Source organism: Streptomyces sp. NBC_00704 (assembly GCF_036226605.1).
Taxonomy (GTDB): domain Bacteria; phylum Actinomycetota; class Actinomycetes; order Streptomycetales; family Streptomycetaceae; genus Streptomyces.
Genome location: NZ_CP109000.1, coordinates 4,949,421 through 5,063,245, shown reverse-complemented (window position 1 = coordinate 5,063,245; position 113,825 = coordinate 4,949,421). Strand labels below are relative to the sequence as shown.

Here is a 113,825-nt window from a genome sequence, read left to right as displayed (position 1 = left end):
CGCCGGGCAGCACGCGGTCGCGGGACGAGACGAGGGTGACCTTGGAGCCGAGGGCCTGGTAGGCGCCGGCGAACTCGGCGCCGGTGACGCCTGAGCCGACCACGATGAGCTCCTCCGGCAGCTCGGCGAGGTCGTAGACCTGGGTCCAGTTCAGGATGCGCTCGCCGTCGGGCTGCGCGTCCGGCAGCTCGCGCGGGTGGGCGCCGGTGGCGAGCAGCACGGCGTCGGCGGTGAGGGTCTCCTCGGTTCCGTCGGCGGCCGAGACGACGACCTTCCGGGAGCCGTCGAGGGCCTGCATGCCCTCCAGCCGGCCGCGGCCGCGCAGCACGCGGGCGCCGGCCCGGGTGACGGCGGCGGTGATGTCGTGCGACTGGGCGAGCGCGAGCCGCTTCACCCGCCGGTTGACCTTGCCGAGATCCACGCCGACGACCCGGGCGGCCTGCTCCAGCGGCGGGGTGTCGTCGGCCACGATGATGCCCAGCTCCTCGTACGAGGAGTCGAAGGTCGTCATCACCTCGGCCGTGGCGATCAGGGTCTTCGACGGCACGCAGTCGGTCAGCACCGACGCTCCGCCCAGACCGTCGCAGTCGACGACGGTCACCTCCGCGCCGAGCTGCGCGGCCACCAGGGCCGCCTCATAGCCGCCGGGTCCGCCACCGATGATCACGATCCGAGTCACGTGTCCCATTCTCCCGTACCTGCCGCCGTGCTACCGCCCCGGGGGCCGCGGAGGCCGGGACTGTGACCAGAGTGACGCCCGCGCCCACTGCCGTACTCTCCTTGCATGTCGCTCTACGCCGCGTACGCCGGCAACCTCGACGCGCGGCTGATGACCCGCCGCGCTCCTCACTCGCCGCTGCGCGCCACCGGCTGGCTGAACGGCTGGCGGCTGACGTTCGGCGGCGAGCAGCTGGGGTGGGAGGGGGCGCTGGCCACCGTCGTGGAGGACCCCCTCGCGCAGGTATTCGTCGCGCTGTACGACGTCGCCCCCATGGACGAGGAGTCCCTGGACCGCTGGGAGGGCGTGGGCCTCGGCATCTACCGGCGGGCCCGGGTCCGGGTGCACACGCTGGAGGGCGAGGAGTCCGCCTGGATGTACGTCCTGAACGGCTACGAGGGCGGACTGCCGTCGGCCCGGTACCTGGGCGAGGTCGCCGACGCGGCGGAATCGGCGGGGGCGCCACACGATTACGTGATGGAGCTGCGGAAGAGGCCCTGCTGAGAGGCCCGGCTCCTGCACTCCAGGAATCGGCGCGGCAACGGGAGACGGCATGACCCCCACAACGTACGACGTCTCCTACACGGTGCAGGCCGCCGAGGCCCGCGACCGGCTCGACGACCGGCAGCGCATGGCGTTCGACAAGGGCATCGCTCTGCTGGCCCGGGACCCGTTCCTGTCCGCGTCCCGGCCCATAGGCTCCACCGGTGACGACCGGACGATCCGCCTCACGCAGAACGTCCTCGTGGAGTACACGATCAGTCGCGGACGCCTGTTGATCTTCATCGTCGAAGTCTTCAACGTCGAGGACGTGCTGATCACGGACGACTGATCGCCGCCCGGCGGTCCGCCCTCGTCGGAAACAACAAGGCAACGATCGCCGTCCCGTCGGGTTCGGCATCTACGCGCGTAGGCCGGAAGCGGCTACCCTCAGTCGCGTGAACGCATCTCTTCTCCCGGACGACATCCAGGGCGACCCGCACGCCGCCGCCGACGCCGCCGCCGTTCGCCTGCGCGAACTGACCGGCGCCGAGACCCACGACGTCGCCCTCGTGATGGGCTCCGGCTGGGCTCCGGCCGTCGACGCCCTGGGCGCCCCCGACGCAGAGTTCCTGGTCACCGAGCTGCCCGGCTTCCCGCCGCCCGCGGTCGAGGGCCACGGCGGCAAGGTCCGCTCGTACCGGATCGGCGAGAAGCGGGCGCTGGTGTTCCTCGGCCGCACCCACTACTACGAGGGCCGCGGCGTCGCCGCCGTCGCCCACGGAGTGCGCACCGCGGTGGCGGCCGGCTGCAAGACGATCGTGCTGACCAACGGCTGTGGCGGCCTGCGCGAGGGCATGCGCCCCGGTCAGCCCGTGCTGATCAGCGACCACCTCAACCTGACGGCGACCTCGCCGATCGTCGGCGCGAACTTCGTCGACCTGACGGACCTGTACTCGCCGCGGCTGCGCGCCCTGTGCAAGGAGATCGACGCCACGCTGGAGGAGGGCGTCTACGCCCAGTTCCCCGGCCCGCACTACGAGACGCCTGCCGAGATCCGCATGGCCCGCACCATCGGCGCGGACCTGGTCGGCATGTCGACGGTGCTGGAGGCCATCGCCGCGCGCGAGGCGGGCGCCGAGGTGCTCGGCATCTCCCTCGTCACCAACCTCGCCGCCGGCATGACGGGCGAGCCGCTGAACCACGAAGAGGTCCTTCAGGCGGGTCGCGACAGCGCGACGCGCATGGGATCGCTGCTGGCGCGGGTGCTCGGCCGCATCTGAGCGCCGCCGCCGCCCGGAGCCCGGACCTCGCCCGGCGCTCCGCTCCGGATCCGCGCGGCGGCCGGTGCGGCGCGTCGCGCGACGGGGCTCTCCCGCGTGCCGCCGGACAGGGCGTCGCGCGGGCCCGGCGGCGTCCGCCCCCACGCGGCGTCGCGCCCGACGGGCGACACCGCCCGGCCCCTCGACCCCTCGGTCCCCCTGGCCCCTGGGGCGCCCGCACCACGGCCGGCCCTGATCCGGTCCGGCCCCGTCCTCACACTCCCTCAGAGGGGGCACCCTCCAGAAGGGCCGGCCGACCCCGGCCCGAGCTGGAAGACAACCGGCGTCCCCCACGCAACCGGAGGCTGACTCCCGTGCACGACGATCTCCTCTCCCGCGCCCGGTCCTGGCTCGCCGAGGACCCGGACCCGCAGACCCGCGCCGAACTGGCCCGGCTCATCGAGGCCGGCGACGTCGCCGAGCTCACCGACCGCTTCAGCGGCACCCTCCAGTTCGGCACCGCCGGCCTGCGCGGCGAGCTGGGGGCCGGCCCCATGCGGATGAACCGCTCGGTCGTCATCCGCGCCGCCGCCGGACTCGCCGCGTACCTCAAGGGCAAGGGTCGGCAGGGCGGCCTGGTCGTCATCGGCTACGACGCCCGCCACAAGTCCGCCGACTTCGCCCGCGACACCGCCGCGGTCATGACGGGCGCCGGACTGCGCGCCGCGGTCCTGCCCCGCCCGCTGCCCACCCCCGTCCTCGCGTACGCCATAAGGCACCTGGGCGCGGTCGCCGGGGTGGAGGTCACGGCCAGCCACAACCCGCCCCGCGACAACGGCTACAAGGTGTACCTGGGCGACGGTTCGCAGATCGTGCCGCCCGCGGACGCCGAGATCGCCGCGGAGATCGACGCCGTCCGCGGCCTGGACGAGGTCCCCCGCCCGGACGAGGGCTGGCAGATCCTCGACGACGCCGTCCTCGACGCCTACCTGGCCCGCACCGACGCCGTCCTGGCCCCGGACTCCCCCCGCACGGCCCGCACGGTCTACACCGCGATGCACGGCGTGGGCAAGGACGTCCTGGTCGCCGCGTTCGCCCGCGCGGGCTTCCCCGCGCCGGTTCTCGTCGCCGAGCAGGCCGAGCCCGACCCGGAGTTCCCGACCGTGGCCTTCCCCAACCCGGAGGAGCCGGGCGCGATGGACCTCGCCTTCGCCGCGGCCCGCGCCCACTCCCCCGACCTGGTCGTCGCCAACGACCCGGACGCCGACCGCTGCGCCGTGGCCGTCCCGTACGCGGGCGACTGGCGCATGCTGCGGGGCGACGAGGTCGGCGCCCTGCTCGCCGCCCACCTCGTGCGCCGCGGCGCGCGGGGCACGTTCGCCGAGTCGATCGTCTCCTCGTCCCTGCTCGGCCGCATCGCCGAGAAGGCGGGTCTGCCCTACGAGGAGACCCTCACCGGCTTCAAGTGGATCGCCCGCGTCGACGGCCTGCGCTACGGCTACGAGGAGGCCCTCGGCTACTGCGTGGACCCCGAGGGCGTGCGCGACAAGGACGGCATCACCGCCGCCCTGCTGATCACGGAACTCGCCTCCGAACTCAAGGAACAGGGCCGCACCCTCCTGGACCTCCTCGACGACCTCGCCGTGGAGCACGGCCTGCACGCCACCGACCAGCTGTCGGTGCGGGTGGAGGACCTCACGGTCATCGCCCGCGCGATGGAGCGGCTGCGCGCGCAGCCTCCGGCCTCACTGGCGGGCCTGGCCGTCACCCGGGCCGAGGACCTCACCCGGGGCACGGACACGCTGCCGCCCACCGACGGCCTGCGCTACACGCTCGACGGCGCCCGCGTCATCGTCCGGCCCAGCGGCACCGAGCCGAAACTGAAGTGCTACCTGGAGGTCGTCGTCCCGGTCGCCGGTCACGACGAACTCCCCGCCGCGCGCACCCGGGCCGACGCCGTCCTCGCCACGATCAAGCGGGACCTGTCGGCGGCGGCCGGCATCTGACACCGGCGCCCCACGACACCGGAGCACCGGAGCAGGTTGGGGCGGGTCCGGCCGACGTGCGGGTTCGCCCCCGGGGTGTGCGGGGGGGGCGCCCCCAGGGTGCGGGCCCACCGCCGTGCGCAGCCACAGCCGGCAAGGGTCCGCCCCCGCACGGGTTCGCCGCGCACGCCGGTACTGCGGGCATGCTCACTGCCGGCGCGATGAGTTCCGGCCGCTTCTCCGGTCTGTTCCGGTGACCGTCGCGGGACGTCAGTCCGGCGTTCCCCGACGGCGCCCACCACCAGACGCACGGAGGACGCCATGACGACCACCCCGGACCACTCGGCCACCGCCCCGGGCCACTCGCCCACCGTCCCGGACCGTTCCGCCGCCGCGCCCGGTCTCCCGCCCGTCGTCGACGCGGCCGCGTGGCAGGCGGCCCGTGACGAGCTGCTGGTGCGCGAGAAGGCGCACACCCGGGAGGGCGACGCCATCGCCGCGGCCCGCCGCCGGCTGCCGATGCTGGAGGTCGACGGGACGGCCGAGGTCGTCGGCCCCGACGGCCCGGTGCCCTTCCTGGACCTGTTCCAGGGCCGCGACGAGCTCGTCGTCTACAAGCACATGTGGTACGACGGCGCGCCGCACCAGGGGCAGTGCGAGGGCTGCACGATGGTGGCCTGGCACCTGAGGGACGCCGTCTACCTCAACGCCCGCGGAGTGTCGTTCGCCTTCCTGACCACCGGTCCGTGGGAGGAGGTGGCCCCGTTCGTCGCGTTCATGGGCTACACCCAGCCCTGGTACTCCGTGCGCGACGTGGCCGGGCCGATCGGCGGCGCCATGGGAGAGCTGGCCTGCTTCCTGCGCGACGGCGACCGCGTCTTCCTCACCTACTCCACGACCGGCCGGGGGATCGAGGCGTTCAGCGGGTCGTTCGCCGTGCTCGACCGGACGCCCTTCGGCCGCCGTGAGGCCTGGGAGGACAACCCCGAGGGCCGCCCGGCCGGGGACCACCCATGCTGGTACTGGCGCTCGGACGCGGACGGCGACGCCACCTGGGGTCCGACCAGCCGCCCGGTCCCGCAGTGGACCCGACCCGGCGCGACCCCCGCGGACACCCTCGGCCGGCGAAGCCCCTGCCACTGACCCGGACCGCCACCCCCGGCACTCCGGTTGTCACCGCAGGGCCAGCGACCCGCCCGCCACCAGCGCCCCGACCACGATCGCCAGCGGCCACAGCGCCCGCCCGCGCAGCCGCTCGTCGGCCTGCGAGGTCGGCCGGGTCGCCGGATCCCGCCACAGCACGGTGATCTCGGCGGCCGCCCGCTCGTACGGGTGCACCACGCCGAGCCTGCGCTCCAGCCACGGCCAGTGGAGGGAGTGAGCCCGCCACTCGTCGAACGAGGCCCGCGTGGCGCGTATCCGCAGCCGGCCGCCCTCGCCCTCGACGGCCCGGACGTGTTCCCAGGCCAGGCGGCGGGCGCCCAGCAAGCCGTTGAACCACAGGCCGTCGCGGTCGGCCGTGATCCGCCACGCGAGCCGGCGGGGCAGCACGAGGGCGGCGATCAGGGTCGCCGCGATGCCGGACAGGACGCCCCGCCACACGGAGTCGTCCGCGAGGAGCGCGAGGACCAGCGCCGCCGGCACGACGAGGAGCCGGTCGGCCCATCCGGCACGCCATCGGCGCACCCGCCCGAGCGCCTCCGGGCCGGCCTGCTCGACGGCGGCGGCCGCGAGGGCGACGGCGGCCTCCCGACGTTCCTCCCGGCGGCCCTCCCGGACGGCCCGGACCCGCTCGTTCCTCTCCCGCCGCCGCAGAGCGGCCTCCGTCACCGGCCGCACGGGTCCCAGGGACGTCTCCACCACGGGCGGGGCGCCGGCCTTCGCCGCGGCGGCCAGCAGCACGACCTCGGCGCCGTCGAAGGGCGCCCCGTACAGCACGGCCTCCCGCAGCGGACCGACACGCCCGCCCCCGACCAGCTCACGCAGCTCGCGCAGCTCGGCGGACTCGGCGGACTCGGCGGACTCGGCGGGCTCATCGCCGCCGGTCCGGTCCGCGCCCCTCGCCTCGTCCCCCTCGTTCCCCTCGTCCGTCTCGTCCGCCCGCGCCTCGACGCGGTGGTCCGGCGCGCCGCGGCCGTCGGCGGTGGAGACGGTGAACAGGGGCCGCCGGGCGGCGAGATCGTCGGCGGCGAAGACCTCCGTCTCCAGGTCGCCGTTCACCCGCGCCAGCACCCGCAGCACCGGAACGGGCCCCCGGCGCGGCCCGACGGCACGGTGGCGGGCCAGGGCCGCGGAGACCAGCACGGTGAGCCCGAGACCGGCGAGGCACCAGCCCGCGGCCGCAACTGCCTGACGCCCGCCGGGTCCGTCCCAGGCGCCCGTCACGGCCCGCAGCGCGCCACCGGCGGCGGCCAGGCCGAGCCCCGCCCACAGCAGGAACGTCCCGCGCGGCGAACGTCCGCCCATGCCGTCCGGAGCCACGGCCGCCGCGCCCCCGGCAGCGGTGAGAGCCGCCGCCCTCTGCCGCCGGCGCGCCGCCAGCCGCAGGCAGACGGCCGCCCAGACGCCCGTCTGCCAGGCCGCGAGGCCGAGCCGCGCGGGCAGCGGCAGTCCGTCCCCGGCCGTCAGGACGAGGGCGACGCCGACGGGGGCCGTGAAGGCCGCCATCTCGGGCCGCAGCACCGGCCACACCAGGTGCAGGGCGATCAGGGCGGCGCCCCACGCGGGCAGCCCGCCGTGTCCGCCCAGCAGCCCCGCGCCCGCCACCGCCGTCAGCGGCAGCACCGCGAAGGCCCAGTCGGGCGTCCGCACGGGCACCCAGCGCGGGGGCAGCGCCCGTGCCCACCGCAGCGCCGGCCCACCGTCCCAGGCGGCCGCACCCCCGCCGGACCCCACCGCACCCTCGGGCAGCCGTGACACATCACCAGCACGCGAACTCATCGCCGTCTCCCCACCGAACCGAACTCGTCCCCCGCAGACCCGCACGCCTGCCCACCCCCCCCCAGCCGCACGACCGCACGACCGCACAACCCCACAACCCCACAGCCGGACAGCCGACAGCCGCACGCCCGCACAACCACACAGCCAGAAGCACATCCTGGCCCTCGAACCCACCGGCCCCCGAGACTCACGGGCTCTCACCGCCGAAGCTCACAGAGTGACGGGGCGAGAAGGCCCAGGAGCCCGCCCATCAGGGGCGTATGTCTGCCCCCCGAGCGGAAACCGGACCCCGAGAAGGCCCAACCCCGAAGCCACCGTCGCCTCACCCACCGGCCCCGCCCGACAGCCCGGCCCCGGCAACCACCCCACAGTCAGGAGTCAGTCACGCGGGCCCGCGCCTCCGCCACACCGCCACCGCAGCCCCAGCCCAGCCCCGCCGAACGCCGCCCCCACCGGACACCGCCCACCGCCGCCCCTACCGCAGGCCGCCCGGCCACTTCGCCCCCCACCGCCCGCCACCCTCGCGGCTCAGCCCGTGGCGACCAGGATCGCCAGGACGACGGCTCCCGCGGCGGCCGGGCCGAGGATCTCCCAGGCCCAGCGGACGCTCACCTCGCCCTGCGCACTCTCGTCCTTCTCACGCGCCTCCCACAGCTCGCGCAGGTCCTCCATGGCCCGGTCGCCGCCGGCGCGCGCGGCGGCGTCCGCCGCCGACGCGCCACCGCCACCGCGCCCGAGCGCGCCGCCGAGCCCGCCCGGTCCGGCGGGGCGGCCGTCCTGCGCGGCCGCCGCACGCGACTGCCGCCGGGTGGCCCGCTTGCGGGCCCGCAGCGAGACGGGGATGGACCACAGCTGGAACTTCGCCCCGGCCACGGTGAGGACCTCGTTGGAGTAGCCGGACCGCAGCGTGGCGATCTGGCCCCAGGGCAGCACGATCACCCGGAACGGGTTGCGCACCCGCAGCCTGTCCTGACCCGCGAACACGGCGGGCCGCACGGTCAGGGAGACGATCAGCGGGACGAGGAGGATCATCGCGGCGAGCGCCAGCCAGGGGGTGCGTCCCTCACCCGCGACGATCGCGTCGATGCCGAGCCAGCCGACGAGGGCGAGCATCACCACGCCGCCCGCGATGCCCGCGGAGGACCGGTACACGCGGTCCCTGATCTCGGGATCCGTGGGCTGCGGGGGCCCTGGGGGCCGCGACGCTGGTGACTGGTCTTCCGGGCTCGTCATGGGCCCGATTCTGCCCGACGTGCGCCGCCCGCCCGTACGCGGAGCCCCGGCACGCCCCGGGCACCCGAAAGACTTCCGGGGGTGTACACCCGCTACGCGCGTAGATATGCTCGTCTGGTGACCATGCCCACCAATGCACCCAGCGCGGCCCGCGCCCTCTCGGACGTCACCTCGTCCGACAGCACGCTGCGCCGCTTCCTCCACGGGCTGCCCGGCGTCGACGCGGTCGGCCTGGAGGCGCGCGCCGCCGCGCTCGGCACCCGTTCCATCAAGACGACCGCGAAGGCGTACGCCATCGACCTCGCCATCTCGATGGTCGACCTGACGACGCTGGAAGGCGCGGACACCCCGGGCAAGGTCCGGGCGCTCGGCGCGAAGGCGGTCCGTCCCGACCCGACCGACCGCTCGGCGCCGAGCACGGCCGCGGTCTGCGTCTATCCCGACATGGTGGCCGCCGCCAAGGAGGCCGTCGCCGGTTCCGGCGTGAAGGTCGCCTCGGTCGCCACCGCGTTCCCGGCCGGCCGCGCCGCCCTCGACGTGAAGCTGGCCGACGTGCGGGACGCGGTCGCCGCGGGCGCCGACGAGATCGACATGGTCATCGACCGCGGGGCGTTCCTCGCCGGCCGGTACATGAAGGTGTACGACGAGATCGTCGCCGTGCGGGAGGCTTCGGGCGCGGCCCGCCTGAAGGTCATCTTCGAGACGGGCGAGCTGTCGACGTACGACAACATCCGGCGGGCGAGCTGGCTCGGCATGCTGGCCGGGGCGGACTTCATCAAGACGTCCACCGGCAAGGTCGCCGTCAACGCCACCCCCGCCAACACCCTGCTCATGCTGGAGGCCGTGCGCGACTTCCGGGCGCAGACCGGCGTGCAGGTCGGCGTGAAGCCCGCCGGCGGCATCCGCACCAGCAAGGACGCGATCAAGTTCCTCGTCCTGGTCAACGAGACCGCGGGCGGGGACTGGCTCGACAACCACTGGTTCCGCTTCGGCGCCTCCTCGCTCCTGAACGATCTGCTGATGCAGCGTCAGAAGCTCGCCACCGGCCGTTACTCCGGCCCTGACTACGTGACGGTGGACTGAGACCCCATGAACATGGACACCACGCCTTCCGCAATCACCTCCGCCTTCGAGTACGCCCCGGCGCCCGAGTCCCGCTCGGTCGTCGACATCGCCCCCTCGTACGGCCTGTTCATCGACGGCGAGTTCACCGAGGCGGCCGGCGGCCAGGTCTTCAAGACCGTCTCGCCGTCCACCGAGGAGGTCCTCTCCGAGATCGCCCGGGCGGGCGAGGCGGACGTCGACCGCGCCGTGCTGGCCGCCCGCAGGGCCTTCGAGAAGTGGTCCGCGCTGCCGGGCGCGGAGCGCGCGAAGTACCTCTTCCGCATCGCCCGCATCATCCAGGAGCGCTCCCGCGAGCTGGCCGTCCTGGAGACGCTGGACAACGGCAAGCCGATCAGGGAGACGCGCGACGCCGACCTGCCCCTGGTCGCCGCGCACTTCTTCTACTACGCGGGCTGGGCCGACAAGCTCGGCCACGCGGGCTTCGGCGCGGACCCGCGGCCGCTGGGCGTCGCGGGCCAGGTCATCCCGTGGAACTTCCCGCTGCTGATGCTGGCGTGGAAGATCGCCCCGGCGCTCGCCACCGGCAACACGGTGGTCCTGAAGCCCGCCGAGACGACCCCGCTGTCCGCCCTGTTCTTCGCGGACGTCTGCCGCCAGGCGGGCCTGCCGAAGGGCGTCGTCAACATCCTTCCCGGCTACGGCGACGCGGGCGCGGCGCTCGTGGCGCACCCCGACGTGAACAAGGTGGCCTTCACCGGCTCCACGGCCGTCGGCAAGGAGATCGCGCGCACGGTCGCGGGCAGCCGCAAGAAGCTCACCCTCGAACTGGGCGGCAAGGGCGCGAACATCGTCTTCGACGACGCCCCGATCGACCAGGCCGTCGAGGGCATCGTCAGCGGCATCTTCTTCAACCAGGGCCAGGTGTGCTGCGCGGGCAGCCGCCTCCTCGTCCAGGAGTCGATCCAGGAGGAGCTGCTGGACTCGCTCAAGCGCCGCCTGTCGACGCTGCGCCTCGGCGACCCGCTCGACAAGAACACCGACATCGGCGCGATCAACTCCGCCGAGCAGCTCTCGCGCATCACCACCCTCGTCGAGCAGGGCGAGGCGGAGGGCGCCGAACGCTGGTCGCCGGCCTGCGAACTGCCCACCTCGGGCTACTGGTTCGCGCCGACGCTGTTCACGAACGTCACCCAGGCGCACACCGTCGCCCGGGACGAGATCTTCGGCCCGGTGCTGTCGGTCCTGACCTTCCGCACCCCGGACGAGGCGGTCGCCAAGGCCAACAACACGCCGTACGGGCTGTCGGCGGGCATCTGGACGGAGAAGGGCTCCCGGATCCTCGCCGTCGCGAACAGGCTCCGGGCCGGCGTCGTCTGGTCCAACACGTTCAACAAGTTCGACCCCACCTCGCCGTTCGGCGGCTACAAGGAGTCGGGATTCGGCCGCGAGGGCGGCCGCCACGGCCTGGAGGCGTACCTCGATGTCTGACCGACTGTCCGTGCTGAAGACCTACAAGCTGTACGTCGGCGGGAAGTTCCCGCGTTCCGAGAGCGGCCGGGTGTACGAGGTGACGGACTCCAAGGGCAAGTGGCTGGCCAACGCGCCGCAGTCCTCCCGCAAGGACGCCCGTGACGCGGTCGTCGCCGCGCGCAAGGCGTTCGGCGGCTGGGCCGGGGCGACGGCGTACAACCGGGGCCAGGTCCTCTACCGCGTCGCCGAGATGCTGGAGGGCCGCCGGGGCCAGTTCGTCCACGAGGTGGCCGACGCCGAGGGCCTGTCGAAGTCGAAGGCCGCCGAGCAGGTGGCGGCGACGATCGACCGCTGGGTCTGGTACGCGGGCTGGACCGACAAGATCGCCCAGGTGGTGGGCGGCGGGAACCCGGTCGCGGGCCCGTACTTCAACCTCTCCTCGCCCGAGCCGACGGGCGTCGTCGCCGTCCTCGCCCCGCAGGAGTCGTCGTTCCTGGGGCTGGTGTCGGTGCTGGCCCCGGTGATCGCCACGGGCAACACGGCGGTCGTGATCGCGAGCGAGCGCGCCCCGCTCCCGGCGCTCTCCCTCGGCGAGGTCCTGGCCACCTCGGACGTCCCCGGCGGCGTCGTCAACGTCCTGTCGGGCCGGACGGCGGAGATCGCCGCACCGCTGGCCTCGCACCAGGACGTCAACGCGATCGATCTCGCGGGCGCCGACGAGGCGCTGGCGAAGGAGCTGGAGATCGCGGCCGCCGACAACCTCAAGCGAGTCCTGCGTCCACAGCCTGTGGACGACTGGTCGGCGACGCCGGGCACCGACCGCCTGACGTCCTTCCTGGAGACGAAGACGGTCTGGCACCCGACGGGCTCCCTGGGCGCGTCCGGCTCGTCCTACTAGTCCGGGCGCTCCCCGGCGCTCCCCGGCATTGCTCCGGGCGCCCCGTGAACGCGGAAGCCGCGCCGCCCCTCCGTCCGGGGGCGGCGCGGCTTCCGTCCGTGCGCCGTGGACCGTGCCGTACGGCGCGGTCAGCCGCCGAGCACCTTCGTGACGTCCCCGACGACCGGGATCGAGCCGATCGACCGGGCCTGCGCCACCGGAGCGGTCAGCATCTGGGACGTCAGCGGCCGGAAGTCGGCGAGCTGGGTGCCGACGCCGTTGTCGAGGGGGTCGACGCCGGTGCCCGCGAGCGGGTTGGGCTTGAGGCCGGCGACCGTGCCGGTGACGTACGACAGGGAGCCCAGCGCGCCCTGGAGTCCGGCCTGCGGGTCGATCCGGCCGATCGAGGTGGGGCTCGTGCGCACCACGTCGACGACGGGCTCGCCGGCCGCCGCGGCGGCGGTGCCGGCGCCCGCGCCCAGCGCCACTCCGGCGGTCGCGAGGGCGGCGAGGGCGCGCCGGCCGGTGGGGGTCTGGGGGGAGTCGTGTCGGGCCATCGTGATGCCGCCTTCTGCTGCGCAAGGTGATCCGGTCGACACGAAGGGTAGTTGAGGTGTGACGCGCGCATCAAAGCCGACCCGCGGGGTCGTTGACGGGCCGGGGGATGCCCCACACTGGTGTCCCGTGACCTCCCCTCCGCCCATACCCACGCGAGTCGTGCTGCTCTGCGGCCCTTCCGGCTCCGGCAAGTCCCTGCTCGCCGCCCGCTGCGGCCTCCCTGTGCTGCGGCTCGACGACTTCTACAAGGAGGGGGACGACCCGACGCTGCCGCTCGTCGCGGGGAGTTCCGACATCGACTGGGACCACCCGCGGTCGTGGGACGCGGACGCGGCCGTCGCCGCGATCGTGGAACTGTGCGGCACGGGCCGCACGAACGTTCCCGTCTACGACATCTCGCTCAGCGCCCGCACGGGCGAGGAGGAGATCGGGATCGGGCGGCCGCCGGCGTTCATCGCGGAGGGCATCTTCGCCGCCGAGATCGTCAACCGCTGCCGGGAGCTGGGCGTCCTGGCCGACGCGCTGTGCCTGAGCCGCGGCCCGGTGAAGACGTTCCGGCGCCGCTTCCTGCGGGATCTGAAGGAGGGCCGCAAGTCGGTGCCCTTCCTGCTGCGCCGCGGCTGGCGCCTGATGCGCGCCGAACGCTCCATCGTGGCCCGCCAGACCGCGCTGGGCGCGTACGCCTGCGACCGCGACGAGGCGCTGGCCCGGCTGGCCGCCGCGGCGTCGGACGGCCGCGCCCCGACGGCGCGCACGGCTGTCTGAAGCGCACACGAAGAAGCGGGACCGGACGGACCCCCCGGCCCTCCGGTCCCGCTCCCTCTCGTTCCCCCGTGCTTCCCCTTGCTCCCCCGTGTCCCCCCGGGTGGTGCTTCCCCCGTGCTTGCGCGGTACCGCTCCCCTCGACGTCCCCCGTCGGGTCCCCCCGGTACCGCTCCCCCGTGCTTCCCCCGTTCACCGGCCCCGTCGGGCGGAGCCGGCCCTTCCCCGTTCACCCTCAGGCGACAAGCTCCCCGAAGGCGTCCTCCTCGTCACGGCCGAAGCTGAGGACCTCGTCCTCGCGCAGCCGGCGCAGCGAGCGCCAGATGCTGGACTTCACCGTGCCGACACTGATGCCGAGGATCTGTGCGATCTCCGGGTCGGTGCGGCCCTCGTAGTAGCGCAGGACCAGCATCGTCCGCTGGAGTTCGGGCAGCCGCGCCAGCGCCTGCCACAGGACCGCGCGCAGCTCGGTGCCGCGCATCGCGTCCGTGTCGCCCGCCGTCTCCGGCAGCTCCTCGGTCGGGTACTCGTTCAGCTTGCGGCGGCGCCACGCGCTGATGTGCAGGTTGGTCATGGTCCGGCGGAGGTAGCCGCCGACCGCGGCCTTGTCGCTGATCCGCTCCCATGCCCGGTACGTCGAGAACAGGGCGCTCTGGAGCAGGTCCTCGGCCTCGAAGCGGTCGCCGGTGAGGTGGTAGGCGGTGGCGTACAGGGAGGCGCGGCGCTCCTGGACGTAGGCGGTGAACTCCGCCTCGGTCAGCGAGGGACGCTCCCCCGTGTCCTCCCCGTACGCGGCTCCCCCGTGAGCCGCCTGCTCCCCCGCGTCGACCACCGTCATGAAGGCGGTGTGCTGACGTCCGGCGCCACGACCGCACCCCCGAGCGGTCACCGCGCCGGACTTCTCGGAACCCCGGTTCACGTCGTGCAGACGCGTGACGACCGCGACTGCGTTGGTGCTCATACCGTGCAGCGTGTTCATCTCGCGCCCCCCGTCGTGGACTTACGGTGTTCGGTCTCTCGCGCGGCCCGGCTCCGCTGTGCTGTTCGGCGTCGCCCGGCCTCGTGACGAAAAGACTGCACGGGCCACTTCATCGCCGTGTCCGCCGACTGTCACAGACCTGTCACAGGGGTCCGTCACGCCGCGGGCACAGGTCGTCCACAGCCGTGCGCGGTACGACGGCCGGGGGTGTTCGACGCCGGCGGCGGCCTCGTCCTCATGTTCCCGGCCGGTCCGGGCGGGGTGCGCGCCGGGCGGCCGGAGGGCCCGTTCCGTGCGGTCCGGCCGGGCACGCGGGGCGCCGCACGCCCCCCGGAAACGGTCCGGGCGGCACGTAACCGCAGGTCCGGGGGGTGCGGGCCGGGTGGACGGGCCGGCCGGGCGAGGGCGGTCGCGGGGCGCCGTCGGCCCGCCGCACGCCGCGCGCGCCGCCACGACCACCCCGCTCTGGCGCCCGCGCCCGGACGTGCCCTGACCCACAGGTCGAACGACAGCCCCCTCATGGGCCAGAATGAGCCCGTGCCTTCCCTGTTGCTGATCGAGGACGACGACGCCATCCGTACGGCCCTGGAGCTCTCACTGACGCGCCAGGGACACCGGGTGGCGACCGCTGCGAGCGGTGAGGACGGTCTGAAGCTCCTGCGCGAGCAACGGCCTGATCTGATCGTGCTGGACGTGATGCTGCCCGGCATCGACGGTTTCGAGGTGTGCCGTCGCATCCGGCGCACCGACCAGTTGCCGATCATTCTGCTCACCGCGCGCAGCGACGACATCGACGTGGTCGTCGGGCTGGAGTCCGGCGCCGACGACTACGTCGTCAAGCCCATCCAGGGCCGGGTGCTGGATGCCCGGATCCGGGCCGTGCTGCGCCGCGGCGAGCGCGAGTCGAGCGACGCGGCGACCTTCGGCAGCCTCGTCATCGACCGTGCGGCGATGACGGTGACGAAGAACGGCGAGGACCTCCAGCTCACCCCGACCGAGCTGCGGCTGCTGCTGGAGCTGAGCCGGCGGCCCGGACAGGCGCTGTCCCGGCAGCAGTTGCTGCGGCTGGTGTGGGAGCACGACTACCTGGGCGACTCGCGGCTGGTGGACGCCTGTGTCCAGCGGCTGCGGGCCAAGGTGGAGGACGTCCCGTCGTCCCCCGTCCTGATCCGTACCGTGCGCGGCGTCGGCTACCGCCTGGACGCCCCTCAGTGACCCGGGCGCAAGGGGGGCTGCGCGGCTGGTCGGCGGCGCGCAGGGGAAAGGTGTCACGGCTGCGTCTGACGAGCCTGCGGCTGCGGCTCGTCGTGGTGTTCGGCGCGGTGGCGCTGACCGCCGCCGTGTCCGCGTCCGGCATCGCCTACTGGCTCAACCGCGAGGCCGTGCTCACCCGCACCCAGGGCGCGGTGCTGCGGGACTTCGAGCAGGAGATGCAGAACCGGGCCGGTTCGCTGCCGGAGCATCCCTCGCAGGACGAACTGCAGCACACCGCCGGCCAGATGGCCACCAGCAGTCAGCGGTTCAGCGTGCTGCTGGTGGCGGCGGACAGCGCAGGCCAGACCGTCTACGGCAACTCGGGCGGCCTGAACGGCTTCTCGCTGGAGGACGTGCCCGGCTCGCTGCGCACGGCGGTCAACCGGCAGCAGGACGCCGGTGGCGGCGACAAGTCCCCGTACCACCTGTACTGGCAGCGGGTCGTGGTCCACGGGACGCCGTACCTGGTGGCCGGGACGAAGGTCATCGGCGGCGGGCCGACCGGGTACATGCGCAAGTCGCTGGAGCCGGAGGCCAAGGACCTCAACTCGCTGGCGTGGTCGCTGGGGATCGCCACCGCCCTGGCGCTGGTGGGGGCCGCGCTGCTCGCGCAGGCCGCCGCCACGACCGTCCTGAAGCCGGTGCACCGGCTGGGCGTCGCGGCGCGCCGGCTCGGGGAGGGCCGGCTGGACACCCGGCTGCGGGTCTCCGGGACGGACGAACTGGCCGATCTGTCGCGGACGTTCAACCGCACCGCCGAGGCGCTGGAGAAGCGGGTCGACGACATGGCCGCCCGTGACGAGGCCTCGCGCCGGTTCGTCGCCGACATGTCGCACGAGCTGCGCACGCCGCTCACCGCCATCACCACCGTCGCGGAGGTGCTGGAGGAGGAGCTGGACGCGGAGTCGGGCAGCATCGACCCGATGATCGAGCCGGCGGTGCGGCTGGTGGTCAGCGAGACGCGGCGGCTGAACAACCTCGTCGAGAACCTGATGGAGGTCACCCGCTTCGACGCGGGGACGGCCCGGCTGGTCCTGGACGACGTCGACGTCGCCGACCAGATCACCGCATGCATCGACGCGCGGGCCTGGCTGGACGCCGTCGACCTGGACGCGGAGCGGGGCATCCACGCCCAGCTCGACCCGCGCCGTCTGGACGTCATCCTGGCCAACCTCATCGGCAACGCGCTCAAGCACGGCGGTTCGCCGGTGCGGGTGTCGGTGTCGGCGGCGGACGACTCGGTCGTGATCTCGGTGCGCGACCACGGGCCGGGCATCCCCGAGGACGTGCTGCCGCACGTCTTCGACCGGTTCTACAAGGCGAGCGCCTCCCGGCCGCGCTCCGAGGGCAGCGGGCTCGGCCTGTCCATCGCGCTGGAGAACGCGCACATCCACGGCGGCGAGATCACGGCCGCCAACTCCCCGGAGGGCGGCGCGGTGTTCACGCTGCGGCTGCCCCGGGGCGTCTCCGGGAGCGCGGAACACGAGGTCGAGGACGGCGGCGAGCGGGACGTGCGGACCGTGCCGGACAAGGGGGACGTGACGTGACCACGAGCCGTGCGGCCGTACGACGGCGGTTCGCCGCGCCCGCGCTGGCCGGCCTGGCGGCCGCCGTGCTCGCCGGCTGCGGCATCCGCGCCACCGAGGTGCCGACGGACTTCGGGCCCGCGCCCTCCCGGGTGCGCTGTTCGCTCGCCGAGCCGGACGTCACGACGCAGTCCGCGCGTGCGGGCGTGCCGGTGCGGGCGTTCCTGCTGTGCGGTTCGTCGCTGGTGGCCGTGGACCGGTCCCTGCGGGTGCCGGACGGCGCGGCGGACTCCGCGCGGCGGGCGCTGGTCGCGCAGGGCCTGCTGGACGAGCTGGCCGAGTCGCCGTCGGCGGCCGAGAAGGAGGCCGGGTACACGACGGACGTGCGCGGCGGGATGACGGTGCGCGGACCGGGCCCCCGCGACCCGGACGACACGCTGCGGCTGAGCACCCCGCCCGGGAACCTCACGTCGTACGCGCTCGCCCAGCTGGTGTGCACGTTCTCCGACTCGGCGGCCGCCGAGGGGGACGGCTCGGTGGTCCTGGGCGGCCCCGGCTCGGCCCCGGTGCGCCGCTATGCCTGCACCGACGAGGTCCGCTCCCGCCCCGGACACGCCGAGCCCCCGTCGACGCCGGTAACCAACGAGGGCTGAACCGCCCGGCCGCCCAGCTGTCCGGTCGCCCCGCTGCCCGCCCGTCCGCCCGTCCGCCCGGAGCGGCGGGCTGGGGACGGTGGGTGTGGCGGACGCCTCATGCGGGGGTCCGGGGCCGTCGTCGTCGCAGGTCACCGTCCGCCCGTGCGCGGCGGGGCCGGGGGTGCGGGCGGACGGTGCGGGGCGGGCCGGAACCGATCGTGCCGGGGGGCGCGTCTTGGGGGGCGTGCAGCGTCAAGGCTCCATCGGCGGCAGCGCCGCCATCCGCATCCGCGCGACCGGGATCGTCCTCCTGGCCGCCCACCTCGTGTACGTCGCCTGGGTGACGCTGCGCCCGCTGGACGTCCCCTGGGTGCTCCCGGCCAATCTGCATCCCTTCGACGGGATCCGCGCCGATCTGCGGCTGGGCTGGCCCGAGGCGGCGCGGCGGATCGGCGCGGGGCTGGGGCTGCTGGCCCCGCTGGGCGTCCTGCTGCCGCTGGCGGGCGGCAGGGTCCGGGTCTCGCCGTTCGCCTCCCTGGTCCGCACGGTCACGGCGGGCGCGCTGCTGTCGCTGGGCATCGAGCTGCTGCAGACCGGGGTGCCCGGCCAGGTCGTGGACGTGGACTCGATGCTGCTGAACACCGTGGGCGTGGCGCTGGCGCATGTCGCGGTGGTGCCCGCGGTGCGCGCGCGGCTGCGCCGCAGTGCCGGGCACCGGCCGTCCGTGCCGGTCCGCCAGGAGGACGCGGCTCAGGGTCTGACCCCGAGGATTCCCAGGGTCGGCATCGCACCGTAGAGCGACGCTTCGTCCCCTTCGTCACCGTAACGTCGATGTCAGACGGGGCAGCCGCAGGGGCCGCCTCGGACGGACGCTCACGAAGGAGCCGCGATGTCCAGCCTCGCCCGCCCCACCAACGGCCGCATGATCGGCGGAGTGTGCGCCGCGCTGGCCCGGCGCTTCGGCACCTCCGCGACCACGATGCGCGTGATCTTCGTGCTCTCCTGCCTGCTGCCGGGCCCGCAGTTCCTGCTCTACATAGCTCTGTGGGTGCTGCTTCCCTCGGAGGACAAGGCGGCCCGCACCGCCTGGTGACGGCCGTGGGCCGAGACGCCGTCGGGGCGCACCCGGGACGACCGGGTGCGCCCCGACGGCGCTCGCGTGCGTGCGGGGCGGAGCCGCTCAGCCCAGCGGGATGCCGTTGACCGGCAGGCCGTGCGTGGGCAGGCCCTGCAACGGCAGTCCGCCGAGCAGGCCGGCGACGGGCGCGGTGGGGCCCTGGGAGAGCACCTTCTCGGCGACCGGCTGGGCGGCGGTCAGGCCCGCGGCCAGCGCCGGCTGGGCCTGCGTCAGCGCCTGCCCGGCGCCGGGCAGCGCCTGGGCCACGTTCTCCGCCGGCAGCGTCCTGGTGACGCCGTCCAGGGCCTGGGTGGCGTCCGGGACCGCGGGGGCGGCGTTCGCGGCGCCCGCACCGACGGCGGCGAAGGCGGCGCCGAGAGCGGCGACGCCGAGGGTCTTGGCAGCAGACTGCTTCATGATGAATGCGTCCTCGAATGGGATACGGGGAACTGAGCGGTTCTCGACCGTAAACACGCGGAGGGGTCCGCGGCAAACATCGAAATGCGGACGGATGGTGAACACCCGCCCGCATTCCGTACCGGGTAAAACCCGGGAATCAGCCGTCCGCTTTCAGGGAACCGCTGGTGGAGGCGGTCTGCTGGAACAGCCATTCGGACTTCAGCTCGGCATATCCGGGCTTGATCACGTCATTGATCATGGCCAGGCGTTCATCGAAAGGAATGAATGCTGACTTCATAGCATTGACGGAGAACCACTGCAGATCGTCGAGCGTGTAGCCGAACGCGTCGACCAGGTGCTCGAATTCCCGGCTCATGCTGGTGCCGGACATCAGGCGGTTGTCGGTGTTCACCGTGGCCCGGAAGTGCAGGCGGCGCAGCAGACCGATGGGGTGCTCGCCGTAGGAGGCGGCGGCCCCGGTCTGGAGGTTGGAACTGGGGCACAGCTCCAGCGGGATGCGCTTGTCGCGGACGTAGGAGGCGAGCCGGCCGAGCTTCACCGCGCCGTCGGCGGCGACCTCGATGTCGTCGATGATGCGCACCCCGTGTCCGAGCCGGTCGGCGCCGCACCACTGCAGGGCCTGCCAGATGGACGGCAGCCCGAACGCCTCGCCGGCGTGGATGGTGAAGTGGTTGTTCTCGCGCTTGAGGTACTCGAAGGCGTCGAGGTGCCGGGTGGGCGGGAAGCCGGCCTCGGCGCCGGCGATGTCGAAGCCGACGACGCCCTGGTCCCGGTAGCGGTTGGCGAGTTCGGCGATCTCCAGGGAGCGGGCCGCGTGCCGCATGGCGGTGAGCAGCGCGCCGACCCGGATGCGGTGGCCGTTGTCACGGGCGGTCCGCTCGCCTTCGCGGAAGCCCTCGTTGACGGCCTCGACGACCTCCTCGAGGCTCAGCCCGCCGTCGAGGTGCTGCTCGGGCGCGTAGCGCACCTCGGCGTAGACGACGCCGTCCTCGGCGAGGTCCTCGGCGCACTCGCGGGCGACCCGCACGAGAGCCGCGCGGGTCTGCATGACGCCGACGGTGTGCGAGAACGTCTCCAGGTACCGTTCCAGGGAGCCCGAGTCGGCGGCCTCCCGGAACCAGACGCCGAGCTTGTCCGCGTCGGTCTCGGGGAGCTGGGAGTACCCGCCGTCCCGGGCGAGGTCGACGACCGTGCCGGGGCGCAGCCCGCCGTCGAGGTGGTCGTGCAGCAGAACCTTGGGTGCCCGCCGGATCTGGTCCGGGCCGGGGGCGGTGCCCGACTGGATGCTCTGGCTCGTCATTGGCGCACTCTAACTCCTACGCGCGTAGACGGCGCGTTGTACAACTGCGCCGATATGTAACGGTGACCGCACGGACGGGTGGAGTACACCGGCCTTTCTGACACTGTTCTGTCATGGGACAGGAAGTGGCGCCGGTTCGGACGGTCCGGCTGGGGCGGGCGCTCGGCCCGGAGCCGACGGCGGTGAGCGCGGCGGTGCTGCTGCTCCCGGACGGCGAGGAGGCCTCCCACCGCAGACCGTCCCCCCTGTGGGCCGCGGCCTCCGTCCGCGGACTCGGGCGCCGGCTGGCGCGGGCCGGGCGCGAGGAGGGCCTGGCCGTCCACGCCGTGCACTACCGCCACCGCGGCTGGAACGGCGCCGAGGCGCACCCGGCGGCCGACGCCGTCCGGGCCGCCGACGAGGTGGTCCGGCGCTACGGGGACGTCCCGGTGTGCCTGGCCGGCGTCGGCATGGGCGGGCGGGCGGCGTTGCGCGCGGGCGGCCACGAGGCCGTCGGCTCCGTGCTGGCGATCGCGCCGTGGCTGCCGGCGGAGGACTCGGACGCGCCCGCCGAGCCGGTGAAGCAGCTGGCGGAACGCCGGGTGCTGATCGTGCACGGCACGAACGACGGGCGCCGCGACCCGGAGCTGTCGTTCCGGCTCGCGGCGCGGGCGAAGAAGGCCAACCGGGACGTGTGCCGGTTCGAAGTCCACGCCGACGGCCACCGGTTGCACCAGTACCGCAGCGAAGTCCACGCCCTGGCCCAGGACTTCGTCATGGGCACCCTGTTCGGGCGGCCGCTGTCCCGGCCGGTGGTGGACGCGCTGGCGGCTCCGCCGCCGCTGGGCCTGCGGATGCCGCTGGCGGCCGGGTTCGGCAGGTCGCTGCGCCGGTGACCGGCGCGCCGCGCACCGCGTTCAGTCCGGCAGCAGGTTGCCCCTCCTCGACAGCAGGAACCTCTTGAACGCCGCGACCGGCGGTGTGTCCGGATGCCCGTCCAGCCAGGCGACGCCGATCTCGCGGGCGGCGCGCGGCGCGGTCACCGTCAGTTCCACGACCCCCGGGCGGGCCACCGCGGGCGGCGGCAGCAGCGCCACCCCCAGGCCGGCGGCCACCAGCCCCCGCAACGTCTCGGCCTCCTCTCCCTCGAAGGCGATCCGGGGACGGAACCCGGCCTCCTTGCACAGGTCGTCGGTGATGCGGCGCAGGCCGTAGCCGGGCTCCAGGGTCACGAAGGTCTCCTCGGCGGCCTCGGCGAGGCGGACCCTGCGGCGGGCGGCGAGACGGTGGTCGGCCGGCACGACCAGGCGCAGCTTCTGCTCGTCGAGGCGGCGGGCGACCAGGTCGGGGGCGTCCGGGACCGGGGAGGTCAGGCAGAGGTCCAGCTCGCCCGCCCGCAGCCGCTCCAGCATCGCCTCGCCGTAGTTCTGGACGAGGCTGAAGCGCACCCGCGGATGGTCCGCGCGGAAGGCGTGGATCAGGCCGGGGACGGTTTCCGCGCCCATCGTGTGCAGGAAGCCGAACGCGACCTTGCCGGTGGCCGGGTCGGCGTCCGCCCGCACCTCCTCGGCGGCCCGCTCGACCTCGGCGAGGGCCCGCTCCACGGAGGCGAGGAAGGTGCGTCCCGCCGGGGTGAGGGAGACCGTGCGGCCCCGGCGGGCGAACAGGTCGACCCCCAGGTCCTGTTCGAGGCGGACCATGGCCCGCGAGAGCGTCGACTGGGGGACGTTCATCTCCAGGGCGGCCCGGGTGACGTGCTCGGTGCGGGCGACCCCGGCGAAGTACGCGAGCCGCGGGGCCAGCAGCCTGGACATGTCCGTCGTGTCTTCTGTGTCACCGGACGGTGACAGCCGAGCCCCTGACCTCTGCTGATGCGCCATGGGAACGATTATGACGATTCCGTGCATTGGACGGATGAGCGGGGGCGTACGTAGCTTCGAGGCATGTCTCCCGCCAGTACCGGGGCGTCCACGATCGTGGGCGCCGCCCCGCCCGTTCCCGCCGCCTCGCGCGTCGTCGCCTCGTCCGCCGACGACTGCCGTCCCGCCCCCGCCGACTCCCGCATGACGCCCGGCGGCCCCGGCTACCGGCGGATGAGCTTCGCCCTCTTCCTCGCCGGTGTCGCGACGTTCGCCCTGCTGTACTCCACGCAGGCGCTGCTGCCGCTGATCTCCGACGACTTCGGGGTGCCGGCGGGCCGGGCGAGCTGGACCGTGGCGGCGGCGACCGGCGGACTGGCCCTGTTCGTGCTGCCGATGAGCGCCCTGTCGGAGCGCTACGGCCGCCGCACGGTGATGACGGCCTCGCTGGCGGTCGCGGTCGCGGTCGGCGTGCTGGTCCCCTTCGCCCCCACCCTGGGCTCGCTGGTCGTGCTGCGGGCGGTCCAGGGCGCCGCGCTGGCCGGGCTCCCGGCCTCGGCGACCGCCTATCTCGCCGAGGAGGTCCGGCCCAAGTCGCTGGTCACCGCCATCGGCCTGTTCGTGGCGGGCAACAGCGTCGGCGGGATGAGCGGCCGGGTCGTCACCGGCTGGGTCGCGCAGGAGTGGGGCTGGCGGATCGCGGTCGGCGTGATCGGCGTGCTGGCGGTGGTCTGCGCGATCGCCTTCCGGCTGCTGCTGCCCGAGCCGCGGCACTTCAGGGCGGGCTCCCTGGCCCCCCGCGTGCTGGCCCGTACCGTCCGGGGCCACCTGGCCGACCCGCTGCTGCGCCGGCTGTACGCGATCGGCGCGCTGTTCATGACGGTCTTCGGCGGCGTGTACACCGTCATCGGCTACCGGCTGACGGAGGCGCCGTTCTCCCTGCCGCAGGGCATCGTCGGCTCCATCTTCCTGGTGTACCTGGTGGGCACCGTGTCGGCGTCGACCGCGGGCCGCCTGGTCGGCCGGCTCGGCCGCCGGGGCGCGCTGTACCTGGCGGGCGGCACCACGGCCGCGGGGCTGCTGCTGTCGCTGGCCGACTCGCTCGCGCCGGTCCTGCTGGGCCTGGTCCTGATCACGGCGGGCTTCTTCGCGGGGCACGCGGTGGCGTCCTCGGCGGTCGGCCGGACGGCGACCACCGGCCGGGCGCAGGCCTCCGCCCTCTACCAGTCCTCCTACTACGTCGGCTCCAGCGTCGGCTCCACGGCGGGCGCGACGGCCTTCCACGCGGGCGGCTGGTCCGGCACGGTCGGCGTGGGCGTCGTGGCGGTGCTCGGCGTCGTGGCGATCACCGCCCTCGGGACCCGCGCGGCGCGGGTCGCCGCCCGGCGGGGCGTGCCCGCCCTCGCTCGCTGACGTCCCGCGCAGCCCCGCCGGAGCACGGCTCACAGCCCCCTTCCCACCTGCGCTTTCATCAACTCGGCAGGCCATTGTCAGTGGGCTGCGGTAGCTTCCGGAGTGCTGGGCGCGCAGACGCGTGACGGGACGGCCACCGGGGTGGCGGCCGAGCGGCAGGGGTGGACGATGGGCAACGGCACGGCGACGACGACAGAACTCGACGTCGCACTGGAGAAGCACCGGACCGAGCTGACCGGGTACTGCTACCGCATGCTCGGCTCGTCCTTCGAGGCGGAGGACGCGGTGCAGGACACCCTGGTGCGCGCCTGGCGCAGCTACGACAAGTTCGAGGGCCGCTCCAGTCTGCGCTCGTGGCTGTACCGGATCGCCACCAACGTCTGCCTGGACATGCTGACGGCCGGCAACAAGCGGGCCCGCCCGATGGACCTCACCGACTCCACCCCGCTCGCCCGGGCCGCGCTCTCCCCGCGCCCCGACAACACCTGGCTGGAACCCATGCCCGACGCGCGCGTGCTGCCCACGGTGGAGGACCCGGCCGAGGCGGCGATCGCCAAGGAGTCGGTGCGGCTGGCGTTCATGGCCGCGTTGCAGCAGCTCCCGCCCAAGCAGCGGGTCGTGCTGATCCTGCGGGAGGTGCTGGCGTGGCGGGCGAGCGAGGTCGCCGAACTGCTCGACACCTCGGTCGCCTCGGTCAACAGCGCGTTGCAGCGGGCGCGGGCGACGCTCGCCGAGCAGAAGGCCTCCGGCGCGGACGCGGCGGTGTCGGACCCGCTGGACGAGGAGCAGCAGAAGCTCCTCGAACGCTATGTGGCGGCCTTCGAGGGCTACGACATGACGGCGCTGACGGCCCTGCTGCACGAGGACGCGGTCATGACGATGCCGCCGTTCGACCTGTGGCTGACCGGCCATGACGACATCGCGGGCTTCATGACCACGTTCGGCTCCGCCTGCGAGGGCTCGCGGCTGCTGCCGGTCCAGGTCAACGGCCTGCCCGGCTTCGCCCAGTACAAGCCCGACCCGGAGAAGGGCGGCCACACCCCCTGGGCGATCCAGGTCCTGGAGATCTCAGAGGGCCGGCTCACCGGGTTCCACTTCTACCTCGACACCCAGCGCTGGTTCCCCCTCTTCGGCCTCCCCCTCCACCTCGACGGGGAGTCCGACGAGGTCGAGCAGGGCGCGTAGCGCGGGGTCCGGGCCGCGCAGCCGTATCCGTCCGCCGGCCCGCCGGGCGGCCAGCTGGAGCCGCGCCAGCAGGTCGACGGCGGCCAGCCCGGGCGGTCCGATGCCGACGACGTCGCAGACGACGACCCCGGTCTCCTCTCCGGCGAGCAGCGCGAACACGGCGTCGCCCAGCCCGGTCGCCTGTTCTCGGGCGACCGGTCCGGTCAGGGTGAGCACGGGGGGTGTCGTCGCTTCCACGATCGGTAGACCGTGCGCGACGCCTCAACTCATCGGCGGGGCCCGAAGACCGGCCTACTCGGCGGGGAACTCGCCGGTGTCCAGCTTCACCCCGAACGGCTCGGGCAGCTCTACGGTGTTACCGAACTTGCCTGCCCACAGGACGCGGTAGACGTCCCCGTGAGGCTCCCCGTACAGGGTGACGGTCGGTCCGCCCGGTGCCCAACCGTCGATGAGGAGGTACAGCGGGACACCGGCTTGGGCATAGCCGGCAGCCTTCTTGATGCGGTCGTTGCTCGCGTTGGTCTTGGATGTGATCTCGACGACCAGCTCGGCCGCGGACGCGGGAATGCAGTTGCCGTCCTCCGCTCGCAGGACCTCCTTGGGCGCCACCGCGATGTCCGGGATGTAGAGCCCCTCACGTGACGGCACTGCCGTGCCCAACGTCTGGTAGATGCCCCACTCCCGCGGGATGACCTGGTACAGCTCTCGCTGCACTTGGTCCGCGATGTCGTTGTGGGCGTTGGACGGTGGTGGTGCCACGGTGACGATCCCCTCGATGATCTCCACCTTGCAGCCCTCGGGCGCGTCCGTCTCCTGCCAGATCCGGACGAGGCCGTCCCACTCGTGGCTTTCGGCCGTGGAGTGGTCGACCGTGAGTGCGCTCATGGCGGTCTCCTTGTCGGTGCGTCACCGAGTCCAGCATGCCGAACGGGACCGGCGGCGGTCCACCGATCCCGTTCACCCGAAAGAGGGCCGTGACCCGGCGGCCGGTGCCGCGGGCCAGGTCAGGCCAGGTCAGGCGATGCGCTCCAGCACGACCGGGGACGCGGTGAAGGCCGTCCCGGGGGCCTCGACGTCGTACGCGCCCTCGACGGCCTGGAGGGCGTAGTCGAAGCGCTCCGGGGTGTCGGTGTGCAGGGTGAGCAGCGGCTGGCCGGCCGTGACCGTGTCGCCGGGCCTGGCGTGCAGCTCGACGCCGGCGCCCGCCTGCACCGGGTCCTCCTTGCGGGCGCGGCCCGCGCCGAGACGCCAGGCGGCGACGCCGATGTCGTAGGCGTCGAGGCGGGTCAGGACGCCCGTGGCCGGGGCCTTGATCACGTGCTGTTCCCTCGAGGTGGGCAGCGGCGCGTCCGGGTCGCCGCCCTGGGCCGCGATCATGCGGCGCCACACGTCCATGGCCGAGCCGTCGGCCAGCGCCTTCGCCGGGTCGGCGTCCTTGACGCCGGCCGCGTCGAGCATCTCGCGGGCCAGCGCGACCGTCAGCTCCACGACGTCCGCGGGGCCGCCGCCGGCCAGGACCTCGACCGACTCGCGGACCTCCAGGGCGTTGCCCGCGGTCAGTCCGAGGGGGGTGGACATGTCGGTCAGCAGCGCGACGGTCTTCACGCCGTGGTCGGTGCCGAGGCCGACCATCGTGGAGGCCAGCTCACGGGCGTCCTCGATGGTCTTCATGAAGGCGCCGGTGCCGACCTTCACGTCCAGGACCAGCGAGCCCGTGCCCTCGGCGATCTTCTTCGACATGATCGACGAGGCGATCAGCGGGATCGCCTCCACGGTGCCGGTGACGTCGCGCAGGGCGTACAGCTTCTTGTCGGCCGGGGCCAGGCCGTCGCCCGCCGCGCAGATCACCGCGCCGGTGCCGTCCAGCACCGACAGCATCTCCTCGTTGGAGAGCAGCGCGCGCCAGCCGGGGATCGACTCCAGCTTGTCCAGCGTGCCGCCGGTGTGGCCGAGGCCGCGGCCGGAGAGCTGCGGGACGGCCGCGCCGCAGGCCGCCACCAGGGGGGCCAGCGGGAGGGTGATCTTGTCGCCGACGCCGCCGGTGGAGTGCTTGTCGGCCGTGGGGCGGGACAGGGAGGAGAACTCCATGCGCTCGCCGGAGGCGATCATCGCGGCGGTCCAGCGGGCGATCTCACGGCGGTTCATGCCGTTGAGGAGGATGGCCATCGCGAGCGCGGACATCTGCTCGTCGGCGACCTCCCCGCGGGTGTACGCGTCGATGACCCAGTCGATCTGTGCGTCGCTGAGCTCGCCGCGGTCCCGCTTGGTGCGGATGACGGAGATGGCGTCCATGGCCATGGCTTGGCTTCCTTCCGAGGGTTCCAGAAGCCGTACGGCCCCTCGCGGCGAGCCGCCGGGGCGACTCGGAGGGGCCGTACGGGAATCACTTGGTGAGATGGTCCGGGCCGAAGGCCTGGGGCAGCATCTCGGACAGGGGCAGGATGCCCGCCGGGGTCTCCAGGAGCAGGCCGGGGCCGCCGAACTCGTGCAGCAGCTGCCGGCAGCGGCCGCACGGGACGAGGATCTCGCCCCGGCCGTCGACGCAGGTGAAGTGCGTCAGCCGTCCGCCGCCGGTCCGCTGCAACTCCGAGACGAGCCCGCACTCGGCGCACAGGCCGATGCCGTAGGAGGCGTTCTCGACGTTGCAGCCGGAGACCGTGCGGCCGTCGTCGACCAGGGCGGCGACGCCGACCGGGTAGCCCGAGTAGGGGGCGTACGCGTGGGTCATGGCCTCGCGGGCCAGCTCGCGCAGCGCCGCCCAGTCGACGTCGGGGCGCGGGGTCACTTGCCCTGGCCCTTCCGGTACGGCATGCCGTCCGCCTTGGGCATCCGCAGGGACTGCGCGGACAGCGAGAGCACCAGCAGGGTGACGACGTACGGCGCGGCCGTGACGACCTGGCGCGGGACCTCGTCGGTGCCGACGTACCAGACGAACATCAGCGCCGAGACGAGCGCGGTGACGACGGCGGGGACGTACTTCTTCTTCCACGCCAGGTAGGCCGCGCCGAACACCAGCAGGATCGCGAGCAGCAGGATCAGCGCGTGCACGTTGGTCGTGCCGCCGCGCAGGTTGAGGCTGTCGGTGTAGCCGAACAGGCCCGCGCCGAGGGCCAGGCCGCCCGGCATCCAGTTGCCGAAGATCATCGCGGCGAGACCGATGTAACCGCGGCCGGCCGTCTGGCCGTCCAGGTACACGTTGGACGCCACGATCGACAGGAACGCGCCGCCGAGGCCGGCGAAGCCGCCCGAGATGATCACGGCGATGTACTTGTACTTGTACACGTTGACGCCGAGGGACTCGGCGGCCACCGGGTTCTCGCCGCAGGACCGCAGGCGCAGGCCGAACGCGGTGCGCCACAGCACCCACCAGGTGGCGGGGACGAGGGCGACGGCGACGACCGTCAGCGGCGACAGGTTGGTGATCAGACCGCCGACCAGGCCGGCGACGTCCGAGATCAGGAACCAGTGCTTCTCGTTGAGCGTGTTCAGCCAGCCCGACAGGCCGGGGATGTCGAAGGTGCCCAGCGAGTCGATCGGCGGGGACTGCTTGGAGGAGCCCTGCGGGACGCCTTCGAAGGTGAACTTCGACAGGTAGCGGGTGGTGCCCAGGGCCAGGATGTTGATGGCCACACCGGAGACGATGTGGTTCACGTTGAACGTGACGGTCGCGATGGCGTGCAGGACGGCGCCGAGCGCGCCGCCGATGATGCCGAAGGCGACGCCCGTCCACGGGCCCCACTGGTAGCCCGCCCAGGCGCCGAACCAGGTGCCGAGGATCATCATGCCTTCGAGGCCGATGTTGACGACGCCCGCGCGCTCGGCCCACAGGCCGCCGAGGCCGGCGAGGCCGATCGGGACGGCGAGGCGCAGCGCCGTGGACATCTGGCCGGTGGAGGTGATGCCGTCCGCGCCCGTGATGAGGCGGACGACGGAGGTCAGCACCAGGACGCCCGCGATGACCAGCAGGAGGACCGGGAGCGACATGCGGCGGCCCTTGGCGGGCTTCTTCGCCTGCTGCTTGGCGACGGTGGTCGTGGACATCAGGCCGCCACCTCCTTCTTGGTGTTCTGGGCGGCGGCCGCGGCCAGCTCGGCGCCGACGCGCTTCTGCTGGCGGCGCAGGCCCCACTGGCGTACGGCCTCGTACGAGATGACGACCGCGAAGACGATGAGGCCCTGCATGATCGTGGCGATCTCCTTCTCGTACGCGACCGGGGTCGCGTAGTCGAGGGCGGGAGAGGCCTTGTCGAGGAAGGCGATGAGCAGCGCGGCGAAGGCGATGCCGACCGGGTTGTTGCGGCCGAGCAGCGCGATGGTGATGCCGGTGAAGCCGAGGCCCGTGGGGAAGCTCAGGCTGTAGGTGTGGGCGTCGCCGAGCAGCAGGGGCAGGCCGGACAGGCCCGCGATGCCGCCGGAGATCAGCATGGCGGTGAGGACCATCCTCTTGGCGTCGACGCCGGAGGCCGCGGCGGCCGTCTCGGACTCGCCGGTGGCGCGCAGGTCGAAGCCGAAGCGGGTGCGGTTGAGGACGACCCAGTAGACGATGCCGAGGGCGATGGCGAGGAAGACCAGGCCGTAGATCTCGCCGACGTCCGCGCCCAGGTTGATGCCGGGCACCCAGCCGGAGTCCTTCATGACGCCGGTGGTGTTGTTGTTGCCGACCTGCACGCCCCAGATGTCGTCGAGGGTGAGGTAGCCGATGACGCTGGTGGCGATCGCGTTCAGCATGATCGTCGCGACGACCTCGCTGACGCCGCGGGTGACCTTCAGGACGCCCGCGATGCCGGCCCAGAACGCGCCGGTGAGCACGCCGACCAGGAGCAGCAGCGGGATCTGGAGGGCGGACGGCAGGGCGATGTTCGCGCCGACCACGGCGGTCATCATGGCGGCGAGGCGGTACTGGCCGTCGACGCCGATGTTGAACAGGTTCATCCGGAAGCCGATGGCGACCGACAGGGCGGCGATGTAGTACATCGAGGCCTGGTTGACGATCAGGACCTGGACGTCGGAGTAGCCGGCCTGCTCCAGCATGAGCGTGTAGGGCTCGATCGGGCTCTTGCCCGAGGCGATCAGCACGACCGAGGTCAGCAGGATCGCCGCGACGATCGCGATGACCGGGCCGGCCACCGCGAGGAGCACTCGCTCCTTGTCGAACTTCTTCATCGGGCCTCGTCCTCCGGACCGGCAGCTTCCTCGGTGGTTTCCGCGTCGTCGGCGTGTTCCAGGTGACCGGTCGCGGCGCCGGTCATGGCGGAGCCGAGCTCCTCGGGGGTGACGGTGGCCGGGTCGGCGTCCGCGACCAGCCTGCCGTTGTAGATCACGCGCAGGGTGTCCGACAGGCCGATCAGCTCGTCCAGGTCGGCGGAGATCAGGAGCACGGCCAGGCCTTCGCGGCGGGCCTCGCGGATGCGGTCCCAGATCTGGGCCTGTGCGCCGACGTCCACACCGCGGGTGGGGTGGGCGGCGATCAGGAACTTCGGGTTGTGGCTCATCTCGCGGCCGACGATCAGCTTCTGCTGGTTGCCGCCGGAGAGCGAGGCGGCGGTGACGTCGATGCCGGGGGTGCGGACGTCGTACTCCTCGACGATCCGGCGGGTGTCGGCCTGGGCGCCCTTGGGGTTGAGCCAGAAGCCCTTGGCGTTGGGGGCCTCGGTGACGTGGCCGAGGATGCGGTTCTCCCAGAGGGGGGCCTCCAGCAGCAGGCCCTGGCGGTGGCGGTCCTCGGGGATGTAGCCGACGCCGGACTCGCGGCGCCTGCGGGTGGGCCAGGGGGTGATGTCCTCGCCGAGGAAGGCGATGGTCCCGGAGTCGGCGTTCTTGGTGCCGATCAGCGCGTCGATCAGCTCGGTCTGGCCGTTGCCCTCGACGCCGGCGATGCCCATGACCTCGCCGGCGTGGATGGTGAAGCTGACGCCGTCGAGCGCCTTCTTGACCTCGCCGCCGACGGCGACCTCGGGCGAGATCATGCCGCTGACTCCGCCGGAGGGCTCGGATTCGGCGCCGAGGGAGGCGCCGCCGGTGGCGTAGACGGTGAGGTCGGCGACCTGGACGACGGGCTTGTCGGTGACCGTGGACTCGGAGGTCTGCGGGGTGGGCAGCTCGCTTCCGACCATCATCTCGGCGAGCTGACGCGGGGTCGTCTCGGCCGGGACTGCGGTGCCGACGGTGGTGCCGCGCCGGATGACGGTGATCTCGTCGGCGACGGAGAGGACCTCGCCCAGCTTGTGGGAGATGAAGATGACGGACAGGCCCTCGGACTTCAGCTCGCGCAGGTTGTCGAAGAGCGCGTCGACCTCCTGCGGCACGAGGACGGCGGTCGGCTCGTCGAGGATGAGGGTGCGGGCGCCGCGGAAGAGGACCTTGAGGATCTCCACGCGCTGGCGGTCGGCGACGCCGAGGTCCTCGACGAGCGCGTCGGGGCGTACGCCGAGTCCGTAGCGGTCGGAGATCTCCCTGATCTTCCTGCGGGCGTTGCCGCCGATGCCGTACAGCTTCTCGCTGCCGAGCACCACGTTCTCCAGCACGGTCAGGTTGTCGGCCAGCATGAAGTGCTGGTGGACCATGCCGATGCCGCGCACGATGGCGTCGGCGGGGCTGGCGAACGTCACCTGCTCGCCGTCGACCGCGATGGTGCCCTCGTCCGGCTTCTGCATGCCGTAGAGGATCTTCATCAGCGTCGACTTGCCGGCGCCGTTCTCGCCGACGAGGGCGTGCACGGTGCCCTTGCGGACGGCGAGGTGGATGTCGTGGTTGGCGACGACACCGGGGAAGCGCTTGGTGATCCCCGCCAGCTCAACCGCGATCGTCGACTGTGCGGTGAGCGGAGGGCTGCTGGACGCGTCGATGGCGCACTCTCCTTGGGAAAGGGGCCGCTCTACGCGCGTAGCGCCCCTGCTTTAAGTAGTGCCCGGATCTGATCGGCCTTTGATGATCTTGACGTCCGTTTGGTGGGCCGTCTCGATCGGGTCCGACCGGTTCCGAGCATTCTGCCGCGCGAACGGGGCGCGAGGAGACATTCTCTCCGCGCCCCGTTCCGTGGCCGTAACGCTGTCATTGCAGCGGGTCCCCGGCCAAGGGTTCTGACCGGGTCAGCACCGTGGGGTCAGGAGGTCTTCACCGTGATGGCGCCGCTCTTGATGCCCTCTTCGGCCTTCTTGATCGCGGCCTGGATGTCGGCGTTGCCCGCGAAGGCCGGGTTCGAGTTCGACACGCTCACGCCGCCGTTCTCGAGGCTGCCGCGGACGACGCCGGTGGCCGGCTTGCCGTCGTGCACGGACTTGGCCAGCGTGTAGACCGCGCCCTCGACGTTCTTCATGGCCGACGTCAGGATCGACGCCTTGTAGGCCTTCAGCGCGTCCTGCTTGTACTGGTCGGAGTCGACGCCGATGGCCCAGACCTTGTGGGCGTTCGCGGCCTTGATGACGCCCTGGCCGGACAGACCCGCGGCGGCGTAGACGACGTCCGCGCCCGCGTCGATCTGGCCCTCGGCGGCGCTCTCGCCCTTGTCGGGGCTGGAGAAGCCGCCCTCGGCGGCGGTCTCGGTCAGGTACTGCGACTTGACCTTGACGCCCTTCTTGGTGTCCTCGACGCCCTGCTTGAAGCCGGCCTCGAACTTGTGGATCAGGGGGACGTCCACGCCGCCGACGAAGCCGACGGTGTTGGTCTTGGTGGCCTTGGCGGCGGCGACGCCGGCGAGGTAGGAGGCCTGCTCCTCGTGGAAGACCAGGTCGGCGACGTTGTCGGCCTTGATCTGCTCGTCGTCGACGATGCCGAAGGTGGTCTTCGGGTACTTGGCGGCGACCGTCTTGACGGCCGGAGCGTAGGCGAAGCCGACGCCGATCACCGGGTTGTAGCCCTGCTTGGCAAGGCTCTCCAGGCGCTGCACCTTGTCCGCGTCGGACTCGCCGTCCTGCGGCTCGACGGCGGAGGACTTGTAGCCGAACTCCTTGTCGGCCTTCTCCAGGCCGGCCGTGGCGGCGTCGTTGAAGGACTGGTCGCCCTTGCCGCCGACGTCGTACGCGAGCGCGAGGCCCAGGTTCTTGTCACTGCTGTTGGACGAGGACGACGACGTGGACGAGCTTCCACAAGCGGAAACGGTCACGGCGAGAGCTGCGGTGGCTACACCCGCAGCCGCGATTCGGGACACCCGGCGCATGGAACTTGACTCCTTTGTGCAAGCGCCCAAACCAGGCGCTGGTTCCGCCGCAGCGTAACGCGCGTAGACCAGACGGAAAAACCCTTCTGTCCGGTCCGTTACCGAGCTGTGGCCACAGATGGAGCCCAGGTTACGGACAGCGGAACGCCCCTTGCGGGAGGCAAGGGGCGTATGGGCTGCGAAGACGCTCGTAAGGGCGCAGCCGCCGGGCGCCGTAAGGACTTTTCCGGCCGTTACTTCGTGTTGACCGTGACCGTGCCGTCGACGATGTCCTTCTTGGCCTTGTCGACGGCCGTGACGACGTCGGTCATGGCCTTGTACTTCGGGTTGGAGTCGGCGAAGCCCACGCCGTTGTTGGAGAGGCTGCCGCGCACCACGCCGGACAGGGGCTTGCCGTCGACGACGGACTTCACCAGGTCGTAGACCGCGCCGCCGACGTTCTTGAGCGCCGAGCCGAGGATGGAGTCCTTGTACGCCGCCAGCGAGCTCTGGCTGTACTGGTCGGAGTCGACCCCGACGACCCACACCTTCTTGGCGGCCGCCTCGGAGATCACGCCCTGCCCGGACAGCCCGGCCGCGTGGTACAGCACGTCGGCGCCGGCCTCGATCTGGCCGCCGGCCGCGTCCTTGCCCTTGTCGGGGCTGGAGAAGCCGCCCTCCTGGGGCGTCTCCGTCAGGTACTGGGACTCGATCTTGATCTTCGGGTCGACCGACTTGGCGCCCTGGACGTAACCGGCCTCGAACTTGTGGATCAGCGGGATGTCCACGCCGCCTATGAAGCCGATGTGGGCCTTCTTGGAGGCCTTGGCCGCGGCGACGCCGGCCAGGTAGGAGGCCTGCTCCTCGTGGAAGACCAGGTCGGCCACGTTCTTGGCCTGCACCTGCTCGTCGTCGATGATCCCGAAGGTGGTCTTCGGGAACTTGGCGGCGACGGCCTTGACGGCGGGCGCGTAGACGAAGCCGACGCCGATCACCGGATTGAAGCCGGACTGAGCCAGCTGGGTGAGCCGCTGGACCTTGTCCGCGTCGGACTCGCCGTCCTGCGGCTCGATGTCCTGGCCGCCGATCTTGAACTCCTTCTCGGCCTTCTGGAAACCGGCGTAGGCGGCGTCGTTGAAGGACTGGTCGCCCTTTCCGCCGATGTCGTAGGCGAGGCCGATGCCCTTGCCGGAGTACTTGCCGGACTCCGTGTCACCGGCGGTGCCCGAGTCGTTGCTGGACTTGCCGCAGCCCGCGGCGGCGAGGGCGACGACCGCGACGGTCACCGCGGCCCGGGTCAGTCCGGTCCTCCGAGAATTCAGACGCACAGCAAGCACCCCTTCGATCCCCACGGCGCCGTCACCGGCCCGCTGTCCCCATGCTGGAGCCCTCGCGAAGGCTTCCCCGACAAGCCCTTCCCGGTGGCGATTCCGGCGCACAGTAACGCGCGTAGAAGGCGAGGGGAACGGGGTTCCTCCCGGCCGTTACCGATTCGTGCCGCCACCGGCCCACGGCCGCGCCCCACCGGTTACGGCCGGATCACCCAACGGGACGAAGCGGAGGTTTCGGGACGGGGGCGGGGGCGTCGGGCGTCATGCAGCGCGGGCCGGGTGAACCCGGTGCCCTGCGGGCCGGGCACTTCGTGGTGCCGGGTCCGGTGGGGGCTGTGGGGCGGCGGGCGGGGCGGTTATCTGGTGGAGGCGTCCAGGAGGGCCGCTGCCGTGAAGAGGTCGACGCCCGCGGTGATCGCCGACTCGTCCGCGTCGAAGTCGCCCTGGTGCAGGTCGCGGACGGTGCGCTCGCCGGGGGTGCGGACGCCGAGGCGGGCCATCGCGCCGGGGACCCGCTCCAGGTACCAGGAGAAGTCCTCGCCGCCGAGGCTCTGCTCGGTGCCCTCGACGCCGCTCTCGCCGCGCCGGGCGACCATGGCGTCGCGCAGCAGGCCGGTGACGTCGGCGTCGTTGACGACGGGCGGGACGCCGCGCACGTAGTTGATCTCGGACTTGGCGCGGTGCAGGTTGGCGACCTCGTCGATGGCCGCGACGACGATGTCCGGGGCCTGCCGCCACGCGTCGATGTCCAGGCAGCGGACCGTGCCGGACAGCTCGGCGTGCTGCGGGATCACGTTGGGCGCGTGACCGCTCTCGATCCGGCCCCAGGTGACCGCGAGCCCGGCGCGCGTGTCGACCCGCCGCCCGACCAGCGCGGGCACGTCGGTGACCACGCGGGCGGCCGCCGTGACCAGGTCGGTGGTGAGGTGGGGGCGGGCGGTGTGGCCGCCGGGCCCGTCGAGGGAGATCTCCAGCCGGTCGCAGGCCGAGGTGATGGCTCCCTCGCGCAGACCGATCCGGCCCGCGTCGACCCGCGGGTCGCAGTGCACGGCGATGATCCGGCCGACGCCGTCCAGCGCGCCGTCCTCGATGGCGTCGGCGGCGCCGCCGGGGAGCACCTCCTCGGCGGGCTGGAAGATCAGCCGCACGGGGCGCGGGAGGAGGCCCCGGCCGTGCAGTTCGGCCAGGACCAGTCCGGCGCCGAGGACGACGGTGGTGTGCACGTCGTGGCCGCAGGCGTGGGCGCGGTCGGGCACGGTGGACCGGTAGGCGCACTCGGTCTTGCTGTCCGGGATGGGCAGCGCGTCGATGTCGGCGCGCATGGCCAGGACGGGGACGTCGGCCGCGTCCACGCGCCCGATGTCGCAGATGAGGCCGGTCCCGACCGCGAGCACGCGTGGTTCGAGCCCCGCCTTCTCCAGGCGGGCCTTGATCGCGGCCGTCGTACGGAACTCCTGGTTGCCCAGCTCAGGGTGCATGTGCAGGTCGCGGCGGAAGGCCACGAGCTCCGCGCGCAGCGCCTCCGGCAGGACGCCGGGGAGGGCTGTTTCGCCTGAAGGATCGGCCTCGGACTCTGGGGACATCAGTTGCTTCACCCTCTGAAGGGTAGGACGCCGAAGCGGTCGACCGACCTACGATCAACAAAACTTCAACCCGTCAGGCGAAGAAAAGTCGGCCGCGCGGCGCATGGCTGCTGTGAGGGGTGGGTAAACTCCGCCGATTTCGGTTCGGCTCCCACAGTTCTTCCTTCCTTCCACGGATACCACGGACGGCTCGAGGCACGCCGGAGCTGTCCACGTTCCGGGACCGATCCCGGCATCATCACCCGCCCCCGGCTCCCCCGCCACGCGGGGCGGCGCCGGCGGCGCGGCCGATCCCGTACCGCGCGGCGATTCCGGCCAGCACGATCTCCAGGCCCTCCTCGAAGTGCCGGTCGTAGTCGGCGAAGATCTCCGCCCCCGCCCGCGCGGCCAGCGGGAAGTCCCGCATCCGCCGCGCCCGCTCGTCGACGTCGTACCCCTCGCGCCGTTCGCCGGGCAGCGGCTGGACGCCCTGCTCCTCGGTGACGAAGCCGAGGGTGTACGCGTAGCTCGTCGAGGTGGCCCGGACGGCCTGGGCGAGGGTGAACCCGGCGGCCGTGAGCAGGCGCAGGGTGTCCTCCATCTGCTCGGCGTGCACGAGTGCGGTGAAGCGGGAGCCGCTGAAGACCTTCGCGCCGTCGCGGTAGCGGCGCAGCGCCTCGCGCAGGCCGCGGTTGGACGCGCGCAGCCGCTCCTGCCAGGTGTCGCCGGGGTCGAGGACGGCTCCGGCGAGCATCCGCCGGTACATCTCGGTGGCCATCTCGTCGAGCAGGGCCTGCTTGTCCTTGAAGTGCCAGTACAGGGCGGGCGCCTTGACGTCCAGCTCGCGGGCGATGGCCCGCAGCGTCAGGCCGTCGAGGCCCACCTCGTTCAGCAGCCGCAGGGCGGTGCCGGCGACCCGCTCGCGGTCCAGGGGCGTGCGTCGTTCGGTGCTCACGCTTGACAGCTTAACGCCGTTAAGGCCACTCTCGGGGAACGGCATCACTTAACAGCGTTAAGGAGACGGGATGAACGAGACAGGGATCGGCGGGACGGGAACGGGCGGCGCCGGGACGGGCGGGACCGGGACGGGCGGGAGGGGAGTGGGCGAGGCGGCCCTGAAGCGGCGCGGGGGCGCGTCCGTGGACGTCCTGATCGTCGGCGCGGGCCCCACCGGCCTCGCCCTCGGCATCGACCTGGCCCGGCGCGGCGTGGACGCGCTGGTGGTGGAGCGCGGCGCGACCCTCGCCCCCGGCTCCCGCGGCAAGGGGCTCCAGCCGCGCACCATGGAGGTCTACGAGGACCTCGGCGTCCTCGACGGGATCCTCGCCGCCGGGGGCCCGTATCCGACGGGGACCGTCTGGCAGGACGGCCGGCGGACCGGGGAGCACCGCATGTTCGACCCGATGCGGGAGGGCGAGGAGATCACCCGTTTCACCGTCCCCTGGATGGTCCCGCAGTGGCGCAACCAGGAGATCCTGCTGGCGCGGCTGGAGGAGCTCGGCGGCACGGTCGCCTTCGGCCGCGAGGTCGTGGGCGTCGACCAGGACGAGGACCGGGTGACGGCGCGGCTCGCCTCCGGCGAGGAGATCCGCGCCCGGTACGCGGTCGCCGCCGACGGGGGCCGTTCGGCGGTCCGCCGGGCGCTCGGCATCGCCATGACGGGCGAGACCGTCGACCCGGACCCGCTGCTGGTGGCGGACGTGCGCATCCCCGCGCTCGACCGGGACCTGTGGCACGTCTTCCCGCCGGGCGACGGGAGCCCGGGCTACGCGTCGGTCTGCCCGCTGGCCGGCACGGAGGACTTCCAGGTGATGGTCCGCTTCCCGGAGGGCACGGACATCGACCTCTCCCCGGACGGCGTGCGCTCGGCGATCGCCGCGCGCACGCATCTCGCGCCCGGGGACGTCACCGAGGTCCTCTGGTCCTCCGACTTCCGCCCCCGCGCGGCCCTCGCGGACCGCTTCCGCGAGGGCCGCGTCTTCCTCGCCGGAGACGCGGCGCACATCCACTCCCCGGCCGGCGGCCAGGGCCTGAACACCAGCGTCCAGGACGCGTACAACCTGGGCTGGAAGCTGGGCGCGGTGCTGCGCGGGCGGGCGCCGCGGGCTCTGCTCGACACCTACGAGGAGGAGCGGCGGCCGGTCGCCGAGCACGTCCTCGGCCTGTCGACGGCGATCCACCGGGACGAGGCGCGCCGGGGCGCGGGAACCCGGCAGCTGGGGCTGCACTACCGGGAGTCGTCGCTGAGCGAGGAGAGCAGGCCGGCTCCGGGCACACTGCGCGCCGGCGACCGCGTCCCGGACCTGACGGTGGACGGCGTCCGCCTCTTCGACCGGCTCCGGGGCCCGGACTGGACCCTGCTCACGCTGGACGACGGGGTCTTCCTGGTCCGCCCGGACGGCCACGTCGGCTGGGCGGGCGAGTCGGCGGCGGGGGCGGCCGCCTACCGCGAGCGGCTGGGACTCGACGGACCGGGATCGGACGGGTCGGGGGCAGACGGGTCGGGGGCGGACGGGTCGGGGGCGGACGGGCCGGGGGCGGGCGGCGGACGGTCCTTCTCCGCGGTGGCCGTCCGCGGCTGACGGCGGGAGCGCGCCGTCCGGGTACGGGAGCGCGCCGTCCGGGTCAGAACGCGTCGGTGGGCACGTACGTGCCCCAGACCGTGCGCAGGGCCTCGCACACCTCGCCCACCGTGGCCCGGGCGCGCAGCGCGTCCTTCATCGGATACAGGACGTTGTCCTCGCCGCGCGCCGCCTTCTTCAGCGCGTCCAGGGCCCGGTCGACCGCCGCCGTGTCGCGCCCGGCCCGCAGCGCTGCGAGCCGTTCCGCCTGCCGGGCCTCGATGGCCGGGTCGACGCGGAGCGGCTCGTAGGGCTCCTCGGCGTCGAGCCGGAAGCGGTTGACGCCCACCACGACCCGCTCGCCCGAGTCGGTCTCCTGCGCGATGCGGTAGGCGTTGTGCTCGATCTCGCCCTTCTGGAAGCCGTGCTCGATGGCCGCCACCGCGCCGCCGAGGTCCTCGACCCTGCGCATGAGCGCGACGGCCGCCTCCTCGACGTCGTCGGTCATCCGCTCGACGGCGTAGGAACCGGCGAAGGGGTCGACGGTCGCCGTCACGTCCGTCTCGTGGGCCAGCACCTGCTGGGTGCGCAGGGCGAGGCGCGCGCTCTTGTCCGTGGGCAGCGCGATCGCCTCGTCGAAGGAGTTGGTGTGCAGGGACTGGGTGCCGCCGAGGACCGCGGCGAGCCCCTGGACGGCGACCCGCACCAGGTTCACCTCCGGCTGCTGGGCCGTGAGCTGCACGCCGGCCGTCTGCGTGTGGAAGCGCAGCATCAGCGATCTGGGGTTGCGCGCGCCGAACTCCTCCTCCATCACGCGGGCCCAGATCCGGCGCGCGGCGCGGAACTTCGCGACCTCCTCGAGGAGGGTCGTGCGGGCGACGAAGAAGAAGGAGAGGCGGGGCGCGAAGTCGTCCACGTCCATCCCCGCCGCCACCGCCGTGCGCACGTACTCGACGCCGTCGGCCAGGGTGAAGGCGATCTCCTGCACGGGCGAGGCGCCCGCCTCCGCCATGTGGTACCCGGAGATGGAGATGGTGTTCCACTTCGGGATCTCGGCCCGGCAGTAGCGGAAGAGGTCGGCGACCAGCCGCAGCGAGGGCTTCGGCGGGAAGATGTAGGTGCCGCGCGCGATGTACTCCTTGAGGACGTCGTTCTGCACCGTGCCGGTGAGGCTCGCCGCCGGGACGCCCTGCTCCTCGCCGACCAGCTCGTACATCAGCAGGAGCAGCGCCGCGGGCGCGTTGATCGTCATCGACGTCGAGACCCGGTCCAGCGGGATCCCGTCGAACAGCACCCGCATGTCCTCGACCGAGTCGATCGCCACGCCCACCTTGCCGACCTCGCCGTGTGCGAGGGGGGCGTCGGAGTCGTGGCCCATCTGGGTGGGCAGGTCGAAGGCGACCGACAGGCCCGTCGTGCCGTGGGCGATCAGCTGCCGGTAGCGGGCGTTGGACTCCGCCGCGGTGCCGAAACCCGCGTACTGGCGCATGGTCCAGGGGCGGCCGGTGTACATCGAGGGGTACACGCCACGGGTGAAAGGGGGCCCGCCCGGCTCGCCCAGCTTCTCGGCGGGATCCCAGCCGGCCAGGTCCTGCGGTCCGTAGACCGGTTCGATGGGCAGTCCGGACTCCGACTCACGCGCCATGGCCGCGATGCCTCCCGCTGGTCTGTCCGCTCCGGGACCTCCCTCACAGGATGGCCGCGGGCGACGGACCCCACAATGCCGCAAGGCCAGGGGGGTGGGGCGGAGGCGGAGCGAGGAGGGTGTCCGGGAGATTCAGGGGCGCGGGCGGGACCGGGGGAACGTGTCCCGCCCGCGCCAGGCGCACGAGCCGAAGGTACGGGGGGAACCCCGGCTCAGTGCAACGGCCGATGACCAGTCGGCTCACTTGTTACTGCGTTCCACCGGCGGAAAACGTCACACCCTTCGCCGAAAAATTTCGACGATCAACAAAACCGCAGGTCAGGGGCCGTGGTGACGGCGGACGTCAGTGGCCGTGGTGACGGCGGGCGTCATGATCGCCACGGCCGCCCACGTTTCCGCCGGCCCCACCGGCCGCATCCCCGCCGTGCGCGCCCTTCCCGCCGTGCGCGCCCTTCCCGCCGTGCGCGCCGTTTGCGTCGTGGAGGGCGGCGTGGGGGGCCGGGTGGGGGGCGCCCCGGTGGCCCCGGTGCTGCCCGTGGCCGGCGTCGCGGTCGTCGTCGCCGTCGTCGCCCCGGCCGGACGTGCCGTCCGAGCCGCCGTGGCCCTTCGCCCCGTCCCCGTCCCCGTTCCCGCCGGTCGCGCCCTTCTTTCCGCCGTTCCGGCCGGTGGCGCCCTTCCCCTTGCCCTTGCCCTTGCCGCGGTGCTCGCCCCGGGCGCTCGCGCCGACGCCGTCCAGGACCCCCGCGCAGTACGCCGGGACCCGCTTCGAGCCGCCCGCCCGGTGCTCCAGGGCGCGCCGGTGCTCGGCGTCCGGCGCCTTGCCGGAGTCGAGTTCACGGCAGGACACGACGACGCCGGGCGGCCACCCGCCGCGCGGTCCCGGTGCGGCCGAGGCGCCGCCGTCCTTCGCCTCGCCCGTGGGCGTTCCGCCGCCGGTGGGCGTCCCGGCGCCGCCCGGGGTCGCCGGGGCCGTGCCGCCGCCGAGCGCGTTCGAGGCGCCCGGGGACGGTGGGACGAGTGCGTGCGGGGACGCCGGGGCGGATACGGAGGTCACGGGGCGGCCCGGTTCCGTACGGCCGAACGGGCCCGGCAGCAGTCCCGTGCCGTTCGCGACCGCCACCCCGCCGGCCATGCCGACGGCCAGCGCCGCGGCGAGCCCCAGACGCGCGGGGCGGCTCCAGCGGGAGGCGCGGCCGGCCGGCGGGAGCGGCCCGCCGATGTGCACGAGGCCGCCGTCGGCGAACGCCTCGTCGCGCGGGAACCGTCCGCCGCGGCCGGACGGCGCGGCCGGGCCGGCGGGGCGGAAGGCGGGGTCGGCGCGGTCCGCGTGCGCCTTGCGGAAGGCGGCCAGGGCCGCGGCCTCGCCGGGGAGTTCCTCGTCGTCACGCGGTCGCCCGGCGGACGTCGCGGACCGCCCGTGCGGCGCGGACGCCCCTGGGGGCTCCGGCAGATCGGAGAGAGCGGCCAGCGCGCCCAGCGTCCGGGCGAGCCGTTCGGCCTCCTCGCGGGCCGCGCCGTCGACAGCGTTGTCCGGTGACTCCCCGCGCAGCAGACGCTCCGCCGTTTCCCGGTCGAGCCACCTGTCCTGCTTGTCGGCCATCACATGTCCTTCTGCGTCCGCGTACGCACATGCGTCACACCCGCGGACACCGCGCGTGAGCGGGGACCCCGCTGGGGCGGCAGCGCGTCGAGCGCCCCGGTCGACTCCGGGTCGTCGCGCAGCAGTTCGGCGAGCTTCTTCAGACCGCGGTGCGCCGCGGTGCGGACCGCGCCGGGGCGTTTGCCGAGCGTCTCGGCGGCCGTCTTGGCGTCCAGTCCCACCACCACGCGCAGGACGACCGCCTCGGCCTGGTCCTGCGGCAGCCGGGCGATGAGGCCGAGGGTGCGGCCGGTGGCCAGCGCCTCCATGGCCTCGCCCGCGGTGTCGGACGCCGCGGCCCGGCCGGTCAGCTCGGTCTCGTCGGCGACCGTCGCCGGACGTCTGCCGCGCATGCGCATGTGGTCCAGGGCGCGGTTGCGGGCGATGCGGGCGGCCCAGCCGCGGAAGCGGTCGGCGTCGCCGCTGAACCTGTCCAGGTCCCGGGCGACCTGGAGCCAGGCCTCCGAGGTCACGTCCTCGGCGTCGAGGTCCCCGACCAGCGTGCGCACGTAGCCGAGCAGGCGCGGGTGCACAGCGCGGTACACGGTCCGGAACGCGCTCTCGTCCCCGTTCTGTGCCGCGAGCACCGCGGCTGTCAGCTCCGCGTCGTCCCCCACGTCGTGGTTCCTCGGTCGATGGTGCGCGGTTTCTGACCGCAGGTCGTTCGCGGTGGTCTGCCGCTTGGCCGTCCGGCGCGAAAGGCACGTTACGACCTGAAACAGCCGCGCGTCCATGTCCGTAGAACATGCAACTAACTCGTGACGCGGTGGACGTACTCGGGGTGTGACAGAAAACGCACTCCCGGCGCTGTAGGGAGTACGGGCCGCCGCGCGGCCCGTGCCGCGCGACGGCCGGGGCCTCTCCTGTGGGGGGTGGCGGCCTCGGCCGTTGCCTTGGCGGCACCGCTCACCACCCGTCGCCGCCTCCGGCGTCCCGCGCCTTCGCCCGCGCCTTCACGGCCGCTGTCGCCGCATCGGCCTCAGCGCCTTCGTCCCGGCCCTCACCGGCCAGTCGTCGTCGCCGATCCCGGCCGTGCCCGCGGTACGGGCCGCGCCGTCCCGTCCGGCCGGGCGGCCTCACCGCTCCCGCCGCTCTTCCCCGTCCCGCCGGTCGCCCCGCCCGCCTCGCCGGTGGCGCCGCCCGTCTTCCCGGTCCCGCCGGACGTGCCGGTCGCGTAACCCGTCTTCCCGGTCCCGCCGGACGTGCCGGTGCCACCCGCCTTGCCGGTGCCCCCGCCCACCCTGCCGGTGGCGCCCGCCTTGCCGGTGCCGCCGCCCGTCTTCCCGGTCCCGCCGGACGTGCCGGTCGCGTCGCCCCTGCCGGACCCGGCGCTGCCCCCGGCGGCGCCCGTTCTGCCCGCCTCGCCGGTCGGGCCGCCCTTCGCGGCGGGTGCGCGGCGGCCGGGCGCCGCGCAGTACGCCTCGACGTTCTTCTCGCCGCCGGCCGCCGCCACGAGCCGCCGCCAGTCGGCCGGGTCGAGGCCGTCGCCCCGGCCGTGGGCCTTCTCGTAGGCACGGCAGCGGGCGGCCGCTTCCTTGTCGGTCCCGCCCTTCGCCGGACGGTCGCGGCCGGCGCCGTCCGTGGCGGACGGAACGGCGGAGAGCGCCCCGGACGGGTCGGCCGCCGCCCCCGCCGACTGCCGGGGACGCCCCTCGCCGCCCCTCGGGACGCCGACGCCGATGCCGTCGCCGTCGTCCGTGCCGGAGTCGATCGCGGCGAACGCGGCCCCGCCGAGCGTGATCCCGGCGATCAGCGCGCAGAGCGTGACCCGCAGCGAGCGGGCGGTGTGCCGCCGGGCCCGCGGCCGCCAGTCGTCGCGACGCCGGGGACGGACCCGGCCCGCCCGTCCGTGCCGGGCGTCCCGGGCGGCGCGGAACGCGGCGACGGCCCGCCGCTCGCCCGCGCTCACCTCGACGCCGTCGGCCTCCTCGCCGCCCGCACCGCCCTCGCCGCCGGCGTCGCCCTTCCGCGGACGGACGGCCGGCGCGCGCAGGGCACGGGCGAGCAGCTCCTCCAGTCCCGGCGGGGCGGCGAGGGCGTCGTCGGGGCGCGCGCGCCGACGGCCGTGGCCCGTGCCGTCGTTCAGCCGTTCACCCATGTCCGCTTCCGCCTCTGTCCCAAACGTCCGTTGCGACCGCCCGCCCGGCCGCCGGCCGTGCCGCCCGCCCGTGGGCCGTGCGCCGATCCCTCGGTGATCGATACGGCCCTGGGGCGTCACCGTTCACGTCGACTCCCCCAGCGTCCCGGGCCCGCCATCCGTCACACCCTCGCCGCCGCGCCCGTGCGCGCCCCCCTCGCCCGCGGCGCCCAGCTGCCCGGCGAGCCGCTTCAGCCCCCGGTGGGCGGCCGTGCGCACGGCGCCGGGCCGCTTGCCGAGCACGCGGGCCGCGGCCGGGCCGTCCAGTCCGATGACGACCCGCAGCAGCACGGCCTCCGCCTGGTCCCGGGGCAGCCCGCGCACCAGCTCCAGGGCCTGCGCGGTGGAGAGGGACTCCAGCGCCAGGTCGTGGGTGCTGTGCGGCCCGGGCAGGTCGAGGACGACGTCCTGCTCCAGCGCCGCCGAGCGCGGCCGCACGCGCAGCCGGCGCAGGTGGTCCAGGGCCCGGTGCCGGGCGATGGTCGCCGTCCAGCCCCGGAACCCGGCGCCGTCGCCGCGGAACCGCCCCAGGTCCCGGGCTATCTCCAGCCAGGCGTCGGAGGCGACGTCCTCCGCCTCCTCGCCGACGATCCCGCGCAGATAGCCGAGCAGTCTGGGCTGGACGATCCGGTACGCCACGGCGAACGCGGCCTCGTCCCCGGCCTGGGCCCGTGCCACGGCCGCCCCCAGTTCCCCGTCGTACGCGTGCGCGCGCCGGGGTTCCCCTCCCTGGCCCAAGACGTTCCTCGTTCGTGCGTGTGCGGTGCGGGCGCGCGGCTCCCCCGCCGGACACCGGTCCGGATGCGGCCGCGCTCCCACGGTCATCAGCGTCGCCCCGCACGGAAGTGTCACAGCCCGCGCACGCGCCGCCGCCGCCCGCCACCTCCGCCCGCTACCGCCGCCCGCCCATCGCGTCCCGGCACAGCAGGCGCAGGGAGCCGTGGCCCGCGTGGCAGCGGCGGGCCTCGTCGAGGGGCTCCCACAGGCGGCCGTCGGGGGTGCGGACCCAGTGGTCGCCGCCGGAGGCCCACCATTCGGCGCCGGTCTGCCGGACGATCACCTCGCCCGCGTACGCCCCGAGTCCGCGCAGCACGCTCTCGACGGAGGCGTAGGGCGTGCCCTCGCGTCGCAGTTCCCCGATCATGCGGTCGACGCGCCACAGGCTCTGCGCGGAGTGGTCGAGGTGCGGTCGCACGCCCTCGGGCGCGGCGGCCACCGCCTCGGCCGCCCACCGCACCGGCCTGCCGGCCGCGGAGGGCCGGGCAGGCCGGTCGGACGGGCCCGGTGGGGCGGACGGTCCGGGTGAGGCGGAGGGGGCGGCCCCGCCGCTCACGCCGGGCTTGTCGGTTCGGTCGGTCTGGTCGGTCGTCCTGCGCGTCACACTGGGAAGAGCGAGGACGTCGCGGGTTGTGTCACTCGGATCCCGGGTCTTCCCGGGACCGGTGCAGGACCGCCCCACAGCCGCCACATCCCCCGCACCGCTCTCACGTGACTCCCGTCCCGCCACGCCTCACGGCCTCCCGCGCCTCACGCACCTCACGTGGCTCACGCGTCTCACGTTCGTCCGCGGGCGCGCCGGGACACCACCGCGCGCAGCACCCGGCGGCCCTCGGTGGACACCTCCAGCGCGTGACGCAGTCCGCCGGCGCCGTGGCCCGCGAGGATCTCCAGGACCGTGACCTGGCGGCGCAGTTCGGCGGCGACGAGGGGTGACATGCCCTCGGTGCGGCCCTCGCGGCGGGAGTCGACGGGAGCGTCGTCCGGCGTGGGGTCGAGCAGGCCGTGGATCCGGAGCGAGGCGACGGAGCAGGCGTCCGCCCACGCCCGCACCCCGGCGGCACGGCGGTCGTCCGGGGCCGCCGCCAGCATCCCGTGCGCGAGGAGCACGGCCTCGTCGCCCTGCGCCGCGGGGGCGCCGAGCTTGTCACGCGCCCGTTCCACCAGCTCGCCCCATTCGGCGGCGTCCGCGTCCTCCGTGAGGTTGCCCCACAGGGGGCGCAGGATCTCGTCGTCGCCCCCCAGCAGGGGCAGACACCGATCCAAACAAGCCAGCCCGCCGGCCACCAGTCCGCGCTCGTCGGCCTGAGCGATCAGTTCCACCAGGCTCATCCACGCCTCCCTCGCCAGGGCGCCTTCCTTACGGAGCCCGCACTTCCCCTTACTGCGCGCGACGGGCCAGGAGTGTCACAGGGGGCTCGTTTCGGCCAGCGGCGAGGAGGACCGTCGGGGAGGTGCGGGGCGGCTCAGCCCAGCTTGTTCGCCAGTGCCGTGAACTGTGCCCAGGACAGCTCGGGCGTCCGGGAGTCCCACAGTTTCTGCGAGGTCGCCCGCAGCGGCATCCGGATGCCGGCCGCGACCTGGGCCTGCGTCTGGGAGCCGGCGAGGTCGCACCAGACCGAGAGGGAGCCGCCGAGGATCTGGGCGTCGTACTTCGCGGGCACGGGCGTGGTGCCGCGCAGCACGCGCGGGGTCCACTGCTCGTAGATGCGCCGCCCGGTGGGGTAGGCGAAGTCGTTGGGCTCGCCGAGGACGTAGTAGAGGTACTCGTCGTTGTAGTTGAGCATCTTGCGGCCCGTGCTCAGGTACTCGACGGGCGGGCGCGCCCCGATCTCCTTGCCGGTCCAGTACGCCACCACGAGGTCGGAGGCCGGTTTCACCGACGTGCCGCGGAAGAAGCCGTCGTTCCACACCCGCATGGTCCGGTCGTGGGCGCGAACGGTGTCGGCGCGGTCGTTGAGCCAGCCCGTGGTGAGGTCGGCGACGCCCGCGCCGGAGCCGTACCGGGCGCGTGCCGCCGCGGCGAGCTGCGGGTAGGAGGCGGCCGGGCTGGACACCGTCAGGGCCTGGTACTCGTCGCCGCCGAGGTGCCAGTAGGCGCCGGGGAACACGCTTGCGTACTCGTTCAGCAGGTCGTCCAGGAGGTCCGCGGACGCGCCCTTGGAGATGTCGATGGCCCCGCGGGTGGCCACTCCGCTCGCGTTGCGCAGTTGCAGCTCGGGGTGGGCGGCGAGGACGGCGCCCAGGTGCCCCGGTGAGTCGATCTCCGGGACGACGGTGATGTGCCGGCTCGCCGCGAGGTCGACGATCCTCTTCACCTGGGCCTTGGTGAGGTGCTCGCGGGCGACGATCTCCGGGTGGCTGTCGGACTCGATCCGGAAGGACTGGTCGTCGGAGAAGTGCAGGCCGAGCTGGTTGTACTTGAGGTCGCCCAGCTCGCGGACCCGGTCCTCGATCCAGTCGGGGCTGAAGTACTTGCGCGCGATGTCCAGCGTGAACCCGCGCTGCGGTTTGGCCGGCTGGTCGCGCACGACGCCCTCGGGGGCCGTGCCGCCGCCGTGCACCTCCTGCTTGAGGGTGCGGGTGCCGTAGAACACCCCCGCGTCGGACGGCCCGCTGACGGTGACCCGGCCGCCGCGCACGGTCATGGTGTACGACTCCGGGTTCGCGCCCTCGTCGTCGTTGAGCGCCAGCCGCAGGTCGCCGGCGCGCACGTCGCTCTTCCGGCCGGCGTACGTCATTCCCAGCTCGCCGGCGATCAGCCGGCCCTCGTCGGCGAGGTCGGCGTCGCTCACCACGACCCGGTGACCGGCGGCGGGACGCCAGCCCGGGCCGCGCGCCGGGGTGTGGGCGCGGACGGCGGGGATGGTCCGGGGCGCGGTGGACAGGGGGTAGGTGCGGCTGGGGGTCGGCGCGGCCGGGGGCGCCGCGGGGGATGCGGCGGAGTCGCCCGCCGAGGTCCTGGCCGCCTGCCGCGAGGCGGCCGACCCGGCGGGCGTCCCGGTGTCCTCGCCGGACGAGGCCCACACGCCCAGTCCGACGCCGAGCGCGGCGACCAGTCCGCCCGCCAGCAGCGCCCGTGGCGCCACCGCGCCCCGCGTCCCGCGCCGGGGTCCGCGCCGCGGCTCCGTCTTCGGCGTCGACCGCCGATGCCTGTGCCTGCTCACCCCGCCAACCGTACGACCCCCGTCCCGTGCGGGCGCGTCGAAGACCACGCGACAGGGTCCACGACACGTTCTGAAACTCTCCCGTTCGAGTGAAATTCAGGCGTCCGTCGGACACGTACTGACCGCTCTCGATAACGTAGCGACACATTCTTCACTGCATCCCCTGCCACATCACACGTGACGCGAGGATCCACGCTGCCTGCGCACCCTCCCTCCCCTCTGTCCGGCTGCCTCGCCATACCGGCGCAGACCCGGGTCTCACGCGCACCCCTGCTCGACGGCTTCAACGACGCGCCCGTCGACGAGGCGCTCCGCACGCTCCTCGCCTGCCTGCGCAGCCCCGGATGGGCCCGCCGGGTCGCCGCCCACCGGCCCTACCCGACCCTGGACGCCCTCCTGGCCGCGTCGGACGAGGCCGCGTACGACCTGACCTCGGCCGATCTGGCGGAGGCGCTGGCCGCGGAGACCCTGCCCGCCCTGCCGGACGACGCGTACGGCGCGGCCCACACCGCCCTCGGCGCGGCGCACGCCGCCTACGAGGCCCGCTTCGGCCACGCCTTCGTCATCAGCCTGGCGGCCGTCCCGCCGGACGAGCGCCTGGACCACGTCCTGGAGGGCATCCGGTCACGATTGGCGAACGATCCCGAGGACGAGCGGGTGGTGGCGGCCGAGGAGCTGCGCCGCCTCGCCAAGGCGCGGCTGGCGAGCCGCTTCAGGGCCTCCGGGCCGTGATCCGCGCGTCGGCGTGGCGAGGCGCGACCCGCCGGGGCGGGCCCCTGCGCGGCGCACAGCCGCCCAATGCGGGGCAGACGGCCGCATAACCCTCCCCGAAGGCCGGGGACGCTCACCCATACGCGTGCCACTTTGATCACACCGGTAGGCCCGGCGTAAGCCCGACGCCGGTGCATCGCTACGATGCTGGGGGCCGGTGGACCGTACCCGGCCGGGCCCGTCCGACACCGAAGCCGGCAGGCCCCAATCCCCGCTCCCGGAGGGTTCTTCCGTGCCGGCTGGAACGCTGTACCGCGGCCGGGAAGGAATGTGGTCCTGGGTGGCTCATCGAGTCACCGGCGTCCTCATCTTCTTCTTCCTGTTCGTCCACGTGCTCGACACCGCGCTCGTGCGTGTCTCCCCCGAGGACTACGACAAGGTCGTAGCCACCTACAAGACCCCGATCGTCGCGCTGCTGGAGTACGGCCTCGTCGCCGCCATCCTCTTCCACGCGCTCAACGGTCTGCGCGTCATCGCCGTCGACTTCTGGTCGAAGGGCCCGCGCTACCAGAAGCAGATGCTCTGGAGCGTCGTCGGCCTGTGGCTGGTGCTGATGCTCGGGGCGATCTACCCCGTTCTCGGGCACGCCGCTCGTGAACTGTTCGGGAGCTGACACCGATGGCCACCACTGAATCCACCGCTGCCGGCATCGGCCCCGTCGAGGACGGCGCGTTCTACGGCGTCGACAACCCGGCGCCCGTCATCGAGGCCCCGCGCAAGCGCACCCGGAAGACCCCGAAGTCCACCCGGGGCAACTTCGAGATGGCCGCCTGGCTCTTCATGCGCCTGTCCGGCGTCGTCCTGGTCGTCCTGGTCCTGGGCCACCTGCTGATCCAGCTCGTCCTGGACGGCGGCGTCTCCAAGATCGGCTTCGCCTTCGTGGCCGGCCGCTGGGCGTCCCCGTTCTGGCAGGTCTGGGACCTGCTGATGCTGTGGCTCGCGATGCTGCACGGCGCCAACGGTCTGCGCACGGTCGTCAACGACTACGCGGAGCGCGCGAACACCCGGCTGTGGCTGAAGGGCCTGCTCTACACCGCCACGGTGTTCACCATCCTGCTGGGCACGCTGGTGATCTTCACCTTCGACCCGAACATCCGCTAGGCACGGGGTTGCGAGAATCATGAAGATCCACAAGTACGACACCGTCATCGTCGGCGCCGGCGGCGCCGGTATGCGCGCCGCCATCGAGTCGACGAAGCGCAGCCGCACCGCCGTGCTGACCAAGCTCTACCCCACCCGCTCCCACACGGGCGCGGCGCAGGGCGGCATGGCCGCCGCGCTCGCCAACGTGGAGGAGGACAACTGGGAGTGGCACACCTTCGACACGGTCAAGGGCGGTGACTACCTGGTCGACCAGGACGCCGCCGAGATCCTGGCGAAGGAGGCCATCGACTCGGTCCTCGACCTGGAGAAGATGGGCCTGCCGTTCAACCGGACGCCCGACGGCACGATCGACCAGCGCCGCTTCGGCGGTCACAGCCGCAACCACGGTGAGGCCCCGGTCCGCCGGTCCTGCTACGCGGCCGACCGCACCGGTCACATGATCCTCCAGACGCTGTACCAGAACTGCGTGAAGGAGGGCGTGGAGTTCTACAACGAGTTCTACGTCCTCGACCAGCTCATCACCGAGGTCGACGGCGTCAAGCGGTCGGCGGGCGTGGTGGCGTACGAGCTGGCCACCGGCGAGATCCACGTCTTCCAGGCGAAGGCCGTGATCTACGCCTCCGGCGGCTGCGGCAAGTTCTTCAAGGTGACGTCGAACGCGCACACCCTGACCGGTGACGGCCAGGCGGCCGTGTACCGGCGCGGGCTGCCGCTGGAGGACATGGAGTTCTTCCAGTTCCACCCGACCGGCATCTGGCGCATGGGCATCCTGCTGACGGAGGGCGCCCGCGGTGAGGGCGGCATCCTGCGCAACAAGGACGGCGAGCGCTTCATGGAGAAGTACGCGCCGGTCATGAAGGACCTCGCGTCCCGTGACGTCGTCTCCCGCTCGATCTACACGGAGATCCGTGAGGGCCGCGGCTGCGGTCCCGAGGGCGACCACGTCTACCTCGACCTCACCCACCTCCCGCCGGAGCAGCTGGACGCGAAGCTGCCCGACATCACGGAGTTCGCGCGCACCTACCTCGGCATCGAGCCCTACACGGACCCGATCCCGATCCAGCCCACCGCGCACTACGCCATGGGCGGCATCCCGACCAACGTCGAGGGCGAGGTCCTCAGCGACAACACGACGGTCGTGCCGGGCCTGTACGCGGCCGGCGAGGTCGCCTGCGTGTCGGTGCACGGCGCGAACCGTCTGGGCACGAACTCGCTGCTGGACATCAACGTGTTCGGCAAGCGGGCCGGCATCGCCGCCGCCGAGTACTCCCAGAAGGCGGACTACGTCGAGCTGCCGGAGAACCCGGCCGAGCTGGTCGTCGCCCAGGTGGAGCGGCTGCGGGCGTCCACGGGCACCGAGCGCGTGTCGGTCCTGCGCCGCGAGCTCCAGGAGACCATGGACGCGAACGTCATGGTGTTCCGCACGGAGCAGACGATCAAGACGGCGGTCGAGAAGATCGCCGAGCTGCGCGAGCGCTACAAGAACGTGTCGATCCAGGACAAGGGCAAGCGGTTCAACACGGACCTGCTGGAAGCCGTCGAGCTGGGCAACCTGCTGGACCTGGCCGAGGTCATGGCCATCTCCGCGCTGGCCCGCAAGGAGTCCCGCGGCGGTCACTACCGCGAGGACTACCCCAACCGCGACGACGTCAACTTCATGCGCCACACCATGGCGTACCGCGAGGTGGGCGACGACGGCACCGAGACCGTCCGTCTCGACTACAAGCCGGTCGTCCAGACCCGCTACCAGCCGATGGAGCGTAAGTACTGATGGCAACCCCGACCCTCGACAAGGCGGACGCGGCCGGCGCCCCCGAGCCCGGCTTCGCCGACTCCCCGTACATCACGGTCACCCTCCGCGTGCGCCGCTTCAACCCCGAGGTCTCGGCCGAGGCGGTGTGGGAAGACTTCCAGCTGGAGATCGACCCGAAGGAGCGCGTCCTCGACGCCCTCCACAAGATCAAGTGGGAGGTCGACGGCACCCTCACCTTCCGCCGTTCCTGCGCCCACGGCATCTGCGGCTCGGACGCCATGCGGATCAACGGCAAGAACCGTCTGGCGTGCAAGACGCTGATCAAGGACATCAACCCCGCGAAGCCGATCACGGTCGAGGCCATAAAGGGCCTGACGGTCCTGAAGGACCTGGTCGTCGACATGGAGCCGTTCTTCCAGGCGTACCGCGACGTGATGCCCTTCCTGATCACGAAGGACACCAACGAGCCGACGCGCGAGCGCTTCCAGACCGCGGAGGACCGCGAGCGCTTCGACGACACCACCAAGTGCATCCTGTGCGCGGCGTGCACGTCGTCCTGCCCGGTGTTCTGGAACGACGGGCAGTACTTCGGCCCCGCGGCGATCGTCAACGCCCACCGCTTCATCTTCGACTCGCGTGACGAGGCGGGCGAGCAGCGGCTGGAGATCCTGAACGACAAGGACGGCGTCTGGCGCTGCCGTACGACGTTCAACTGCACGGACGCCTGCCCGCGTGGCATCGAGGTCACGAAGGCGATCCAGGAGGTGAAGCGGGCGCTGATCACGCGCCGCTTCTGACGCCGGCCTCCGGCACGCCGTTTCGAGGGCCCCGTTTCCCGGTTTCCGCCGGGAAACGGGGCCCTTCGGCGTGCCCGTTCCACGATCGGGTGAACGTGATCAAGAAGGACACCGACGGGCCGCCCGGCCTACGATGATGCTCTCGACACCAGCCCCGAGGAGGCACGCGATGTCCGCTGCATCCGTCGAGCAGCCCTACGCCGACGAGCCGTTCTCCCTGACGGCCATCGCCGACGAGATCATGGAGCGTCATCCGGGCTACCGCGTCGAGATCATCGGAGGCCACCTCCTCGTGACACCGTCACCGGATGCCCCGCACGCCCGCGCCCTGACGAAGCTCATGCGACCGTTCATCGCAGCAGGGCTCGACGACGGGGACAGCGAGGTCCTCCAGAACGTCGGGCTGTGGCTGCCGACGGGCGCGGAGGACTACGCGATCCCCGACCTCGTGATCGTCGACGCCGACATCGACGACCACTTCGTGGAGAACAACGCGTACGACCCCGGCTGCTTCCGTCTGGTCCTGGAAGTGACCTCGGGGAACTGGAAGGACGACCTCAGGACGAAGGTCGCCGCCTACGCCCAGGCGAAGGTGCCCGTCTACGTCGTCGTCGACCGCAAGCACCAGCGTGTCCACGTCCTCACCGAGCCGGTCGTGGGCGGCTACGACAAGCACCAGTTCTACGCGCCCGGCCAGTCCGTGACACTGCCCGACGTCATCGGCGCCAAGGTCACATTGGAGGCCGCCGAGATCCTCGCGGCCGGCCGCCCCAAGAAGAGCGAGTGAGCCGGGCTCACCGCGACGCGTACCACTGCGGGTCGTCGCCGAGCCGCCGGCGCGGGTCTTCGCGCACGCGGGGCCGCCGGGCTTGACGCCGACGCAGGGCGAGGAGACGGGATCGATCCCGTCCTCCGGCCGGGTGACCCGCGGGTCCCGCTCCGGTCCCGTCCCGCGGGATGCCCGTGCGCCGGTACCTAATGTGACCGCATGTCAGACGATCAGTCGTACGACCTGCTCGGGTTCGACCACGTGCTGCTGCCGGTCGGCGACCTCGGCGACGCCGTGGGCTTCTACGAGCGGGCGGGTTTCACGGTGGCGTTCCGGTTCGACGAGGGCGGCATCGCCTCGCTGAAGGCCGGGGGCGAGACCCCCGGCGTCCTGCTGCGGCGGGAGGAGGCGCTGGCGCACCGGCCGCCGCCGTGGCCGGCCACCCGCGTGTGGCTGGAGGTGCCGGACGCGCGGGCGACGGCCGGGCGGCTGGCCGCGGCCGGCATCCCCCCGCTCGACGCGCCGTTCGCCGGGGCCACCGGGTGGACGGTCGAGATCGCCGACCCGTGGGGGAACGTCCTGGGGTTCACGGACTACTCCAAGCGCCCCGAGCTGGCCAGGCGTTAGAGGTCGCGTCTGCACCCGCCCCCCATGTTGAACATGTTCAAAAGCAGGGCTACAGTCATCCCTGACAGCGTTTTGAACGCGTTCAAGAAAAGGTGGGGAACATGGACCGCACGGTCATCGCCTACGTCGTCTACCTGATCGTCAGCATCGGCCTGACGATCTGGGTGGCCAGGACCCTCAGCAGCAACGGACGGGCCTTCCTCGCCGACGTGCTCCAGGGGAACGAGAAGCTCGCCGACGCCGTGAACCATCTGCTGGTGGTCGGCTTCTACCTGGTCAACCTCGGCTTCGTCGCCCTCTACCTGAGCGGCGACGACACCATCGAGAACGCCCGGGGCGTCTTCGAGGCCCTGTCGACGAAGCTGGGCGTGGTGCTGCTGGTGCTCGGGGCGCTGCACCTGGCCAACGTGTACGTGCTGAACCGGATCCGGCGGCGCGGGGTCATGGAGCGCGAGCAGGTGCCGCCGGTCGGCCCGCAGGGCTGGACGGCCCCGCAGGCGCCGGCGACCGGGGCGTGAGCACCGTGACGGCCCCCGCGGCCGGCCGGGACGACCGGGACGCCCGCCGCGTCCCGGTCCGCCGGCTCACCGTCCTCTACGACGCCGAGTGCTCCCTGTGCCGGTTCGTGCGCGAGTGGCTGGGCCGCCAGCCGCAGCTCGTTCCGCTGGAGTTCGTGCCGGCGGGCTCCGCCGAGGCGTACGCCCGCCATCCCGGCCTCGACCACCGCGCCACCCTCGGCGAGATCACCGTCGTCGGCGACGCCGGCCAGGTCTACCGGGAGGCCGCCGCCTGGATCGTCACCCTGTGGGCGCTGCGCGAGCACCGCCCGCTGGCCCACCGGCTGTCCACCCCCGCCGGGACGAAGGTCGCGCGGGCGGCCGTGCTGTCCGCCGCGAAGTGGCGGCAGGGACGGGAGCGCGGCGGCGCCGGCTGGGGCGGGGGCGTCTACCGGCGCGGCGACGGGTGGACGTACGACCCGTTCGGCGGCTGGACCTACCACGCCCCCACCTGTGCCGACGGCCACTGCGCCACTGACTAGGCTCTCGTCCGTGCCCGCTGACAACGACGGCCCCGCCGAGGCCGCTTCCCCGCCCCCCTCCCGCGAGGGCGCTCCCGCGTCCAAGTCCGAGCAGACGCGCGCGCTGATCCTGGAGACCGCGATGCGGCTGTTCCAGGAGCGCGGCTACGACCGGACGACGATGCGGGCCATCGCCCAGGAGGCCGGGGTCTCGGTCGGCAACGCGTACTACTACTTCGCCGGCAAGGAGCACCTGATCCAGGGCTTCTACGACCGGCTGGCCGCGGAGCACCGGGAGGCCGTGCGGGACATCCTCGCGCGGGAGACGAGCCTGGAGGCCCGGCTGGCGGGGGTGCTGCGGACCTGGCTGGACGTGGCGAAGCCCTACCACGAGTTCGCCGTCCAGTTCTTCAAGAACGCGGCGGACCCGGACAGTCCGCTCAGCCCGTTCTCCGCCGAGTCGGAGCCCGCGCGCTTGCAGGCCATCGCCGTCCACCGGGAGGTCCTCGCGGGCTCGAAGGCCAAGGTGCCCGAGGAGCTGCGGGAGGTGCTGCCCGAGCTGATGTGGCTCTCGCAGATGGGCCTCGTCATGTACTGGATCTACGACCGCACGGAAGGGCGCGAGCGCAGCTACCGGCTGGCCGGGCGGGGGGCGCGGCTGACCGCGCGGGGCGTGGCGCTGGCCCGGTTCCGGATCCTGCGGCCGCTCGTGCTGGAGGTGCACGAGCTGTTCACGGACTTCCTGCCCGGCATGACCAACGTCCCGCCCGCCCCCGCCGGCGCGGCCCCGCAGGAGGAGGCCGCCGAGGGCGGGGACGGGCGGGACGGCGACGGGCGGAACGGGGACGCGCGGGACGGGGGCAGCGGCGACGCGGGCGGCGGGGCCGCCGGGGTGTGACCGGCGGCGGCCCCGTCGGCGGTCAGTTCACCGCGTCGAGTTCGTCCTCGGTGAGTTCCACGTCGTAGACCAGCGGCTGCGCCGCGACCGTCAGCCGCCGGGCCTGCGCGGCCGACGGGGAGGCCGTCGTCGCCAGCAGATACGTCCCCGGGCCGGGCACCGAGAGGATGTAGGAGCCGTCGGCGAGCGAGGTCACGCGGTCCAGGCGGCGGCCGCCCGTCGTCATGAGCGTCATCGTCGCTCCCTCGACGGGTTCGCCGGCCGCGTCCCGGACGAAGCCGTGGACGGCGGAGGCGGGACCGCCGTCCGCCCCGGCGGGCGCCTCGTGCGGCTCGTCCTCCTTCGGCTCCACCGCCAGGTGCGGCAGTCGCCGCTCCAGCCATCGCGGCAGCCACCAGTTGGAGTCGCCCAGCAGGTGCATCGCGGCCGGGACGAGGGCCGTGCGCAGCACGAACGCGTCCAGCGCGACGGCCGCCGCGAGGCCGACGCCCGCCATCGCCGCGCCGGAGTCGCCGCTGAGCACGAACGCGAGGAACACGCACACCATGATCAGGGCGGCCGAGTTGATGACCCGGCTGGTCTCCGCCAGGCCCACCCGGACCGCCCGCGCGTTGTCCCGGGTGTGGACCCATTCCTCGTGCATCCGGCTGACCAGGAAGACCTGGTAGTCCATCGACAGGCCGAACAGCAGGGACAGCATGATGACCGGCAGGAAGGCGTTGATCGGGCCCTCCTTGCCGAGGCCGAGCAGGTCCAGTCCCCAGCCCCACTGGAAGACCGCGACGAGGACGCCGAAGGAGGCCGCGGCCGCGATCAGGTTCATCACCGCGGCCGTCAGCGGCACCACCAGGGACCGGAAGGCGACCAGCAGCAGCAGGAAGCCCAGCCCGATGATGGTGGCGATGAACAGGGGCAGCCGGTCGCCGGTGACGGTCGCGAAGTCCTTGGAGACCGCCGTGACGCCGCCCACGTGCGCCGTCACCCCGGCCCGCGGGACGACGTCGTCGCGCAGCCGGTCGATCAGGGCGTCCGTCTCCTTCGACTGGGGCGAGGTGGTGGGGACGACCTGGATCACGGTGACGCCGTGCGCGGGCGGCAGCGCGGCCACCCGGGCGACGCCGGGAGCGCCCTCGACGCCCTTGACGAGAGCGGTGGCGTCACCGCCGTCCACGACCACCTGGAGCGGGCCGTTGAAGCCCGGCCCGAAGCCCTCGGCGAGCAGGTCGTAGGCCTTGCGGGTGGTGGCGGCCCCGTCGTCGTTGCCCTGGTCGGTCGCGCCGAGGCGCAGCGAGAGCACGGGAAGGGCGAGGACGGCCATGACGACGACCGCGATCGCCGCGATCGCCCTGGGGCGGCGCTGCACCCCCGCCGACCAGCGGACCGCGGGGGTGCCGGCCTTCTCCGGCTCCGGGCCCGACGCGGTCAGCCGCCCGCGCTGCCCGCGGCTGAGCACGCGCACGCCGAGGAAGCCCAGCAGCGCGGGCAGCAGCGTGGTGGCGGCGAGGACGCTCAGCACCACCGTCAGGGACGTGCCGATGACGACGCCGTCCAGGAAGCGCAGGTTCGTCACCAGCATCCCGGCGAGCGCGATGCACACCGTGCCGCCCGCGAACAGCACCGCCCGGCCCGAGGTGTTCAGGGCGGTGACCGCCGAGTCCTCCGGGTCCAGGCCGCGCAGGACGCCCTTGCGGTGCCGGGTGACGATGAACAGGGCGTAGTCGATGCCCACGCCCAGGCCGATCAGGGAGGACAGCAGCGGGGCCAGGTCGGGGATGTCGGTGACGTGGCTGAGCAGCTGGGTCGAGAACAGGCCCATGCCGACGCCGAAGACCGCCACGGCCAGCGGCAGCAGCATCGCGAAGAGGGAGCCGAAGGCGAGGAAGAGCACGACGGCGGCCGCCGCGAGGCCGACCATCTCGGCCAGGCCGGTGGGCGGCTCCTGCACCCGCTGGATGGCCTGGCCGCCCAACTCCACCTCCAGTCCGTCGCGTTGGACGCCCCGCGCGGTGTCGACGACGTCCTGGACCAGTTCCTTGGGCACCGCGTTCGCCTGCTCGGTGAAGGTGATCTGGGCGTAGGCGATCCGGCCGTCCCGCGACACCTGCGCGGCCGCCCCCGCATAGGGGCTGGTGACGCCGCCGACGCCCGTCATCCGCGCGATGTCGTCAAGGGCGGGCTGGACCCTCGACCGCACGTCCTGGTCGCGGACCGAGCCCTCGTCGACCTTCCACACGACCGTGTCGGTGTCGCCCGCGCGCGCGGGGAACGCCTTCTCCATCAGGTCGTACGCCTTCTTGGAGTCCGTGTCGGGGAGGGAGAAGACGTTCGCGTAGTCCGTGCCCGCCGCCGAGGCCGAGAACCCCAGGCCCGACAGCGCCCCCACCCACACCAACAGGACCACCAGCCGATGCCGGTAGCACCAGCGCGCCAATGCCGCCACGATCGCCACTCCTCACACGGTTTCGACAGGTCCCCCGGGTCCTGGCACCAGGATCGGCCGCGCCGGGCGGCCCGGCCCAGGCGACGGCCGTGACTCTCAAGGAACTCCAAAGCGCGAACCGGCCCCCGGCCCCGCCGGGGCGCCGATACTGGGGGCATGACGAAGGCCGCGGGCACCGTGCTGGTCGTGGAGGACGAACCGAGCATCGCGGACGTCCTCGCCATCGCCCTGCGCTACCACCGCTTCGAGGTGATGACCGCGGGCGGCGTCCGCGAGGCCCTCGCGCTCGCCGAGCGCACCCGGCCCGACGTGGCGCTGCTCGACGTGATGCTGCCCGACGGCGACGGGCGGGCGCTGGGGCGCGAACTGCGCGGCCGCAGGCCCGGCCTGGCGCTGGTGTTCCTCACCGCGCGCGACGCGCCCGCCGAGATCGTCGGCGCGCTCGGCTTCGGCGACGACTACATCACCAAGCCGTTCGACATCGACGTCGTCGTCGCGCGGATCACCGCCGTGCTGCGCCGCACCCGGCCGGCCGACGTCCTCCCCCAGCGGCCGCCGCTGCGCTACGGCGACCTGGAGCTGGACGAGACGACGTACAGCGTGCACCGCGCGGGCCGCTCGGTCGAGCTGACGCCCACCGAGTACGCGCTGCTGCGCTTCCTGGTGCGCAACGGCGGCCGCATCGTGCCCAAGGAGCAACTCCTGCGCCACGTCTGGCAGTACGAGCACACGCCGCCGGAGTCGACGGTCGTCGAGACCTACATCAGCTATCTGCGGCGCAAGCTGGACGCCCTGGGACCGCCGGTGATCACCACCCGGCGGGGCGTGGGATACGGGCTGGCGTGAGGCGGGCGCACCGGCACGGGATCCACTCGCTGCGGGCCAAGCTGACCATGGCCAACGTGGCGCTGCTGGCGCTCGGCATCGTCGCCGCGACCGCCGTCAGCCTCATGGCGATGCGGCACTACCTGCTGGGCCAGATCGACTCCGAGCTGACCAAGACCCGCACCTCGCTGGGGAGTTCGCAGCTCACCCTGCGCCAGATCGACTCGCTCAGCGTGCTGGGCTTCGTCCGCGACCGGCTGGTGCCCGAGTACTCTGCTGACCGGCCGGCGCCCGACTCGGTGTTCACCGCCGTCGACCGCCGGGGCGAGGCCGTGGCCCTGTTCGGCGTGCGGCCGACCGAGGCGCAGCTCGGGCTCGCGGACGCCGTCACGGACCCCGGCGCGCTCGCCCGCGACCTCGACCCGCGCGACGTGACCGTGCACGGTGCGGCGTACCGGGTGACGGCGACCCGGCTGTCCGACGGCTCGTACGTCCTGCTGGCCACCTCGACGGACGCCCTCCACAAGGGCATCGCGAAGGCCCTGCGGCTCGATCTCGCGGTGGGCACCCTGCTGCTGGCCCTGCTCGCCTGTCTGACGCTGTTCAGCGTGCGCCGGCGGATGCGGCCGCTGGAGGACATGGTGGAGACGTCGTCGGCGATCGCCGAGGGCGACCTGACCCTGCGCGTGCCGTCCAGTCACCACCCCACCCAGGAGGTCGAGCAGCTGCGGCTGGCCCTGAACTCGATGCTCCACCAGGTGGAGACGGCGTACCGCACGCGCGAGCGCAGCGCGGCCCAGCTGCGCCGGTTCGTCGCCGACGCCTCGCACGAGCTGCGCACCCCGCTGTCGGCGATCCGCGGCTACCTCCAGCTGTACGACCAGGGGATGCTGCGCGAGCCGGAGGAGCGGAGGAGGGCGTGGGACCGGATGAACGGCGAGGTGGACCGGATGGGCCGGCTCGTCGACGAACTGCTCACCCTGGCCCGGCTGGACCAGCGGCCGGAGCTGCGGCTGCGCAACGTCGACGTGTGCCGGCTCGCGCGGGACGCGGCGCAGGACCTGCGGGCGCAGCAGCCGCAGCGGCCGGTCACGGTGGAGGCGGACGGGTCGGTGCTGGTGCGGGCCGACGAGTCGGGGCTGCGGCAGGTGCTGGGCAACCTGGTGGCCAACGTCCGCACCCACACCGCCGCGGACGTGCCGGTGCGGCTCGGCGTGCGGCGCGCGGACGGGGTGGTGCGGGTGTCCGTCGAGGACAAGGGGCGGGGGCTGGGCCCGGAGGACGCGGCCCGCGTCTTCGACCGCTTCTTCCGGGCGGGCGGCGGCGCCGGCAGCGGGCTCGGGCTGGCGATCGTGCAGGGCGTGGTCGAGGCCCACGGCGGCGAGGTGGCGGTGCGCACGGCGCCGGGCGAGGGCTTCGAGGTGACGGTGGCCCTGCCGTCCCGGCCCCGCACCTGCGCCTGACCGGCGCGGGGCCGCCCGGGGCCGGCGGGGGCCCCGAGCGCGCTCCGGTCGCGGGCCGGGCAGCGGCCCGGTCCGCGGCCCGGGTCGCGGTTCTCACCGCCGGGGCGGGTCAGATCCAGTCGAGCTTCCACAGGCGGAACACGCCGTTGCCGTCCGCGAGGTACTGGCCGCCGCCGACGTCGTCGATGGTGACGACGTACTCCTTGCGCTGCCACAGCGGGATGAGCGGTACGTCGTCGGCGACGGCCTGCTGGAGGCCGCGGAAGTCGTCGGCGGACAGGCCGCGGTCGGCGAAGCGGCGGCTGTCGGCGATGTAGCGGTCGACGGCCTTGTCGCTGTAGCCGGTGTTCATGGTGGAGCCGGTGCCGACGAGCGGGGCGGTGAAGGTGTCCGGGTCGGGGTAGTCGGCGACCCAGCCCACGGCGTACGCGTCGAGCTTGCCGGTGGCCCACCGCTTCTGGAAGGCGGTCCACTCGTAGCCCTTGACGTTCACCCTGAACAGGCCGCTCGCCTCCAGCTGCCGCTTCAGCTCCGCCGCCTCGGCCGCCGCCGCGCCGCTGCCCAGGCCGTAGCCGTAGGTGAACGTCACCGGGATGCTCACGCCGGCCTTCTCCAGGAGCTTGCGCGCCTTCTGGGCGTTCCGGTTCGGGTAGCTGTCGAAGAAGGACGTGGTGTGACCGGTGATGCCGGCCGGGATGAGCGAGTACAGCGGCTCGACCGTCCCGTCGTACACGGTCGACGCGAGCCGCTCGCGGTCGATCAGCCAGGCCATCGCCCGGCGGACGTCCGTGTCGTGCAGCGGCGAGCCGGAACGGGTGTCGAAGTACAGGTTGCGGGTCTCGGAGCTGTCGGCCTCGGTCACCCGCTGGCCGGGGTCGCTGGCGTTGAGGGCGGCGAGGGCGGCGGGCGGCAGCTGCCGGGTGGCGGCGTCGACCTCCTTGGCCTGCCAGGCCTTCTCCAGGGCCTCCGGGTCGGCGTAGTACCGCAGTTCCACGGGCGCGCCGGTGCCGACCGCGCCCTTGTAGCGCGCGTTGGGCGTGAGTTCGGCCTTCTTGCCCTTGGTGTAGCCGGTCAGCTCGTACGGGCCGGTGCCGTCGACGCCGTCGCCGGTGCGCAGGGCGTCGGCCGGGTAGCGGGTGCGGTCGACGATCGACCCGGCTCCGGTGGCCACCTTGAACGGGAAGGTGGCGTCGGGCGACCCCAGGTGGAAGGTGACGGTCAGCCCCTTGGCGGAGACCGACTTCAGGGTCGAGAACAGGGACGCCGGACCGACGTCCGCGTTGATCTTCTTGACCCGGTCGAAGGAGAACTTCACGTCCTCGGCGGTCACCTCGTCGCCGTCGGCGAAGGTGAGGTCGTCGCGCAGTTCGCAGGTGTACGTCGTCAGGCTGCCCTTCGCGAAGGAGCAGCCGCGGGCCGCGTCCGGCACGGGCGAGACGCCGCCCGGCTCGTACGTCAGCAGCGACTGGAAGACGTTGCTGAACAACGCCCAGGATCCGGCGTCGTAGGCGCCCGCCGGGTCGAGCGAGGTGACGGTGTCCGTGGTGCCGACCGTGATGGTCGCCTCGTTGTTCCCCTTCGACGGCAGCAACTGCCAGCCGCCCGCTCCGATCACCGCGAGAACCAGCAGTGAACCTTTTCAGCGTTGCCTCTCCAGGGTGAGGACGGCTTTGGCGATGACGGTCATGCGGTTGGGGCTGATGCGGGATCTGCGGAAGATCTGCCAGGACTTGAGCCGGGCCATGCCGCGTTCGACGGGTGCCCTGGCGGCGGAGAGGGCCCGGTTCCTGGTCCGGTCGGTGAAGGTGAGTTCACCGTGGGGCGGGCGGCGCTTGGCGGTGGTGACCCAGTCACCGGCGCCGATGTAGGCCATGTCGGCGAGGACCGGGACGCCCTGCCGCTCGCAGATCCGGAGGATCTTGTGGGTGCGGGCGGCGGTCAGGTCGTGGGTCCGGCCCGGCAGCGCTGGGGACAGCCACAGGATCTCGCCGGCCGGATCGGTGACGACCTGCACGTTCACCCCGTGCCGTTTGTGTTTCGCCGAGTAGTCGGCCCGGCCGTCGCCGACGCGGTCGCACTCGGCGAGCGTGCCGTCCAGGAGGGCGAAGTCCGGGTCGTGCTCGCGCAGCGTCTTCAGCAGGCCCGGTGCCTGCTCGGCGAGCAAGCCGGTGACGGAGGTGATGTAGGCGTGGGCGGTGCCGACGGATATCCCGAAGGCCGCGGCGATGCGGGCGAGGGTGTCATGCCGGCGCAGGTACACGAGTGCGACGAGCGCACGGCGGTGCGGCGGGAGTTTGCACCGCCGGTCACCCTCGCGGGTGACGATGAGCATCGTGACCCACTCGACCAGGGCGTGAGGCAGGTCGAGTGCGGCAGGATACGGAACCAACAGGGCTCCTGTGCTGCTGAGTTGAGACGTTGAACACCTCTCTCAACGGCACGGGAGCCCTGTCCGTTGCGCACCCCGACCTTCACACCGCTCCGTCACCCGATCGGTGGCCACACTGAAAACGCTCAGTGTCAAGAGAATCCGCATGCGAACAGATCGCATGGTGGTGTCCTGCCTCCCCAGGCCGCAAGACGGGCCCAAGCCACAAAAAAGCGCCGCTCCCCTTGGCGGCGGGCTCACCTAATCACAGGAGTTTCGGGTGGCGGAAGAGGATTCTGGCGAGATGAGAAAGAACTTACCGTCGGGGTGTTTGCGCCGGGTTTCACAGGGTGTTCGCAGGCCGTGTTCTCCGGTCAGGAGTCAGCGGGTGGCGGCCAGTTGGACGACGGTGATGTCGGAGGGGGCGCCCACGCGCGTGGGCGGACCCCAGGCGCCCGCGCCCCGGGACACGTACAACTGCGTGTCGCCGTAGCGCTCCAGGCCCGCGACGGTGGGGTTGGCGGCCTTCGCGAGGAGGCTGCCGGGCCACAACTGGCCGCCGTGGGTGTGTCCCGAGAGCTGGAGGTCGACGCCGTGGCGTACGGCGTCGTGGATCTGGACGGGCTGGTGGGCGAGGAGCACGCACACGCGTGCCGGGTCGCGGCCGCCGAGGGCCCGGGCGAAGTCGGGGCCCTGGCCCTCGCTCTCGCCGGCGATGTCGTTCACTCCGGCCAGGTCGAACCAGGGCAGCTCGGTGCGGGCGTTCTCCAGCGGGTCCAGCCCGAGCCGGCGCACCTCCTCGACCCACTGCCCGGCGCCGGAGAAGTACTCGTGGTTGCCGGTCACGAAGTAGGTGCCGTGCCGGGCCCGCAGCCCGGCCAGCGGGGCGGCGGCCGGGCCCAGGTCCTTGACGCTGCCGTCGACGAGGTCGCCGACGACGGCGATCAGGTCGGGCTGCGTTCCGTTGACCGTGTCGACGACCTTCTGCGCGAAACCCCGCCCGAGCACCGGGCTCAGGTGGATGTCGCTGACGACGGCGATGCGGTAGCCGTGGGCGGCGCGCGGCAGCTTGGCCAGGGGCACGGTCACCCGCTTGACGCGGGGGCCGCGCAGCACGCCGTAGGTGCCGTAGCCGACCGTGCCCGCGGCGGCCGCGGCCGCCGTCCCGGCCACCACGCGGGAGACGAACAGCCGCCGGGAGGGATCCGGCGTCGCCGCGGACGGGGGCGCCGGGGGCGTCACGGAAGCGGCCTCGCCCGCGGGCCGCGTGCCCACCGGGAGGGGCTCGGGCCGGGCGGGGGCCGCGGACGCCCCGGCGGGCGCGCCGGTCCGGGCGCGCCGCTCCAGGAGGCGGCGCAGCAGCGGCCGCAGGGCCTCGCCCGCGAGCACGGCGAGCAGCAGGTAGACCGAGAGGGCCAGCCACAGGAAGCCGGGCCAGGCCAGGACCCGCTGGAGCGGGAAGGGCGCGCCGGCGCGTTCGGCGGCCAGGGCGCCGATGGCCAGCGCCCAGCCGCCCGCGAGCAGCGCGGCGCCGGCGCGGCGCGTGCGGCCGGGGCCGCGGGTCGTGTCGCGGAACAGGCGCAGCCACAGGTACCGGTTGGCGGCGGCCAGGAGGGTGAGGGCGAGCAGTGCGAGGACGACCGGCACCGCTATGCCGTCCGGTGGAGTGCGCGCAGACCACGCAACCCGATGGCTCCGACGGCCGTCCCCAGGAGGAAGGAGACGACGGCGAGCGTGAGGTGCACCCAGAAGTAGGCCGTGGGGCGGCCGTCGTCGAAGGCGAGTCCGCTGCCGTCCTTGACCAGGTTCTTGACGAAAGTGATCCAGATGATCCAGCTCCACACCCCGAAGGCGAGCAGGAACCAGCAGAGGCGGCGGCTGAGCGTCATGCGTTCAGTATCGCCGCCCGGTGTCCTGATCCGTGACCGGGGTGGGGAGGGCGGCGGGACTTCCCGTCGCGCGCCGGGTAATTTCTCCGTCGTGCCCGCACCCATGAACCGGACCGCCAGGCGTGCCCTGCTGGTCACCTCCGCGACCCTCGCGTCCCTCGCGCTGACCGCGCCCGTCTCGCTCGCCGCGCCGAAGCCGTCGCCGTCGCCGGCGGCGTCCGGTGCGCCGTCCGCGCCGCCGAAGGGCTCGCCCCCGGCCTCGCCGACGGGCGGCCCGTCGGTCACTCCCCCGCCGGGCATGTCGACCGTGGGCGGCACGAGGCTCGGGCAGGCCGGGACGCAGGTGGCGATCGCGGGCGGTGCGCCGGTGCTGCCCAAGGACCTCACGGCGCGCTCGTGGATCGTCGCGGACGCCGAGTCGGGCGACGTGCTGGCCTCGCACAACGCGCACTGGCGGCTGCCCCCGGCGAGCACGATGAAGATGCTGTTCGCCGACACCGTCCTGCCGAGGTTCCCCAAGAACACCGTGCACAAGGTGGACCCGAAGGACCTGGCCGGCATGGGAGAGGGGTCCAGCCTCGTCGGGATAAAGGAGGGCGAGACGTACACGGTCCACGACCTGTGGCTCGGCGTCTTCCTGCGCTCCGGCAACGACGCCGTGCACGTGCTGTCGGCGATGAACGGCGGTGTGGCGGCGACCGTCGAGGAGATGAACGAGCACGCCGGTGAACTCCAGGCCCTGGACACGCACGTCGTCTCCCCGGACGGCTACGACGCCCCCGGCCAGGTGTCCTCGGCGTACGACCTGACCCTGTTCGCGCGTTCGGGTCTTCAGAAGGCCGACTTCCGGGAGTACTGCTCGACGGTCTCGGCCAAGTTCCCCGGCGAGACGACGAAGAACAAGAAGGGGAAGATCTCCCGCGGGTCCTTCGAGATCCAGAACACCAACCGGCTGCTGAGCGGCGACTACGACATCACGCAGTACCCGGGGATCGCGGGCGTGAAGAACGGCAACACCACCAACGCGGGCGCCACCTTCACCGGGGTCGCCGAACGCAACGGCAAGGTGCTGCTGGTGACGGTCATGAACCCGTCGAAGACGGACCACAACGAGGTCTACAAGGAGGCCGCGGCCCTGCTCGACTGGGGCTTCCAGGCCGACGGCAAGGTGACGCCGGTGGGCGAGCTGGTCCGGCCGCAGGGCGTGCACGGCAGTGCGCAGCCCGGCGCGAACCCGTCGTCCGCCGTGGAGGGCGGTCAGGCCGGCGGCGCGGGGAACGTGTCGCACAGGCCGGTCGCGGGCGCGGTGGCCGGCGGCGGCTCGGGCGGGATGTGGACCGCGCTGGCGGTCACCGGCGGTCTGCTGGCGCTGCTCGCGGGCGGCGCGTTCCTGGTCAACCGCCGGTGGCCGCTGCCGGACCTGGTACGACGCCGTCGCTGACGTCGGCGTCGCGGGAGCCGTCGGGCGCGCTGCCCGTCGCCGTCCAGGCCGCGCAGTACAGGACCAGCTTCGAGGTGAAGTTGATCCACAGCAGCAGGGCGATGGGCACGCCGAACGCGCCGTACATGCTCTTGGCGGCCACGCCCTGCATATAGCCGCTGAGCAGCAGCTTCAGCAGTTCGAAGCCGACGGCGCCGATGAGGGCGGCGACGACCAGGCGGCGCCGGGTCGGTTCGACGCCGGGCAGCAGCGTCAGGACGTACAGCAGCAGGAGGAAGTCGGCGAGCACGGCGACGGAGAACGCGGCGACGCGCAGCAGGACGCTGCCCCAGCCGGCCCGGTCGATGCCCAGCTCGTCGGTGATCCAGCCGACCAGGGCCGAGGCGAGGGTGGAGATGGCGATGGTCAGCAGCAGCGCGCCGCCGAGGCCGACGAGGACGCCGGCGTCCTTGGCCTTGGCGAGGACGGGGTTCTCGTCCTTGTCGGGGCACTCCCACACCGCGCGCAGGCAGTCCCGCATCTGGCCGACCCAGCCGATGCCGGTGAGCAGCAGGATCGCGCCGGCGATGGAGCCGACGGTGCCGGCGTTCTGGACGAGGCTGTGGACGTCGAGCTGGTCGGAGATGCCGGGGACCTGGTCGGCGATCTTGTCCTGGAGTTCCTGCTGCTGGGAGTCGCTGAGCGTGGCGGCGGCGACGGCCGCGGCGACGGTGAGCAGCGGGAAGAGGGCGACGAAGCTGACGAAGGTCATGGCGGCGGCCAGCCGCGTCCACTTGACCCGGTCCAGGCGCTCGTACGACCGCCACGCGTGCGTGGCCATGAGGCGCGCGATCCACGGCCCGACGCCGGGGAGCTTCTTCAGCCAGTCCATGACCCCACTCTGCCCTGCTGGGCGCGGCTGACGCCGAAGTCCGCGGGCCGGGTGCGGCGCGGGCCGCGGGACGGTCGCCGCCGGGGCGGTGCGGCGGCCTACCAGTCGGCCACCGCGAGCCCGTACATGGCGAGCCAGGCCAGGGCGATGAGGGCGAGGGCGCGGTCGCCGAGGACGACGTCCTCGGGTTCTCCGGCGGCGCCCCGGTCGGCGAAGACCGCGTAGCGCAGGACGGCCAGGACGAAGGCGACGACGGACAGCTGACGCCAGGGCAGCACGCCGGTGTGCGCGACGCCGCCCTCCTCCAGGGCCCACAGGCAGTAGCCGAGGACGGCGACCCCGGCGGCCAGCTGCCAGACGAAGCGCAGGTAGCCGGTGGTGTACTCGGTGAGCAGCGCGCGGGTGGCGCCCGCGTGTCCGGCCATCTGCACGGCCTCGGAGTAGCGCTTGGCGGCGACCATGAACAGCGCGCCGAAGCCGGTGGTGATCAGGAACCAGCGGGACAGGGGGATGCCGAGGGCGAGTCCGCCGGCCGTGGCCCGCATCAGGAAGCCGGTCGTGACGACGACGAGGTCGAGGACCAGGACGTGCTTCAGGCGCAGGCAGTAGGCCAGTTGCACGACCAGGTAGGCGGCCAGGAGCGCGGCGACGGCGGGGTTGGCGAGCCGGGCCGCGGCGAGCGGTGCGAGGACCGCGAGGGCGCCGCCGACGGCGTACGCGAGGGGCGCGGGGACCTGTCCGGCGGCGACCGGTCGGTGGCGTTTGGCGGGGTGGGCGCGGTCGGCCTCGGCGTCGCGGGCGTCGTTGACCAGGTAGACGGCGGCCGAGCAGGCGGTGAACAGGACGAAGACGAGGGCGAGTTGGGCGGCGGTGTGCAGGCCGGCGAGCCGGCCCGCGGCGGCGGGGGCGGCGACGACCAGGACGTTCTTGACCCACTGCCGTGGGCGGGCGGTGCGCAGGAGGCCGCCGAGGAGGGTGCCGGGGCGCACCGGCGGCCGGGGCGGCCGCGGGGGGTGGGTGCGCTGCCGGTGCAGCAGGGCCTCAGCCACGTCGCCCTCCCGCCGTCGTCCGGCGTGCCCCGAGGCTCGCGGTGAGGACGCCCAGGGCGGCGCCGGCCGCCACGTCGGAGGGGTAGTGGACGCCGGCGACGAGCCGGGACAGGCACATCGCGGCGGCCAGCGGCGGGACGGCGTACGCGCCGAGCGCGCCGTAGGCGACGGCGGCGGCGCCCGCGGCGGCGGCGTGCGAGCTGGGGAAGGAGTGCCGGCCGGCGGTGCGCACCAGGGGCTCGACGTGCCGGGGGCGCGGGCGGCGGACGATCCGCTTCAGGCCCATGCCGGCGAGGTGCGCGCCGGCGGTGAGCGCGGTGGCGCGCAGCCAGGCGGCGCGGCGCGGGGAGTCGGCGACGGCCCCGGCGGCGCCCACCGCGAGCCACAGGGCGCCGTGCTCGCCGGCCCGGGACAGGGCGCGGGCGGCGCGGGCCACGCCCGGGTGGGCGGCGCGGGCGTGCACCGCGGAGAGGATCCGGTGGTCGAGGCCGCTCGGGCCACCCGGCGCGCCAATTCGTCCCGTTTCATCCAGTTCGTCCATGTGGACCCACTGTTCACGCCGACCTCGCCGGAACCCCGGCAATATGGGGCGGCATCCCATTAATCACCCATTTCGGGGATGATTAGGAGGTTTAGCAACTACTCGCTCACATAGGGGCGATACGGTCGCCCCCATGCCTGCCGAGACCGTTTCCGAGACAGTTTCCGTCACGGGATGGGGCCGCACGGCCCCCACCGTCGCGCGGGTGATCCGCCCCCGGACCTATCCCGAGGCCGTCGCGGCCGTCCGGGACTGCGGCGCCCGGGGCGCCATCCCCAGGGGCCTGGGGCGGGCCTACGGGGACGCGGCGCAGAACGCGGGCGGCACGGTCGTCGACGTCACCGGACTGGACCGCATCCACGTCGTCGACGCCGACGCCGGCGTCGTCCTGTGCGACGCGGGCGTCTCGCTGCACCGGCTGACAGAGGTCCTGCTGCCGCTCGGCTGGTTCGTGCCGGTGACCCCCGGCACCCGCTACGTGACCGTGGGCGGGGCGATCGCCGCCGACATCCACGGCAAGAACCACCACGTCTCGGGCTCCTTCGCCCGCCATGTGACCTCCTTCGAGCTGCTCACCGCCGACGGCACGGTCCGCACGGTGCGACCGGGCACCCCCCTCTTCGACGCGACCGCCGGCGGCATGGGCCTGACCGGGATCGTCCTCACGGCCACGGTCCGGCTCCAGCCCGTCGAGACCTCCCTGATGTGCGTCGACACCGAGCGCACCGCCGACCTCGACGACCTGATGGCCCGGCTCACCGACGGCGACCACCGCCACCGGTACTCCGTCGCCTGGATCGACCTCCTCGCGCGCGGCGCGGCCACCGGACGCGCGGTGCTGACCCGCGGCGACCACGCCCCCCTGGACGCGCTGCCGCCCCGGACGCGCAGGACGCCGCTCGCGTTCCGCCCCTCCCGGCTCCCGGCCCCGCCCGCCCACCTCCCCGACGGCCTCGTCACCCGCACCGGCGTCGCCCTGTTCAACGAACTCTGGTACCGCCGGGCCCCCCGCGCGCGGACCGGCGAACTCCAGCGGCTCTCCGCCTTCTTCCACCCGCTGGACGGCGTCCCGCACTGGAACCGCGTCTACGGCCGCGGCGGCTTCGTGCAGTACCAGTTCGTCGTCGGACACGGCCGGGAGGAGACCCTGCGCCGGATCGTGCAGCGCATCTCGGCCCGCCGCTGCCCGTCCTTCCTCGCCGTCCTCAAACGGTTCGGGGAGGCCGACCCGGGCTGGCTGTCCTTCCCCCGGCCGGGCTGGACCCTCGCACTGGACGTCCCCGCCGGCCTCCCCGGACTCGGCGCCTTCCTCGACGAACTGGACGAGGAGGTGGCCGCCGCCGGGGGCCGCGTCTACCTCGCCAAGGACTCCCGGCTGCGGCCGGACCTGCTCGCCGCGATGTACCCGCGACTGGACGACTTCCGCGCGCTGCGCGCGGAGCTGGACCCGCGCGGGGTGTTCATGTCCGACCTCGCCCGCCGACTCGACTTCCAGGAGCCAGCATGAAGGACGCCTTCGGCCTCCCCCAGTCCCTTCTCGTCCTCGGCGGCACGTCCGAGATCGCCCTGGCCACCGCGCGCCGGCTGATCGCCCGCCGCACCCGCACGGTATGGCTGGCGGGCCGCCCCTCCCCCGCCCTGGAGTCGGCGGCCGCCCGGCTGCGCCTGCTCGGGGCCGACGTGCACACCGTCCCGTTCGACGCGCTGGACCCCGAGGCCCACGAGGCCGTCCTCGGCAAGGTGTTCGCCGAGGGCGACGTCGACCTGGTGCTGCTCGCCTTCGGCGTCCTCGGCGACCAGGCCCACGACGAGCGCGACCCCGCGGCCGCCGTGCGCGTCGCCCGGACCAACTACACGGGGGCGGTGTCCGCGGGCCTGATCGCCGCCCGGGCGTTGCAGACGCAGGGCCACGGCTCCCTGGTCGTGCTCTCCTCCGTCGCCGGCGAGCGGGCCCGCCGCTCGAACTTCATCTACGGCTCCAGCAAGGCCGGCCTCGACGCCTTCGCCCAGGGCCTGGGCGACGCGCTGCACGGCACGGGCGTGCACGTCATGGTGGTGCGCCCCGGCTTCGTCCGGACGAAGATGACCGCCGGGCTGCCGCAGCCGCCGCTGGCGACGACGCCGGAGGCGGTCGCCACCGCCGTCGAGCTGGGGCTGCGCCGCCGCTCGGAGACCGTGTGGGTGCCGGGCCTGCTCCGCGTGGCCATGTCCGCCCTGCGGCACACCCCACGCGGACTGTTCCGCCGACTGCCGCTCTGACGCGGGGGCCCCTAGCGGGCCGGCAGGGAGCCGCGGTTCCAGCCGCGGTCCAGGCGGGCGGCCTGCGGCGGGACCACCGCACCGCCGAAGGGGTACTCGCGCAGCTTGCGCCAGACGCCGTCGGCGCCCTGCTCGGCGAGGGCGAACCCGGTGCAGGGCCAGGCCGCCTCGTACCCGGCGAGCTCCTCGAACGCCCGGTCCATCGCCGCCTCGTCGATGCCGTGCGCGACGGTGACGTGCGGGTGGTAGGGGAACTGCAACTCGCGGACCAGAGGCCCCGAGGCGTCCCGGATGCGCTGCTGGAGCAGGGCGCAGGTCTCGGCGCCCTCGACCACCCGCAGGTACACCACCGGCGACAGCGGGCGGAAGGTGCCGGTGCCGCACAGCCGCATCGGGAAGGGCCGGGCGGCCGCGGCGACCGTGCTGAGATGCGCCTCGACGGCCGGCAGCGCGCCCGCCCCGACCTCGGTCGGCGGCAGCAGGGTGACATGGGTGGGGATGCCGTGAGCCGCGGCGTCGCCGAAGCCTGAGCGCCGCTCCTGGAGCAGGCTGCCGTGAGGCTCCGGGACCGCGATCGACACGCCGATCGTTACGGTCCCCACGTCTTCTCCTGTCGTCCTGTCGTCATGTCGTCTGTCGTGCCGGCGGGGTGGCGGGCGCCGGGTTCGTACTCGGGCGTACGGATATCGACTGTACGGCCACGGCTGTGCTCTCGGCAGGCGCGGGGGAAGTGATGTGCAGCGCTCTGCCCGAAGGAACACGTGTGCGGTGCGCCCCCCCGCGCCTCCGCGCGCCTTCAGTGCTTCGCGGGCAGGAAGCCCACCCTCTCGTACGTCCGCGAGAGCGTCTCCGCGGCGACCGCGCGCGCCTTCTCCGCGCCCTTGGCCAGGATCGAGTCGAGCGTCTCGGGGTCGTCCAGGTACTGCTGCGTACGGTCCCGGAACGGCGTCACGAAGTCGACGACGACCTCGGCCAGGTCCGTCTTCAGCGCGCCGTACAGCTTGCCCTCGTACTGCCGCTCCAGCTCGGCCACGGCGGTCCCGGTGAGGGTCGAGTAGATGCCGAGCAGGTTGCTGACGCCCGGCTTGTTCTCGGTGTCGTAGCGGATCACCGTGTCGGTGTCCGTGACCGCGCTGCGGACCTTCTTGGCGGTCGCCTTCGGCTCGTCGAGCAGGTTGATGAGGCCCTTCGGCGTGGACGCCGACTTGCTCATCTTGATCGACGGGTCCTGAAGGTCGTAGATCTTGCCCGTCTCCTTCGGGATGTACGGCCTGGGCACGGTGAAGGTGGCGCCGTAGCGGCCGTTGAAGCGCTCGGCGAGGTCGCGGGTCAGCTCGATGTGCTGGCGCTGGTCCTCGCCGACCGGCACCTCGTCGGCCTGGTACAGCAGGATGTCCGCGACCTGGAGGATCGGGTACGTGAACAGGCCGACGGACGCGCGGTCGGCGCCCTGCCGGGCGGACTTGTCCTTGAACTGCGTCATGCGGCTGGCCTCGCCGAAGCCGGTGAGGCAGTTCATCACCCAGGCGAGCTGCGCGTGCTCGGGGACGTGGCTCTGCACGAACAGCGTGCACCGCTCGGGGTCGAGCCCGGCCGCGAGGAGCTGGGCGGCGGCCAGCCGCGTGTTCGCGGTCAGCTCCTTCGGATCCTGCGGGACGGTGATCGCGTGCAGGTCGACGACCATGTAGAACGCGTCGTGGGACTCCTGGAGGGCCACCCACTGGCGGACGGCGCCGAGGTAGTTGCCGAGGTGGAACGAGCCCGCGGTGGGCTGGATTCCGGAGAGCACGCGAGGTCGGTCTGAGGCCATGCCCACATTGTCGCAGAGCCCGGGGAGCGGCCGGGACGCGTCCCGGGCGGCCTGGACGGGGCCGCCCGGGACAGCGCGTCAGCCGAGGTCGATCTCGGGGTACAGCGGGAAGCCCGCCACGAGGTCGGTGGCCCGGCGGGAGATCTCGTCCGAGACCTTGGGGTCGAGGACATGAGAGGCCTTCGACGGCGCGCCCGACTTCGTGACGCCCGGCTCGGCCGTGGTCAGCACCCGGTCGATCAGCCCCGCCACCTCGTCCATCTCCACCGTGCCGAGACCGCGGGTGGTCAGCGCCGGGGTGCCGATGCGCACGCCGGAGGTGTACCAGGCCCCGTTGGGGTCGGCGGGGATGGCGTTGCGGTTGGTGACGATGCCCGAGTCGAGCAGCGCGGCCTCGGCCTGGCGGCCGGTGAGGCCGTAGGAGGAGGCGACGTCGATCAGGTTGAGGTGGTTGTCCGTGCCGCCGGTGACCAGGGTCGCGCCCCGGCGCATCAGGCCCTCGGCCAGCGCGCGGGAGTTGTCCACGATGCGCTGCGCGTAGTCCTGGAAGGACGGCTGCCGGGCCTCGGCGAGGGCGACGGCCTTGGCGGCCATGACGTGCGGGAGCGGGCCCCCGAGGACCATCGGGCAGCCGCGGTCGACCTGGTCCTTGAGGGAGTCGTCGCACAGGACCATGCCGCCACGCGGGCCGCGCAGCGACTTGTGGGTGGTCGTCGTGACGATCTGGGCGTGCGGAACCGGGTCGAAGTCGCCGGTGAGGACCTTGCCGGCGACCAGGCCCGCGAAGTGCGCCATGTCGACCATGAGGGTCGCGCCGACCTCGTCGGCGATCTCGCGCATGATCCGGAAGTTCACCAGACGGGGGTACGCGGAGTAACCCGCGACGATGATCATCGGCTTGAACTCGCGGGCCGTCGTGCGCAGCGCGTCGTAGTCGATGAGGCCGGTCGCCGGGTCCGTGCCGTAGGAGCGCTGATCGAACATTTTTCCGGAGATGTTCGGGCGGAAGCCGTGGGTCAGGTGGCCGCCGGCGTCCAGGGACATGCCGAGCATGCGCTGGTTGCCGAACGCCTGGCGCAGCGTGGCCCAATCGGCGTCGGTGAGGTCGTTGACCTGGCGGACGCCGGTCTTCTCCAGGAAGGGGGCCTCGACGCGGTCGGCGAGGACGGCCCAGAAGGCGACCAGGTTGGCGTCGATGCCGGAGTGCGGCTGGACGTAGGCGTGGCGGGCGCCGAACAGCTCGCGGGCGTGCTCGGCGGCGAGCGACTCGACGGTGTCGACGTTGCGGCAGCCGGCGTAGAAGCGGCGGCCGACGGTGCCCTCGGCGTACTTGTCGCTGAACCAGTTGCCCATCGCGAGGAGGGTCGCCGGGGAGGCGTAGTTCTCGGAGGCGATCAGCTTGAGCATCTCGCGCTGGTCGTGGACCTCCTGGCCGATGGCGTCGGCGACGCGCGGCTCGACGGCGCGGATCACGTCGAGGGCGGCGCGGAAGGCGGTGGACTCGGTGGACAGGGGTGCGGAATTCTCGGGCATCGGGACCTCCGGACGTGGCGTACGGCGAGTTCGGTTCGGCCCAGGCGCACGGCACTGTCACTGCTCACGGGCCGCTCCCCGATGGTCCGTCCCATCCCAGCGCGCCAGTCACGGCCCGTTCGCCAGCCTACCGGGTACGGGTCAGCGGATCACGTGCGGGACGAAGCGGGCGTACTCGTCGGTGATCAGGCCGCTGGACTCGCGGATGCCGAGGCCCGCCGCCTCCCCGTCCACGACCCAGGCGCCGAGGACGACGTGGTTGCCGTCGAAGGCGGGCAGCGGGGCCAGCTCCTGGTAGCAGCAGGGCTCGTCGTCCCGTACGGCGGGATCCGCGCCCTTCTCGTGGAGCGTGACGCCGGCGCCCTCACGGCCCAGCAGGGGCTTGGCGGCCCAGCCGGTGGTGGCGGCCAGCTCGCGCGGGCCGTCCAGGTAGGCGGGCAGCAGGTTGGGGTGGCCGGGGTACAGCTCCCACAAAACGGCCAGCAGCGCCTTGTTGCTCAGGAGCATCTTCCAGGCGGGCTCGATCCACATCGTCGTGCCGGTGCCGCCGCCGTTGTCGAGGGTGGCGAGGACGTGACCGGCGAAGCGGTCGGTGGTGAGCCACTCCCACGGGTACAGCTTGAAGCAGCTGCGGATGAAGCGGAGCTGCCCGTCGACGAAGCGGCCGGACAGCGGGTCCCAGCCGATCTCCTCCATCGCTATCCAGTCGGTGTCCAGACCGGCCTGCTCGGCGGTCTCCTTGAGGTAGGCGACCGTCATGAGGTCCTCGCCGAGTTCGTCGGCGGAGGAGTGCGCGAAGTGGAGCGGGCTGCCCGGCGGCAGCAGGGCGGCCTGTCTCCGCCAGGCCGCGACGAGACGTTCATGCAGGGAGTTCCACTGGTCGGCGCCGGGGAAGCGGTCCTCCATCCAGAACCACTGGGGAGAGGCGGCCTCCACCAGGGAGGTGGGGGTGTCGGCGTTGTACTCCAGGAGTCTCGCCGGGCCGCCGCCGTCGTAGTGGAGGTCGAACCTGCCGTAGACGGAGGGGAGTTCGGCGCGCCGCCGCCAGGCCTCGGCGACCGCCGCGGCGACCCGCGGGTCGGTGATGCCGAGGTCGGCGAGGCGGTCGGCGTCGACGAGACGGGCGGCCGCCGCCAGGCACATGGCGTGCAGCTCCTCGACGGTCTCCTCCAGCGCCTCGACCTCGTCGAGGGTGAACTCGTAGTAGGCGCTCTCGTCCCAGTAGGGGCGCAGCACGCCGTCGGGGTGGCGGGTGAGCGGGTAGACGAGCCCCTGCTCCTCGACGGTCCGCTGCCAGTCGGGGCGGGGTTCGACGGTGTGGCGTCGCATGGTGAGGTGTCCTCTTCAGCCGCTCGGTCCGGTCGTCCGGTCCGGGTCCGGTCGTCCGGTCCGGGTCCGGTCGTCCGGTCCGGGTCCGGTCGTCCGGTCCGGGTCCGGTCGTCCGGTCCGGATTCGGTCGTGACGGTGTGCCGGTCGGTCAGCCGCCCGAGCCGCCCTTGTGGCCGCCGCCGAAGCCGCCGCGGTCGACGCCCCCGCCCGAGCCGCCGCTGCTCGAACCGCCGGAGCCCTTGCCGGACTTGGAGAGGGAGCCGCCCTCGACGAAGGAGCCCTTCTTGCTGCCGCCGTAGTACCAGACGGCGTGCGACGTCGAGCCGGACTTGCAGTTCTTGTCGGCGATGACCTTGTAGCCCTTGGCGCGGGTGTAGCTGTCGCGGTCCACGCACCGCTTGTCCGGGTCGGAGGAGCAGGCGGTGAGGGCCGTGGCCAGCAGGCTCACGCCCCCCAGCACCACCGTGCCCGAACGCAACCGCCGCCGTATCTCCGCCATGTCCGTGTCTCCCCGTGTCGGTTCGCCCCTACGGCGTTCGCCCCTACGGCGAATTCCGGCCGCCAGCCTAGACAACCGCGCGGACGGCGGACGCGGGCGGCCCGGCGGGGAGCCGCTCGCCTACAGTCCTCTCGTGCTCTTCGGAATGGTGTGCGCCCTCGGCGCGGCGGTCTGCTTCGGTGCGGCGACGGTGTTGCAGGCGGTGGCCGCGCGGGCGGCGGCCGCCGAGGGAGGCGACGGGCGGGGCCCGGCGGGGGACGCGGCGCTGCTGCTGCGGGCGGTGCGCCAGTGGCGTTACGTGGCGGGGCTGGGGCTGGACGGACTGGGCTTCGTGTTCCAGATCATCGCGCTGCGCTCGGTGCCGATCTACGCCGTGGGCGCGGCCCTCGCGTCGAGCCTCGCGGTGACGGCGGTGGTCGCCGCGCGGCTGCTGCACGTGCGGCTGAGCCGGACCGAGTGGGCGGCCGTGGCGGTGGTGTGCGCGGGGCTCGGGATGCTGGGGCTGGCGTCCGGCGCGGAGGGCGAGGAGAGCGGGCCGGCGGCCCTGCCGTGGGCGATGCTCGGCGCGGCCGTCGCGGTGCTGCTGCTGGGGCTGGTCGCCGGGCGGCTGCCCGAGCGGGGGCGGGCGCTGACGCTGGGCCTCGGCGCGGGCTGCGGGTTCGGGGTGGTGGAGGTGTCGGTGCGGCTGATCGACTCGCTGTCCCCGGCGGCCCTGCTCACGGAGCCCGCCCTGTACGCGCTGCTGCTGGGCGGCGGGGCCGCGTTCCTGCTGCTGACCACGGCCCTGCAACGGGGTTCGGTGACGACGGCCACCGCCGGGATAGTGATCGGGGAGACGATCGGTCCGGCGCTGGTCGGGGTGGTGTGGCTGGGCGACCGCACGCGGGACGGGCTGGCGTGGCTGGCCGTGCTGGGGTTCGCGGTGGCCGTCGCGGGGGCGCTGGCGCTGGCCCGGTTCGGGGAGGCGCCGGAGACCGTGCCGCCCGCGGAGTGAACGCTGCCCCTGCGGGCGTGCGCGCCTGAGCCCGGCCGTCGTCGTGGGCGCGGGCCCGTCGGCCCGTCGGCGGCCCTTGCCCCGCGCGCACGGCCTGCCGGTGCTGCTCCTGGGGGCGGACGGCGAGGGCCGCGAACGTCCGTGCGGCCGGGCCCTGTCGGCGCACCGCGAGACGCTCCGGCTGCCGGAGGGGACGCGTCCGGGCCCCCGCCGCCGAGTTCACGCCCCACGGCCCCGCCGGGCACACCCGACGGACCCTGCACCGGGGGCCGTGGGACGCACGCGCGCGCCGCCTGAGAGCGCGCCGGGGTCGTCTTCGTCTTCTCTTCGTCTTCTGGGAAGTCACGGGACCTCGCGGGAAGTCGCGGACTCCCTATCCGGGGAAGGGGATTCCGGAGCCGTTCTCGCCGGAGGGTAGCGCCGCGCACAACGCGTCCAGCGCGCCCGACCAGGCGTGGTCCGGCGGCGTCCCGTACCCCACGACGAGGGCGTCGAAGTGCTCGGTGGCCGCGTCGGCGTGGCGGAAGCGGGGGGTGAGGGCTTCGAGGGCCAGGCCCTGGTAGGCGGCGGCCCGCAGCACCGCCCCCTGGGTGCCGGGCGGCAGCCGCAGGACGGCGTGCAGGCCGGCCGCGATGCCGGTGACACGGATCGCGGGGGCGCGGGCGGCCAGCGCGGCGACCAGTGCGTCCCGGCGGCGGCGGTAGCGGGTGCGGGCGGCCCGGACATGACGGTCGTAGGCGCCGCAGGCCAGGAACTCGGCCAGGGTCAGCTGGTCGAGGACCCCGGAGGTGTCCGTCTCGCCCTTGGCCGCCGTCACCTCGCCGACCAGGCCCGGCGGCAGCACCATCCAGCCCAGGCGCAGACCGGGGGCGAGCGACTTGCTCGCCGTGCCCAGGTACACCACGTGGTCGGGGTCGAGGCCCTGGAGGGCGCCGACGGGCTGGCGGTCGTAGCGGAACTCGCCGTCGTAGTCGTCCTCCAGGACCAGCCCGCCGGTGCGCCGGGCCCAGTCCACGACGCCGGACCGCCGGTCGCGGTGCAGGGGCACGCCCATGGGGAACTGGTGGCCGGGGGTGAGCAGGACCGCCCCTTCGTCGGTCAGCCCCCCGGTGTCCGTGCCCCGTTCGTCGAAGGGCAGCGCGGCCGTCGTCTGCCCGGCCGCCCGCAGCAGCCTCCAGTGCTCGTCCAGGCCGTAGGACTCGACGGCGACGGTGTGCGACCCGCGGGCCCGCAGGACGGCGGTGAGCAGCTTCAGGCCGTGCGCGAACCCGGCGCACACCACGACCCGCTCGGGGTCGGCGCGTACTCCGCGGGCGCGTGAGAGGTAGCCGGCGAGCGCGGTGCGCAGCTCCACGCGCCCGCGGGGGTCGCCGTAGCCGAGGGCTTCGGAGGGGGCGGCGGTGAGGGCGCGGCGGGCCGCCCTGAGCCACTCGGCGCGCGGGAAGGAGCCGAGGTCGGGGGTGCCGGGGCGCAGGTCGTAGGCGGGTCCGCGCCGCTCGGGGCGCGGGGGCGCCGCGGTGGCGGGCGGGACGACGGTCCGGTCCGCCACCCGGGTGCCCGAGCCCTGGCGGGCGGTCAGCCAGCCCTCGGCGACGAGGTCGGCGTAGGCGTCGGCGACCGTGTTGCGGGCGATGCCCAGGTCGGCGGCGAGGGAGCGGGAGGACGGCAGGCGGGTGCCGGGCGTGAGCCGGGCGCTGCGGACGGCCTCGCGCAGGGCGTCGGTCAGCCCTCGCCGCAGGTGCGGTCCGGCGGGTTCCAGGTGGAGGTCGACGCCCAGAGTGGCCCGTGTTCTCGCCATGGAAATGGACCATACTCCTGGGCCGTCCGGCTCGTAGGGTCGCATCATGACGACGAAGACACCCGCCACGACCAGCGAGAACACCACGACCGGCGCCACCGCCCCCGCCGCCCCGGCGGCCGACACCGCGACCCCGGACGGGCCGGTCCGCTACGCCCCCGCGCACACCCCCCGGCTCGACTGGGCCGCGCACGCCCCCGAGGTCTTCAAGGCGATGGTCCGGCTGGACGCCGCCGCCCGTGAGGGCCTCGACCCGAAGCTGCTGGAGCTGGTGAAGATCCGCGCCTCGCAGATCAACCGCTGCGCGCTCTGCGTCGACATGCACAGCAAGGACGCGCTCGCGGCGGGCGAGAGCGTGGAGCGGATCGTCCAGCTCAGCGCGTGGGAGGAGTCGGAGCACTTCTACACGGAGCGGGAGCTGGCCGCGCTGGCGCTGACGGAGGCGGTGACCGTGCTGACGACGGGCTTCGTGTCCGACGAGGTGTACGAGCACGCCGCCCGGCACTTCGAGGAGCCCGAGCTGGCGCAGCTGATCGCCGCGATCACGGTGATCAACGCGTGGAACCGGTTCGGCGTGACCTGCCGGCTGGTGCCCGGGAACCACCGGCCGGGGCAGCACGCGTGAGCCGCACGAGCCTCCTGGACCGGGAGGTCGGCCGGGCGATGTCCGCGCTCAGCGCGGCGGCGAAGCGGGGGCTCGGCGATCCCGCGCTGGCCGAGCTGGTGATGATCCGCGCCTCGCAGCTCAACCACTGTGCGTTCTGCCTGGACATGCATCTCGCGATCGCCCGTGAACAGGGCGTGAGCGAGCGGCAGTTGGACATGCTGAGCGGCTGGGAGGAGGCGGGGGACGTCTTCGACGGGCGGGAGCGGGCCGCGCTCGCGCTGACCGAGGCCGTGACGGTCCTGACGGACGGGTTCGTGCCGGACGAGGTGTACGTGGAGGCCGGCCGCCGTTTCGCGGCCGCCGAACTGGCGCATCTCGTCGCGCTGGTCACCGCCGTCAACAGCTGGAACCGGGTGATGGTCGCCCGGCGCATCCCGCCGGGCGGTTACACGCCCTGAGCGGGGCGGGCGGCAGCCGCGGCCGCGTCACGGAGCCGCGGCTGCCGCCCTCCGGGAGATCAGCTCGGGACTCGCCCGAGGCCGTCCTTCCGGCTCAGGACAGCCACGCCTTCCAGGTGGAGGTGTGCCCGTCCACCCACTTCTTCGCCGCGTCCTCGGGTGTGAGCTTCTGGTCGGCGATCATCAGGGACACCTCGTTCTGGTCCTCGGTGGTCCACTTGAACTTCTTCAGGAAGGCCGCCGCCTTGCCGCCGTTCTTCGCGAAGTCGGCGTTGAGGTACTTCTGGAGCGGGGTGTGCGGGTAGGCGCAGGCCACCTTCGCCGGGTCGGCGTCGCAGCCCTCCTTGTAGGCGGGCAGCTTCACCTCGGTCATCGGGACCTTCTCGAACAGCCACTGCGGCGAGTACCAGTAGGTGAGGAAGGGCTTCTTCTCCTTGGCGAACTGACGCATCTGCGTGATCTGGGCGGCCTCCGAACCGGCGAACACGACCTGGAAGTCGAGGTCCAGGTTCTTCACCAGCGCCTTGTCGTTGGTGACGTAGGAGGGCGAGCCGTCCATGAGCTGGCCCTTGCCGCCGCTCTCCGCGGTGCGCAGCTGGGCCGCGTACTTGTCGAGGTTCTTCCAGTTCGTGACGTCCGGGTGCTGCTCGGCGAAGTACGTGGGCACGAACCAGCCGATGTGCCCGGTGACGCCGAGGCCGCCGCCGGGGGTGATCGTCTTCTTGTCCTTGACGTAGCGCTGTTCCTGGTCGGGGTGGCCCCAGTCCTCCAGGATGGCGTCGACCCGGCCCTGGCTGAGCGCGTCCCAGGCGGGCACCTCGTCCACCTGCACGGTGTCGACGCGGTAGCCCAGCTCGTGTTCCAGGAGGTACTGGGCGACGGCCACGTTGGCCTGGGCGCCCACCCAGGACTGCACGGACAGGGTGAGGGACTTGGCGCCCTGCGCGTTGGCGAACGGCGAGGCCTGCTTGGTCATGTCGGCGGCGCCGCAGCCGGTCAGCAGGAGCAGCGCGCAGGCGCCTGCCACGGTCGCGGTGGTACGGATGCGCATGTCACGCTCCCTTCTTGGCGCGGCGTTCGGTGGGCTGGGTCACCCGGTCGAGCATCAGGCCGAGGCAGACGATGGCCGCGCCGGCCACCAGACCGGTGGCGAGGTCGCCCTGGGCGAGGCCGAAGACGACGTCGTAGCCGAGGGCGCCGCCGCCGACGAGGCCGCCGATGATGACGACGGCGAGGACCAGGACCACGCCCTGGTTGAGGGCGAGGAGCAGGGCCGGGCGGGCGAGCGGGAGCTGCACCTGGCGGATCTGCTGGCCGCTGCTCGCGCCGAGCGAGCGGGCCGACTCCAGGGCGGCCGGGTCGACCTGGCGCAGTCCCTGGGTGGTGATGCGGACGACGGCGGGCAGCGCGTAGACGACCGCGGCGGCCACGGCGGGCGCGCGGCCGACGCCGAACAGCGCGACGACCGGGATCAGGTAGACGAACTGCGGCATCGTCTGGAAGACGTCGAGGACGGGCCGCAGGAGGCGTTCGAAGCGGTCGCTGCGGGCGGCGGCGACGCCGGTCGCGAAGCCCAGGACGAGGGTGACGGCTACCGCGGCGAGGACCTGCGAGAGCGTGTCGAGCGAGGGCTTCCACACGCCGAGCACGCCGATCGCGGCCATGGCGAGGACGGCGGTGAGCGCGGTCCGCCAGGTGCCGATCACCCAGGCGAGCGCGGCGACGATCAGCAGCACCGACCACCACGGCAGGGCCTGGAGGCCGTCGCGCAGCGGGTCGAGGACCCAGGTGGTGAAGTGTCCGGCCCAGTCGGCGGTGCCGCCGATCACGGGGACTCCGGAGTAGAGGTGGTCGGTCATCCAGTCCACGGCCCGGTTGACGGGCTCGGCGATGTTCAGCGACCAGGAGCCGGGCCAGTCGAGGCGGCCGGCGAACCGTGCGGCGAGCGCCACGGCCACGGCGGCGGCGAGCGCGCAGGCCCATCCGGCGCGCCGGGACAGTCCCGTGCTCGAGCCGGTGTCGCCCTGCCCGTCGGCGGCCGCGCCGGTGACCCGGTCCAGGACGACGGCGAGGAGGACGATCGGGATGCCGGCGGCGAGGGCCGCGCCGACGTCGACCGAGGCGAGCGCCTGGTAGACGCGGTCGCCGAGGCCGCCGGCGCCGATCACGGAGGCGATGACCGCCATGGACAGCGCCATCATGATCGTCTGGTTGAGGCCGAGCAGGAGTTCCTTGCGGGCCAGCGGGATGCGCGCGGTGAGCAGGCGCTGGCGGGAGGTGGCGCCGAGCGACTCGACGGCCTCCAGGACCTCCTTGTCGGCGCCGCGCAGGCCGAGCGAGGTGAGCCGGGCCATGGGCGGGGCGGCGTAGACGACGGTGGCGAGGACGGCGGCGGGCACGCCGATGCCGAAGACCAGGACCACGGGGAGGAGATAGGCGAACGCGGGCAGCACCTGCATGGTGTCCAGGACGGGCCGCAGGACGCGGTCCATCCGGTCCGACAGCCCGGAGGCCAGGCCGAGCAGGGCGCCGACGGCGACGGACACGAGGACCGCGACGACCATCAGCGCGAGCGTCTGCATGGTCGGGATCCACATGCCGAGCAGTCCGCAGGTCAGGAAGGCGGCGGCGGTGCCGAGCCCGAGCCGCACCCCGGCGACCCGCCAGGCGATCAGCGCGGAGGCGGCGGTGACGCCCGCCCAGCCGGCGGCGAGCAGCACGACGTAGACGGCGCGCACGCAGAGCACGACGGCGTTGCTGACGTAGCCGAAGCCGTAGAGGAACAGCGGGTGGCTGTCACGGTTGTCGATGATCCATGTGCTGACCCTGCCCAGTGGCTCGGTGAGGTCGACGGTGAGGGCGGCGGGCCAGCTGCCGCTGGACCAGCGGGCGTCGGCGAGCGGGACGAGGACCGCCGCGGCGAGCGCGAGCAGGGCGAGCTTGGCGGCGGCGCGGTGTTTGAGGATGCCCGGCAGAAAGGCCCGGGGGGCGGTTGCGGTGACGGTCGCCATGTCAGACCGCCTCCTTGCGGAGCTCCGTTCCGGCCACGACGTCGAGGAGCCGTTCGTGATCGACGACCCCCAGACACCGGCCGTCCTGCACGACGCACGCGGGCTGGTGGCTGCGCGACACGACCTGGATCGCGTCGGCGACGACCGCGTCGGCGGCGACGGCGCCGGGGTGGCCGGGGCCGGCGCACTCGCCGGGGCGCATGGCCCGGCGGACCGTCATGACCTGTTCGCGCGGGACGTCGCGGACGAACTCGCGGACGTAGTCGTCGGCGGGCGAGCCGACGATCTCCTCCGGGGTGCCGAGCTGCACGACCTCGCCGTCGCGCATGAGGGCGATGCGGTCGCCGAGCTTGAGGGCCTCGCTGAGGTCGTGGGTGATGAAGACCATCGTGCGGCCCTCCTCCTGGTGCAGCCGGACGACCTCCTCCTGCATGTCGCGCCGGATCAGCGGGTCGAGCGCGCTGAACGGTTCGTCGAAGAGCAGGACCTCGGGGTCCACGGCGAGCGCGCGGGCCAGTCCGACGCGCTGGCGCTGGCCGCCGGACAGCTCGCTGGGCCTGCGGTGCTCCATGCCTTCGAGGCCGACCTTCTCGACGACCTCCTGGGCGCGTTCGCGGCGTTCGGACCTGCCGACGCCCTGGATCTCCAGGCCGTAGGCGACGTTGTCGACGACGGTGCGGTGCGGGAGCAGGCCGAAGTGCTGGAAGACCATCGCGGCGCGGTGCCGGCGCAGTTCGCGCAGCGTGGCGCGGTCCATGGCGCGCACGTCCTCGCCCTCGATGGCTATGGTGCCGGCGGTCGGCTCGATGAGCCGGGTCAGGCAGCGCACGAGGGTGGACTTGCCGGAGCCGGACAGGCCCATGACGACGAAGACCTCGCCCTTGCGCACGTCGAAGGAGACGTCCCGGACGGCGGCGGTGCAGCCGGTGCGCTCACGCAGTTCGGCGGGGGGCAGTGCGGTCAGCTCGGGGTCGGCGGGGACGGTGTCGGCCTTCGGGCCGAACACCTTCCACAGGCCGTCCACCGAGAAGACCGGCGGGCGTGTCTCGACGCTCGCGGGGGTACTCGCTGCGGTGCTCAGGTCGGTACTCATCAGGCATCGCCTCCGATCAGGTCCACGGCCCGTTCACCGACCATCAGCACGCCGATCATCGGGTTCACGGCTGTCATGGTCGGGAACACGGAGGCGTCCGCGATGCGGATGCCTTCCAGTCCACGGATTCGCAACTGGGGGTCCACTACGGCCAGTTCGTCGTCGGCGGCGCCCATCTTGCAGGTGCCCGCCGGGTGGTACACGGTGTGCGCGACCTTGCGCGCGTACTCGCTCAGCTCCTCGTCGCCCGTGAGGTGCGGGCCGGGGGCGACCTCGCGCTTGAGCCAGCCGGCCAGCGGCTCGGTCCTCGCGATCTCGCGCGCGATGCGGATGCCGTCGACGAGGGTGCGGGCGTCGTGGTCGTCCTCGTCGGTGAAGTAGCGGAAGTCGAGGGCGGGCTTGACGGCCGGGTCCGCGCTCTGGAGGTACAGCCGGCCGCGGGACTTCGGCTTGGGGATGTTGGGGGTCATCGACACGCCGTGCGCGGGGCGTTCGTAGCCGAGCCGTTCCGGGTTGTCGGTGAAGGGGACCTGGTAGAAGTGGAACATCAGGTCGGGGCCCGCGTGTGCGGGGTCGCGGCGCACGAACAGGCCGGCGTCGGAGTCCATCGCGGAGTTCTCCGGGAGCGGCCCGTGGGTCTCCCAGACGATCACCGACTCGGGGTGGTCGAGGAGGTTCTCGCCGACGCCGGGCAGGTCGTGGACGACGGGTATGCCGAGCGCGTCCAGGTCGGTCTTGGGGCCGACGCCGGAGTGCAGCAGCAGGCGGGGCGTGTCGACGGCGCCCGCGCAGAGCACGACCTCGCGCCGGGCCCGCACGACGCTCTCCGTGCCGTCCGCGGCGCGCACGTGCACGCCCCGCGCGCGCGTGCCGTCCAGTTCCAGCCGGTACGCCCAGGTCTCCAGCAGGAGCGTCAGGTTGGGCCGTTCGTCCATCACCGGGTGGAGGTAGGCGACGGAGGCGGACGAGCGCTTGTTGGTCTCGGGGTGGTAGGCGAGGTCGAAGAAGCCGACGCCGTCGTCGAACGGCCGGGCGTTGAAGCCCTCGACGCGGGGCACTCCGGTCGCCTGTTGCGCGGCGTCGACGAAGTCGCGGGCGATGGCGTTGCGGTCCTTCTCGTCGACCGGGACGATGTTGTTCAGCAGACGCGCGTAGTACGCCTCCATGGGGACCGCGCCCCAGCCGGTCGCGCCGGCCGCCTCCCACTCGTCGAAGTCGGACGGCAGCGGCTTGAACGCGATGAGGGTGTTGTGCGAGGAGCAGCCGCCGAGGACGCGGGCGCGGCTGTGCCGGATGTGGGAGTTGCCGCGCGGCTGCTCGGTGGTGGGGTAGTCGTAGTCCAGCTCGCCGCCGAGCAGGCCCATCCAGCGGCGCAGGGTGAGGACGTCGTCGCGACCGACGTCGCTGGGGCCGCCCTCGATGACGGCGACGGTGACGTCGGGGTTCTCGGTGAGCCGTGAGGCGATGACGGAACCGGCGGTTCCGCCGCCGACTATCACGTAGTCGTAGACGGGTGAGGTCTGTGGCATGGGGGGTACTCCAGGGGCGTGCGAAGTCTGTTCGATGCGAGGGGGCGGGGTGAGCGGGCTGTCCGGGGCGCGGCGGTCAGCCGGCGAACCAGCGGACGGGCCGCGGCGCGAGGTTCTGGTAGACGTGCTTGGTCTCGCGGTACTCGGCGAGCCCGGCGGGCCCGAGTTCGCGGCCCACGCCGCTCTTTCCGAAGCCGCCCCACTCCGCCTGCGGCAGGTAGGGGTGGAAGTCGTTGATCCAGACGGTGCCGTGGCGCAGCCGGCCGGCGACCCGCCGGGCGCGGCCGGCGTCGGCGGTCCACACGCCGCCCGCGAGGCCGTACTCGGTGTCGTTGGCGAGGGCCACGGCCTCGTCCTCGGTGCGGAAGGTCTCGACGGTGAGGACCGGCCCGAAGACCTCCTCCCGCACGACGCGCATCTCGCGGTGGCAGCGGTCGAGGACGGTGGGCTCGTAGAAGTAGCCGCTCTCCGGGCGCTCCGGCGCGGGGTCGGGGCGGCGGCCGCCGGTGCGCAGCACGGCGCCCTCGGCGAGTGCGGAGGCCACGTACTCCTCGGTCTTGGCGCGCTGCTGCGCGGAGACGAGCGGGCCGCACTCGACGCCGTCCTCGGTGCCGCGTCCGAGGCGGATCCCCGCGGCGCGGCGGGCGAGTTCGCCGACGAAGCGGTCGCGGACGGACTCCTCGACGATGAGCCGCGAGCCCGCCGAGCAGACCTGGCCGCTGTGGATGAAGGCCGCGTTGAGGGCCTGGTCGACGGCGGTGTCGAAGCCCTCGTCGGTGGCGCAGGCGTCGGCGAAGACCACGTTGGGGTTCTTGCCTCCGAGTTCGAGGGCGACCTTCTTGACGGTCGGGGCGGCCGCCTGCGCGACCTTGACGCCGCTGACCAGTCCGCCCGTGAAGGAGACCAGGTCGACGTCGGGGTGTTCGGCGAACCGGGCGCCGACGGTGTGCCCGGGACCGGTGACGATGTTGGCGACGCCCGCGGGCAGTCCCGCCTCGGCGAGCAGGTCGATGAGGGCGATCGTGGTCAGGGGGGTGATCTCGCTCGGCTTCACGACGAACGTGTTGCCCGCGGCGAGCGCGGGCGCGATCTTCCAACTCGCCTGGAGGAGCGGGTAGTTCCAGGGGGTGATCAGCGCGCACACGCCGACGGGCTCGTGGACGACGACGCTGTGGACGTCGGGCGAGCCCGCGTCCACGACCCGGCCCGGCGCCTCGGCGGCGACGAGGCCCGCGAAGTAGCGGAAGGCGTCGGCCACGCAGTCGATGTCCACCCGGCCCTCTTCGAGGGTCTTGCCCGCGTCACGGCTCTCCAGCAGACCGAGCCGTTCGCGGTCGCGTATGAGGAGGTCGGCGACGCGGCGCAGCAGTGCGGCGCGCTCGACGGCCGGGGTGCGCGGCCAGTCGCCCTCGTCGAAGGCGGCGCGGGCTGCCGCGATCGCCAGGTCGGCGTCCTTCTCGTCGCCCTCGGCGACCACCGCGAAGGGGCGGCCGTCCGCCGGGTCGAGGATCTCCCGGGTGGCTCCGGAGGCGGCGGTCCGCCACTCACCGCCCGCGTGAATCGTCCGGCACTCCCGCTGTTCCGTCTGTTCCGTCGTGTCGGCCATGATCGGTGTTGCCTTCCGTTCCTGTTCCGTCCCCCTGTGTCACCCGTGGGTCGCTGCCGGGGACCGCGTCCGCATGCCCCGAACCCTCCATTGCATGCGCAATCCCCTGCCTGAAGTGCGCCGAGTCACTGCCAGGATGGACGAAACCTACCAATTCGGGCGCGATGGTGACGGTTCGCTCACCATACGGACACAAGGCCCCCACCTCGGGCCCTCACCCCGCGTCCCCGCCGTCCGCCATCACGTCCCGCACCGCGCCCCGCAGCCGCGCGTGCGCGCCGGCCCGCCGTCAGAGCTTCGACAACGGCCTGAATCCCACCGAGAGTTGAATTACTCTACGTGTCCGGACCGCCACGCCGAGCCACGCCAAGGGGACACCATGCCCGCGAGACGAGTCGTCACGGGACGAAGCCAGCAGCCGCGCAAACGCTTCGCGGAAGAACTCCGCCTGCTGCGCAACGCCCGCGGCGAGAGCCTGCGGGAGCTCTCCGAGCGGCTGGGGTGGGACGCGTCGACGCTCGGCAAGATGGAGAGCGGGGCCAACCTCGGCAGCCCCGAGGTGGTCGAGGCCCTGGACACGCACTACGGAACGCCGGGACTGCTGCTGGCCCTGTGGGAAGTGGCCATGGGGGACAACAGTCAGTTCCGCGAGCAGTACCGGCGATACATGGACCTGGAGGCGGAGGCGCTGAGCCTGTGGCACTACGCGGTCTCCGCACCCCCCGGCCTGCTTCAGACTCCCGCCTACGCACGCGAAGCGCTCACCGCTGGCGGGCTGTTGGGGGAAGAACTGGATCAGCAGGTCGAAGCGCGCATGGGGCGACGGAAGTTGCTGGAGGGAAGCGCGGCACCGCCGTTCCGCGTGATCCTGTCGGAGGCGGTCCTGCGCACGCAGTTGAGCAACCCGCAGGATTGGCGGGAGCAGTTGGAGCACCTGGCGGAAGCGTCGGAACGGCCGAACATCAGAATTCAGGTGCTCCCGTTCAGCGCAGGCCCTCACGGCCTGATGAACACGGCGGTGAAGTTTCTGCGGATGCCGGACGGCACGACACTGGCGTACACCGAGAACGACCTGCGCGGCGAACTCATCGAACAAAGCAGCCGGGTTGAGTTCTTGCAGCGCACCTATGATGCAGTACGCGACCTGGCGCTTCCCCCGGTCGAGTCGCGAAAGTTCGTCACGCAGATGTTGGAGGAAGTGCCGTGCGAGCCATTGACCTGAGCAATGTCACCTGGCGCAAGTCCAGCTACAGCAACACCACCGGCGGTGACTGCGTCGAAGTCTCCGACGACTTCCTGAGCCACGCCACCTGGCGCAAGTCCAGCCACAGCAACACCACCGGCGGTGAGTGCCTCGAAGTCGCCGAAGGCGACCCCGCCGTCGTCCCCGTGCGCGACAGCAAGGACCCCGGGCGCGGGGTCCTCGTGTTCGAACTCGGCGTGTGGACGCGCTTCGTGGGCTCGCTCAAGCGGAGCTGAACGCGGAGCTGAACGCAGCGATCCCCGGACGGTCGTGCCGTCCGGGGATCGCGTGCGTTCGGGCTCAGATCAGGCCGAGGGCGCGAACCGCCTCGCGCTCCTCCGACAGCTCCTGCACCGACGCGTCGATGCGGGCGCGGGAGAACTCGTTGACGTCCAGGCCCTGGACGATCTCGTACTTGCCGTCCTTGGTGGTGACCGGGAAGGAGGAGATGAGGCCCTCCGGGACGCCGTAGGAGCCGTCGGACCGGATGCCCATGGAGGCCCAGTCGCCGTCGGCGGTGCCGTTGACCCACGTGTACACGTGGTCGATGGCCGCGTTGGCGGCGGAGGCGGCCGAGGACGCGCCGCGGGCCTCGATGATGGCCGCGCCGCGCTTGGCGACGGTCGGGATGAAGTCCTCGGACAGCCACTTCTCGTCGTTGACGACCTCGGCGGCGTTCTTGCCGGCGATCGTGGCGTGGAAGATGTCCGGGTACTGGGTGGCCGAGTGGTTGCCCCAGATGGTCAGGCGCTTGATGTCGGCGACCGTCGAGCCCGTCTTCTTCGCGAGCTGGGTCAGCGCGCGGTTGTGGTCGAGGCGGGTCATCGCGGTGAAGCGCTCGGCCGGTACGTCCGGGGCGGCGGCCTGGGCGATCAGCGCGTTGGTGTTGGCCGGGTTGCCGACGACGAGGACCTTGATGTCGTCCGCGGCGTGGTCGTTGATGGCCTTGCCCTGCGGCTTGAAGATGCCGCCGTTGGCCTCCAGGAGGTCGCCGCGCTCCATGCCCTTGGTGCGGGGGCGGGCGCCGACGAGGAGCGCCACGTTGGCGCCGTCGAAGGCCACGTTCGGGTCGTCCGTGATGTCGATGCCCTGAAGGAGCGGGAAGGCGCAGTCGTCCAGCTCCATGGCGGTGCCCTCGGCGGCCTTGAGCGCCGGGGTGATCTCCAGCAGGCGCAGCTTGACCGGCACGTCCGCGCCGAGCAGCTGGCCGGAGGCGATGCGGAAGAGCAGGGCGTAACCGATCTGGCCGGCCGCGCCGGTGACGGTGACGTTCACGGGAGTGCGGGTCATGGCGTTCTCCGTATGACAGCTGTCGGTGGGGCGTCCCTGCCCCGGGTGGGACGTACAGATGATCGATCTCTTGGTATCAAGAGATCCAATCAGCGGTCAGGCTATCGCGCATCCGGGGTCCCGGGCGTCCGGGGTCGTGTGGCCCGTCCCACAGAGTGGACTTCCGCGTACGGGACACCCGGTTCTTCCTGCCACCGCCCCGCCACGATCCCGCGACGAGCCCCGCCACGAAGAGCGGCGGCCGTCGGTCCGGGAGAGGAGAGACCGAGCGGCCGCCGTGGGGGGAACCGGGTCGCGCCGGGATCCCGTGGGGGTACGTCTCGCGTGCCCGCGAACGGCGCGGCCATGCCTGCGCGCGCCCGTTTTTTCTCCGGGGTCGCCCACGGCCGCCGCACGCGCCCGGTCAGGGCGTGCAGCCCTGCTGTCCGGAGGCCAGCACCGCGCAGGCCGTCGCCTCGTCCGCGCTGTTCACGGCCACCATGGGCGTGTAGGCGATCGTGGCGCCGGGCCCCGAGACGTGTCCGGTGCGCCGCACGGAGCCGGCGGTCACCGTCACCGTGTCGCCGGGCCCGGCCGGCGTGATCCGGCCCCAGGCCGCCCCGCAGACGCGGCTGTAGCGGACCTCGACGCGGGTCGCGCCGACCGTCGCGGTCGTCGCCGTCGCCGCGAGGCCGCCGCTGCACCCCGCCGTCTCCGCGTCCCGGCCGGTGCAGTCGGATCCGCCGCACCGCACCCCGGACGGCAGCACGCGGGAGGTGACGGCCGGCGGCGAGGGCGACCCGACGGCGCCCGGCGGCTGCGGGTCGCGGCCGCCGGTGAGGAGGAACGCGCCCGCCGCGACGCCCGCCGCGCCCACGACCGCGGCGAGGAGCAGCGCCGTCCGCCGCCGGCCCGCGCCACCGGTCCGCTTCCCCGGCCCCGACGTCCCTCCGCCGGACGGGAGCGGCGGGGGCGGCGGCCCGAACCGTCCGGGCAGGGCGCGGGCGGGCAGCGTCCCGGCGGTCGCCGCCGCCCCGTGCGCCTGCCGGGTCTCCGCATCGCTCCACGCCCGCTCGGCCAGCTCCCACAGCGTGACCACGTGGACCACGGGCGTGCCGGTGACCTCGGCCAGCGCCACGACCGCGCCCTTGGGCGCCAGCAGCCGTCCGTGCAGATAGCGCTCCCAGGAGGGCCTGCCGTAGCCGGTGCGGTCCGCCACCGCCGCGACGCTCAGCCCCGCCCCGTCCACGACCCGTCGCATCACCTCGACGAACTCCCTCACCTGGGGGTCGAGTTCGTCCGGCAGGGCTTTCCAGCGAGGCATCGGCCACCCTCTCGTGCGCTGAGTCCCGTGGGTCGTGTCAGGACCCGATGGGACGACGATTCGGGACACCCGCCCGAACTGTCAAAGCAGGACCCGCGCCGGGGGCGCGCCGTCGGGCCCGCACGCCTCAGCCGAAGGCGACCGCTCCACCGACGGCCGTCGTCAGCAGGGCGAGCAGGAGCAGCACCGCGTAGAGCAGGAGCCGTCCGGCGGGCCGGGGCGCGGGAGGCGGGGCGGGCGCCTCCTCCAGGCGGTCCCACCAGGGCAGCGTCGGATCCTCCTCGTACTCCGCGGCCGGGTTCGCGGGCGCCGGCCGCGGCCATGCCTCGACGGCCAGTTCCCAGCGCACGACGTGGCGTTCGGCCTCCGCGCCGGCCAGTCCCGCCACCCTGCACAGCGCGACGACGGCCTGCCGGGGCGGCGGCTGGACGCCGTTGAGATACCGCTGCCAGGACGACTTGCTGTACGCGGTGCGCGCGCCGAGCGCGGCCAGGCTGAGCCCCGTGCCGTCCTTGAGCTGCCGCATCTGCTCCACGAAGTGCCGTACCTCCGACGGCAGCCCGTCCGGCAGCGGCTGCCAGGCGCCCATCCCGCCCACCTCCCCTTCGGTCCGTTGGGGGGACGACGACGGGCGGCCGGACGGTTCCCGCGCGGGCCGGCTGTGGCGGTTCGCGCACGCCGTAGCGGAACGGTCACTTCCGTGCCACAGCGTCCGGCGGGGCGTTGAACTGCGCGTTCGCGGTGGGAGAACGTGGAACGCGTCGGCGGCCCGTCCTCCTCGGGGGATGGGGACGGGCCGCCGTCGTGCGCCTGCGGTCAGCCGCTGCTGACGGTGAAGTGCAGGGTGTCCTTGAGGATCGGGATCTGAAGCAGCGGGTGGGGCTGGGCCATCAGCGCCAGCAGGACGATCACGGTGCCCAGCACGCCGTAGGTCACGATGTCCGTGAACCGGGAGCGCACGGCGAGCATCCCGACGCCGGGCAGCAGCCAGCGCAGGACCGCGCCGGCGAGCAGGCCCACGCCGATCAGGATCGTGCCGACCCGGAACACGTCGAGCGCCGTCAGCAGCAGCCCGAGCGCCACGACGCCCAGCACCGCGATGATCGGCCACTGCCGGGCGGCCAGGGCGTCGCCCGGCGCGGCCCGGCCCGCGCCCTCGGGGCGTGCGGTGTCCCGGGTGAACTTCGGGAAGCGGCGGGTGGTGCGGCGCGGCACGCCGTCCGCGTCCGGCGCGCTGACCGGGTCGCGGACCTCGATCTCGTCGGCGTCGTCGCCCGTCACGTTCCTGTCCCCGGCCTTTCCGGAGGCGCCGTCAGCCGACACTGCGCTCCGCCGCCTCCACCACGTTGACGAGCAGCTGGGCGCGGGTCATCGGGCCGACGCCGCCCGGGTTGGGGGAGATCCAGCCGGCCACCTCGCGCACGTCGGGGTGGACGTCGCCGACGATCCTGCCCTCGGCGTTGCGGGAGACGCCGACGTCCAGGACGGCCGCGCCCGGCTTGACGTCCTGCGCGCGGATCAGATGAGGGGATCCGGCGGCCGCGACGATGACGTCGGCCTGCCTCAGGTGCGCCGACAGGTCCCGGGTGCCGGTGTGGCACTGGGTCACCGTCGCGTTCTCGCTGCGCCGGGTCAGCAGCAGCGGCATCGACCGGCCGATGGTGACGCCCCGTCCGACGACCACGACCTCCGCCCCGTTGATCTCGACGCCGTGCCGGCGCAGCAGCGTCAGCACGCCGTTGGGGGTGCAGGGCAGCGGGCCGGGCTCGTTCAGGACCAGCCTGCCGAGGTTCATCGGGTGCAGGCCGTCGGCGTCCTTGTCCGGGTCCATCAGCTCCAGGACGCGGTTCTCGTCGATGCCCTTGGGCAGCGGGAGCTGCACGATGTATCCGGTGCAGGACGGGTCGTCGTTCAGCTCGCGGACGACCGCCTCGATCTCCTCCTGGCTGGCCGTGGCGGGCAGCTCGCGCTGGATGGAGGCGATGCCGACCTCCGCGCAGTCGCGGTGCTTTCCGGCGACGTACTTCTGGCTGCCGGGATCGGTGCCGACGAGGATCGTGCCGAGGCCGGGCGTGACGCCCCTCTCCTTCAGCGCCGCCACGCGGGCGGTCAGATCGGTCTTGATCTCGGCTGCGGTGGCCTTGCCATCGAGAATCTGGGCGGTCATGGCACCATCCTCCCGGATGACGGCCCCCCGGTTCCAATCCGGGTGAACCCGTACGAGGCCGCGGCGCCCATCTGACGTGCGCGGACGTGATCGATGATGTTGCACTTGCACAACGCCTGCGGAATGCCGCGGAATGCGGCTGGACAACAAACCGGCCATTGCAGAACGATTGACGTCACAGTGCCGCGGGCAGTACCGGGGGGACGAACCGCATCTGTAGAACCTTCCTCCGAGCCAGGCCGCGTCCCCGCACTCGAGTGCACACGGAGGAAGGACCGCCATGAGTTTCGGCGACCCGAACAACCCCTACGGCCCGCCGCAGCCTCAACAGCCGCCGGCCGCGCCGAACTACGGCTATCCGCCTCAGGGCCCGCCGCAGGGCTACGGATACCCGCAACAGCCCCCGTACGGCGCGTACCCCGGCAACAATGCGATGCCGCAGTCGATGCCCGGCCTGATGACGACCGCGCGCGTCCTGCTCTACATCGTGGCGGGCGTGCAGGTCCTCATCGGATTCTTCGCGATCTTCGGCGCCGCGACGCTCAACGACGCCTCCAACGCCGGCGAGGACACCTTCGGCGACAACGGCTTCTCCGACATCGGGCACGCCGGGGCCGGCATCATCCTTGTCGTCGCGCTGCTGTTCCTGGGCCTGGCCGCGCTGTCGATCACGTTGGGGGTCAAGTTCTCCCGTGGTGGGCAGGGGATTCGCATCACCACAATGATCTACGGGATCCTCGGTGCTGTTTTCGGTCTCCTCATCCTCATCGGCTCGGCGAACGCCGGCTCCTCCGCGGCCTTGATCTGGGCGCTGCTGTGGATCGGCTTCGGCGGTGTGATGGCAGCGGCGATGATCGCACCCTCGGGTGCCGCCTGGTTCAACCGCCCGCGCTACTAAGCGTCTCGGAGCACTCCGGACTGGGCCGGTCCCCCGCTGTGCGGGGGGGCCGGCCCAGTCCGTCATCCCAGGCCACCGACGCCCGTATGCCTCTGTGTACATAGGCCGTGACTTGACGTTAGCCATTGGCCAGTGATTGGCTCCTCTTGTCATCCGCCTGACCAGCGGGTGTCCGACAGCCGATGACCAACGGCTGTCGTTTCAACACGGGGGTGGTCGGCGGCGTTGGCATGCCTTCCTCCTCCCGCGAAACGGGAGATCTCACAGTTGAACATCTTCGAGCGACGCAGGGTTCGCACCGGCGTGCTGGCCGGAACGTCCGTCCTCACCGCGGTCGCCGTGCTCTCCGCGGCGTCCCCCGCTATCGCCGACACAGAGGGTGACGCGGCCGCACGCGCCGCCGCGGTGGTCGAACGAGCCACCGGCACGGGCGACTTGGCCGCCTCCAGCGTCGCCCCCGGCAGCGCCGCCCACGCGATCGTCCGCTCCGAGTCGAACTCCGTGGCCGTCACCGCACCCGCCGATTCCGGCGGCTACGTGCAGTCCACCGCGGCCGACGGCACGTCGTTCCGCCTGAGCCTGCCCGAGACGAAGAAGGTCGCCGGCGTCAAGGCCGGCGCCGGCACCGTCGTGTACACGGACGCTGCCCCGTCGACCGATCTCGCGGTCCAGGCGACGGCGGACGGGGGCGCACGCGCGCTGGTCACCCTCAAGGACAGCGGCGCTCCGCACGAGTACCGCTTCGGGCTCGGCCTTCCGGCCGACACGGAGCTGATGGCGGACGGGAACGGCGGATACCTGATCACCAGGCCGGGGAGCCAGGGAACGACGGTGCTGGGATCCATAGCCGCGCCATGGGCGAAGGACGCCCACGGAGAGGCCGTGCCGACCTCCTACCGCATCGACGGCGGTTCGCTCGTGCAGACGGTGAACACCACTGCCGACACGGCCTTCCCCGTCGTCGCCGATCCGTCCGTCGGCTACGGCTGGAACATCTACATCAAGTTCAACAAGGCCGAGGTCAAGCGCCTGAACAACAAGGTGCAGTACGCGGATACCGCGGTCGCCCTGTGCGGCGTCCTGATCAACCCGGTGGCAGCGGTCGGCTGCGCCGGACTGGGCACGGCGGTGATCAAGAGGATCCAGCGGGTGTGGCAGTACGCCGTGGACCACAAGCGTTGCGTGGAAGTCTCCATCAGCTACACGGGGCTCTTCAACGACGTCAAGCACTACAAGTGCTGATCCGGCCCGCGGGCAGCGCTCGTCTCACGGCCGTCGGCTCCTGACGGCGGGACCAGGGCCGGGCCGACGTCGACCGCGTACGGCGGCCCGCCCGACCGGCCTCGATCGGCGTCCCGCGCCCGGCCCGGGTAATGCCCGCGAAGCCACTCCCACGGCGGCGGTCGCCTGACGATCGTGGCCGGGCGCGTTCGCCGAGACGAGGCCGCGCACGGAGATGCCGTGCCGGAAGGTCCCGGCACGGCATCTGCGCGTCAGTGGAAGAAGTGCCGCGTCCCCGTGAAGTACATCGTCACGCCGGCCTTCTTCGCGGCCTCGACGACCAGTTCGTCGCGGACCGAGCCGCCGGGCTGCACCACGGCCCTGACGCCCGCCTCGACCAGGACCTCCAGACCGTCCGGGAAGGGGAAGAAGGCGTCGGACGCCGCGTACGCGCCGCGCGCCCGCTCCTCGCCGGCCCGCTCGACGGCCAGCTTCGCCGAGTCGACCCGGTTGACCTGGCCCATGCCGACGCCGACCGACGCGCCGTCCTTGGCGAGCAGGATGGCGTTGGACTTCACGGCCCGGCACGCCTTCCAGGCGAACGCCAGGTCGGCCAGCTCCGCCGGGGAGAGCGCCTCGCCGGTCGCCAGCGTCCAGTTGGCCGGGTCGTCGCCCTCGGCCTGGAGGCGGTCGGCGACCTGGAGCAGCGCGCCGCCGTCGATCGGCTTGACGTCGACGGGGTGGGCGGGGCCGTCGGGGCAGCGCAGCACCCGGACGTTCTTCTTCTTGGTGAGGGCCTCCAGCGCGCCGTCCTCGTAGTCGGGCGCGACGATGACCTCGGTGAAGATCTCCGCGACCTGCTCGGCCATCTCCTTGCTGACCGGCCGGTTCACGGCGATCACACCGCCGAACGCGGACAGCGGGTCGCAGGCGTGCGCCTTGCGGTGCGCCTCGGCGACGTCCGCGCCGACCGCGATGCCGCACGGGTTGGCGTGCTTGATGATCGCGACGGCGGGCTCGTCGTGGTCGTACGCGGCACGGCGCGCGGCGTCCGTGTCCGTGTAGTTGTTGAACGACATCTCCTTGCCGTGCAGCTGCTCGGCCTCCGCCAGTCCGCCGGTGCCCGCCGTGTAGAGGGCCGCGGGCTGGTGCGGGTTCTCGCCGTAGCGCAGGGTGTGCGCGCGCTCCAGGCTGGTGGCGAGGAAGCCCGGGAACGGGGAGTCGTCGGCGGGCGCGTACGCGGACGCGAACCAGGAGGAGACGGCGATGTCGTACTCGGCGGTGTGCCGGAACGCCTCGGCGGCCAGCCGCTTGCGCGCGGCCAGGTCGAAGCCGCCGCCCTGCACGGCCGCCAGGACGTCCGCGTACCGCGCCGGGCTGGTGACCACGGCGACCGACGGGTGGTTCTTGGCGGCGGCGCGGACCATGGAGGGCCCGCCGATGTCGATCTGCTCCACGCACTCGTCGGGGCTCGCGCCGGACGCGACGGTCTCGCGGAACGGGTAGAGGTTGACGACGACGAGGTCGAACGGCGCGACGCCCAGCTCGTCGAGCTGCCGCCGGTGGTCCTCGAGGCGCAGGTCGGCGAGGATGCCGGCGTGGACCTTGGGGTGCAGGGTCTTGACCCGGCCGTCCAGGCACTCGGGGAAGCCGGTCAGCTCCTCGACCTTGGTGACGGGAACGCCGGCGGCGGCGATGCGGGAGGCGGTGGACCCGGTGGAGACGAGCTCGACGCCGGCCTCGTGCAGCCCGCGCGCGAGCTCCTCCAGACCGGTCTTGTCGTAGACGCTGACGAGCGCGCGGCGGATGTCCCGCTTGTCGCTCTCGGCCGTGACAGTGCTCTCGGCGGTCACTGGATAACTACCTTTCGTCCCTCAATGCGATGGCCGTTGCGGGCGAGCCGCCCCACGACCTCGACGAGCAGCCTTCGCTCGACTTCCTTGATGCGCTCGTGCAGAGCGCTCTCGTCGTCCTCGTCCCGGACCTCGACCACGCCCTGGGCGATGATCGGTCCGGTGTCGACGCCGTCGTCGACGAAGTGGACGGTGCAGCCGGTGACCTTCACGCCGTACGCGAGCGCGTCGCGCACACCGTGGGCTCCCGGGAAACTGGGGAGGAGAGCGGGGTGGGTGTTGACGAACCGCCCGCCGTACCGCGCGAGGAACTCCTTGCCCACGACCTTCATGAACCCGGCGGACACCACCAGGTCCGGCTCGTGGGCGGCCACGGCCTCCGCGAGCGCGGCGTCCCACTCCTCACGGCTTCCGAAGTCCTTGACCCGGCAGACGAAGGTGGGGATGCCGGCCCGCTCGGCCCGGGCGAGACCCTCGACGCCCCCGCGGTCGGCTCCGACGGCCACGACCTGCGCGCCGTAGGCGTCGACGCCCGCGGTCGCGACGGCGTCGAGGAGCGCCTGGAGATTCGTACCGGATCCGGAGACCAGCACGACGAGGCGCTTGGCCACGGGCTTGGCGGCCACGGTGAGGCCCTTTCTCGGGGAAGCACGTACAAGGCGGTGGGCGTACGCGGACTTCACGCGGGCTTGTACTTTCGTACGAATGCATCGCGCCCCCGGATACGGGGAAGCCTACGAAGCAGCCGACCGCCAGCAACGATACCGGCACACCGGACGGCCCCCACGGGACGGGGGCGTGGCCGGGAGGTAGCGTCTGCGAGGAACGGGACGCGGGCGTGATCGGGAACGCGGCCGCCGTGCGGCGCGTTCCCGGAGTGACAGCCACATCCGTTCAGGCCAGACAGCCGTATCACCTAGGGGAAGACGCTCACTTGATGCCGGACCGCAGTCTGCGACTGCTCACGCTCCCCCCGCAGTCACCGCAGGGAGGGGAGCGCGGCGTCGTGCTGCTGCGAGAGCGCCCCGCCTCTCCCGCGGACGCCCCGTCGGACGAGAACAAGCCGCCCGAGGACGACAACCCCTTCGCGCCGCCGCCGGAGGGCGCACCCGACCGCCCGTGGCAGCCCCGCCGACCGGCGGGCGGCGAACCCGACGAGGGACGCTCCCCGTGGGGCGGCCAGTGGAGCGACCGGCAGCCGGGCCGCTCCCCCGGCGGCTTCGGCGAGCGCCCCGGCGGCAACCCCGAGAACGGCGGCCCGAGCGGCCCCGGCGGCGATCCCGGCAAGCGCTGGGACCCGACGGACCCCGCCCAGCGCCACGCGCGCTACGCCCTCCTGAGCGGCATGTGGGCCTTCTTCTTCGTCCTCTTCGGCTGGCCCTACGTGGCCCTGCTGCTCGGCGCGCTCGCCCTGAACTGGGGCATCAGCGCCCTGCGCGCCAAGCCCCGCACCCCGGACCCGGACGCCCCGCCCGCCCCCGAGACGAGCGGCCGCCCCCAACGCACCGCCGCCATCACCGGCCTGGTCACCGCCTCCCTGGCACTGGCCATGGTCGCCGCCAGCTTCACCGCGCACCTGGTCTACAACGACTACTACACGTGCACCAACGACGCCCTCACCAACGAGGCGAAGCAGTCCTGCGACGACCTCCTCCCCAAGCAGCTCAGAGACATCCTGGGCGCGAACGCCTGACGCACCGGGCGCGCGAAGGCCTGACGCACCGGGGGCGCGAACGCCTGACGCGCGGGGTGCGAACGCCTGACGCACCGGGTGCGCGAAGGCAGCCGGGCAAGCGGAGGCCGCGGGGCGCGCGCGGGGCGCGGAGGCCGCGGGACCGCGGAGACTGCGGGACCGCGGGCCGCGGAGGCCGTCCGGAGCGCGGAGGCTGCGGGACCGCGGGGCGCGGAGGCCGTCCGGAGCGCCGAGACTGCGGGACCGCGGGACACGGAGGCCGTCCGGAGCGCCGAGACTGCGGGACCGCGGGACACGGAGGCCGTCCGGAGCGCCGAGACTGCGGGACCGCGGGACACGGAGGCCGTCCGGAGCGCCGAGACTGCGGGACCGCGGGGCACGGAGGCCGTCGGGCGGTGCGTGCGGCGGGGGCGTGGGGGTAGCGGGAGCGGTGCGTGTCGGGTGCGCAGGGCCGCCGGGGCGGTGAGTGCGGCGGGAGTGGGTCCGCGGTGTCACCGCCGCGGCTGCGTACCGTCCGCGCCGCCCGCGCCGTCCTCCCCCGCCTCCCGCAACGCGGCCCACCGGGCCTCCCTGGCCCTCTCCCACTCCTCCGGCTCGCCGGTCTCCGACGCCGCGGTCTCCCAGCCGACGGAGGTGGCTGGGGCGGTGAGGGCGACGGGGACGGTGGGGGTGGTCGCAGTGACGGATCCAGTGGGCTCGACGGGCTCGATGGGCTCGATGGGCTCGACGGGTGCTGGGGCCTGGGCGTACGGGACGGGCGCGGCAGGTGCGGCGAACCCGGTGAACGGGAGTGGGCCGGCGGACGCGTTCGGCCCGGTGAACGGCAGTGGACCGGCGGACGCGTCCGGCCCCGGGAAGGGGAAGGGGACGGCGGGCGGAAGCGGCTCGGCGTCCGCGAACGCGGTGACGAGCCCGCCCCTCTCGACCGCCCCGTAGGGCGGAGTCGCCTCGACGACCTCCCCGTGCTCCGCCGTCACCTGGGCACCGCCCGCCTCGCCCGCCTCGGCCGACGAGAAGTCGTACAGCCCCGCGGCCTCCGAGCCCGCCGGGCCTCCCGAGTTCGACCGGTCCCGCGAACCTCGCCGCCCGCCCGGCTCCCCCCCGGACGCCCTCCGTCGCCGCCAGCCGCACCACCCGCGCACGCACAGGGCCACCGGCACGCCCACCCCCACGACCCACAGCACCACCGCACCCCCGACCTGCCACCACACCGGCCCGAACCGGGCGAGCGCGGCGACCCCGAGGGGCCCGCCGGCCATCCCCGCCAGCGCGCCCATCAGCACCCCGCACCCGGCCCCCGCCAGCACGACGACCCCGGCGGTCCTCCCTGGCGACCACCCGACCGCGCCCGTGCCTCCGCCCGTGCCTCCGCCCGCCCCGGCCGCTCCCCCGGCCCGCGCCACGAAGACCCCCACCGTCACCGCGGCCGCGAGCGGCGTCACCCCCGTCGCCCAGTTCCAGGGCGTCCCGCCCCCCGCCTCCGGCACCGCCGCCAGCAGCGGGAACGGCGGCAGAAAGGGAGCGGGGGCGGAGGACAGGGGGGCCACCGCGTGCCCCACGCCGAGGGCGTACCCCGGCCCGAGGGCGTACGAGGCGGCCCACACCGCCGCGTTGGGCACCAACGCCACGCACAGCAGCAGCACCGCGAACCGCCCCGACCAGCCCTCCGTCACCTGGAGGAACGCCGCGCGGGCCGAGCCCAGGTGCCACACCGACGACACCGCCACCAGCAGGGCCCCGCCCCCGAGGAGCACCCCGGCACCGGCCCCGGCGGCCCGCCCGGCCGCGCCGAGCCGCTCGCGTCCGTCGGCTCCGGGGAACAGCCGTCGCAGGCCTCGCGGCAGCACGACCGGCACGCTGTCCACCGGCTCGCGCGGGCGGCCGAGCGCCGACCACACCCCCGCCCCGGCGGCCGGCACGGCGACCGCCGGCACGCAGAACGCCGTCCACCCCCATGAGGGCCGCAGGGCTCCGCCGGACGCCGCGTAGCAGGCGATGCCCGCGCCGACCGCGAGGTAGCCGGCCACCACGCCGGCCCACACCGCGCGGCCGCTCACGGGGACGTCGTCGTCCGCGCCGCCGTCCTCGCCGTCGCCCCCGTCCACGGCGTCCCGTGCGGCGCGCCGCACCAGCCACACCGGCAGCACGAGCAGCAGCAGCGGTGTGACGCCGACCGGGGCAGGAACGCCGGAGAGGGTGTCCACCCGGACCAGTTCCGCGCCGTGGGCCAGCAGCCAGAGCGCCGCGGCGACGTGCAGCGCGCCGCCGGGCCCGCTGTCGGGATAGGGGGAGCTGATCCACAGCACCATCACGAGCACGGCGAACGAAGCGAGTCCGAGTCCGGCGGCGAGCACCCCGCCCAGCAGGCCCGCGGCCAGTCCGGGAGATCGGTCGCGCATCCGGGTGCGCAGGGGCGGCAACGACAGTCGACGAGCGGTCATCTGGATCACGACGGCCATGCTCCCAACGACACGCGCTTTCCCGTCGTAACAGGCGAACCACCGCTGTGTCGCTCAATATGCGTTTATGTACTTTTTCGGGCGAAGGGGCATCTCGTGACGCGGCAGGCGGGCAGCGCTGGCACGGCGGGCCAGGTGACGGACACCCAGGAGGCCGCGCCTCGACCGCCGGTGACGGTACGTCCCGGCAGCCGCCCGCAACCACCCGGCGCGAACCCGGAACCGGCGCGCGCCGACACGCACGCCCCCGCGCCTGCTTCCACACCCGCCGACGCGAACGCCGACGCGAACGCCGACACCGTCACACCCGCCGACGCTGACACCATCCCGTCCGCCAACGCAGGAGCCGTCACAGCCGCCGACGCGGGGACCGTCGCAGCCGCCGAGGCGGGGACCGAGCCGGGGCCTCCCCCCGCCCGTGCCGCCCTGACGCCCGCTCAGGCCTTCGACGCGCTCTACGCGTTCTGCGCCCCCGCGCTCGTCCGGCAGGCCTATCTGCTCTGCGGCCGTCGCGACCTCGCGCGTGAATCGGTCGAGCGCGCGTTCCAGACCGCCTGGCAGCGCTGGCCCGAGGTGGCCGTGGACCGCGACCCGGCGGGCTGGGTGCGGGCCACGGCCTACGAGTACGCGCTCTCCCCCTGGCACCGGTTCCGCCCCCGCTACCGCCATCCGGAACCTCCTCCAGCAGACGCGCCCGACCGCGCCCTGCTCGACGTCCTCCTGTCCCTCCCCGCACCGTGCCGCCGCACGCTCCTGCTCTACGACGGCGTCGGCCTCGACCTGCCCGAGACGGCCGCCGAGGCCGAGGCGAGCACACCGGCGACGGCGAACCGGCTGCTGCGCGCGCGGGAGGAGATCGCCGCGCGGCTGCCCGAACTGGCGGACCCGGCCCTGCTGCACCGGCGGCTCGCGGAGGCGGCGTCCGCCCAGCGGCTGCGCGCGGCCAGGGCGTCCGCGGTGCGGACGGGCAGCGAGCAGCGGGCCGCCTTCTGGACGCGCGCGGCGATCGCGTCCACCGTCGTGATCATCGGCGCGACGGCCCTGACCCTGCGCACGGCCCCCACGCGGTACGAACCTCCCGTGCCGCCGGGCGCGACCGTGCGGGGCGTGCCACCGCGGTCCGTGCCGGGCCCGCTCTCGGGCGCGGAACTGAGACTGCGGGCGAAGCTGCGCTCGACGACGGGCCACGGCCCCCAGCGGATGCTCCCCGAACCGAGATGAGCGCCGGCCCGGCCGGGGGCGCGACGTCAGTGGGCCCGCCTCCACGAGGGAGGCGGGCCCACTGACGTTCGGCGGTGCGGGGCTCAGCCCGCGGCGAGGATCTCGCGCGCCAGCTTCGCCGTCTCGGTCGGCGTCTTGCCGACCTTGACGCCGGCGGCCTCGAGGGCCTCCTTCTTCGCGGCGGCCGTACCGGAGGAACCCGAGACGATGGCGCCGGCGTGGCCCATCGTCTTGCCCTCGGGCGCGGTGAAGCCCGCGACGTAGCCGACGACCGGCTTCTTCACGTTGTCCTTGATGAAGGCCGCGGCCCGCTCCTCGGCGTCGCCGCCGATCTCACCGATCATGACGATCAGGTCGGTGTCGGGGTCGGCCTCGAACGCGGCGAGCGCGTCGATGTGCGTCGTGCCGATGACCGGGTCGCCACCGATGCCGACGGCGGACGAGAAGCCGATGTCGCGCAGCTCGTACATCATCTGGTAGGTCAGCGTGCCGGACTTCGACACCAGGCCGATGCGGCCCGGCTTGGTGATGTCGCCCGGGATGATGCCGGCGTTCGACTGGCCCGGCGTGATGAGGCCGGGGCAGTTCGGGCCGATGATCCGGGTCTTGTTGCCCTGCGACACGGCGTACGCGTAGAACGCGGCCGAGTCGTGGACGGCGATGCCCTCGGTGATGACGACGGCCAGCGGAATCTCCGCGTCGATCGCCTCGACGACGGCGGCCTTCGCGAAGGCCGGCGGCACGAAGAGGACGGACACGTTCGCGCCCGTCTTCTCGATCGCCTCGGCGACCGTGCCGAACACCGGGATCTCGGTGCCGTCGAAGTCGACGGAGGTGCCCGCCTTGCGGGGGTTCACGCCGCCGACGATGTTGGTGCCGTCCGCCAGCATGAGCTTGGTGTGCTTCATGCCCGTGGCACCGGTCATGCCCTGGACGATGACCTTGCTGTCCTTGTTCAGGAAGATAGCCATGGCTGTTCTGTCCCTCTTCCCTTACTTCGCAGCCGCGAGCTCGGCGGCCTTGTCGGCCGCGCCGTCCATGGTGTCCACGCGCTGCACCAGCGGGTGGTTGGCGTCGGAGAGGATCTTGCGACCCAGCTCGGCGTTGTTGCCGTCCAGACGGACGACCAGCGGCTTGGTGACTTCCTCGCCCTTGTCCGCGAGGAGCTGAAGCGCCTGGACGATGCCGTTGGCGACCTCGTCACACGCGGTGATGCCGCCGAAGACGTTGACGAACACGGACTTGACGTCCGGGTCGCCCAGGATGATCTCCAGGCCGTTCGCCATGACGGCCGCGGACGCGCCGCCGCCGATGTCGAGGAAGTTGGCGGGCTTGACGCCGCCGTGGGCCTCACCGGCGTACGCGACGACGTCCAGGGTGCTCATGACGAGACCCGCGCCGTTGCCGATGATGCCGACCTCGCCGTCGAGCTTGACGTAGTTGAGGTTCTTCTCCTTGGCCGCGGCCTCGAGCGGGTTCGCCGAGTCCTTGTCCTGGAGGGCCTCGTGGTCCGGCTGGCGGAACTCGGCGTTCTCGTCCAGTGAGACCTTGCCGTCGAGGGCGATGACGTCACCGGAGGCGACCTTGGCCAGCGGGTTGACCTCGACGAGAAGGGCGTCCTCCTCGAGGAAGGTCTTCCACAGGGTGACCAGGACGTTCGCGACCTTGTCGGCCACCTCGGCCGGGAAGTTCGCGGCCTCGACGATCTGGCGGGCGACCTCGGGGGTCACACCCACGTTGGCGTCGATCGGCGTCTTGGCGACGGCCTCGGGGCGGGTCTCCGCCACCTCCTCGATCTCCATGCCGCCCTCGACGGACGCGATGGAGAGGAAGGTGCGGTTGGCACGGTCCAGGAGGAAGGAGACGTAGTACTCCTCCAGGATCTCCGGGGCCGTCTCGGCGATCATCACCTTGTGGACCGTGTGGCCCTTGATGTCCATGCCGAGGATGTTGGTCGCGTGCTCCACGGCCTCGTCGGCGGAGGCGGCGAGCTTGACGCCGCCGGCCTTGCCGCGGCCGCCGACCTTCACCTGGGCCTTGACGACGGACTTGCCACCGAGACGCTCGGTGGCTGCGCGGGCCGCCTCAGGCGTGTCGATGACTTCACCGGCCAGCACCGGTACATCGTGCTTGGCGAAGAGGTCCCTCGCCTGGTACTCGAACAGGTCCACGCGCTTCCGTCCCTATCAGTGATCTCGCGGTTCGTTGTCTGCGTGGGCGTGCCGCGAGGGCAACGTGACGTCCGACCGGTGTCTGTCACAAGGGAGGCGCACACGGTGACCGAGCGCGCGGCATGTCCGTCTCGCAGGTTATCGCTGCTTGCAGGAGGCCCCTAAATCGAGGGTCACACCTGAGCGGTGATACCTGTCACATGATGCCGGGATCACTGACACTCCGTGCCGGATGTGAGGGCCGGGCGGGGCCGCACGGAGGGGCCTCACCGGGCTGGGGTTGGCCCGGTGAGGCCCCCTGAGCAGCCCCTCAGGGGCTCAGGGCGGAACGGCCCCCACCCCAATGAGGGCCGTCCCGCCCCGACCGTGAGGGCTGGGCCGGACGGACCGAAAGGCTTCCGGCCGTCCGAGCACCGACCCCCTCACGGAGTCGATGGGTGGGGCGATGGTTCGGTGGTGGTTCGGTGGCTCGGTGGTTCGGTGGGGCGATGGTTCGGCGGGACGACGGAACGACGGAACGACGACACGGCGACGGCAGAACGGGGAGGGCGCGGCTCGGCCGCCAGGGGGCGGCGATCTGGATCCGGCCGGAGGCTGAACGCTGCGCCGGGGAGACACCGCGACGCCCGACCGGGAGGGCCGCCCGACTGGGAGGGCCCTCCAACCGGGAGGGCCGTCTATCCGGGAAAGAGGGGGACGTCCCGGTACCTGTCCTGTGCGGCCGCGGGGTCGCCGTCCCCCGCACCGCCTCGCGCGGGCCACGGCACCGGCCGGTGCGGCGACGTGACGACGGCATGCGCGTCCATGTGCCGCGGGACACCGCCGTCGGAGGCCGGCCCGCCGGCCGACGCACCGGCCGGATCACCGGACGGCCCCCCGACCTGCCCGCCGGTCGGTCCGCCGGTCGGCCTCTGGCGTGCGGTGGGCGACGCGGATCCGGCGGCGGCCGGACGCCCGTCACGGGCCGTCGGGACCCGGTGAGCGGCGCGCGTGGATCCGCCGCCCACGAAACCCACGGGCCCGGAGCCTGACGCGTCCGTCGCCGCCACGCCCGCCCCCGCCGGACCTGTCCGCCCCCGCACCGCCCCGCCGACCACGGGCCCACGCCCGCCCGACGCCGACGCCGACACCGAGGCCGACGACGGATGGAGAGCCGGAACGTGCGGAACCCCGAGGATGCCGGACACGGAAGGCAGCCGGGGGACCGACAGGACGGATGGAAGTCTCGGCGGGCGGGGCGGGGCGGACACGACGGGCGGATCCGACGCCGCCGGCAACCGGACCGGCAACGAGACGGAAAGCCGCGCGGGGGCCGACACCGACCCGGCCGTGGACGCCGGCACCGACACCGACGCTGATCCCGGCAGCGACACCGACACCCGCGTCGGGGCCGACATCGAGGCCGGGGCCGAGATCCCGGCGACGAGACCGCCCGGTGTCGGACCGCCCTCCGCCGCATGCGCCTCCCCGCCCCAGAACAACCCGAGCACGGTCAGCCCGCCGACCAGCAGCGCGAGCCGCAGCGCATGCCGTCCGACCGCAGGCCCCCCGACCGCTCGCCGCCCGACCGCAGGCCATCCGACCGCTCGCCGCCCGACCGCACGTCGCCCGGCCGCGGTGCGCGGGACGCGCAGGGCGGTGACGGACAGGGCGGTGGACGAGGTCAAGGCAGGACGCTTCCCGTGCGGCGGCAGAGTGGCCCCGATCCTCGCACGGGGCTCCCGAGGTTGCGCAAGCCCCCGTTACCGATGAGTAGCCGCTCGCCTCACACCTGCATGTCGTCGCTCACTCACCCCGCGTCCGGGACGGGCAGCGGACGCTTCTCCAACGCCGCCGCCATCACCTCCGGGAACAGGTCGGGGGTGCACGCGAACGCCGGTGCGCCGAGCGCCGCGAGGGCGGCCGCGTGTTCCCGGTCGTAGGCCGGCGCGCCTTCGTCCGACAGCGCGAGCAGCGCCACGAACTGCACGCCCGACGCCTTCATCGCCGCGACCCGCTTGAGCATCTCGTCGCGTATGCCTCCCTCGTACAGGTCGCTGACGAGCACCACCACCGTCTCCGCCGGCCTGGTGATCTGCGACTGGCAGTAGGCGAGCGCCCGGTTGATGTCGGTGCCGCCGCCCAGCTGGGTGCCGAACAGGACGTCCACCGGGTCGTCGAGCCGGTCGGTGAGGTCGGCGACCGCCGTGTCGAAGACGACGAGCCGCGTGCTGATCGACCGCATCGAGGCGAGCACCGCCCCGAACACCGAGGCGTACACGACCGACGACGCCATCGAGCCGGACTGGTCGATGCAGAGGATCACCTCCTTCTTCATGGATGGCGACGCCCGCCCGTATCCCACGAGCCGTTCCGGCACGACCGTCCCGTGCTCGGGCAGGTAGTGCTTGAGGTTGGCGGCGATCGTGCGGTTCCAGTCGATGTCGTGGTGACGCGGTCTGCTGACGCGGGCGCTGCGGTCCAGCGCGCCGGCGAGGGCGGCCCGGGTGCGGGTGGCGAGCCGCTTCTCCAGGTCCTCGACGACCTTGCGGACGACGGCCCGCGCCGTCTCCCTCGTGGTCTCCGGCATCGCCTTGTTGAGGGAGAGCAGCGTCCCGACGAGATGCACGTCGGCCTCCACCGCCTCCAGCATCTCGGGCTCCAGGAGCAGCGCGGACAGCCCGAGCCGCTCGATGGCGTCGCGCTGCATGACCTGCACGACGGAGGAGGGGAAGTAGGTGCGGATGTCGCCGAGCCAGCGCGCCACGGACGGGGCCGAGGCCCCGAGGCCCGCCGTGCGGTCGCGCCCGGACGACGGGCCCTCCTTCTTTCCGTAGAGCGCGGTGAGCGCTCCGTCCATCGCCGCGTCGCGTCCGGAGAGCGCGTGTCCGGTGCCGTCCGCCGCGTCGCCGCCGAGCACCAGCCGCCAGCGCCTCAACCGCTCCCGCCCGGCGTCCGTCCCGGCCGTGTCGTCCACCGTCATGTCCCCACCCCCACAAGAGCGCCGCCGCCCGTCTCTTCGTCGCCCGTCTTTCCGTCGTCCGTGTCTTCGTCGCCCGTCTCTCCGTCGTCCGTCTCTTCGTCGCCCGTCTCTCCGTCGTCCGTCTCTTCGTCGCCCGTCTCTCCGTCGTCCGTCTCCCGGCCGGACGTCCCGTCACCGAACCCTCCGCCACCGGCCGCCCCGGCACCGGACGTCCCGGCACCGGACGCTCCGTCACCGGCCATTCCGGCACCGAACGTCCCGTCACCGTCGGACATCCCGTCGTGGGCCGTCCGACCGCCGGGCATCGCTGCGCCGTCACGCACGTCTTCGGCCGTTCGGCCGGGATTCGTCGTTCCCCTCCCCGCCTCCGCCGTGGGGTTCAGGCCCAGCAGCAGTCCGATCACCGGGAGGACGGCGTCCGCCCGTCCCTCGTCGAGTTCGCCCGCGAACCCGGGGGCACCGGCGTGCGTCCCCGGCCGCGCCGTCCGTTGTCCCGGACCGCGCCGGATCAGTTCGCCCAGCGTTCTGCGCACCCCGGGCTCGTAGGCGGAGAACGTCCGCCGCAGCAGGGGCAGCACGTCGGTGAACGACTCGGTGGGGACCGTCGTGAGCCACCCGTCGACCAGTGCGAGCAGCCGTTCGTCGTGCACGAGGAGCAGTCCGCCCCCGGAGCCGCCGCCGACGAACCCCTCGATCCAGGCGGCCGCGTCGCCCGGCGGCGTCCCCGGGGACAGCGCGAGACCCATGAGCCGAGCCGCCTCGCCGGGGTCCAGCGCCCCCTCGTCGAGGAGGAGCCGCACGGCACGGCCCCGCACGACGCCCGGCACACTGTCCCGCCGGGACAGCACCCGCAGCACGGCGCGCCAGCGGGCCGCGAGCCCCGCCTGACCGTCCAGCATGCCCACCGCCCCGTGTACCGCGTCCACATGACGGCGCATCTGCTCCGCCGCGTCCGCGTCGAGGGACACGCAGGCCGGCGGGAGGCCGACGAAGATCCGTTCCGCGAGGCCGGCCGCCACCTCCGCCAGCGCACCGGTGCCGGTGCCGCGCACGTCGCCGTACCGCAGGGAACGGGCCAGCGCGGGCAGGGCCTGCGCGAGGTGGCCGACGTCCGTGTCGAGGGCGGCCCGGTCGGCGAGGACCCGCATCACCGTCGGCAGCGCGTCCGGCAGCGCGGCCAGCAGGCAGCGCTCGGCGAGGGCGGTCACCCGGGCGAGCCCGGCCGAGGCGACGGCGTCCGTCTCCGCCTTGGCGGTCGCCGCGGCGAGCACGGTCGTCCCCCACACCCCGGCCTCGGCGACCCGCACGGCCAGCTCCGGCTCCCACCGCAGCCGCCAGGTCTCGCGGAACGTCCCCGTGCTGCCGCGCGAGGCGACCGGTTCGCCCCACGCGACGCCCAGCAGCCGCAGCCGGTGCAGCAGCCTGCTGCGCTCGGCGTCGTTCTCCTTGCGCAGGTCGAGCGCCAGTTCCCGCTCCGCCGCCTCCGGTTTGAGCCGGAGGCGGCGCCGCAGCCGGTCGAGGTCGCGCTGCAACGGCACCGCGGGCGCGCCCGCCGGCACCTCACCCAGCACGTCCCCGACGACCAGCCGGTCGCGCACCAGGTCCAGCGGCACGTCGGAGCCCTCGCACAGCACCGCGCGCGCGGCGTCGGCGGTCTCGGTCAGGCCGGGCAGCGGCCGGCCCCGCAGCACCGCCAGCGTCTCGGCGAGCCGGACCGCCTCGATCACGTGGGCCGAGGACACGATCCGGTCCTCCTCGCGCAGCAGCACCGCCACCTTCGTCAGCCAGCGCTCAATGGGCCGGTCCGGCGACGCGAAGAGGTGGGCGTACCAGCCGGGCGCGTCGACACCCGCGCCGTACCCGCCGGACCGGGCCAGCCTGCGGTGAGTCCAGGGCACCCAGGTCAGGTCGGTCCTGACCTTCGGCAGCCCCCTGAGGAGCGCCCGGTCCGCGGCCAGGGCGGTCCTGCTGCGCAGGGCGGGCACATGCCACGCCCCGCACACCACGGCCACTCCGTCCGCCCCGAACTCCTTCTGCGCGACGCGGAGTTGGATGCGCATGTGCGCCTCCCGCACGAGGTCCCGCTCGTCCTCGCGCCCCGTCGCGTCGCGGTCGTACGTCTCGCGCAGGGCCCCCATCGCCTCCTCCAGCGCGGTGAACGGCGCGAACGGATCCTTCGTGCCGGCGGCGCGGTGCTCGACGACGTCCTCCCACCAGCGTTCGGGATCGTCGTATCCGGCGACCTCGGCGAGCGTGCCCAGCGGGTCCCGCCGCAACCCGTCACGGCCCTCGTCGACGCCCCCGCTCCCCCGGCCCCCGCCGGACCCCCGCCCTGCCCCGTCGGCGTCCCCCGCGCCGCCCGACGCCCCCGCCCCCGGCCCACCCCGCTCCTGCGCCCCCTCCCCCGGCTCCCCGGCCCCTTTCTCCTTCTCCGCCCCCTCCGGCTCATCGGCCCCCTCCGGTTCCCCCTTCCCCCGGGCCTCCTCCTTCCCCCGGGCCTCCTCGGGCCTCTCCCACGCCAGCGTGTGGGTGGCCGGGAGATCGATGAAACGGGCGGGCACCCCGTGCTCCACGGCCCAGCGCAGTGCGACCCACTCCGGGGAGAACTCGGCCATCGGCCAGAACGACGACCGGCCGGGTTCGTCGACGGCGTGGGCGAGGAGGGCGACCGGCGGCCGCATGTCCTCGTCCGCGACCAGCGGGATCAGCGCGTCCGCCTCCGGGGGCCCCTCGATCAGCACGGTGCGGGGCCGGGCGGCCGCCAGCGCCGCCCGCACCGCGCGCGCGGACCCCGGCCCGTGGTGCCGCACCCCGAGCAGCAGGGGCCGCCCGGCGGCCGGCTCCCGGCCGCCGCCCGGGTCCGCCGTCTCCCGCGCGCTCACCGGCGCGGCCACTTCGTGTCGTCGTTCACAGCCGTCCTCCCCTCGTCACGGGTCCCCGCCCCGGTCGCCGCATCGCTGTTCACGCGCTCACCTCCCGGCAGGCCCGGTAGAAGTCGGTCCAGCCCGCGCGCTCGCGCACGACCGCCTCCAGGTACTCCTGCCAGACGACCCGGTCGGCGGCCGGATCGCGCACGACGGCCCCGAGGATGCCCGCCGCGACGTCGGCCGGCCGCAGCACGCCGTCGCCGAAGTGGGCGGCGAGCGCCAGGCCGCCGGTGACGACGGAGATGGCCTCGGCGGTGGACAGCGTGCCGCTCGGCGACTTCACCTTCGTACGGCCGTCGGACGTGACGCCGTCGCGCAGCTCGCGGAAGACCGTCACCACCCGGCGGATCTCCTCGAAGCCGTCCGGGGCGGGCGGCAGGTCCAGGGAGCGGCCGAGCTGGTCGACGCGCCGCGCGACGATGTCGACCTCCGCCTCGACGCTCTCGGGCAGCGGCAGCACCACCGTGTTGAAGCGCCGGCGCAGCGCGCTGGACAGCTCGTTGACGCCGCGGTCGCGGTCGTTGGCCGTGGCGATGAGGTTGAAGCCGCGGACGGCCTGCACCTCCTGGCCCAGCTCCGGTATCGGCAGCGTCTTCTCGGACAGGACGGTGATCAGCGTGTCCTGGACGTCGGCCGGCATCCTGGTCAGCTCCTCCACCCGGACCGTGGCTCCCGTGGCCATGGCCCGCATGACGGGGCTGGGCACCAGCGCGTCCCGGCTCGGCCCGTGCGCGAGCAGCTGCGCGTAGTTCCAGCCGTAGCGGATCGCCTCCTCCGGCGTGCCCGCGGTGCCCTGCACGAGCAGGGTCGAGTCGCCGCTGACCGCCGCCGCCAGGTGTTCGGAGACCCAGGTCTTGGCGGTGCCCGGAACCCCGAGCAGCAGCAGCGCCCGATCGGTGGCGAGGGTGGTGACGGCCACCTCGACGATGCGCCGCGGGCCCACGTACTTCGGCGTGACGACCGTGCCGTCCGGCAGGACGCCGCCGAGGAGGTAGGTGGCCACGGCCCACGGCGACATGTTCCAGCGGGCCGGCCGGGGCCGGTCGTCCTGGGCGGCCAGCGCGGCGAGTTCCGCGGCGAAGGCCTCCTCGGCGTGCGGGCGCAATGCGTCCGACGGCTCGGTGCCGGTCGGTTTCACGGACGTCGGATCTACGGACACAGACATGGCTGAGGCCCCCTCCAGCTCGGCCGGTTCCATCTGGTGTCCACCGTGCACCACGCCACTGACAATGCGATCTGACCTGCGAAAACGCGGTCGCGGCCGCTGTCGCCGAAGGTGCGAGAGGCCGATTGTCAGTGGGGGGACCTACCGTCGACGACATGACTCAGCAGGGGGTGCGCTGGAGCGTGGACCAGGTGCTGGCACTGGCGCCTGACTCCGCGTCACGCAAAGCGGGGAGCAAACTCGGCGCGGCCGGGCCGTGGTCCGGCACGGGCAGTTCGCGGGAGGGGGCGGTGTGGGGGCTGTGCAAGGGCAGCGGCAGCACGCCGTACCGGACGGTCGTCGACGTCGTGGGCGGCTCCGGCGCCCCCGGCCCGGCCTACAAGTGCAGTTGTCCCAGTCGTAAGTTCCCGTGCAAGCACGCCCTCGGGCTGCTGCTGCTCTGGTCCGGCGGGGAGGCGTCGGTACCCGACGACGGGCAGGCTCCGGACTGGGCCGAGGAGTGGCTCGCCGGCCGCAGACGCACACAGGACGAACGTGAGGCGGGCCGGGCGGGTTCCCCGTCCGGGCCGGCCGACCCGGAGGGGGCGCGCCGCCGGGCCGAGCGCCGCGCCGAGCGGATCACCGCGGGCGCCACGGATCTGGAGGAGCGCCTGACCGACCTGCTGCGCGCCGGTCTGGCCACGGCCGAGCAGGCCGGGTACGGGCTGTGGGAGGAGACGGCCGCCCGCATGGTCGACGCTCAGGCCCCCGGGCTCGCCTCGCGAGTGCGGGAGTTGGGAGCCGTCCCGGCCTCCGGGCCGGGCTGGCCGGTGCGCCTGCTGGAGGAGTGCGCCCTGCTCCACCTCCTCGACCGGGGCTGGCTGCACCGCGAGCGGCTGCCGGACGCCCTCGCGGCGACGGTCCGCACCCGCGTCGGGCTGCCCTCGTCCCCGCAGGGACCGCCCGTCCGGGACGACTGGCTGGTCCTCGCCCAGTACGACAGGACCGACCCGAAACTGACGACGCGCCGCATCTGGCTGCACGGCGCCGCGTCCGGCCGCACGGCTCTCCTCCTCTCCTACGGCGCCGCGGGCCGCGCCCCCGAACTGACCCTGCCCGTCGGCCTCGTGCTGGACGCCGAGCTGTCCGCCCACCCGGGGACGGGCGGCCTGCGCGCCTCGCTCGGCGAGCAGTTCGCGCCGCCCGCCCCCACCGGCGTCCGCCCCCCGGGCGGCACGACGGCCGAGGCGACCGCCCGTTACGGCGAGGCCCTGCGCGACGACCCGTGGCGGGAGTCCGTGCCGGTGACGCTGGACGACGTCATACCCGTCCCGGACGGCGACTCCTGGCAACTGGCCGACGCCACGGGCGGCACGGCGCTGCCCCTGACCACCGCCGCGCGATCCCGCCCCGGCCTGTGGCGGCTGGTCGCCCTGTCGGGCGGCGCCCCCGTCAAGGTCTTCGGCGAGTGCGGCCACCGCGGCTTCACCCCGCTCACGGCCTGGCCGACGGGGCCCGGCAACGCGGTGCGCCTGTGCTGAACGCCCCGGCACGACCCCACCGACGAAGCGGAACATGACGCGACACCACGGCACCACCGCAGCACTACGAAACCACCGCAGCACCAAGACAGCACCACGGCACCACGGCAGCATCACCGCACCGCCACGGCACCACCGCAGCACGCAGCACGCAGCAGCGCACACGGCAAACCGAAGGGAGTCTCATGAACACCGGCTCGTCCCTCCCCCCGCCGCCCGCCTGGGAGGACCTGGTCACCGCGGCACTCCTGGGCACCGACCGCCGCACGCCCCCGGGCGCCGCCCCCGGCCGCGGCGCGCCGTCGGCCCTGCTGGACGCCGCCGCCGCGGAGACCGTCCGCCGACGGGCAGGCCTGCGCCCCGGCCCCGCCGCGCCCCGCCCGCGGCCGGCCCCCGAGGACCGGCGCCCCCCGCTTCCCCCCGCGGCCGCCCGCAGGCTCGCCCTGCTCCTGGCCGACCGCCCCGGCACCGCGCAGGGCGGCCGCAGAGGGACCACGCCCGACCTCGTCGAGCTGTTGCCGCAGTGGCTGTCGGCGGTGAACGAACGGGGGTTCGCCGCGCCCCCCGAGTCGCTCCCCGCGCTGCTCGACGCGGCACGCGCGCGAACGGACCT

103 protein-coding genes and 1 riboswitch (2 of these 104 cut by a window edge) are annotated in these 113,825 nt (G+C 73.4%); of the genes, 44 read left to right on the top strand and 59 right to left on the bottom strand.

Annotation, left to right across the window (positions count from 1 at the left end):
* A protein-coding gene (locus OG802_RS22225; protein WP_329413005.1) for an NAD(P)H-quinone dehydrogenase crosses the window boundary here: on the bottom strand, window positions 1-688 show its beginning. Its footprint begins 761 nt before the window's first position; the window shows 688 of its 1,449 coding nt (coding positions 1-688); the start codon lies at window positions 686-688; its stop codon lies beyond the left edge, outside the window.
* A gap of 96 nt (window positions 689-784) precedes the next feature.
* Here OG802_RS22225 and OG802_RS22220 point away from each other — a divergent pair, with 96 nt between their 5' ends.
* The 5 genes from OG802_RS22220 to OG802_RS22200 all read left to right on the top strand — a co-directional run bounded on the left by OG802_RS22220 (window position 785) and on the right by OG802_RS22200 (window position 5,588).
* Window positions 785-1,222, top strand: coding sequence for a gamma-glutamylcyclotransferase (locus tag OG802_RS22220; RefSeq protein ID WP_329413003.1), 438 nt, complete (start codon window positions 785-787; stop codon window positions 1,220-1,222).
* A gap of 49 nt (window positions 1,223-1,271) precedes the next feature.
* Window positions 1,272-1,550 carry a type II toxin-antitoxin system RelE family toxin gene (locus OG802_RS22215; protein ID WP_329413001.1) on the top strand — a complete coding sequence of 93 codons (279 nt, stop codon included), beginning with the start codon at window positions 1,272-1,274 and terminating at the stop codon, window positions 1,548-1,550.
* A gap of 106 nt (window positions 1,551-1,656) precedes the next feature.
* Entirely contained in the window at window positions 1,657-2,481 is an 825-nt protein-coding gene (locus tag OG802_RS22210; protein WP_329412999.1) for a purine-nucleoside phosphorylase, read from the top strand.
* A gap of 353 nt (window positions 2,482-2,834) precedes the next feature.
* Window positions 2,835-4,466: a phospho-sugar mutase gene (locus tag OG802_RS22205; protein WP_329412997.1), complete on the top strand. Its 1,632-nt coding sequence runs from the start codon at window positions 2,835-2,837 to the stop codon at window positions 4,464-4,466.
* A 300-nt stretch (window positions 4,467-4,766) separates the two neighbouring features.
* Complete coding sequence (locus OG802_RS22200; RefSeq protein WP_329412994.1) at window positions 4,767-5,588, top strand: DUF899 domain-containing protein; 822 nt, start codon at window positions 4,767-4,769, stop codon at window positions 5,586-5,588.
* Between the two features lie 30 nt (window positions 5,589-5,618).
* Here OG802_RS22200 and OG802_RS22195 read toward each other — a convergent pair whose 3' ends face one another.
* On the bottom strand, window positions 5,619-7,385 hold the full coding sequence (locus OG802_RS22195; protein WP_329412993.1) for a hypothetical protein: 1,767 nt from the start codon (window positions 7,383-7,385) through the stop codon (window positions 5,619-5,621).
* Window positions 7,386-7,913: 528 nt separating this feature from the next.
* The gene (locus OG802_RS22190) at window positions 7,914-8,618 is read right to left on the bottom strand and encodes a PH domain-containing protein (RefSeq protein WP_329412992.1); all 705 of its coding nucleotides are present in this window, start codon (window positions 8,616-8,618) and stop codon (window positions 7,914-7,916) included.
* A gap of 123 nt (window positions 8,619-8,741) precedes the next feature.
* Here OG802_RS22190 and deoC point away from each other — a divergent pair, with 123 nt between their 5' ends.
* The 3 genes from deoC to OG802_RS22175 are packed head-to-tail and all read left to right on the top strand — an operon-like array spanning window position 8,742 to window position 12,051.
* Window positions 8,742-9,701 (top strand): deoxyribose-phosphate aldolase, encoded by a 960-nt coding sequence (gene deoC / locus OG802_RS22185; protein ID WP_329417295.1) that lies wholly within the window; start codon window positions 8,742-8,744, stop codon window positions 9,699-9,701.
* A 33-nt stretch (window positions 9,702-9,734) separates the two neighbouring features.
* Window positions 9,735-11,171 carry an aldehyde dehydrogenase family protein gene (locus OG802_RS22180; RefSeq protein ID WP_329417293.1) on the top strand — a complete coding sequence of 479 codons (1,437 nt, stop codon included), beginning with the start codon at window positions 9,735-9,737 and terminating at the stop codon, window positions 11,169-11,171.
* A complete protein-coding gene (locus tag OG802_RS22175) occupies window positions 11,164-12,051 on the top strand; it encodes an aldehyde dehydrogenase family protein (protein WP_329412989.1) in 888 nt (295 codons plus the stop codon). Before OG802_RS22180 ends, OG802_RS22175 begins: the two co-directional genes overlap by 8 nt.
* A 128-nt stretch (window positions 12,052-12,179) precedes the next feature.
* Here the strand turns inward: OG802_RS22175 and OG802_RS22170 are convergent, their stop codons facing one another.
* Window positions 12,180-12,587: a hypothetical protein gene (locus OG802_RS22170; protein WP_329412987.1), complete on the bottom strand. Its 408-nt coding sequence runs from the start codon at window positions 12,585-12,587 to the stop codon at window positions 12,180-12,182.
* A 58-nt stretch (window positions 12,588-12,645) separates the two neighbouring features.
* Here OG802_RS22170 and OG802_RS22165 point away from each other — a divergent pair, with 58 nt between their 5' ends.
* Window positions 12,646-13,353: a uridine kinase gene (locus tag OG802_RS22165; RefSeq protein WP_329412985.1), complete on the top strand. Its 708-nt coding sequence runs from the start codon at window positions 12,646-12,648 to the stop codon at window positions 13,351-13,353.
* 232 nt (window positions 13,354-13,585) lie between these two features.
* Here OG802_RS22165 and OG802_RS22160 read toward each other — a convergent pair whose 3' ends face one another.
* Window positions 13,586-14,329, bottom strand: a complete 744-nt coding sequence (locus OG802_RS22160; protein ID WP_329412983.1) for a SigE family RNA polymerase sigma factor — start codon at window positions 14,327-14,329, stop codon at window positions 13,586-13,588.
* Window positions 14,330-14,866: 537 nt separating this feature from the next.
* Between OG802_RS22160 and afsQ1 the strand changes: the two genes are divergently transcribed.
* The 5 genes from afsQ1 to OG802_RS22135 all read left to right on the top strand — a co-directional run bounded on the left by afsQ1 (window position 14,867) and on the right by OG802_RS22135 (window position 18,837).
* Complete coding sequence (gene afsQ1 / locus OG802_RS22155) at window positions 14,867-15,544, top strand: two-component system response regulator AfsQ1 (RefSeq protein ID WP_057584528.1); 678 nt, start codon at window positions 14,867-14,869, stop codon at window positions 15,542-15,544.
* On the top strand, window positions 15,541-17,130 hold the full coding sequence (locus tag OG802_RS22150; RefSeq protein ID WP_329412979.1) for a HAMP domain-containing sensor histidine kinase: 1,590 nt from the start codon (window positions 15,541-15,543) through the stop codon (window positions 17,128-17,130). Before afsQ1 ends, OG802_RS22150 begins: the two co-directional genes overlap by 4 nt.
* A complete protein-coding gene (locus tag OG802_RS22145; RefSeq protein ID WP_443055295.1) occupies window positions 17,127-17,762 on the top strand; it encodes a hypothetical protein in 636 nt (211 codons plus the stop codon). The genes OG802_RS22150 and OG802_RS22145 overlap by 4 nt, the downstream gene beginning before the upstream one ends.
* A 226-nt stretch (window positions 17,763-17,988) precedes the next feature.
* Window positions 17,989-18,540, top strand: coding sequence for a VanZ family protein (locus OG802_RS22140; RefSeq protein ID WP_329412977.1), 552 nt, complete (start codon window positions 17,989-17,991; stop codon window positions 18,538-18,540).
* 93 nt (window positions 18,541-18,633) lie between these two features.
* Window positions 18,634-18,837, top strand: coding sequence for a PspC domain-containing protein (locus OG802_RS22135; RefSeq protein WP_020131001.1), 204 nt, complete (start codon window positions 18,634-18,636; stop codon window positions 18,835-18,837).
* A gap of 87 nt (window positions 18,838-18,924) precedes the next feature.
* Here OG802_RS22135 and OG802_RS22130 read toward each other — a convergent pair whose 3' ends face one another.
* Both OG802_RS22130 and OG802_RS22125 read right to left on the bottom strand, forming a co-directional pair.
* Window positions 18,925-19,278, bottom strand: a complete 354-nt coding sequence (locus OG802_RS22130) for an ATP-binding protein (protein WP_329412974.1) — start codon at window positions 19,276-19,278, stop codon at window positions 18,925-18,927.
* Between the two features lie 139 nt (window positions 19,279-19,417).
* The gene (locus tag OG802_RS22125; protein WP_329412972.1) at window positions 19,418-20,581 is read right to left on the bottom strand and encodes an adenosine deaminase; all 1,164 of its coding nucleotides are present in this window, start codon (window positions 20,579-20,581) and stop codon (window positions 19,418-19,420) included.
* Window positions 20,582-20,694: 113 nt separating this feature from the next.
* On the opposite strand from OG802_RS22125, the gene OG802_RS22120 reads away from it, so the two are divergent.
* Window positions 20,695-21,456, top strand: coding sequence for an alpha/beta hydrolase (locus OG802_RS22120; RefSeq protein WP_329412970.1), 762 nt, complete (start codon window positions 20,695-20,697; stop codon window positions 21,454-21,456).
* A 21-nt stretch (window positions 21,457-21,477) separates the two neighbouring features.
* Here OG802_RS22120 and OG802_RS22115 read toward each other — a convergent pair whose 3' ends face one another.
* Window positions 21,478-22,440 carry a LysR family transcriptional regulator gene (locus tag OG802_RS22115; RefSeq protein ID WP_329412968.1) on the bottom strand — a complete coding sequence of 321 codons (963 nt, stop codon included), beginning with the start codon at window positions 22,438-22,440 and terminating at the stop codon, window positions 21,478-21,480.
* Window positions 22,441-22,503: 63 nt separating this feature from the next.
* Between OG802_RS22115 and OG802_RS22110 the strand changes: the two genes are divergently transcribed.
* Together OG802_RS22110 and OG802_RS22105 are read left to right on the top strand one after the other, a co-directional pair.
* Window positions 22,504-23,832: an MFS transporter gene (locus OG802_RS22110; RefSeq protein ID WP_329412967.1), complete on the top strand. Its 1,329-nt coding sequence runs from the start codon at window positions 22,504-22,506 to the stop codon at window positions 23,830-23,832.
* 168 nt (window positions 23,833-24,000) lie between these two features.
* Window positions 24,001-25,017 carry a sigma-70 family RNA polymerase sigma factor gene (locus OG802_RS22105; RefSeq protein WP_329417289.1) on the top strand — a complete coding sequence of 339 codons (1,017 nt, stop codon included), beginning with the start codon at window positions 24,001-24,003 and terminating at the stop codon, window positions 25,015-25,017.
* Here the strand turns inward: OG802_RS22105 and OG802_RS22100 are convergent.
* The 11 genes from OG802_RS22100 to OG802_RS22050 all read right to left on the bottom strand — a co-directional run bounded on the left by OG802_RS22100 (window position 24,901) and on the right by OG802_RS22050 (window position 36,998).
* Entirely contained in the window at window positions 24,901-25,254 is a 354-nt protein-coding gene (locus tag OG802_RS22100; protein ID WP_329412964.1) for an STAS domain-containing protein, read from the bottom strand. The two genes, OG802_RS22105 and OG802_RS22100, sit on opposite strands and share 117 nt — an antisense overlap.
* A gap of 54 nt (window positions 25,255-25,308) precedes the next feature.
* Window positions 25,309-25,902, bottom strand: a complete 594-nt coding sequence (locus tag OG802_RS22095; protein WP_329412962.1) for a Uma2 family endonuclease — start codon at window positions 25,900-25,902, stop codon at window positions 25,309-25,311.
* A gap of 129 nt (window positions 25,903-26,031) precedes the next feature.
* Window positions 26,032-27,315 (bottom strand): thymidine phosphorylase, encoded by a 1,284-nt coding sequence (locus OG802_RS22090; RefSeq protein ID WP_329412961.1) that lies wholly within the window; start codon window positions 27,313-27,315, stop codon window positions 26,032-26,034.
* A gap of 85 nt (window positions 27,316-27,400) precedes the next feature.
* Window positions 27,401-27,802: a cytidine deaminase gene (locus tag OG802_RS22085; RefSeq protein ID WP_329412960.1), complete on the bottom strand. Its 402-nt coding sequence runs from the start codon at window positions 27,800-27,802 to the stop codon at window positions 27,401-27,403.
* Entirely contained in the window at window positions 27,799-29,058 is a 1,260-nt protein-coding gene (locus OG802_RS22080; RefSeq protein ID WP_329412959.1) for an ABC transporter permease, read from the bottom strand. The genes OG802_RS22085 and OG802_RS22080 overlap by 4 nt, the downstream gene beginning before the upstream one ends.
* Window positions 29,058-30,179 carry an ABC transporter permease gene (locus OG802_RS22075; protein ID WP_329412957.1) on the bottom strand — a complete coding sequence of 374 codons (1,122 nt, stop codon included), beginning with the start codon at window positions 30,177-30,179 and terminating at the stop codon, window positions 29,058-29,060. The genes OG802_RS22080 and OG802_RS22075 overlap by 1 nt, the downstream gene beginning before the upstream one ends.
* Window positions 30,176-31,861, bottom strand: coding sequence for an ABC transporter ATP-binding protein (locus tag OG802_RS22070; protein ID WP_443055451.1), 1,686 nt, complete (start codon window positions 31,859-31,861; stop codon window positions 30,176-30,178). Before OG802_RS22070 ends, OG802_RS22075 begins: the two co-directional genes overlap by 4 nt.
* Before the next feature lie 257 nt (window positions 31,862-32,118).
* The gene (locus OG802_RS22065) at window positions 32,119-33,171 is read right to left on the bottom strand and encodes a BMP family lipoprotein (protein ID WP_329412956.1); all 1,053 of its coding nucleotides are present in this window, start codon (window positions 33,169-33,171) and stop codon (window positions 32,119-32,121) included.
* Between the two features lie 233 nt (window positions 33,172-33,404).
* On the bottom strand, window positions 33,405-34,436 hold the full coding sequence (locus OG802_RS22060) for a BMP family lipoprotein (RefSeq protein WP_329417286.1): 1,032 nt from the start codon (window positions 34,434-34,436) through the stop codon (window positions 33,405-33,407).
* 401 nt (window positions 34,437-34,837) lie between these two features.
* Entirely contained in the window at window positions 34,838-36,064 is a 1,227-nt protein-coding gene (locus OG802_RS22055) for an amidohydrolase (RefSeq protein ID WP_329417284.1), read from the bottom strand.
* A gap of 238 nt (window positions 36,065-36,302) precedes the next feature.
* Entirely contained in the window at window positions 36,303-36,998 is a 696-nt protein-coding gene (locus OG802_RS22050) for a TetR/AcrR family transcriptional regulator C-terminal domain-containing protein (RefSeq protein ID WP_329412954.1), read from the bottom strand.
* 70 nt (window positions 36,999-37,068) lie between these two features.
* On the opposite strand from OG802_RS22050, the gene OG802_RS22045 reads away from it, so the two are divergent.
* The gene (locus OG802_RS22045; protein ID WP_329412952.1) at window positions 37,069-38,625 is read left to right on the top strand and encodes an FAD-dependent monooxygenase; all 1,557 of its coding nucleotides are present in this window, start codon (window positions 37,069-37,071) and stop codon (window positions 38,623-38,625) included.
* 43 nt (window positions 38,626-38,668) lie between these two features.
* On the opposite strand, the gene OG802_RS22040 is transcribed toward OG802_RS22045, so the two are convergent.
* The 8 genes from OG802_RS22040 to OG802_RS22005 form a co-directional block, all read right to left on the bottom strand.
* On the bottom strand, window positions 38,669-40,249 hold the full coding sequence (locus tag OG802_RS22040) for an acyl-CoA mutase large subunit family protein (protein WP_329412950.1): 1,581 nt from the start codon (window positions 40,247-40,249) through the stop codon (window positions 38,669-38,671).
* Between the two features lie 343 nt (window positions 40,250-40,592).
* Complete coding sequence (locus tag OG802_RS22035) at window positions 40,593-41,849, bottom strand: hypothetical protein (protein WP_329412948.1); 1,257 nt, start codon at window positions 41,847-41,849, stop codon at window positions 40,593-40,595.
* A complete protein-coding gene (locus OG802_RS22030; RefSeq protein WP_329412946.1) occupies window positions 41,849-42,505 on the bottom strand; it encodes an RNA polymerase sigma factor in 657 nt (218 codons plus the stop codon). The genes OG802_RS22035 and OG802_RS22030 overlap by 1 nt, the downstream gene beginning before the upstream one ends.
* A 383-nt stretch (window positions 42,506-42,888) precedes the next feature.
* A complete protein-coding gene (locus OG802_RS22025) occupies window positions 42,889-43,986 on the bottom strand; it encodes a hypothetical protein (RefSeq protein ID WP_329412944.1) in 1,098 nt (365 codons plus the stop codon).
* Between the two features lie 123 nt (window positions 43,987-44,109).
* Window positions 44,110-44,763, bottom strand: coding sequence for an RNA polymerase sigma factor (locus tag OG802_RS22020; protein ID WP_329412942.1), 654 nt, complete (start codon window positions 44,761-44,763; stop codon window positions 44,110-44,112).
* 154 nt (window positions 44,764-44,917) lie between these two features.
* Entirely contained in the window at window positions 44,918-45,262 is a 345-nt protein-coding gene (locus OG802_RS22015; RefSeq protein ID WP_329417282.1) for a hypothetical protein, read from the bottom strand.
* Between the two features lie 317 nt (window positions 45,263-45,579).
* Window positions 45,580-46,134, bottom strand: a complete 555-nt coding sequence (locus OG802_RS22010) for a hypothetical protein (protein ID WP_329412941.1) — start codon at window positions 46,132-46,134, stop codon at window positions 45,580-45,582.
* A gap of 134 nt (window positions 46,135-46,268) precedes the next feature.
* On the bottom strand, window positions 46,269-47,873 hold the full coding sequence (locus OG802_RS22005; protein WP_329417273.1) for a beta-N-acetylhexosaminidase: 1,605 nt from the start codon (window positions 47,871-47,873) through the stop codon (window positions 46,269-46,271).
* Between the two features lie 273 nt (window positions 47,874-48,146).
* Here OG802_RS22005 and OG802_RS22000 point away from each other — a divergent pair, with 273 nt between their 5' ends.
* The 10 genes from OG802_RS22000 to OG802_RS21955 all read left to right on the top strand — a co-directional run bounded on the left by OG802_RS22000 (window position 48,147) and on the right by OG802_RS21955 (window position 55,706).
* Window positions 48,147-48,701: a 2-oxo-4-hydroxy-4-carboxy-5-ureidoimidazoline decarboxylase gene (locus tag OG802_RS22000; RefSeq protein ID WP_329412939.1), complete on the top strand. Its 555-nt coding sequence runs from the start codon at window positions 48,147-48,149 to the stop codon at window positions 48,699-48,701.
* A 271-nt stretch (window positions 48,702-48,972) separates the two neighbouring features.
* Entirely contained in the window at window positions 48,973-49,353 is a 381-nt protein-coding gene (sdhC, locus tag OG802_RS21995) for a succinate dehydrogenase, cytochrome b556 subunit (RefSeq protein ID WP_078504082.1), read from the top strand.
* 5 nt (window positions 49,354-49,358) lie between these two features.
* On the top strand, window positions 49,359-49,841 hold the full coding sequence (locus OG802_RS21990; RefSeq protein ID WP_329412935.1) for a succinate dehydrogenase hydrophobic membrane anchor subunit: 483 nt from the start codon (window positions 49,359-49,361) through the stop codon (window positions 49,839-49,841).
* 19 nt (window positions 49,842-49,860) lie between these two features.
* Window positions 49,861-51,615: a succinate dehydrogenase flavoprotein subunit gene (gene sdhA / locus OG802_RS21985; protein ID WP_329412933.1), complete on the top strand. Its 1,755-nt coding sequence runs from the start codon at window positions 49,861-49,863 to the stop codon at window positions 51,613-51,615.
* Window positions 51,615-52,394, top strand: a complete 780-nt coding sequence (locus tag OG802_RS21980) for a succinate dehydrogenase iron-sulfur subunit (RefSeq protein ID WP_329412932.1) — start codon at window positions 51,615-51,617, stop codon at window positions 52,392-52,394. The genes sdhA and OG802_RS21980 overlap by 1 nt, the downstream gene beginning before the upstream one ends.
* A gap of 169 nt (window positions 52,395-52,563) precedes the next feature.
* Entirely contained in the window at window positions 52,564-53,181 is a 618-nt protein-coding gene (locus OG802_RS21975; protein WP_329412929.1) for a Uma2 family endonuclease, read from the top strand.
* A 201-nt stretch (window positions 53,182-53,382) separates the two neighbouring features.
* Complete coding sequence (locus tag OG802_RS21970) at window positions 53,383-53,790, top strand: VOC family protein (RefSeq protein ID WP_329412927.1); 408 nt, start codon at window positions 53,383-53,385, stop codon at window positions 53,788-53,790.
* A gap of 101 nt (window positions 53,791-53,891) precedes the next feature.
* Window positions 53,892-54,308: a hypothetical protein gene (locus tag OG802_RS21965; RefSeq protein WP_329412926.1), complete on the top strand. Its 417-nt coding sequence runs from the start codon at window positions 53,892-53,894 to the stop codon at window positions 54,306-54,308.
* A 5-nt stretch (window positions 54,309-54,313) separates the two neighbouring features.
* On the top strand, window positions 54,314-54,829 hold the full coding sequence (locus tag OG802_RS21960; RefSeq protein ID WP_329417269.1) for a thiol-disulfide oxidoreductase DCC family protein: 516 nt from the start codon (window positions 54,314-54,316) through the stop codon (window positions 54,827-54,829).
* Window positions 54,830-54,839: 10 nt separating this feature from the next.
* Window positions 54,840-55,706 (top strand): TetR/AcrR family transcriptional regulator, encoded by an 867-nt coding sequence (locus OG802_RS21955; protein ID WP_329412924.1) that lies wholly within the window; start codon window positions 54,840-54,842, stop codon window positions 55,704-55,706.
* Between the two features lie 22 nt (window positions 55,707-55,728).
* Here OG802_RS21955 and OG802_RS21950 read toward each other — a convergent pair whose 3' ends face one another.
* Entirely contained in the window at window positions 55,729-58,137 is a 2,409-nt protein-coding gene (locus OG802_RS21950; RefSeq protein WP_329417267.1) for an MMPL family transporter, read from the bottom strand.
* 165 nt (window positions 58,138-58,302) lie between these two features.
* Here OG802_RS21950 and OG802_RS21945 point away from each other — a divergent pair, with 165 nt between their 5' ends.
* Window positions 58,303-58,992, top strand: a complete 690-nt coding sequence (locus OG802_RS21945) for a response regulator transcription factor (RefSeq protein WP_329412922.1) — start codon at window positions 58,303-58,305, stop codon at window positions 58,990-58,992.
* Between the two features lie 47 nt (window positions 58,993-59,039).
* Window positions 59,040-60,434, top strand: coding sequence for a sensor histidine kinase (locus OG802_RS21940; protein WP_329417265.1), 1,395 nt, complete (start codon window positions 59,040-59,042; stop codon window positions 60,432-60,434).
* Window positions 60,435-60,543: 109 nt separating this feature from the next.
* Here the strand turns inward: OG802_RS21940 and OG802_RS21935 are convergent, their stop codons facing one another.
* The 4 genes from OG802_RS21935 to OG802_RS21920 all read right to left on the bottom strand — a co-directional run bounded on the left by OG802_RS21935 (window position 60,544) and on the right by OG802_RS21920 (window position 64,691).
* Entirely contained in the window at window positions 60,544-62,049 is a 1,506-nt protein-coding gene (locus OG802_RS21935; RefSeq protein ID WP_329412920.1) for an ABC transporter substrate-binding protein, read from the bottom strand.
* Window positions 62,050-62,073: 24 nt separating this feature from the next.
* Window positions 62,074-62,823, bottom strand: coding sequence for a transposase family protein (locus OG802_RS21930; RefSeq protein WP_329407288.1), 750 nt, complete (start codon window positions 62,821-62,823; stop codon window positions 62,074-62,076).
* A gap of 360 nt (window positions 62,824-63,183) precedes the next feature.
* Complete coding sequence (locus OG802_RS21925; RefSeq protein WP_329412918.1) at window positions 63,184-64,449, bottom strand: metallophosphoesterase; 1,266 nt, start codon at window positions 64,447-64,449, stop codon at window positions 63,184-63,186.
* A 2-nt stretch (window positions 64,450-64,451) separates the two neighbouring features.
* Window positions 64,452-64,691, bottom strand: a complete 240-nt coding sequence (locus OG802_RS21920; protein WP_329412916.1) for an SCO4848 family membrane protein — start codon at window positions 64,689-64,691, stop codon at window positions 64,452-64,454.
* Window positions 64,692-64,794: 103 nt separating this feature from the next.
* Between OG802_RS21920 and OG802_RS21915 the strand changes: the two genes are divergently transcribed.
* Window positions 64,795-66,132 carry a D-alanyl-D-alanine carboxypeptidase gene (locus OG802_RS21915; RefSeq protein ID WP_443055450.1) on the top strand — a complete coding sequence of 446 codons (1,338 nt, stop codon included), beginning with the start codon at window positions 64,795-64,797 and terminating at the stop codon, window positions 66,130-66,132.
* Here the strand turns inward: OG802_RS21915 and OG802_RS21910 are convergent.
* From OG802_RS21910 to OG802_RS21900, 3 genes are all read right to left on the bottom strand, one after another.
* Window positions 66,086-67,003, bottom strand: coding sequence for a YihY/virulence factor BrkB family protein (locus tag OG802_RS21910; protein WP_329412913.1), 918 nt, complete (start codon window positions 67,001-67,003; stop codon window positions 66,086-66,088). The two genes, OG802_RS21915 and OG802_RS21910, sit on opposite strands and share 47 nt — an antisense overlap.
* Before the next feature lie 98 nt (window positions 67,004-67,101).
* Window positions 67,102-68,052: a decaprenyl-phosphate phosphoribosyltransferase gene (locus OG802_RS21905; protein WP_329412911.1), complete on the bottom strand. Its 951-nt coding sequence runs from the start codon at window positions 68,050-68,052 to the stop codon at window positions 67,102-67,104.
* On the bottom strand, window positions 68,045-68,593 hold the full coding sequence (locus OG802_RS21900; RefSeq protein WP_329412910.1) for a phosphatase PAP2 family protein: 549 nt from the start codon (window positions 68,591-68,593) through the stop codon (window positions 68,045-68,047). The genes OG802_RS21905 and OG802_RS21900 overlap by 8 nt, the downstream gene beginning before the upstream one ends.
* 133 nt (window positions 68,594-68,726) lie before the next feature.
* On the opposite strand from OG802_RS21900, the gene OG802_RS21895 reads away from it, so the two are divergent.
* Window positions 68,727-70,100 (top strand): FAD-binding oxidoreductase, encoded by a 1,374-nt coding sequence (locus OG802_RS21895; protein ID WP_329412908.1) that lies wholly within the window; start codon window positions 68,727-68,729, stop codon window positions 70,098-70,100.
* On the top strand, window positions 70,097-70,852 hold the full coding sequence (locus OG802_RS21890; protein ID WP_329412906.1) for a decaprenylphospho-beta-D-erythro-pentofuranosid-2-ulose 2-reductase: 756 nt from the start codon (window positions 70,097-70,099) through the stop codon (window positions 70,850-70,852). Before OG802_RS21895 ends, OG802_RS21890 begins: the two co-directional genes overlap by 4 nt.
* A gap of 11 nt (window positions 70,853-70,863) precedes the next feature.
* On the opposite strand, the gene OG802_RS21885 is transcribed toward OG802_RS21890, so the two are convergent.
* From OG802_RS21885 to OG802_RS21865, 5 genes are all read right to left on the bottom strand, one after another.
* Window positions 70,864-71,454, bottom strand: coding sequence for a 2'-5' RNA ligase family protein (locus tag OG802_RS21885; RefSeq protein WP_329412904.1), 591 nt, complete (start codon window positions 71,452-71,454; stop codon window positions 70,864-70,866).
* A 194-nt stretch (window positions 71,455-71,648) separates the two neighbouring features.
* Window positions 71,649-72,662: a tryptophan--tRNA ligase gene (gene trpS, locus OG802_RS21880; protein WP_329412902.1), complete on the bottom strand. Its 1,014-nt coding sequence runs from the start codon at window positions 72,660-72,662 to the stop codon at window positions 71,649-71,651.
* A 78-nt stretch (window positions 72,663-72,740) separates the two neighbouring features.
* The gene (locus tag OG802_RS21875; protein WP_329412901.1) at window positions 72,741-74,195 is read right to left on the bottom strand and encodes a glycine hydroxymethyltransferase; all 1,455 of its coding nucleotides are present in this window, start codon (window positions 74,193-74,195) and stop codon (window positions 72,741-72,743) included.
* A 31-nt stretch (window positions 74,196-74,226) separates the two neighbouring features.
* Window positions 74,227-74,317: riboswitch (ZMP/ZTP riboswitch) on the bottom strand.
* A 19-nt stretch (window positions 74,318-74,336) separates the two neighbouring features.
* Complete coding sequence (locus OG802_RS21870; protein WP_329412899.1) at window positions 74,337-75,524, bottom strand: glutathionylspermidine synthase family protein; 1,188 nt, start codon at window positions 75,522-75,524, stop codon at window positions 74,337-74,339.
* Window positions 75,525-75,672: 148 nt separating this feature from the next.
* Complete coding sequence (locus OG802_RS21865; protein ID WP_329412898.1) at window positions 75,673-76,023, bottom strand: hypothetical protein; 351 nt, start codon at window positions 76,021-76,023, stop codon at window positions 75,673-75,675.
* Window positions 76,024-76,168: 145 nt separating this feature from the next.
* On the opposite strand from OG802_RS21865, the gene OG802_RS21860 reads away from it, so the two are divergent.
* Window positions 76,169-77,017 (top strand): hypothetical protein, encoded by an 849-nt coding sequence (locus tag OG802_RS21860; RefSeq protein ID WP_329417264.1) that lies wholly within the window; start codon window positions 76,169-76,171, stop codon window positions 77,015-77,017.
* A gap of 373 nt (window positions 77,018-77,390) precedes the next feature.
* On the opposite strand, the gene pdxR is transcribed toward OG802_RS21860, so the two are convergent.
* Window positions 77,391-78,815 (bottom strand): MocR-like pyridoxine biosynthesis transcription factor PdxR, encoded by a 1,425-nt coding sequence (gene pdxR / locus OG802_RS21855; RefSeq protein WP_329412896.1) that lies wholly within the window; start codon window positions 78,813-78,815, stop codon window positions 77,391-77,393.
* A gap of 46 nt (window positions 78,816-78,861) precedes the next feature.
* Here pdxR and OG802_RS21850 point away from each other — a divergent pair, with 46 nt between their 5' ends.
* Window positions 78,862-79,440 (top strand): carboxymuconolactone decarboxylase family protein, encoded by a 579-nt coding sequence (locus OG802_RS21850; protein ID WP_329412895.1) that lies wholly within the window; start codon window positions 78,862-78,864, stop codon window positions 79,438-79,440.
* A complete protein-coding gene (locus tag OG802_RS21845; protein WP_329412893.1) occupies window positions 79,437-79,880 on the top strand; it encodes a carboxymuconolactone decarboxylase family protein in 444 nt (147 codons plus the stop codon). Before OG802_RS21850 ends, OG802_RS21845 begins: the two co-directional genes overlap by 4 nt.
* A gap of 94 nt (window positions 79,881-79,974) precedes the next feature.
* Here OG802_RS21845 and OG802_RS21840 read toward each other — a convergent pair whose 3' ends face one another.
* From OG802_RS21840 to OG802_RS21820, 5 genes are all read right to left on the bottom strand, one after another.
* On the bottom strand, window positions 79,975-80,931 hold the full coding sequence (locus OG802_RS21840) for an ABC transporter substrate-binding protein (protein WP_329412890.1): 957 nt from the start codon (window positions 80,929-80,931) through the stop codon (window positions 79,975-79,977).
* A gap of 1 nt (window position 80,932) precedes the next feature.
* Window positions 80,933-82,891, bottom strand: coding sequence for an ABC transporter permease (locus tag OG802_RS21835; protein ID WP_329412888.1), 1,959 nt, complete (start codon window positions 82,889-82,891; stop codon window positions 80,933-80,935).
* Between the two features lies 1 nt (window position 82,892).
* Window positions 82,893-83,984, bottom strand: coding sequence for a quaternary amine ABC transporter ATP-binding protein (locus OG802_RS21830; RefSeq protein WP_329412886.1), 1,092 nt, complete (start codon window positions 83,982-83,984; stop codon window positions 82,893-82,895).
* On the bottom strand, window positions 83,984-85,513 hold the full coding sequence (locus tag OG802_RS21825) for a GMC family oxidoreductase (RefSeq protein WP_329412884.1): 1,530 nt from the start codon (window positions 85,511-85,513) through the stop codon (window positions 83,984-83,986). Before OG802_RS21825 ends, OG802_RS21830 begins: the two co-directional genes overlap by 1 nt.
* 76 nt (window positions 85,514-85,589) lie before the next feature.
* Window positions 85,590-87,119 (bottom strand): aldehyde dehydrogenase family protein, encoded by a 1,530-nt coding sequence (locus OG802_RS21820; RefSeq protein ID WP_329412883.1) that lies wholly within the window; start codon window positions 87,117-87,119, stop codon window positions 85,590-85,592.
* A 379-nt stretch (window positions 87,120-87,498) separates the two neighbouring features.
* Between OG802_RS21820 and OG802_RS21815 the strand changes: the two genes are divergently transcribed.
* Window positions 87,499-88,341, top strand: coding sequence for a helix-turn-helix domain-containing protein (locus OG802_RS21815; protein ID WP_329412881.1), 843 nt, complete (start codon window positions 87,499-87,501; stop codon window positions 88,339-88,341).
* Window positions 88,323-88,598, top strand: coding sequence for a DUF397 domain-containing protein (locus OG802_RS21810; RefSeq protein WP_329412879.1), 276 nt, complete (start codon window positions 88,323-88,325; stop codon window positions 88,596-88,598). Before OG802_RS21815 ends, OG802_RS21810 begins: the two co-directional genes overlap by 19 nt.
* Before the next feature lie 64 nt (window positions 88,599-88,662).
* Here OG802_RS21810 and OG802_RS21805 read toward each other — a convergent pair whose 3' ends face one another.
* The 5 genes from OG802_RS21805 to OG802_RS21785 all read right to left on the bottom strand — a co-directional run bounded on the left by OG802_RS21805 (window position 88,663) and on the right by OG802_RS21785 (window position 93,122).
* A complete protein-coding gene (locus OG802_RS21805) occupies window positions 88,663-89,652 on the bottom strand; it encodes a malate dehydrogenase (RefSeq protein WP_329412877.1) in 990 nt (329 codons plus the stop codon).
* Between the two features lie 403 nt (window positions 89,653-90,055).
* Complete coding sequence (locus OG802_RS21800; protein ID WP_329412876.1) at window positions 90,056-90,955, bottom strand: helix-turn-helix domain-containing protein; 900 nt, start codon at window positions 90,953-90,955, stop codon at window positions 90,056-90,058.
* Between the two features lie 127 nt (window positions 90,956-91,082).
* Complete coding sequence (locus OG802_RS21795; protein WP_329412875.1) at window positions 91,083-91,544, bottom strand: helix-turn-helix domain-containing protein; 462 nt, start codon at window positions 91,542-91,544, stop codon at window positions 91,083-91,085.
* A 227-nt stretch (window positions 91,545-91,771) separates the two neighbouring features.
* Window positions 91,772-92,236, bottom strand: a complete 465-nt coding sequence (locus tag OG802_RS21790) for a DUF3017 domain-containing protein (protein ID WP_329412874.1) — start codon at window positions 92,234-92,236, stop codon at window positions 91,772-91,774.
* Window positions 92,237-92,267: 31 nt separating this feature from the next.
* On the bottom strand, window positions 92,268-93,122 hold the full coding sequence (locus OG802_RS21785) for a bifunctional methylenetetrahydrofolate dehydrogenase/methenyltetrahydrofolate cyclohydrolase (RefSeq protein ID WP_329412872.1): 855 nt from the start codon (window positions 93,120-93,122) through the stop codon (window positions 92,268-92,270).
* 280 nt (window positions 93,123-93,402) lie between these two features.
* Between OG802_RS21785 and OG802_RS21780 the strand changes: the two genes are divergently transcribed.
* Together OG802_RS21780 and OG802_RS21775 are read left to right on the top strand one after the other, a co-directional pair.
* A complete protein-coding gene (locus tag OG802_RS21780; RefSeq protein ID WP_329412871.1) occupies window positions 93,403-94,020 on the top strand; it encodes a hypothetical protein in 618 nt (205 codons plus the stop codon).
* Between the two features lie 267 nt (window positions 94,021-94,287).
* Window positions 94,288-95,262: a hypothetical protein gene (locus OG802_RS21775; RefSeq protein WP_329412869.1), complete on the top strand. Its 975-nt coding sequence runs from the start codon at window positions 94,288-94,290 to the stop codon at window positions 95,260-95,262.
* Window positions 95,263-95,513: 251 nt separating this feature from the next.
* On the opposite strand, the gene purH is transcribed toward OG802_RS21775, so the two are convergent.
* Together purH and purN are read right to left on the bottom strand one after the other, a co-directional pair.
* Window positions 95,514-97,094, bottom strand: a complete 1,581-nt coding sequence (gene purH, locus OG802_RS21770; protein ID WP_329412866.1) for a bifunctional phosphoribosylaminoimidazolecarboxamide formyltransferase/IMP cyclohydrolase — start codon at window positions 97,092-97,094, stop codon at window positions 95,514-95,516.
* Complete coding sequence (gene purN, locus OG802_RS21765) at window positions 97,091-97,720, bottom strand: phosphoribosylglycinamide formyltransferase (RefSeq protein WP_329412863.1); 630 nt, start codon at window positions 97,718-97,720, stop codon at window positions 97,091-97,093. The genes purH and purN overlap by 4 nt, the downstream gene beginning before the upstream one ends.
* A 311-nt stretch (window positions 97,721-98,031) precedes the next feature.
* Between purN and OG802_RS21760 the strand changes: the two genes are divergently transcribed.
* Window positions 98,032-98,787 carry a hypothetical protein gene (locus OG802_RS21760; RefSeq protein WP_329412862.1) on the top strand — a complete coding sequence of 252 codons (756 nt, stop codon included), beginning with the start codon at window positions 98,032-98,034 and terminating at the stop codon, window positions 98,785-98,787.
* Between the two features lie 491 nt (window positions 98,788-99,278).
* On the opposite strand, the gene OG802_RS21755 is transcribed toward OG802_RS21760, so the two are convergent.
* Window positions 99,279-101,246 carry a cell division protein PerM gene (locus OG802_RS21755; protein WP_329412860.1) on the bottom strand — a complete coding sequence of 656 codons (1,968 nt, stop codon included), beginning with the start codon at window positions 101,244-101,246 and terminating at the stop codon, window positions 99,279-99,281.
* 96 nt (window positions 101,247-101,342) lie between these two features.
* On the opposite strand from OG802_RS21755, the gene OG802_RS21750 reads away from it, so the two are divergent.
* Window positions 101,343-102,467, top strand: a complete 1,125-nt coding sequence (locus OG802_RS21750; protein WP_329412859.1) for an RNA polymerase sigma factor — start codon at window positions 101,343-101,345, stop codon at window positions 102,465-102,467.
* An 83-nt stretch (window positions 102,468-102,550) separates the two neighbouring features.
* On the opposite strand, the gene sucD is transcribed toward OG802_RS21750, so the two are convergent.
* The 5 genes from sucD to OG802_RS21725 form a co-directional block, all read right to left on the bottom strand.
* A complete protein-coding gene (gene sucD, locus OG802_RS21745) occupies window positions 102,551-103,438 on the bottom strand; it encodes a succinate--CoA ligase subunit alpha (RefSeq protein ID WP_329412857.1) in 888 nt (295 codons plus the stop codon).
* Window positions 103,439-103,459: 21 nt separating this feature from the next.
* Window positions 103,460-104,638, bottom strand: coding sequence for an ADP-forming succinate--CoA ligase subunit beta (sucC, locus tag OG802_RS21740; protein WP_329412855.1), 1,179 nt, complete (start codon window positions 104,636-104,638; stop codon window positions 103,460-103,462).
* Window positions 104,639-106,427: 1,789 nt separating this feature from the next.
* Window positions 106,428-107,600 (bottom strand): VWA domain-containing protein, encoded by a 1,173-nt coding sequence (locus OG802_RS21735; protein ID WP_329412853.1) that lies wholly within the window; start codon window positions 107,598-107,600, stop codon window positions 106,428-106,430.
* A complete protein-coding gene (locus OG802_RS21730) occupies window positions 107,597-110,482 on the bottom strand; it encodes a DUF5682 family protein (protein ID WP_443055294.1) in 2,886 nt (961 codons plus the stop codon). The genes OG802_RS21735 and OG802_RS21730 overlap by 4 nt, the downstream gene beginning before the upstream one ends.
* Window positions 110,483-110,561: 79 nt before the next feature.
* Window positions 110,562-111,692: an ATP-binding protein gene (locus OG802_RS21725; protein ID WP_329412850.1), complete on the bottom strand. Its 1,131-nt coding sequence runs from the start codon at window positions 111,690-111,692 to the stop codon at window positions 110,562-110,564.
* Window positions 111,693-111,847: 155 nt separating this feature from the next.
* On the opposite strand from OG802_RS21725, the gene OG802_RS21720 reads away from it, so the two are divergent.
* Entirely contained in the window at window positions 111,848-113,212 is a 1,365-nt protein-coding gene (locus OG802_RS21720; protein ID WP_329412848.1) for an SWIM zinc finger family protein, read from the top strand.
* Window positions 113,213-113,397: 185 nt separating this feature from the next.
* A protein-coding gene (locus OG802_RS21715) for a DUF5691 domain-containing protein (RefSeq protein ID WP_329412846.1) crosses the window boundary here: on the top strand, window positions 113,398-113,825 show its 5' end (the start). It continues 1,189 nt past the right edge of the window; only the first 428 of its 1,617 coding nucleotides appear in the window; its start codon is at window positions 113,398-113,400; its stop codon lies off the right edge, out of view.

What these genes read in the sequence shown, in the direction of transcription:
- OG802_RS22220 (WP_329413003.1), top strand. Translation starts at nt 785, where the DNA reads ATGTCGCTCTACGCCGCGTACGCCGGCAACCTCGACGCGCGGCTGATG.
- OG802_RS22215 (WP_329413001.1), top strand. Translation starts at nt 1,272, where the DNA reads ATGACCCCCACAACGTACGACGTCTCCTACACGGTGCAGGCCGCCGAG.
- OG802_RS22200 (WP_329412994.1), top strand. Translation starts at nt 4,767, where the DNA reads ATGACGACCACCCCGGACCACTCGGCCACCGCCCCGGGCCACTCGCCC.
- OG802_RS22195 (WP_329412993.1), bottom strand. Translation starts at nt 7,385, where the DNA reads ATGAGTTCGCGTGCTGGTGATGTGTCACGGCTGCCCGAGGGTGCGGTG.
- OG802_RS22190 (WP_329412992.1), bottom strand. Translation starts at nt 8,618, where the DNA reads ATGACGAGCCCGGAAGACCAGTCACCAGCGTCGCGGCCCCCAGGGCCC.
- deoC (WP_329417295.1), top strand. Translation starts at nt 8,742, where the DNA reads ATGCCCACCAATGCACCCAGCGCGGCCCGCGCCCTCTCGGACGTCACC.
- OG802_RS22175 (WP_329412989.1), top strand. Translation starts at nt 11,164, where the DNA reads ATGTCTGACCGACTGTCCGTGCTGAAGACCTACAAGCTGTACGTCGGC.
- OG802_RS22170 (WP_329412987.1), bottom strand. Translation starts at nt 12,587, where the DNA reads ATGGCCCGACACGACTCCCCCCAGACCCCCACCGGCCGGCGCGCCCTC.
- OG802_RS22160 (WP_329412983.1), bottom strand. Translation starts at nt 14,329, where the DNA reads ATGAACACGCTGCACGGTATGAGCACCAACGCAGTCGCGGTCGTCACG.
- OG802_RS22135 (WP_020131001.1), top strand. Translation starts at nt 18,634, where the DNA reads ATGTCCAGCCTCGCCCGCCCCACCAACGGCCGCATGATCGGCGGAGTG.
- OG802_RS22130 (WP_329412974.1), bottom strand. Translation starts at nt 19,278, where the DNA reads ATGAAGCAGTCTGCTGCCAAGACCCTCGGCGTCGCCGCTCTCGGCGCC.
- OG802_RS22125 (WP_329412972.1), bottom strand. Translation starts at nt 20,581, where the DNA reads ATGACGAGCCAGAGCATCCAGTCGGGCACCGCCCCCGGCCCGGACCAG.
- OG802_RS22120 (WP_329412970.1), top strand. Translation starts at nt 20,695, where the DNA reads ATGGGACAGGAAGTGGCGCCGGTTCGGACGGTCCGGCTGGGGCGGGCG.
- OG802_RS22115 (WP_329412968.1), bottom strand. Translation starts at nt 22,440, where the DNA reads ATGGCGCATCAGCAGAGGTCAGGGGCTCGGCTGTCACCGTCCGGTGAC.
- OG802_RS22110 (WP_329412967.1), top strand. Translation starts at nt 22,504, where the DNA reads ATGTCTCCCGCCAGTACCGGGGCGTCCACGATCGTGGGCGCCGCCCCG.
- OG802_RS22105 (WP_329417289.1), top strand. Translation starts at nt 24,001, where the DNA reads ATGGGCAACGGCACGGCGACGACGACAGAACTCGACGTCGCACTGGAG.
- OG802_RS22095 (WP_329412962.1), bottom strand. Translation starts at nt 25,902, where the DNA reads ATGAGCGCACTCACGGTCGACCACTCCACGGCCGAAAGCCACGAGTGG.
- OG802_RS22090 (WP_329412961.1), bottom strand. Translation starts at nt 27,315, where the DNA reads ATGGCCATGGACGCCATCTCCGTCATCCGCACCAAGCGGGACCGCGGC.
- OG802_RS22080 (WP_329412959.1), bottom strand. Translation starts at nt 29,058, where the DNA reads ATGTCCACGACCACCGTCGCCAAGCAGCAGGCGAAGAAGCCCGCCAAG.
- OG802_RS22075 (WP_329412957.1), bottom strand. Translation starts at nt 30,179, where the DNA reads ATGAAGAAGTTCGACAAGGAGCGAGTGCTCCTCGCGGTGGCCGGCCCG.
- OG802_RS22065 (WP_329412956.1), bottom strand. Translation starts at nt 33,171, where the DNA reads ATGCGCCGGGTGTCCCGAATCGCGGCTGCGGGTGTAGCCACCGCAGCT.
- OG802_RS22055 (WP_329417284.1), bottom strand. Translation starts at nt 36,064, where the DNA reads ATGTCCCCAGAGTCCGAGGCCGATCCTTCAGGCGAAACAGCCCTCCCC.
- OG802_RS22045 (WP_329412952.1), top strand. Translation starts at nt 37,069, where the DNA reads ATGAACGAGACAGGGATCGGCGGGACGGGAACGGGCGGCGCCGGGACG.
- OG802_RS22040 (WP_329412950.1), bottom strand. Translation starts at nt 40,249, where the DNA reads ATGGCGCGTGAGTCGGAGTCCGGACTGCCCATCGAACCGGTCTACGGA.
- OG802_RS22035 (WP_329412948.1), bottom strand. Translation starts at nt 41,849, where the DNA reads ATGGCCGACAAGCAGGACAGGTGGCTCGACCGGGAAACGGCGGAGCGT.
- OG802_RS22025 (WP_329412944.1), bottom strand. Translation starts at nt 43,986, where the DNA reads ATGGGTGAACGGCTGAACGACGGCACGGGCCACGGCCGTCGGCGCGCG.
- OG802_RS22010 (WP_329412941.1), bottom strand. Translation starts at nt 46,134, where the DNA reads ATGAGCCTGGTGGAACTGATCGCTCAGGCCGACGAGCGCGGACTGGTG.
- OG802_RS21990 (WP_329412935.1), top strand. Translation starts at nt 49,359, where the DNA reads ATGGCCACCACTGAATCCACCGCTGCCGGCATCGGCCCCGTCGAGGAC.
- sdhA (WP_329412933.1), top strand. Translation starts at nt 49,861, where the DNA reads ATGAAGATCCACAAGTACGACACCGTCATCGTCGGCGCCGGCGGCGCC.
- OG802_RS21980 (WP_329412932.1), top strand. Translation starts at nt 51,615, where the DNA reads ATGGCAACCCCGACCCTCGACAAGGCGGACGCGGCCGGCGCCCCCGAG.
- OG802_RS21975 (WP_329412929.1), top strand. Translation starts at nt 52,564, where the DNA reads ATGTCCGCTGCATCCGTCGAGCAGCCCTACGCCGACGAGCCGTTCTCC.
- OG802_RS21970 (WP_329412927.1), top strand. Translation starts at nt 53,383, where the DNA reads ATGTCAGACGATCAGTCGTACGACCTGCTCGGGTTCGACCACGTGCTG.
- OG802_RS21965 (WP_329412926.1), top strand. Translation starts at nt 53,892, where the DNA reads ATGGACCGCACGGTCATCGCCTACGTCGTCTACCTGATCGTCAGCATC.
- OG802_RS21945 (WP_329412922.1), top strand. Translation starts at nt 58,303, where the DNA reads ATGACGAAGGCCGCGGGCACCGTGCTGGTCGTGGAGGACGAACCGAGC.
- OG802_RS21940 (WP_329417265.1), top strand. Translation starts at nt 59,040, where the DNA reads ATGGCCAACGTGGCGCTGCTGGCGCTCGGCATCGTCGCCGCGACCGCC.
- OG802_RS21920 (WP_329412916.1), bottom strand. Translation starts at nt 64,691, where the DNA reads ATGACGCTCAGCCGCCGCCTCTGCTGGTTCCTGCTCGCCTTCGGGGTG.
- OG802_RS21915 (WP_443055450.1), top strand. Translation starts at nt 64,795, where the DNA reads ATGAACCGGACCGCCAGGCGTGCCCTGCTGGTCACCTCCGCGACCCTC.
- OG802_RS21910 (WP_329412913.1), bottom strand. Translation starts at nt 67,003, where the DNA reads ATGGACTGGCTGAAGAAGCTCCCCGGCGTCGGGCCGTGGATCGCGCGC.
- OG802_RS21900 (WP_329412910.1), bottom strand. Translation starts at nt 68,593, where the DNA reads ATGGACGAACTGGATGAAACGGGACGAATTGGCGCGCCGGGTGGCCCG.
- OG802_RS21895 (WP_329412908.1), top strand. Translation starts at nt 68,727, where the DNA reads ATGCCTGCCGAGACCGTTTCCGAGACAGTTTCCGTCACGGGATGGGGC.
- OG802_RS21890 (WP_329412906.1), top strand. Translation starts at nt 70,097, where the DNA reads ATGAAGGACGCCTTCGGCCTCCCCCAGTCCCTTCTCGTCCTCGGCGGC.
- trpS (WP_329412902.1), bottom strand. Translation starts at nt 72,662, where the DNA reads ATGGCCTCAGACCGACCTCGCGTGCTCTCCGGAATCCAGCCCACCGCG.
- OG802_RS21875 (WP_329412901.1), bottom strand. Translation starts at nt 74,195, where the DNA reads ATGCCCGAGAATTCCGCACCCCTGTCCACCGAGTCCACCGCCTTCCGC.
- OG802_RS21870 (WP_329412899.1), bottom strand. Translation starts at nt 75,524, where the DNA reads ATGCGACGCCACACCGTCGAACCCCGCCCCGACTGGCAGCGGACCGTC.
- OG802_RS21865 (WP_329412898.1), bottom strand. Translation starts at nt 76,023, where the DNA reads ATGGCGGAGATACGGCGGCGGTTGCGTTCGGGCACGGTGGTGCTGGGG.
- OG802_RS21860 (WP_329417264.1), top strand. Translation starts at nt 76,169, where the DNA reads ATGGTGTGCGCCCTCGGCGCGGCGGTCTGCTTCGGTGCGGCGACGGTG.
- pdxR (WP_329412896.1), bottom strand. Translation starts at nt 78,815, where the DNA reads ATGGCGAGAACACGGGCCACTCTGGGCGTCGACCTCCACCTGGAACCC.
- OG802_RS21850 (WP_329412895.1), top strand. Translation starts at nt 78,862, where the DNA reads ATGACGACGAAGACACCCGCCACGACCAGCGAGAACACCACGACCGGC.
- OG802_RS21840 (WP_329412890.1), bottom strand. Translation starts at nt 80,931, where the DNA reads ATGCGCATCCGTACCACCGCGACCGTGGCAGGCGCCTGCGCGCTGCTC.
- OG802_RS21835 (WP_329412888.1), bottom strand. Translation starts at nt 82,891, where the DNA reads ATGGCGACCGTCACCGCAACCGCCCCCCGGGCCTTTCTGCCGGGCATC.
- OG802_RS21830 (WP_329412886.1), bottom strand. Translation starts at nt 83,984, where the DNA reads ATGAGTACCGACCTGAGCACCGCAGCGAGTACCCCCGCGAGCGTCGAG.
- OG802_RS21825 (WP_329412884.1), bottom strand. Translation starts at nt 85,513, where the DNA reads ATGCCACAGACCTCACCCGTCTACGACTACGTGATAGTCGGCGGCGGA.
- OG802_RS21820 (WP_329412883.1), bottom strand. Translation starts at nt 87,119, where the DNA reads ATGGCCGACACGACGGAACAGACGGAACAGCGGGAGTGCCGGACGATT.
- OG802_RS21815 (WP_329412881.1), top strand. Translation starts at nt 87,499, where the DNA reads ATGCCCGCGAGACGAGTCGTCACGGGACGAAGCCAGCAGCCGCGCAAA.
- OG802_RS21805 (WP_329412877.1), bottom strand. Translation starts at nt 89,652, where the DNA reads ATGACCCGCACTCCCGTGAACGTCACCGTCACCGGCGCGGCCGGCCAG.
- OG802_RS21800 (WP_329412876.1), bottom strand. Translation starts at nt 90,955, where the DNA reads ATGCCTCGCTGGAAAGCCCTGCCGGACGAACTCGACCCCCAGGTGAGG.
- OG802_RS21795 (WP_329412875.1), bottom strand. Translation starts at nt 91,544, where the DNA reads ATGGGCGCCTGGCAGCCGCTGCCGGACGGGCTGCCGTCGGAGGTACGG.
- OG802_RS21785 (WP_329412872.1), bottom strand. Translation starts at nt 93,122, where the DNA reads ATGACCGCCCAGATTCTCGATGGCAAGGCCACCGCAGCCGAGATCAAG.
- OG802_RS21780 (WP_329412871.1), top strand. Translation starts at nt 93,403, where the DNA reads ATGAGTTTCGGCGACCCGAACAACCCCTACGGCCCGCCGCAGCCTCAA.
- OG802_RS21760 (WP_329412862.1), top strand. Translation starts at nt 98,032, where the DNA reads ATGCCGGACCGCAGTCTGCGACTGCTCACGCTCCCCCCGCAGTCACCG.
- OG802_RS21755 (WP_329412860.1), bottom strand. Translation starts at nt 101,246, where the DNA reads ATGGCCGTCGTGATCCAGATGACCGCTCGTCGACTGTCGTTGCCGCCC.
- sucD (WP_329412857.1), bottom strand. Translation starts at nt 103,438, where the DNA reads ATGGCTATCTTCCTGAACAAGGACAGCAAGGTCATCGTCCAGGGCATG.
- OG802_RS21735 (WP_329412853.1), bottom strand. Translation starts at nt 107,600, where the DNA reads ATGACGGTGGACGACACGGCCGGGACGGACGCCGGGCGGGAGCGGTTG.
- OG802_RS21725 (WP_329412850.1), bottom strand. Translation starts at nt 111,692, where the DNA reads ATGTCTGTGTCCGTAGATCCGACGTCCGTGAAACCGACCGGCACCGAG.
- OG802_RS21720 (WP_329412848.1), top strand. Translation starts at nt 111,848, where the DNA reads ATGACTCAGCAGGGGGTGCGCTGGAGCGTGGACCAGGTGCTGGCACTG.